The following is a 115,343-nucleotide window of genomic DNA, read 5'->3' on the forward strand; positions in this document are numbered from 1 at the left end:
AGGCCGGGACATTATCGGGTAATCCGCTAGCTATGGCGGCAGGATTGGCGATGCTGCAATCGTTGGATAATGATCGTGCTATTTTCACCCGATTGGAAGAAAAAACGGCTTATTTGGAAGCAGGAATCGACAGGGTTTTAAAAGCGAATAATGTTGTTTTCACTATCAATAGAGTAGGATCGATGATCTCTGTTCACTTTGATGCAAATCCGGTTGTTGATTTTCAAACTGCCGCAAAAGGTGATAACGAAACGTTTAAGAAGTTCTTCCATGGCTTGTTGCAGGAAGGTGTTTATATCGCACCATCGGCTTATGAAACCTGGTTTATTACCGATGCCTTAACCTATGAAGATCTGGATTTTACCATTAATGCGATTGATAAAGTTTCAAAGACCTTTTAGATCTTAGCAGTTAAAAACATATATTTTTTTTCAATTGGAGGCTCAGTTTTTTTAGTAAAGCTGGGTCTTTTTTTTTAGTTTTCAGTCTCAGTTTTCAGTCTCAGTGTTCAGTCTCAGTGTTCAGTCGCAGTCCACATCTCACAGTTCACATCTCACAGTTTACATCTCACAGTTTACATCTCACAGTTTACATCTCACAATATTCCGTCTCATTTCCACAATTTAAACTCTAAAATCATCAAGTAGTTAATGAAAAGTTAATAAATAGGTTTTGGGGTGTATATTCAGGATAAAAATTATTTTTGTTTATTAAATAACCATTAAACCCGTAATAAATGAAGAAATTTTTCATTTCTACTACGATAGCTGCCTTTATGCTATTTCCTGTTTCTCAGTTTGCGCAATCAAACAAGAAAAAATCAAAAAAAGACGACCCGGCAGCTGCCGCGCCGGAGAAAAAACCAGAATCTGCCATTAAAGACTACAGTAAGGTAATTACCAAAGATGCTGTCACTGATGACGGGCTTTTTAAAGTGCACAAAGTCGATAAAAAATACTATTTCGAGATTCCGAATAAATACCTGAACAAAGACATGCTTTTAGTAAGCAGATTGTCAAAACTGCCTTCTAATTTGGGTGGAGGTTATGTAAACGCCGGATCAGAAACCAATGAGCAATTAATAGTCTGGCAGCGTTTTCAGGATAAAATTCTGATCAAATCAAAATCATACAATGCGGTAGCCAATGATAGTTTGCCGATTAGTATTTCGGTAAAATCAAATAATTATGAGCCTACGTTATTTGCTTTTGATATCGTAGCGTTTAGTAAAGATTCTGCAAATACCGTGGTTGATGTTACTAAATTTTACAGTACAGATGTTAAGGCGATCAGTGGAATTTCGTCAGAAATGCGCGAAACGTATAAAGTAAAAGGACTTGACGATTCAAGAAGTTTTATCAATACGATTAAAAGTTTTCCAATGAATATCGAGGTAATTCAGGATATGACGTATAATGCTTCGAAACCATCGATGCTGGAAGATACCGAATCGATTAGTATTCAAATGAACCAATCGATGATTTTGCTGCCTGAAGTACCTATGACACCAAGGCTGGCAGACCCAAGGGTAGGCTGGTTTACAGTAAGTCAGTACGATTACGGAAGCAATGAATTGAAATCGGATCTTAAAACCTACATTCGCCGTTGGAGACTGGAGCCAAAAGATCCGGAAGCCTATGCAAGAGGAGAATTGGTTGAACCGGTAAAACCTATCGTTTATTATTTAGACCCTGCTACTCCTGAAAAACTTCGAAAATACATCAAACAAGGGATAGAAGAATGGCAAAAACCTTTTGAAACGGCAGGATTTAAGAATGCTATTATTGCAAAAGATGCCCCAACAAAAGAGGAAGATCCTGATTTTAGCCCGGAAGATGTTCGTTATTCGGTGGTTCGTTACGTTGCAAGTACCACCCGAAATGCAGTTGGTCCGAGTGTTTCAGATCCGAGAAGCGGTGAAATTATCGAAAGTGATGTAATCTGGTACCACAACCATTTACGTTCGTACAGAAACAGGTATTTGTTGGAAACCGGAGCGGCAAATCCGTCAGCGAGAACTTTGCAGACGAGCGACGAGGAAATGGGAGAAATGATGCGTATGGTAATTGCTCACGAAGTGGGGCATGCTTTAGGTTTTCCGCACAATATGGGCGCAAGCTGTGCGTATGATGTAGAAAGTTACCGAAATGGTGATTTTACGCAGCAAAACGGAATTTCGGCGAGTATAATGGACTATGCAAGGTACAATTATATTGCACAGCCGGGAGATAAAAATATTCGCTTTATTCGTAAAATGGGAGCGTATGATCACTATGCCTTAAACTGGGGGTATAGAGTGATTCCGAATGCGAAATCTCCTCAGGACGAGTCCGCTACTTTAGACAAATGGATTTTGGATAAAGCAGGAAATCCTTTGTACAAATTTGGAAAACAAAGCAGTGCTTTTGATCCTTCTTCACAAACAGAAGATATTGGGAATAATTCAATGAAAGCAAGTACTTACGGACTTAAAAATCTGGAATATGTTGCCGCTCATTTGAACGAATGGACAAGTAATGTGACGAATAACTACGACGATCTGGACGAATTGTACAAAGAAATGCTGGACGTTTGGAGTCGATATGTAGGTCATGTGGTGACTAATGTTGGCGGAGTTTATGAAAATACGAAAAATCCAAATCAGACCGGAAATGTTTACGAGGTAGTACCGAAAACCAAACAGATTGAAGCAATGAACTGGCTTCAGGCAAATGCTTTTGCTTCACCAACATGGATGGTAAATGTTACGACTTTGAAGAATACTGATTTTGCCGGTTATGCGGAAAGATTCAGAAGCTTACAGGTGAGACAGTTGAATAGTTTGCTTAGCATTGGCCGTATTGGCAGATTAGTAGATAATGAAATCGTTGGAGGAGATACGTATAAAGCACTGGATTTATTGAGAGATACGCGAAAAGGAATCTGGAAAGAAGCTGCAGCACCCGGAAATGTGACCATCTACAGAAGAAACCTGCAACGCGGTTATATCGATCGAATGGGAGCATTAATGACCGAAGAAATTAAGCCGTCTGACCGATCAGTGGTATATTATAATGTAAACCAGTCTGATGTGAGAGCTTTGGTACGTGGTGAGTTGAATGCGCTAAGAACGACACTTTTGGCAGCAAAGGCGAGACCTGTAAATGCAGAAACCAAGTATCATTACGAGGATTGTATTAAAAGGATAGACTTAATTCTTAATCCGAAATAAGATTTTATAACAAAGAAAAAGAGGCTTTTAAGGCCTCTTTTTTTATGAACGATATTAGTTGTTTGCTTTTTTGTGCTCTCTCATTTTCTCTTTTGCTTTTTCTTTATTTTCGTCTTGAATGGAAGTCCATTTTTTATATTGATCGGCATTTAGAATTGATTTCATTTTGGCATCGTTAGCAGCTTGTTCGTCCAGCATTTGTTTTCTAAAAGCAACTTTGTCTTCTGTCGTCAGGCTTGTACCATTTTCTTTCTTGCTTTTGCGGTCTTCTTTATATTTTTCAGCTTTGGCACTTCTGTCCGCTAAAAGCTGTTTGATCTGCGCTTGCTGGTTGGCATCTAAATTGAGTTCCGAAGTGAGTTTTTTTAACTTCTTTTCATTGCGTTGTTCCGGACTTAGTCTTTCTCTTGGTTCGCGTGCAGGTTTTTGATCTGCCTCTTGTGCAAAACTCGCTATTCCAACGAATAACAAAGCTGCGATAAGTAATTTCTTCATGATGTACGTTTTTTAATTGTTTATATAGTTTAGACTTTAACGGATTAAAGAGGTTTAATCCGATCGTCAGAATTATAGATTATTTAACAAATTTAAGTAGAGTAATAGTTTAGTTATTTGGAATTTAGAGGATTAGGTGGAGTCTTCGGCGGTTCATGCTTTTTATCATGTTTTTATAAGAAATGGTTTTTTAAATTTGTTTCTATATTAGAAATCAGGAACGATCATCGTCAGAATTAAAAAATGGAAGAATCATTTAGCAAAAAAAATAGAAACCGGGTTTTAAAAGCGGTAAACGGAGAGCTGTCGTATCAGAAATTAACTGCTGCAGAATGGCATCAGTTTGTTCAAAACTGGAATTATGATGATGGAATCGAGCCTTTTGAATGGATGATCCAACAAAAAACACTTGATAAAGGAACAGTTCTTTGTTTGTATTGGCTGTTGCAACCCGATTATTTTTGTCGGTTTACGAGTGAAGAGCAAGTCAAAGACGATTTGTATTTTGAACAGTATAAATTGTTGAAAGAAATTGAGGAAAGATATCTTGCCGACTTTTATCAGGATGAGAACTTTTCGTTTGATCCGAATCCCGAATTTTTGGATGAAAATTCTACTGTAGCGTGTATTCCGGGTGAAATGTTGCTTAAAACTGGAGGAGTAGCTTTCGAACGATTGGATATTGAATTTGCTTTTTTAAGGAAACCTAACGAAAAGGAGTTGAAAACAATTGCGACCAGGATAACGGATGCAGTAAAGATTATTCAGCTTTCAAATCCGGACTTTGTTTATGACGATACGGATACGGCAGTAAACGCTATTGTTGAAAGTGTCGAATACTGGAAAATCAAAGAATTAGGGAAGATAAAAATCAATAATCTGTCGTATTTGTGGATGGATTGCATGCATAAAAAACACCAGTGGGACTGGATTGTATGGGATTGGGAAACCGGAAATAATCTGGGAGTTACAAATGCAACAAAAGAATTGACCTGTTTGGCAGATACCATTATAGCCCACACCATAGACGGATTTCAGCCTGCTTCGATCATTTCTGATTTGTACAAAGACCTGGAAGGCGTAAATGATTTTTATGATCTAAAAAGAGACCCTTACAGCGGAATCGGATTACTGTTTAGCACCGATCATTTGAAGTTTAGAGCATAAGAAGCAGGAAGGATTTTCTGCTAAAAATAGAGACGAAGAGATCGTTTGGTTTTTCAAAGCGTAACAATTTAAACGTATGGGATTAAGAAAAATTACAGTTGAAGAGAATGTTTATTGGTACAAAAGCGTTACTAAATATGCGCTTGAAACAGAAGCAGCAACATTTGAGATAACAATATTTCTGGAAGATCATAAACAAACTCCATTGAAAATCAGCTTTGTTACATGGGAAGACCTGTATGCCGGAAACCCTTTAAATACAGGAGTAGTGTTAACCAGACTATCTGATAAAGAAACCGAAAATGTCAATTTAAATCGGCCAAAATATATCAGAGAATGCATTTTATACGGCTTGAAAATGGGATGGAATGGCGGTAATAAAGTAGCAATTATCGATGGTTTAGAGATCCTTAGAAGTTTAGGTTATGATGTTTCCTGCCTTTGTCCAAAAGAGGGAATTGTTATAGCGCATGGAAAAGAATATTTAAAGTAAGTTGATTTTTCAGGATCAGAAGTTACTTCAGAAGAATTGTTTAATTTAGTAGAATAGGAAGATAAGAACCTCAAAAATAGTAATCAAGATGAGTTTAAAAGATACAGTAAATACAAATAAAATAGCTTTTTTTTCAACGCAGCCTTACGATAAAACGTTCTTCAATAAATACAATGATGCTTTTGGGTTTGAACTGGATTTTTTTGAAACGCAATTAAATCCTCAAACCGTGATTTTGATTGAAAATGCTTTGATTGTTTGTGTTTTTGTAAACGACATCGTCAATGAAGCCGTGTTGAAACAATTGGCTGAAAAAGGAGTGAAGATTATTGCTTTGCGCTGCGCGGGTTTTAATAATGTTGATTTGGATGCTGCTAAAAAGTATAATCTGAAAGTTTGTCGGGTTCCTGCATACTCACCTCAGGCTGTTGCAGAGCATGCGATGGCAATGATTTTAACACTGAACCGAAAAACACATAAAGCTTACAATAGAGTTCGGGAACAAAATTTTTCACTGAACGGGCTATTAGGTTTTGATTTGTTTGGGAAGACCATCGGAATCATCGGAACGGGAAATATAGGGAAAGCTTTCGCTAAGATTGCAAAAGGTTTTGGCTGTAAAGTTCTGGCGTATGACATCGTAACAAATGCCGAAATGGAGAAAGATGGCGTACAGTTTGTTTCGTTGGATGAGATTTTCAAGTCCAGCGATATTATCTCGTTGCATTGCCCTTTAAACGATCAAACGAAGCATGTCATTAATAAAAAGTCTATCGCTTTAATGAAAGACAGTGTAATGCTTATCAATACAAGCCGTGGCGGATTGATTGAAACAGCCGCTGTTATTGAAGGTTTGAAAGAAGGCAAAATAGGGTATTTGGGAATTGATGTTTACGAACAGGAAGAAAAACTATTCTTCAGAGATCTTTCCGCCGATATTATTCAGGATGATGCCATTCAGCGTTTGATGAGTTTTCCAAATGTTTTGGTGACCGCGCATCAGGCGTTTTTTACCAATGAAGCCTTAACACAGATCGCTTTGGTTACCTTTAACAATATAAAGTCTTTATTGACGGAGAATGATATTGAAAATAAAGCCGCTTTGTTAGTTTAAATTGAATCACAAATTCGATCGGTTTTTAAAACCTGTCGGGTTTAGAAACGGAATCGTAAAAATTAAAAAAAGAGAAAACATGAAAAGAAAAATTTTATTGGCATTTCTGGTTTTAGGAATGATTTCTTGCCAGAATAAAGAAAAAACAGGAGAAGAGAATGTTGTGGAGGCCATCGCAACTGACACCATAACAAAAACAGCAACCGGAACAGCAGACGTAAGCGATGCTCCGCACAAAGACGATAAAGCAGTCGAGACCATCAGAAAGCAGCTTTTAGTATTACTGAAAAAAGATCTGCCAGCCTTGACAGCCGACGACAGATTCTTTTATTATAGTGCTTTTGATTTAAATAATGATAAAAAGGAAGAGTACTTTGTAGGTTTTTCGAATCCTTATTTTTGTGGAAGCGGAGGCTGTTCAGGATACATTTTGAATAATGACGGAAGTTTGATCAATTCTTTCACCGTAACTGATTTCCCTATTTATGTAACCACTTCAGTAACGGAGAAATTTTATGATCTAATAGCTGTAAGTGGAGGAAAATTTCATCTTCTAAAACTGAAAAATGGAAAATATCCTTCAAATCCATCTGTTCAGGAAGTTGTTAAAGAGGAAGCTACAAGAGAAAGTACAACGGTTTTGGATATCGATGGGAAGAAGTTGGAGAAGTACTCGTTTTAATCAAATGGTATTAAACAATAAACCCGACAGGTTTTAAAACCTGTCGGGTTTGAATTATTATAAATCAGTTTTGGAATTTGGATTTTCCAAAATTTGAATTTTTAAAAAACTATCCTACCAATTCCACAAATTTAAATTCGCCTTCAACAGCTACTTTAGTCAAACCGTGTTTAGATAAGTTTTTCATAGACGCATCCCATTTTTTACCGCTTAAATTTGCAGTAATTTTTAGTTGCTGAAGATCCATTTTATTCTCATTTCCTTTCAATAAGTCTACGATAAATTTCTCTTCGTCTGATAATTCGACAGTTTGTTTTTTCTCCGGACGCATTTGCGGGAACAATAAAACTTCCTGAATCGATGCGTTATTGGTTAAGTACATAATCAAACGGTCCATCCCAATTCCCATTCCAGATGTTGGCGGCATACCGTATTCTAAGGCTCTTAAGAAATCCTCGTCGATAATACCGTTTGCTTCATCATCACCTTTTGCAGCCAGACGCATCTGATCTTCAAAACGCTCTCTTTGATCAATTGGGTCGTTTAATTCAGAATAAGCATTCGCAATTTCTTTACCACAAACCATTAATTCAAAACGTTCGGTTAAGTCTGGATTGTCGCGGTGTTCTTTACATAACGGAGACATTTCTTTCGGATAATCTGTAATGAAAGTAGGCTGAATGTAATTTCCTTCACATTTTGCACCAAAGATTTCATCGATTAGTTTTCCTTTCCCCATTGTTTTATCCACTTCGATTCCCATTCCTTTTGCAGCTTCAAACAGCTCTTCTTCTGTTTTTCCTGAGATATCAAAACCGGTAAAATGTTTGATCGAATCCGTCATCGTAACACGGGCGTAAGGCGCTTTAAAGTTAATTTGATGCTCGCCAAAAGTAACTTCACTAGTTCCGTTTACGGCAATAGCACAATGCTCCAGCAGGCCTTCTGCAAATTCCATCATCCAGTTGTAGTCTTTGTAGGCTACATATATTTCCATTGCTGTAAACTCAGGGTTATGCGTTCTGTCCATTCCTTCATTACGGAAGTTTCTGGAAAACTCATAAACACCTTCAAATCCACCAACAATTAATCTTTTTAAATACAATTCGTTTGCAATACGCATGTAAAGCGGAATGTCAAGCGAATTATGGTGCGTAATAAAAGGTCTTGCCGAAGCACCACCAGGAATCGATTGCAAAACCGGAGTGTCAACTTCAAGATATCCTGCATCGTTAAAATAACCACGCATAGCGGTAAATAACTTGGTACGTTTGATGAAAGTCTCTTTAACATGTTGATTCACCGTTAGATCTACATAACGCATTCTGTAACGCAATTCAGCATCATTAAAAGCATCGTGTACATTTCCGTCCTCGTCAACTTTTGGTAAAGGCAACGGACGTAATGTTTTACTCAAAAAAGTAAAACCGCTCACACGAATACATTTTGCTCCAACCTGAGTCGTAAACAATTCACCTTCGATACCAATAAAGTCACCTAAATCGGTTAATTTTTTAAAAACCTGATTGTATAACGTTTTATCGTCACCTTCACACAAAACATCGCGATTCACGTACAATTGAATACGTCCTTCGCTATCCTGCAATTCAGCAAAACAAGCTTTCCCCTGATCACGAACACTCATCAAACGTCCCGCAACGATCACCTTCTTACCCTCTTCAAATGACTCCTTTATTTGCTTTGAAGTATGATTTACAGGAAAAAGATTAGCCGGATAAGGATTGATTCCTAAGTTGCGTAAGTTTTGAAGTTTTTCTCTTCGGATGATTTCTTGTTCTGATAGTGCCATTTTGTGCTCTTTTTTAAGTGTGCAAAGATAAAGAAAAGAATGTAGATTTCAGAATGCTGATTTTAGATTTTTTGAAGCAGTAATTTTCGGGTTTTCAAGGTGGTTTTGTCCCGCTATCCACTTGTGTCTTTTTGCTGAAAATCATCTTCGATGATTTTCTAAGATCCTTAGAATCTTAGAACCTCAGAACCTAACAAAAACGATTAAACAAATCCCCAATTAAACAATCCGCCAAACTTCGTATCTTTGAGAAAAAATTAACCACGATGAGATTATACAAACTACTTAGCTTTTCTTTTTTAGTAGCAACACTGACAAGTTGCACCTTTACCGAGAGCATTTACGTGAATGATAACGGAACCGGAAAGTTCTCTTTAAACATGGACGGTTCTTCTTTAATGGCAATGGCAGGGAACCAGATAGGAGATCAATTGGGAGCTGATGCCAAAAAAAATGTAGATTCTACTTTTACCTTCAAACAACTGTTGGCGGATAAAAGCGAAAGCATTTCAAAATTATCTCCTGAAGCTCAAAGTGAGATTAAAAAACTGGAAGACCTTGTGGTTAATATTAAAACGAACGAGGAGAAAAAAGAATTTCTGATGGACTTTTCAGAAAATTTTAAAAATGTAAACGAATTACACGACATATTACAATCCATCAACACCCTTCAAAAACTGACAGGAGGAGCAGATGCTTCAACACCTTTTTCAGGAGGTTTCGGAGATAACAGCAGTAAAGTAAACTACAATTATGATGGAAAGAAATTTAGCCGTAAAGCGATAGTCGACAAACAAAAACTGGCCGCAAAAGTACAGGATTCAACCGCCGAAATGTCAAAAATGGTTTTTTCATCCTCTACTTATGTGATAAAATACCACTTCCCAAAACGCATTAAAAAAGTCTCAAATCCGACGGCTTTGTTTAGTGAAGACCGAAAAACAATTACAATTCAATACCCTTTTACGGATTATATGGAGAATCCTGACAAGCTTAACTTTGATGTTGAGTTTGAAAAATAATTACAATGAATAAAAAAATTCAACTTCAGGATTTAGGAAGTAAAGACTATAAATCGACCTGGGAATATCAGGAAGAACTTTTTAAAGACATAGTCGACCTAAAAATCAGAAACCGAAGAGAAGAGCTTGATTTAGAAACACCCAACTACTTGTTGTTTGTAGAACATCCGCATGTTTATACACTGGGAAAAAGCGGTGATTTTGAGAACTTACTCTTAAACGAAAAACAATTGGAGGCCAAAGGAGCCACCTTTTATAAAATCAATCGTGGTGGCGATATTACCTATCACGGACCAGGACAGATTGTGGGGTATCCCATTTTGGATCTGGAAAATTTCTTTACCGATATTCATAAGTATTTGCGTTTTCTCGAAGAATCGATTATCCTCACTTTAGAAGAATATGGTTTAAAATGCGGACGAAGCGATGGAGAAACCGGAGTCTGGCTAGATGTCGGAACTCCCTTTGCCAGAAAAATTTGTGCGCTTGGTGTTCGCGCCTCACGCTGGGTAACCATGCACGGATTTGCTTTAAATGTCAATGTTGATTTGGGGTACTTTGATAACATTATTCCGTGTGGAATCCGTGGGAAAGGAGTGACTTCATTACAGGTAGAGCTTGGTGTTGAAAAAGTAGACGAAGCAGAAGTAAAAGCAAAAATCATAAAACATTTAACCCGTTTGTTTGAAGCAGAGTTTGTTTAAACAGGCTCTCGAAATATAAAAAAGTATGGCAGATGCTGAAGAAAATAACAATTATAAAATTGCTGTTCCTTCAGCATTTGATACTGTTTTCTCGCATTTTTACTTTGCAGAGAATAAAACCGATATTCCGGTAACCAAAACATTATTACCCAGTTTTCAGACGATCTTAGTCTTTGTTTTTGGAAAAGGAGCTTCTTTAAAATCGCAGCAAAATACGATTCTGGAAGCAGAACGATGTGTCGTTTTGGGTCCAATAAAACAAGCTTTTGATTACACCTTAAATCCTGATTCGGAGATTCTGGTGGCCAACTTCAAAGAAGATGCTTTCTATCGGTTCTTTGGAAACGCGCTTTTAACCCATTCTTTGCCTGTTCACCCGGATACTTTGATGGCCGAAAATTGCTTTACCGCTTTATGGGAGGAACTAAAAGAATTCGCTGATCCAAAAGAGCGGGTGGATCATATTTTAGAGTTTTGCCGGCCTTATTTACGAGAACAGCACTCCATTACCTCTCTTTTAAGCGATTTCAGGACAAAAAACATCAATCCGATAAAAGCGATTGCCTCTAAAACAAATCAATCAGAACGAAACATTCAACTCAATCAAAAGAAGTTTTTTGGTTATACCATCAAAGAAATTAGCCGTTACGAACGTTTTTTAAAAGCTGTAGAGGCAATTCAAAAAGATATTTTACAAAACGCTAAAACAGATTGGCTTGCCATTGTCGAACAATGTGGTTATTATGATCAGAGTCAGTTGATACATGATTTTAAACATTATATGAACATCTCTCCAACCAAATTCCTGAAATTTCAAAACGATATCTGTAACTCAAAGACAGAATAGCCCCTTTTCGTTTTCTTACAATTGTGATCGGATCAGCAGTTTTACATTTGTCATGTTCAATCTTAAAAAACAGAAAACATGAAAAATTTAATTGTTTACGCACATCCCAATTCAGCTAGTTTAAACCATTACTTCAAACAAATTGTTGTAGAAAACCTTGAGAAATCAGGGCAAGAAGTTATCGTACGCGATTTAAACGCCATCCATTTTAATCCGGTTTTATCCCTGGAGGATATGAGTGGGCAAAGAATGGGAGAAATCGCCGACGAGGTAAAAACAGAACAGGATTTTATCAGCTGGGCCGATCGTATTGTTTTTATTTACCCAATTTGGTGGACCGGAATGCCGGCGATCATGAAAGGGTATATCGATCGGGTTTTTAGTTATGGATTTGCCTATCGCTATGATCAGGGGATTCAAAAAGGGCTGTTGACCGGAAAACAAACCATCATAATCAATTCGCACGGGAAATCAAATGCAGAATACGAGTCCATCGGAATGGATAAAGCTTTGGCCTTAACCTCAGACTTCGGAATTTTCAGTTACTGCGGATTGGAAGTTCAAAAACATTTTTATTTTGATAAAGCCGACCGAGCTTCTGACGAAAATATTTCAGAATGGACCAACCAGCTTAAAGAAATGTTTCAGGAAAAGGTGGTATGTGGCTAATTTGCTATATTTCTACATTAGAGCTGTTTAAGGCAATTTTTTTGAATAGTTTTAGTTATCTATTAAACCATTTCTTTCTAAAAACCCTGATACCATGCAAAATGTAATTACAGACCTGTCCCGCTTTATGGAATTTAATGAAACGGAAAGTATGGCCTTTAAGAACATACTTAAACTAAAGAAAGTCAAAAAAAACGAACATCTTTTAGTGGAAGGCGATGTTTGTAATTTTGGAGTTTTTATTGCTGAGGGCTGCATTCGGTATTATTACTCGCTTGATGGGGTTGAATCTACCGGAAACTTCTTTTTTGAAAATGACTGGTACTCTGATTTTGAGAGTTTTTTATACAACAAACCTTCATTGCTGAATATCGAAGCTTTGGAAGATTGCGTGCTGTATTTGGCCTACAAACATGATTTTGAAAAACTGGTTTCCGAATATCCGGTATTTAACTCTTTCCTGCGCATTATGATGGAAAGAACCATCAAAGGATTAACAGGCAGAAATATGGCAATGTCTTTATTGTCGCATGAAGAACGTTATTTGCGGTTTGTAAAATACTGCCCGAAAGTAGTTGAGAGAGTTTCGTTAAAACACATCGCCAGTTATCTGGGAATTCAGCCCGAAAGTTTAAGTCGGATCAGAACCAGAATTACTTTGAACAGTAAATCTTAACTCAAGTCAATTTTTAAGAAAATTCAGCTCTTTACTTTTGCTTTTATAACTGTAAAGCAAAATAAAAATGAAAAGAATATTCTTGATTATTATAAGCCTTTTAGGGGTATTGAGCTATGCTCAGACGGGAACTGTAAAAGGAAAAATTATCGATAAGCAATCCGAAAAACCACTTATTGGAGTTGTCATTTTCCTGATAGGCGACGAGAAGAAAAATGCCACTTCAGATGCGGATGGTAATTTTAAACTGGCGAATGTCCCTTTGGGGCGACAGAGTTTGAGTTTCAGCTTTCAAGGTTATGAAAACACTTCCGTTTCGGATCTTGATATCACCACAGGGAAAGATAATTTATTAACGGTTTCGATGATTGAAAAATTCAATACCCTTGACGAAATTATAGTGTCATCAGGCTCAAATAAAGCCAAACCGATTAACAAAATGGCGCTAGTGTCGACCAAGCAGTTTACTACAGAAGAAGTCAATCGCTATGCAGGAGGAAGAAGCGATGTGGCACGTTTGGTTTCTAATTTTGCCGGAGTTTCTACCGGAGATGACAGCCGAAATGATATTGTGGTTCGTGGGAATTCGCCATCGGGAATGTTGTGGAGAATTGAAGGAATGCCGGTTCCAAGTCCAAATCACTTCTCAACTTTGGGAACTACGGGAGGGCCCATTTCGGCACTGAATCCAAATCTTTTGGCCAATTCTGATTTTTTAACGTCAGCCTTTCCGGCGGAGTATGGAAATGCAATTGGAGGTGTTTTTGATCTGAGCTTCCGTAAAGGAAATCCCGATGATTACGAATACATGCTGAGTGCCGGTGCTTATCCCGGAGTCGAATTTATGGCAGAAGGTCCGCTTGGTAAAAAAGGAGGTTCGTTTGTAGCGGCTGCAAGATATGGCTTTGTTGGGGTTCTGGGAATAGCGGGAACAGATGCTCAGCCCAATTATAGAGACATCAGTTTTAATGTTGATTTGGGAAAAAGCAAAGCGGGTAATTTCTCTCTTTTTGGAATCTACGGAACGTCGGATATTGATTTTCTGGGAGATAAAATAGACAAGGAAGATCCTTTTGCAGCTCAGGATGAAGATTCCTATGTAAAATCGGGATTTGCTTCGTTTGGTTTGAAACACAATCTGGACATTGGGACAAAATCGTATTTGAAAACCATTGTCGGTTTTTCAAATTCAAATAACTCCTACGAGAATTTCCGTTATTATGACTTCAATACAGCGGCAGAAAATCGTTTGCCTTTTACAGCTATCAATAACAATGAAAATAGAGTTACGTTCTCGACTTTATTCAATTCTAAAATCAATAAAAAGACAACTTTCAGAGCGGGTTTGCTATTTGAGAATTATACCCTAGATGCTAAAATGGCTACGCGTGACCGACAGCAGGACAATGATGGCGACGGTTATCCTGACTTTGTACAGCTAATAAACAACAACGGAAATTATAATGTTATTCAGCCCTTTGCTCAGGGGCAATTTCGTCTGACCGAAAAACTAACTTTTAATGCGGGGATACACGGGCAGTACTTCTCTATAAATAAAGAATTTGCTTTTGAACCCAGAGCGGCTCTGGCTTATGCCGTAAATCAGAGAAACACCATTAGTTTTGGTTACGGTTTGCACCATCAAAGCGTTGCGGTTCCGATATTATTTCTGAATGAATTTGTAAACGGTAGTCAGGTTCAGACTAACAAGAATCTGGATTTGGTTCAAAGTCAGCATTATGTTTTGGGCTATGATGTAAGGCTGGCCAGAAAATGGAGGGGAAAAGTAGAGCTTTATTATCAGGATATCAGCAAGGCAGGAGTACAGTCTTTTCCAAGCAGTTATTCGACCTTAACAGAAGGAGCCGATTTTGGTTATTCCATTGATAAAACGTCTCTGGTAAGTAAGGGAAGCGGATACAATCAAGGGATTGAATTTACCCTCGAGAAATTCTTTAGTGAAGGTTATTATGCTTTGTTTACCACTTCGCTTTTTGAAAGTAAATATAAAGGAAGTGATGGTATCGAGCGAAACTCACCTTTTAATAACGGATATATTGTTAACCTGTTGGGCGGAAAAGAATTTAGAATAGGGAAGGCAAAGAAAAATGTTTTTTCGATTGATACCAAATTCACAACCGCCGGAGGACGTTATTACACACCCGTCGATCTGGTTGCTTCCAACAATGCGGGCTATGAAATTAGAGATGATGCAAATGCCTTTAGCAAACAGTATAATCCTTATTTAAGGCTGGATGTTAAATTCGGAATTAAATTCAACAGCAAAACCAAGAAAAGATTTCATCAGTTTTACATCGACCTTCAAAACGTGACCAACCATACCAATATTTTTACGAAGGAATACAACCGACTAACCAATAGTGTAAACCAAAAAGATCAAATTGGTTTTTCACCTGATTTTGGATATAAATTTCAATTTTAGTTTTTACATAAAAAGAAAACAACAAATGAAAACAATATAGGAATCTTCCGTTTTCATTTGTTGTTTTTAAACCATCTGCTTCTGATCTAAATCAGTTGGATGATTTTGTATTAGATATCGCAAATTAAAACTTTTAGGGGGTATTACAGTTTTACAATTTCTACCCTGCGATTTTTTGCTTTGTTCTCTTCACTGGTATTATCGGCAATAGGTTTATCAGAACCCCAACCTTTTGTTTGCAATCTGGATACATTTATTCCCTTAGCGATTAAAGCCGTTTTTACAGCATTTGCTCTTTCTTCCGAAAGTTTTTTGTTTTGTGCAGCAACCCCGGTATTATCGGTATGACCTTCAATCGCAATTTTAAGACCGGTATTCGCAGTTAATAATTTCTGAATTTCATCAATTATAGGAGAAGATTCTGTTTTTATAGTAGCTTTATTGGTGTCGAAATTAATGTACAGCGCAATGTGTCCTTTAGAATCAAGTTCTTTCTTCATTTCATCTGCTTTGGTAAGCGAGGCCGTCATTTTAAAAGGTTTTGTTTCCAGTATCATCCATCCGGCCGATACAGCATCGTCACCAGGAGTAAGCTGTACCCAAATATTTCTGTCCGCACGTCGAATAAGATAGGTCGTGGTAATTGCATTGGCTATAAAACCATAGCCGTTCATGTATTTAACACGGTTGTTATCCGGAATGGTATGCGAGGAATCAGCGGGAACTTTCATTTCAGATACTTTTACCCCATCAACACTTTTAATTAACTCGTCTAGATTTTTTGCTACTTCAAGATCACTGTATGATTTTCCTTCTTTTGCAGTAATTCTGGCGTAGAACATTTTTCCTTCCGGTTTTTCAAAATGGTCTTTTACCCAAAAATAAGCAACGTCGTAATCTGCTGTGTTATTCTTTGGAGTGCCTTCGTAATTTTCAGGCAGGTTAAAGTAAGGGAAAGCACCAAGAGGTTTGTCTGAAACCGGGATAGCATTACTGTCGAATTTATTTACTGCTCCTGCTTCCGAAGGGGTTTGAGTAGTTGGGGTCGATACAAGCGAATCAGTGTTATCTGTCACATCATTCTGCTTTTTGTTAGAATTGCATGCCAGGGTGAGACACGCAATTAGAGATAATGTTAAAAATTTGATTTTCATGTGGTTAGTTTTGTGTTGGAAATCAAAGATAACAAAGCGAAGAGATTTTAACAAAAAAAAATGACCCAATTTAATCCGTTTTTTTTGAGTTACTATTTTGAAAAAGTGATCGTTAGTATTGGTTTTATCTTTGTGTTTTGACGTGTTGAGCAGTAATTTGTTGGTGTCTGGCTAAAATTAGGATGCCGTTCCTTTAAAACAATTCCAATTGAGTAGGCAGTAATCTGAAGGACATACGGTGGTACTTTGTCGTGCCATACTTTTTAATAGCCTCGCGGTGTTCTTTTGTTGGATAACCTTTATTTTTTTTCCAGTTGTACATTGGAAATTCTTCATGAATGAGATCCATGTATTCATCACGATAGGTTTTCGCAAGAACAGAAGCCGCAGCAATACTTAAAAATTTCGCATCTCCTTTTATGATACTTTGATTAGGGATCGATTTTAGCAATTCGATTTCAGCTGTGGTAAATTGTTTCCCAACGGTATTCTTAAGCCCCAGTTTTGCATTCAGCGAACGGTTTCCATCAACAATAATAAATTCAGGTGTAGGATTTAACTTCAAAACACATTCCTGCATTCCTTTCATCGAAGCATTTAGGATGTTTATTTCGTCGATTTCGTCAGGAAGTAAATGGGTAACGGCAAAACAAACGGCTTGTTCTTCTATAACAGGTTTTAACAGGGATCTTGTTTTTTCAGACAATTGTTTACTGTCGTTTAGAATCTGGTTTTCAAAATCAGCTGGTAAAATTACGGCTGCTGCAGTTACAGGACCTGCCAAACATCCCCGACCTGCTTCGTCAGTTCCGGTTTCTAAAAGGTATTTTGAAAAATTTTTTTGAAGCATTTTGTATTTTTTTATAGTAAGATCAAAAATATTACAATTTTTTGTGAATAGCATTTAAAATCTTTTTTTAAAAATAGGCTGAATTTATGGAAAAGATAAAAAAAAAGGCAATAAAAACGATGTTCGCAAAAGCAGATACCGTTTTTTAACAGCTTTGTTTATTTGCGGGCTTAATTGTTAAAAGCCTGTTAAGTGTCAAATTTACATAAATCTATATTTTTAATAAAAATTAAGGAATATTGCTATTAAAAAGTATGAAATCTAAACAAATTGTGACGGATGTTAATAGATGTTTAGGAATTTAGATTAAAATTAAGTTAAAAACTTTTGGAGTTTTAAGAAATAATTAAGATGTTTGCGCCATACTAATTCAAAATAAATTAAAATGAAATTAAAATTTAAATGGATTTTTACGCTGGTTGTGGCGTTATCTATGCAGTTTTCTTTTGCTCAGGAGAGAACTGTGACTGGAAAGGTCTCTGATAAAACAGGGGTTATTCCGGGAGTAAATGTTCTTGTGAAAGGATCAAAAGTAAGTACTCAAACTGATTTTGACGGTAGTTATTCTATCAAGGCAAAGACAGGTGATGTGTTAGTTTTTTCATATGTAGGTATGAATAATAAACAAGCAACTGTTGGTTCTTCAAATTCAGTAAATGTTGTATTAGAGTCAGAGGCTCAATTAATGAATGAGGTTGTAGTTGTAGGTTACGGTGTTCAAAAGAGAAAGGAAGTAACCGGTTCGATCTCAAAAATTGCAGGAAGCGACATTTCTAATCTTGTAACTCCGAGTGTTGAAGGACTTTTGGCAGGTAGAGCGACGGGAGTTCAGGTATTAAACAATACCGGGCTTATTGGTGCTGCGCCAAAAATCAGAATTAGAGGTATCGGATCTATTTCTGGTAGTACAGAGCCATTAATTGTTGTTGATGGTATTCCAATTTATTCTGGTGATATCGGAGGGGTTTCTTCTACAAATGGTTTAGCAGATATCAATCCGGATGATATAGAATCTTTTGATATTTTAAAAGATGGTGCTGCAACTGCTATCTACGGTTCCAGAGCAGCAAATGGAGTTGTTTTGATCACTACTAAGAGTGGAAAGAAAGGTACTCTTAAAGTTTCTTATTCAAGTGTTTTTGGTGTTGCAAGTGCTGCTAAAAAATATGATTTGTTAGGGACTCCTGATTTTCTGGTTATTTCTAATGAAAAAAGAACCAACAGAGGACAAGCTCCTTGGGCTGTTGGAGATACTTACAATACAGATTGGCAAGGTGCTGTGTTAAGAAATGCGCCTCAAATGACGCATAATCTTAATTTCAGTGGAGGTTCTGATAAAACAAAGTACTATTTATCTTTAGGACTTACTGATTTAGATGGTATCAATTTATCTAATAGTATGAAAAAGTATTCGATTAGAGCTAATATTGATCAGGATGTCAACAGATGGTTTAGTTTTGGTACAAATTTTAATGTAAACAGAACGGAGTATAAAGGTTTGAATAGTGCTGCAAGCAGTTTATCAGGTAACTTTTTTAATACGATCAGACAGTTGCCAAATACGCCTATTTACGATGCTCTTGATCCAACAGGATACAATCTTTCGTCAAATAATGCAACCGTTGGGCAGTGGGATAATTTAGCTCCGGTAGGAGATAATATTACCAATATTATTTATGCATTGGATCATAATAAATATGAATCAACAACAACGAGAATAATTGCAAGTGTTTTTGCAAATGCAAAGATTACTTCTGATTTAAGCTATAAATTGCAGGTAAGTGCGGATAATGCATCAACAGATGGTTACCGATACTGGAATCCTGTGCACGGAGACGGACGTTCATCAAATGGTAGTGTATATCAGGACAATACGAATCTTATGAGATGGAACTGGCAGAATATTTTGAACTACAAGCACACTTTTGCTGAAGATCATAATCTTGGAGTAACAGGTGTTGCTGAATATCAAAAATCTAAAACTAAGATTTTTTGGGGGTCAGGAAGTGATATTATAAGTGATTTCTTTGATAAAAATTTAGTAAGTAATACTTATAACACAAGAGATTCTGGTGGTGGTGTTACCGAAAAAGGTATTATGTCTTATTTAGGGCGTGTTACTTATAACTACAAAGAGAAATATTTTATTCAGGGATCCCTTAGACGTGACGGAATTTCTCAGTTTGAAAAAGATGTTAGATACCATAATTTCCCTGGAGTTTCTGCAGGTTGGACCGTTTCTAAAGAAAGTTTCATGGAAGGAATTAGCAATACAGTTTCTGATTTGAAATTTAGAGGTTCTTATTCTCAGGTTGGTAATGTTGAGGTTTTGGATGGAGCTTCTTATCCTTCAAAAGATCTTACAATTGGTTCTCCATATGGTTCTTCTAATGGTATTGGTTACTGGCAATTTGGGAATCCTTTATTAGAATGGGAAACTTCAACTAAAGTTGATTTTGGTGTAGATTTAGGATTACTTAACAATCGTTTGACATTAAGCTTCGATTATTTTAAAAATAACATCGACAATTTAGTTTTGGCGGCACCACAACCTCCATCCATTGGTATTCCTAATAATACGGTTAATCAAAATGTTGGTAAAATGTACAATCAGGGATATGAGTTTGCTGCTACATTTAAGGCAATTAATAATGCAAACTTTAAATGGGATATCTCTTCTAATTTAACGCTTGCTAAGAATAAAGTTACTGCATTGTATCAAGGACAGCCAATCATAGGGGGGTCATCTACAGATACAAGCATTGCTCCAAATATCATTATTCAGCAAGGAGAATCAGTTAACTCTTTATATGGATTTAAATATTGGGGAGTTAATAAAGCAAACGGTAACCCGGTGTATTACAAAGCAGACGGTAGTTTAGTACAAGGAAACTTGCCAGGTGTTACCTATTCTGTTTTTGATCCAAATAATCCGGCAGCGACAGGTGCAGCAGCATCATTGACTAGTTCTGATAGAACTATTTTAGGGAATACGTTGCCAACTTATTACGGATCTGTTAGTTCTACGATGAAGTATAAAAATCTTGATTTTGGTTTTATGTTCAGATTTAGTGGAGGGAATAAAATTTTTAATTCCACTAGAAGAGAGTTGATGAACCAAAACTTTAACAACAACGGAACAGAAATTTTAGGAAGATGGCAAAGTGTTGACAATCCGGGAGACGGATGGACACCAAGATTATATGCAGGAACAAATACTTCAACAAATCTTAGTGGAAGCGCAAGTACCCGTTTTGTTGAAAAAGGCGATTTTATTTCACTTGATAATATTAGTATTGGTTACACACTGCCTAAAATGTTGCTAGATAAAATTAAGGTAGATAACTTCAGGCTATTTGTTCAAGCGCAAAATATTTGGCTGATTTCAGATTACAAAGGTTTGAATCCTGAGATGGAAACATCTGGAGTAGATATTAATGGAACACCACGTTCAAAAGTGATCTCAGTTGGATTAAATGTAAGTTTATAATAAGTACTATGAAAAATATAATAAAAACAATTTTACTTTCTGTAGCTGTACTCGGGATGAGTTCATGTACAGAAGACAAGATATTGGATTTAAAACCAGTAAATAATATTCTAAGTCCGGATGCTTTTACAACACCAACTTTGATAGAGAGTTATATGAACGGTGTCTATAATGCGGCAGCTATTGGTCAATATAACGCTACTACTGCAAATGGTGGTAGAGGATATGTTTGGGGAGCTGCGTATGTAGAGCAAGGAGAAACAAGAGGTGAAGATGTTGTTAATATGGCAACATTTTATGATTTGACATACAGTACAACCTATGATCCAACTAGTGCTAACAATGTTTATTACTGGGTTGATGGTTACAGATTAATCAACAGATGTAATTTGATGATTGAAGGTACAACAGAGGCTGTTGCCAAAGGTGTCATCACCAAAGCGGCTGGAGATAATTATATCGGTCAGTGTAAATTTTTAAGAGCAATTACACATTTAGAATTACTAACTTATTTTGCGAAACCTTATTTTGACACTCCTGGTGCAACTCATGCAGGTATTCCTTACAGAGAAGTTGGAGTTAATACACAAGCTGAAATTGACTCAGAAACAGTAAAACCTAGAAATACAGTTGCTGATTGTTATGCAAAAATTCTAACTGATTTAAACGCTGCAGAAACTTTAATTACTACAGGTAGTTCAAACTCATTTGCATCAAGAGTTGTTGGTAAAGCTTCTAAATGGGCTGCAATTGCCTTCAAAACCAGACTTTATCTTCAAAAAAGAGATTGGGCAAATGTAATTGTTGAGGGTAACAAGTTAACAGGAGCTTTTGCATTGACAGCTGATCCTTACGCACCGTTTCAGAATACTACAGGTCTTAATACTAGTAACTCGGAGTCTATTTTTTCTATTCAGCATGCTGCTACATCTAATCCTGGTGTAAATGCTGCATTAGCTAGTATGTTAAGAGACAGAGCACTGGTTTGTATTAGTCCTATTTTATGGAGAGATACAGCGTGGTGGCGAGCAGATGATAAACGAAGAGAAGATGGGAAGTTTATTTACACTGCGGCAGGAATTAAATATACTAATAAGTACACAGATGTTACAAATCGTACAGATGCTGCACCGATTATCAGATATGCAGAGGTAGTATTGAATATGGCTGAAGCTCAGGCTCGTTTGTCAAATTTAGCAGGAGCTTTAACTTTGTTAAACTCTGTAAGAAACAGATCTTTAGCTAATCCAGTGGCAACTCCTGGAAATCCAGTGGCGCAGGCTTATACAGCTGCTTCTTTTCCTACTGTTCCTACTATGGTTGAGGCTATTCTAAAAGAAAGAAGAATTGAATTTTTACAGGAAGGTCGCAGATGGACTGACATTCACAGATTGACTGCAGATCCAATAGCATCTGTTGCAACTAACGGAATTCCTGCTAAGGTAGCTAGTGCTGTCTCGCCTCCTGCTGCTGCATTTGTTTTGGGTAATAGTTTTGTTATTACAACTCCAGTTGCTGCTATACCTGCATCTGACTTTAGATTTTTGTGGCCAATACCACAAATTGAAATGAATACTAATCCGGGATTAGGACAAAATCCAGGATGGAATTAAGATAAATATTTTGATTTTTTTTGAAAGCCCTCAATCAATTTTTTGATTGGGGGTTTTTGTTTCAACAGTTTGGTTTGAAAAAGAATCCAGATAACAATGATTTGTTTTTTTATACGTTTTTATCTTTTACCTTTGCCTGATAAATTTTGTCGTAATAATTACCTATAAAACCACCAAATGAGAATATTCATTTTTCTATATCTTTTAGTTGTGCCAACTATAGTATTTTCTCAGGAAAAAACTGCATCTAAAAATAACTTAGACATGAACACCAAATATTCAAGTATAACTGATACGGTAAAAAAGAAAAAAGCCAAGATTGCTACCATAGATCAATATCAGATTATCACATTGGAGCACGATACCACCTATGTAGATACCTCGCTAACCTTGAAAAGTGCCTACAAACAAAATCATCTTAGAAAAGACGATTTTGGGCTTTTGGCTTTCTCAAACATCGGGCAAACTTTTAATACGCTGCAATACAGTTTAACGAATTTTTCTCCTTACCCGGAAATTGGTTTTAGCGGTAAACATTTTAATTATATGGAAGCCGATCAGATTCGTTATTATTCGGCGGCAACTCCTTTTACCGAATTGTTTTTTAACACAACCATCAATAAAGGTCAGAACGTAGACTCTTTTATTACGTTAAACACCTCAAAAAATCTTAACTTTTCTATTGCTTACAAAGGCTTACGTTCAGAAGGAGATTATATAAACCAATTGGTAAGTGCAGGAAATTTCAGGTTCACAACTAGTTATGCCACAACAGATAAAAGGTATGCCATAAATGCGCACTATACGTATCAGGACATTTCAAATGAAGAAAATGGAGGGATTACAACTTCCACAGATTTTGAAAGCGATAATAAAGATTATAAAAACCGTCAAAGATTACAGGTATACCTAACAGATGCCAAATCTTTTTTGAAAGGCAGACGTTTGTTTTTTGATCATGCGTTCCGAGTAAATCCGAAAAACGGAAACAATAATTTATATGTAACACACCAGTTCAACTACGAAAATAAACTTTTCGAGTACACTCAGGCGACATTAACTTCAAACGTTGGTAACACTCTGGTGCAGCGATTTGGAGATTCGTATGTTACTAGTGGGATTAACGATAAAACAAAATACGAAAGACTATATAATAAGGTTGGACTTGCCTACGAAAATTCTCTTTTAGGAAAATTTAATTTTTTCGTAGACGATTACAGATCAAATTATGAATACGGAAGAATTATAATCCATAAGGACAAAACAGTCATTCCGGATAATTTATTTTTACAGATTAATAATTTCGGAGGGCAATACGAATATCAAAAGAACAAATGGAACGGTCGTTTCTTGTATTCAAGATCGATTACCAATCAGTCCCTTTCTAATTTAGATGCGAAATTGAGATACGATATGAATGATAAAATTCAGTTCGATTTTAGATATCGTAACATCAATAAATTGCCAAACAACAACTTCAATTTATACCAAAGCAGCTACACCGAGTACAACTGGTCGAATAATTTTAAAAACGAAAAAATTAATTCGCTTAGTGCCAGTGTTGCCACACCCTGGGTAAACGCAGAAGTGCAATACACCGTTCTAAACGATCATTTGTATTTTGAAGACAAATCTTCTGATATTCAGACCGCGGCACATACTCAGATTATTAAGCCGGCTCAATACGGTAGCGCTATTAATTACTTGGAAATTAAAGCAAGCCGTGAGTTTAAATTTGGCCGATTTGCATTAGACAATACACTTTTGTATCAAAAAGTACAACAATCAGATCTGATTTTAAATGTACCCGATTTTGTGACCAGAAATACATTCTATTATTCGGGACACTTTTTTAAGAAAGCATTGTACATGCAATCTGGAGTAGTATTTAATTATTTTACAAAATATTACGGAAACGACTATAATCCGGTTATCGGAGAATTTTTTGTTCAGCATAACAAAAAGATAGGAGGTTACCCGTTATTCGATCTTTTTGTAAATGCCAGAATTCGTCAAACCCGCTTTTATTTAAAAGCAGAACACATAAACGCTTTATTTTCAAAAGGCGATTATTATTCGGCACCTAATAATCCTTATCGCGATTTTGTGATCCGATTTGGTTTGGTTTGGAACTTCTTCCAATAAAATTAGGCGTCTCATATTTTTAAAAACCAAATATTAAAATTCAAATAGAAATGGACTTTTCAAAAAACATTTTAGAAACAATCGGTAATACACCATTGGTAAAACTCAACAAAATTGTTGCTGAAATAGATGCGCTGGTATTGGCAAAAGTCGAAACTTTTAATCCCGGGAATTCTGTTAAAGACAGAATGGCCGTGAAAATGATTGAAGATGCAGAGGCAGATGGCCGATTAAAACCAGGAGGAACTATTATTGAAGGTACTTCAGGAAATACAGGAATGGGATTGGCACTTGTAGCCATCATAAAAGGCTACAAACTGATTTGTGTAATATCAGACAAACAGTCTAAAGAAAAAATGGATATCCTGCGTGCAGTAGGAGCTAAAGTGGTAGTTTGTCCTACCGATGTAGAGCCTACTGATCCACGTTCTTACTACTCAGTTTCAAAACGTCTGGCTAGTGAAACACCAAATTCCTGGTATGTAAATCAATACGATAACATGTCTAATTCATTGGCGCATTATGAGCAAACCGGACCGGAAATCTGGAAACAGACTGATGGAAAGATCACTCATTTTGTAGTTGGAGTAGGAACAGGTGGAACGATCTCAGGAGTTGGAAGATACCTGAAAGAGAAAAATCCAAACATTAAAATTTGGGGAATTGATACCTACGGTTCTGTTTTTAAAAAATACCATGAAACCGGAATTTTTGACGAAAACGAAATCTATTCGTACATCACAGAAGGAATTGGAGAAGATATTTTGCCTAAAAATGTTGACTTCTCTTTAATTGACGGATTCACTAAAGTAACCGATAAAGATGCAGCTGTTTACACCAGAAAAATTGCATTGGAAGAAGCTATTTTTGTTGGAAACTCTGCCGGAGCCTGTATAAAAGGACTGTTACAGCTAAAAGAACATTTCAAGCCAGATGATGTGGTAGTAGTATTATTTCACGATTCAGGAAGCCGTTATGTAGGTAAAATGTTTAATGACGACTGGATGCGCGAACGTGGCTTCCTGGAAGAAAATGTAACAAAAGCCGAGGATGTTATAAAAGATCATATCGATAAACAATTAATTGTTGTTCGTACCGAAGAACTAGTTTCTCACGCAATCGAGCGTATGCGTAAATATAAAATTTCTCAAATTCCGGTAGTAGATATCAACGGATTTGTGGGTTCTGTTGACGAAACAGACTTATTCAGAAGTTATGTTGCCGATAAAAACGTTGCCGAAAAACCAATTAAAGAAGTAATGGGGAAACCTTTTCCAATTGTAAAATTAGGAACCCCAATTGAAGAGGTATCTAAATTATTTACCAAAGAAAATGACGCTGTTTTAGTAGACCTTGAAAACGGAAATCATCATATCATTACAAAATATGATATTATCGGATCAATAAAATAAAGCAATTTTTTAATAAATTTATAAATCCATAAATCTGGTTGGAAACAATTAGATTTATGGATTTTTTTACTCCTATAGCACAGCATATGAACTTTACCGCCATAGACTTTGAAACTGCAACCAGTTACCATCCGTGTTCGGTTGGGATTGTAACGGTAGAAAATGGAATTATTGTAGACGAATTTGTTACACTCATCAAGCCGCCAAACAATCAGTATAATCCCTTCACCATTCAGGTTCATGGTATATATCCGCGAGATACTGTTGCTGCAAAGTCTTTTGTACAGGTTTATCCCGAAATCGAAAAAAGATTAAAAAACAGAGTGGTCGTGGCACATAATGAAAGTTTTGACCGAAACGTACTAATGAAATCAATGGCGCTTTATGGTCTGAATTATGAGGATTTGAATATTGCAGCTAAATGGGAGTGTACGGTTAAAATTTACAAAGCAAAAGGATTCAAACCAACTAAATTGAGTGACTGTTGCCGTGAGATGAAAATTCAGTTAAATCATCATGAAGCATTATCAGATGCACGTGCCTGTGCTAAATTGTATCTGTTAAAATAAAATATTTTTTGTAAGATAAATATTATTTTTTATTAATTTAGAGCTTTGCAAACCATCGTATAAGCCTAAACATGAAAGAAGATTTTCTTCATTACCTCTGGAGATTCAGAAAGTTTGAAACCCTGAATTTAAGAACTACTCAAAATGAGCCGCTCACTATTATTAAAACAGGCGATTATCTCGGGCTTTCCGGGCCGGATTTTTTTAATGCACAAATTATAATAGGCAATCAAAAATGGGCTGGTAATATCGAAATACACCTAAAGTCCTCAGATTGGTATGTGCATGGTCACGAAAAGGACACTGCTTATGACAATGTAATTTTGCATGTGGTTTGGGAGCACGACACCGAAATTTTTGGTAAAAACAATACCGAGATTCCGGTTTTGGTTTTAAAGGAGTATACGGCCGCGGAGACACTTTCAAACTACAATGCGCTGTTAACGCCAAAATCATGGATTTTTTGTGAAAAAGACATCGCTAGAATTGACGCATTCGTTTTTAAAAACTGGCAGGAGCGACTGTTTTTTGAACGTTTAGAACGTAAGTCCGAATTCATTTATGATTTGCTCAGTGAAAATCAACAGGACTGGGAAGCCGTTTTATTCTCCCTATTCGCAAAGAATTTTGGATTAAACACCAATGCGAATTCTTTTTTGCAAATGGCCAAATCACTTCCTTTTTCAATGATCAGAAAAGAAAGTTTTGAAGTCGAAAATTTGGAAGCATTGTTTTTTGGAACCACAGGTTTATTAGATTCCGGGAAAGAAGATGTCTATTTTACCGACTTAAAAAACAGATACGACTATCTGCGGAACAAACATCAGGTGAAGAAATGTCATATCGATCCGATACAATTTTTTAAGCATCGTCCCGATAATTTCCCAACTATTCGACTCTCGCAATTGGCCAATTTATACGGGGAGCAAAACCTGTTTTCAAAAGTAATTGCTGTAAAATCTGTGGCAGAAGTACGTCAATTGTTTCTGGTTTCGGCAAGTCCGTATTGGCGAAATCATTACCGGTTTGATAAAGAAAGTGTCGGGAAATCAAAGGCTCTATCTCCTGCATTTATAGATCTACTCATCATAAATACCATCATCCCGCTTCAGTTTGCCTATGCACGTACCAGAGACGAATTAATTTCTGAAGAGTTAATTGCTTTTATGAATCAGGTCGCACCGGAGCGCAATGCCATTATCGATAAATTTGATTTCTTTGGAGTAAAGGCTAAAAATGCTTTTGAAACTCAGGCCCTTTTAGAACTTAAAAAAGAGTACTGCAATCAAAAAGCCTGTTTGCGATGTGCGTTAGGAATTGATTTGCTTAAGAATAATGAGGCAATTAGATAATTAGAAAATGTGATAATTTTGTACTTTTGTAGAAAGAGACAAATCTACAATCTAAAATCAATAACATGTCCGCTATTTTAAAACTAAAGTTCTTTTTTGAAAAATATGGTTTTCATGTATCTTCCAGATTGGCAGATAAACTGGGAATGCGTGTTACCAGTGTAAGATTGTTTTTTATTTACATTTCGTTTGTTACAGCCGGTTTAGGTTTTGGTGTTTACTTAACCCTTGCCTTTTGGATCCGGTTGAAAGATTTGATCCGAGCAAAACGAACTTCTGTTTTTGACTTATAAAAAAAGCTCCAAATGTTTAATTTGGAGCTTTTTAGTTTTATAGAACGATGTTTATTCGTTTTCGGTACTGTTGTTAAGTCTTGATCTTTTTTTACTGTATCCAAAATAAACCAGAATACCAACAGCTAACCATCCTAGTGAAAGAAATTGAGCATCGTGGCTTAAATTGATCATTAAATAAGTGTTGATCGCTATACCTAAAACAGCAATAATAGGAAGTGCAGGAACTTTAAAAGTTCTTGTTAATCCAGGTTGTTTTACTCTTAAAATCCAAACTGCGATACAGACCATTGTAAAGGCAAACAAAGTACCAAAACTGGTCATATCAGCTAATTTATTGATAGGTGTAAAAGCAGCAACTGTAGCAATAATACCACCTAATATGATTAAGTTGGTTTTTGGAGTTCCAGAAAGTGGATTTACTTTAGAGAATACAGCAGGAATTAATCCGTCTTTAGACATACCAAGGAAAATTCTTGATTGTCCCATAATCATAACCATTAATACTGAAACAAGACCTATCGTTGCAGCAATAGTAATGATAAGACCAGCCCATCCTTGTCCGGCAATATCAAATGCATAAGCCACAGGAGCTTTAATAGCATCTGGATATTTTCCTAGCGGGTTAAAATCTTTATAATTCATCATACCTGTCAGTACTAAAGAAACAAGTATATATAAAGTAGTACAAATTAATAGGGAAGCAATAATAGCAAACGGAACATCCTTTTTAGGGTTAACCGCTTCTCCTGCCTGAGTAGAAACAGCATCGAAACCAACGTAAGCAAAGAAAATAGCAGCGGCTCCGGATACAATTCCTCCAATTCCGTATGCGTTGTGAGTAGTTTCTTTTTCAATAATTTGAGTAGCTGCTGGAATAAATGGAGTCCAGTTAGCCGTATTAATAAAGAAAAGACCGGCAATAATTACAAATATTACAGCAGAAACTTTTAGGATAACAATAAAATTGTTTGCTTTTGCGGCGCTTTTTGTTCCTTTAATAAGTATGGAAATAACCAAAATAACAATTAAAAAAGCCGGTAAGTTCATAGAAAAGCCTTCTCCGGTGTAACTGGCAGGATCTGTTGTTAGCCATTCAGGTAAATGGATATGAAACATTTTGAGCAGTTTGTTGAAATATCCGGACCAGGAGACGGCGACGGTCATCGATCCCATTGCGTATTCAAGAATAAGTCCCCAACCGATAATCCAGGCAAAAATTTCTCCAATTGTTCCATATGCATAAGCATAAGCAGAACCTTCAACAGGTAAAATAGAGGCAAACTCAGAATAACAAAGAGCTGCAAAAACGCAGGCAATCCCCGCAATGATGAAAGAAACAGCTAACGCTGGACCTGCATGGTAATATGCTCCAGTACCTGTAAGTACAAAAATTCCTCCACCAATAATGGCACCAACACCAATGGCTGTAAGGCTCCATTTTCCTAGAACTCTTTTTAAATCACTTTTTTTCATATCGGCCTCAAAGGCTGATATCGGTTTAACTCTCCAAATTGACATACTATTTTATTGGTTTATTTGTTACTAAGCTCCAAATGTATCGTTTTTTGTAAAAACTAAAAACAATTATCTCGTTTTTAGTTGTAAAATATTAAATATTTTGACAAAACCCTCGCTGATTGATCTTTAAATACTGAGATTCATTAAATTAATTGGGCATAAATAATGAAAAGTGTAATTTCTTGAATTGTATAATTCTTGTTAATTTTCTTACTAAATCAACGGTTTTTCTCTATTTTAGTGCACTATTTAAGAAAGAAAAAGTTCGAATAAAATGAGTTTAAAAGATTTTGCAGTCTATTTTAGGTTTACAAAAGAGCAGCGGAAAGGAATTTTTTTGCTTTTTGTAATTATAGTGATTTTGCAGACCGTTTATTTTTTTGTTGACTTTAGCCCGGCGGATAAAATCTTTCCCGAAGAAAAACAATGGATCTCGTTGCAGTCCGAAATCGATTCTTTAAAACATTTAAAATCCGGTGAGCAAAGAAAGGTGTATCTTTTTAATCCAAATTTCATTACCGATTATAAAGGCTATAAACTTGGGATGTCAGTTCAGGAGATTGATCGATTGCTGGCTTTTAGAAAAGCGAACAGATATGTGAACTCAGCAATAGAATTTCAGGCTGTCACAAAAATTTCAGATTCGTTACTACGTGTCATCTCTCCTTTGTTTAAATTTCCCGATTGGGTTGGAAGTAAAGCAAAGCCTAAAATCGAAAGAAAAGAGTTTGTGCAGGAATTTGTTTCTAAAAAAGAAAAAATTATAGTTCAGGATATCAATACGGCAACCCGGGAAGATCTTGTTCGGCTCTATGGTATTGGTGATGCTTTATCTTTAAGGATATTAAAACAACGAGAGGTTTTGGGATGTTTTGTTTCGATGGAGCAAATGAATGAGGTGTGGGGTCTTTCGCCTGAAGTTGTCAATGAACTAAGTTTGTATTATAAAGCTGTAATACCTTCTTCTTTTAAAAGAATAGCTGTAAATGATGCGTCTTTGAAAGAATTGGCAAAGTTTCCGTATTTCAGATATGCGTTGGCTAAAGAAATTGTAACGTATCGAAGCATGAATGGAAAAATTAATAATATTGAGGATTTATCAAAAATTAAAGATTTTCCTATTGAAAAAGCAAAAATAATTAGTTTATATTTGGAGTTCTAAAAAAAAACAGAATTACAATGAACTTTGAATATAACGAAACGCAGTTGATGATTGCGCAGTCAATAAAAGAATTTGCGGAGAAAAATATCAGACCCAATGTGATGGAATGGGATGAATCTCAGGTTTTTCCGGTTTCCCTGTTTAAACAACTGGGAGAAATGGGGTATATGGGAGTTTTGGTTCCCGAAGAATACGGAGGTTCCGGTTTAGGATACCACGAATATATTACCGTTGTAGAAGAAATTGCAAAAGTTGATCCTTCAATTGGTTTATCGGTTGCGGCTCATAATTCATTATGCACCAACCATATTTTGACTTTTGGAAACGAAGAACAAAAGAAAAAATGGTTGCCAAAATTAGCCACAGCCGAATATATTGGAGCGTGGGGATTAACAGAGCACAATACCGGATCGGATGCAGGAGGAATGAACACTACAGCTGTTAAAGACGGTGACGAATGGATTGTAAATGGAGCTAAGAACTTCATCACGCATGCTATTTCAGGTGATATTGCCGTAGTAATTGTTCGTACTGGTGAAAAAGGAGATTCAAAAGGAATGACGGCTTTTGTTTTTGAGAAAGGAATGAAAGGATTTAGTTCAGGAAAGAAAGAAAATAAACTAGGAATGCGTGCCAGTGAAACGGCAGAATTGGTTTTTGATAGCTGCCGTGTTCCGGATGCAAACAGACTAGGAGAAGTAGGACAGGGGTTTGTTCAGGCCATGAAAATATTAGATGGAGGGCGAATTTCAATTGGAGCCTTATCTTTAGGAATTGCAAAAGGTGCTTATGAAGCCGCTTTGAAATATTCAAAAGAAAGATACCAATTTGGTCAGCCGATTAGTAATTTTCAGGGAATCTCTTTCAAATTGGCGGATATGGCTACTGAAATTGAGGCGTCGGAATTGCTACTGCATAAAGCTGCTTTCTTAAAACAACAGCATAAACCGGTTACCACACTTGGGGCTATGGCCAAGATGTTTGCTTCAGAAGCGTGTGTGAAGATCGCCAATGAGGCCGTTCAGATTCACGGAGGTTATGGGTATACCAAAGATTTTCCGGTAGAGAAGTTTTACAGAGATTCTAAATTGTGTACGATCGGAGAAGGAACAACTGAAATTCAAAAAGTGGTTATTTCGAGAAACTTACTTAAAGAGTAGATTTTGTGAAATGTGAATTGTGAAAAGTAAAATGCGAGATATGGGTTATTAATTAACACAGTATACATGCTACATTTCACATCTTACATCTCACATTAAAAAAAAATCACATTTTATGGCTCGTAATTCATAATTAATATATACTTTTGCAGCCTTAACGAGAGGAGGTGTCAATATTATGTTAATTATACCAATTAAAGACGGAGAAAATATCGATAGAGCATTAAAGCGCTATAAAAGAAAATTTGATAAAACAGGAACTGTTCGTCAATTAAGAGCACGTACTGCTTTTATTAAGCCTTCTGTAATCAAAAGAGCTCAAATTCAAAAAGCGGCTTACATCCAAAACTTGAGAGACAGTTTAGAGAGTTAGTAGTAGCTTTTCAAAAATAATTACCGTTAGTCATCAAAAAATTATAACTTTGATGCTAACGGTTTTTTTTGTGTTTAAAATTTACTGTTTTATGTCTGGTTTTTGCAGTTGTAATAGTGTTGTAGTCTTGTGTTTTTATGAAATCAAATAAAGAGGCGTTTCGTGAGTATTTGGAGCTGGAGAAAAAGTATTCGGCACATACTGTTGTGGCTTATCTGAACGACATCTCGTCTTTTGAGGAGTTTAATCAGACTGCTTTTGATCAGGATGCAATCGAGCAGGTGAGTTACGGTCAGATTAGGAGTTGGATTGTTTCTTTGGTGGATGGAGGAGTTTCTAATGTTTCGGTCAATCGAAAAATGGCATCTTTGAAGTCGTTTTATGAATTTCTTTTAAAAACAAAGCAAATTGAAGTGAGTCCGATGCTAAAGCATAAAGCATTAAAGACGCCTAAAATTATTCAGATACCTTTTTCTGAAAAAGAACTAACGGATTTGATGTTGGAGGTTGGTAATCCTTGCGGGTTCGAAGAAATCCGTGACAGACTTATTGTAGATCTTTTTTATGCTACAGGAATGCGAAGAGCGGAGTTGATTCATTTGATGAAATATAATGTTGATCTGTCTTCGGGGGTGCTTAAGGTTTTAGGGAAGCGAAATAAGGAACGTGTTATTCCGATATTGCCAATAATTGCAGAGCAGTTGAATTTGTATTTAAGGGAAAGAGCATTGATTGAAAAGATAGTTGATGAGGATTATTTTTTTATTTCGGGCAAAGGGTTAAAATTGAGTGAATCTTTTGTGTATCGATTAATAAATTCTTACTTTAGTAAAGTCTCTGAAAAGGTAAAAAAGAGTCCGCATGTGCTTCGGCATACTTTTGCGACACACTTATTAAATAACGGAGCAGATTTAAATTCAGTTAAGGAATTATTGGGGCATTCGAGTTTGGCGTCTACACAAGTCTATACTCATAATAGTTTAGCGGAACTTAAAAAAGTATATACAAATGCGCATCCGAGAAACAAACAGTAATTCTGAAATGTTTAACCCTAAAATTTGTATTATGAAGGTAGATGTTCATGCAGTTAACTTTGCTGTTGACAGAAAATTGGTAGATTTTATTCAGGAGAGAATGGATAAATTGGAAAAATATTATGATCGTGTTGTTTCGGCGGATGTTTTCTTAAAAGTAGAGAGAACAAGTGACAAGGAGAATAAAGCAGTAGAGATTAAGATTAATGTACCGGGGGATGATTTTTTGGTTAAAAAGCAGTGTAAAACATTCGAAGAGGCGGTCGAACTTTCGGCTGAATCACTAGAGAGGTTACTTGTAAAAAGGAAAGAAAAAATAAGAGCACATATATAATTGAAATTTTTTTCAAAAAATGTTTTGATTAAAAGATAAAATGGCTACATTTGCAGTCCGTTAGAAATAGCGGACTTTTTTAATGCAATTGCCGATGTAGCTCAGCTGGCTAGAGCAGCTGATTTGTAATCAGCAGGTCGTGGGTTCGAGTCCCTCTATCGGCTCAAAAATATTTCAAATGCGATTTGAAATTGTTCTTTAAAATTATTGAAAAAAAGTAATTATGATTAAGGAAGAGATTCTGGAGTTAGATCTAAAATCACAAATCTGAAATCATACGTTATTCGGGGAGATACTCAAGCGGCCAACGAGGGCAGACTGTAAATCTGCTGTGTGAACTTCGCAGGTTCGAATCCTGCTCTCCCCACAAATAAAGAAGTAGTTAAGATTTTGAGCTATGATTTTCAGGTGTTTAGCTTGAAAATTAAATTCAAAAGTCAGAACTCTCTGCCGACTTAGCTCAGGGGTAGAGTGCTTCCTTGGTAAGGAAGAGGTCACGGGTTCAATTCCCGTAGTTGGCTCAAGTAAGTAGGAAATTGAAAATTAATATATAACTAAGATTAAAAATTAAGTAAAATGGCAAAGGAGAATTTTAATCGTTCCAAACCGCACTTAAACATAGGTACAATTGGACACGTGGATCACGGAAAAACTACATTAACTGCAGCAATTACAAAAGTATTGTCTGATGCTGGTTACTGTCAAGCAAAATCGTTTGATCAAATCGATAACGCTCCAGAGGAGAAAGAAAGAGGTATTACTATTAATACATCACACGTAGAGTATGAAACAGCTAACCGTCACTACGCTCACGTTGACTGTCCAGGTCACGCGGATTACGTAAAGAACATGGTTACTGGAGCAGCTCAAATGGACGGAGCTATCTTAGTAGTTGCTGCTACAGATGGTCCAATGCCACAAACTCGTGAGCACATCCTTTTAGGTCGTCAGGTTGGTATTCCAAGAATCGTTGTTTTCATGAACAAAGTGGATATGGTTGATGATGCTGAGTTGTTAGAGCTTGTTGAGATGGAAATTAGAGATTTATTATCTTTCTACGAATATGATGGAGATAATGGTCCTGTAGTTCAAGGTTCTGCTTTAGGAGGATTGAATAATGATCCTGCTTGGGTACCAAAAATCATTGAATTAATGGAAGCTGTTGATGCTTGGATCGAAGAGCCAGTGCGTGACGTAGCAAAACCATTCTTGATGCCGGTTGAAGACGTATTTACAATTACTGGTCGTGGAACTGTTGCTACAGGTCGTATCGAAACAGGTATTGCTAATACAGGAGATCCAGTTGAAATCATTGGTATGGGAGCTGATAAATTAACTTCTACTATTACAGGAGTTGAGATGTTCCGTAAAATCCTTGATAGAGGTGAAGCTGGAGATAACGTAGGTTTATTGTTAAGAGGTATTGATAAAGAATCTATCAAAAGAGGAATGGTTATCATTAAGCCAGGATCAGTAAAACCACACGCTACTTTCAAAGCTGAGGTGTATATCTTGAAAAAAGAAGAAGGTGGGCGTCACACTCCATTCCACAATAACTACCGTCCACAGTTCTACGTACGTACAACTGACGTAACAGGAGTTATTACTTTACCAGAAGGAGTAGAGATGGTAATGCCAGGAGATAACTTGACTATCAATGTTTCTTTATTAAGCCCAATCGCAATGAGCGTAGGTTTACGTTTCGCTATCCGTGAAGGTGGTAGAACTGTAGGAGCAGGTCAGGTGACTGAAATCGTAGGATAATCCTATAAAAATTATAAAAAAGCCAGTTGATTTTCTTAACTGAAGTCACTGGCTTTTAATTACGGGCGTAGTTCAAGGGTAGAATAGCGGTCTCCAAAACCGTTGATGGGGGTTCGAATCCCTCCGCCCGTGCAATAAAAAATATATCAAATGACAAAAGTTACTAATTATTTATCAGAGGCTTTCGAAGAGTTAAAGTCAAATGTTACTTGGCCTGCTTGGGCTGAGGTTCAAAAATTGACAATTGTTGTGGCTGTATTTTCGATCTTATTCGCTTTGGCAACATGGGGAGTAGACGAATTTTTTGCAAAAGCTTTGGCTGGATTTTTTAACTGGTTAAAAGGATAATTTTTTTGTGATGGCAGATAATAATGTGAAAAAATGGTACGTGGTTAGAGCTGTAAGCGGACAGGAAAACAAAGTCAAAGCTTACATCGAAACCGAGATTGCCAGATTAGGTATGGGCGATTATGTTTCCCAAGTTTTGGTACCTACAGAAAAAGTAGTTACTGTAAAAGAAGGAAAGAAAATGTCTAAGGATAAAGTTTATTTCCCTGGATATGTTATGATCGAAGCCAATTTGGTTGGTGAGATACCTCATATTATTAAGTCTATTACTAGTGTAATTGGATTTTTAGGTGAGATCAAAGGTGGAGAACCTGTTCCTTTGAGACTTTCTGAAGTAAATAGAATGTTAGGTAAAGTAGATGAGCTGGCTGTAAATACAGATACTCGTTCTATTCCTTTCAGCCTTGGTGAAACGGTTAAAGTGATCGATGGTCCTTTCAACGGATTTAACGGTTCGGTTGAAAAAATCAATGAAGAAAAGCGTAAACTTGAAGTAATGGTTAAGATTTTCGGAAGAAAAACACCATTAGAATTGAGCTTTATGCAAGTTGAAAAAGTATAATTTTTTGTTACATATATAATATCCATTGTAATCGCTTCCATTGATTGCAGTGTTAAATTTTTTAAAAATGGCTAAAGAAATTAGTAAGGTAGTTAAACTACAAGTTAAGGGAGGTGCTGCGAACCCGTCGCCACCGGTTGGACCTGCTTTAGGAGCTGCTGGGGTAAACATCATGGAGTTCTGTAAGCAATTTAATGCTAGAACTCAGGATAAACCTGGCAAAATATGCCCAGTGCAAATCACTGTGTATAAAGACAAATCATTTGATTTTGTCGTTAAGACTCCTCCAGCAGCGGTTCAGTTAATGGAAGCTGCAAAGCTAAAATCTGGTTCTGGTGAGCCTAATCGTAAAAAAGTAGCTAGTGTTACTTGGGAACAAATTAGAGCAATTGCTGAAGACAAAATGCCTGACTTAAACGCTTTTACAGTAGAAAAAGCAATGAGTATGGTTGCTGGAACAGCTAGATCTATGGGTATAACCGTATCAGGAGATGCTCCTTTTTAATTAAGAAAAAGACATGGCAAAATTAACAAAAAAGCAAAAAGAGGCTGCTTCAAAAATTGAAAAGAACAAACTATATTCTCTTAAAGATGCTGCGGCATTATTAAAAGTAGTTGCTTCTGCAAAATTTGATGAGTCTGTTGATATCGCAGTTCGTTTGGGTGTAGATCCAAGAAAAGCGAATCAAATGGTTAGAGGTGTAGTTACATTACCTCACGGAACAGGTAAAGATGTTAAAGTATTAGCATTAGTTACTCCAGATAAAGAAGCGGAAGCTAAAGAAGCTGGTGCAGACTATGTTGGTCTTGATGACTATTTACAAAAAATTAAAGACGGTTGGACAGATGTTGATGTGATCATCACTATGCCAGCAGTTATGGGTAAATTAGGTCCATTAGGTCGTATTTTAGGACCTAGAGGTTTAATGCCAAACCCTAAAACAGGTACTGTAACTATGGATGTTGCAAAAGCTGTTGCAGAGGTTAAAGCTGGTAAAATTGACTTTAAAGTTGATAAAACTGGTATCGTTCACGCAGGAATTGGTAAAGTTTCTTTTGGAGCTGAGCAAATTGTTGACAACGCACACGAAATTATTCAAACATTAATAAAACTTAAACCAACTGCTGCTAAAGGTACCTACATTAAAGGTATTCACCTTACAAGCACTATGAGTCCTGCTATTGCATTAGACCCAAAAGCAGTATAATTGGTAGTTAAAAATTTTTAGTATGACTAGAGAAGAAAAATCAATCGCGATTGAAAATTTAACTGCGCAGTTAGCTGGTACAAATATCATTTATGTATCTGATATTTCTGGTTTAAACGCAGAAACAACTTCAAACTTAAGAAGAGCTTGTTTTAAAGCAGGTATCAAATTAGAAGTTGTAAAGAACACTTTGCTTGCAAAAGCAATGGAAGCTTCTGCTAATGATTATGGTGATTTACCTACAGTTTTAACTGGTAATAGTGCTATCTTCATTTCTGATGTAGCTAATGCTCCTGGAAAAATTATCAAAGATTTCCGTAAGAAATCTGATAAACCAGTTTTAAAAGGTGCTTACATCAATTCTGAAGTATACATTGGAGATAACCAATTAGAGGCATTAGCAACTATTAAGTCTAAAGAAGAACTTCTTGGAGAGCTTATCGGATTGTTACAATCTCCAGCTCAAAGAATTATTTCAGCTTTACAAAACAAATTCGCTGGTAGCGAAGAAGAAGCTGAGGCTTAATAATTATAGTGAGGAACTTGTTTTCCTTGCTGCTTAAATAGCGCACAATAAACAAAATATAATTTTACAAATCATTTTAAACGATAGAAAAAATGGCAGATTTGAAACAATTCGCAGAACAATTAGTTAACTTAACAGTTAAAGAAGTTAACGAATTAGCAACAATATTAAAAGACGAGTATGGTATCGAGCCTGCTGCTGCAGCTGTAGTAGTTGCTGCTGGTGGTGGAGAAGGTGCTGCTGAAGAAGCACAAACTGAATTTACAGTTGTATTAAAAGAAGCTGGTGCTTCTAAATTAGCAGTTGTAAAATTAGTAAAAGAACTTACAGGTTTAGGTCTTAAAGAAGCTAAAGATGTAGTTGACGGTGCTCCAAGTAACGTTAAAGAAGGTGTTTCTAAAGAAGAGGCTGAAGGTCTTAAAAAATCATTAGAAGAAGCTGGAGCTGTTGTTGAGTTAAAATAACAAAACACAGTTTAGAACTAGGTTTAGACCTTGGGTGGAATCATCCAAGGGTCTAAACCATTTTTCGTATAATAAAATATATCAAGTTTTATTATCAAATAGTTTAAAATACGAAAAAGTTTTTGATCAGTACGAAGAAAAAAAATTAAACCAACTTTAAGGTTTATTTTTAAAGATGTATTGATTATAATAAGAAAGTATAGATTAAACAGTGTGTTTTTACACAAAAAAATTACTTTTTTTTAATCAAAATTTTGTCCATTGATGATAACAAATCAGACTGAAAGATTGAATTTTGCCTCTACAAAAAATATTCCTGACTATCCGGATTTTCTAGATGTTCAGGTTAAATCTTTTAAAGATTTTTTTCAACTAGAAACTAAATCTGACGAAAGAGGCAACGAAGGGTTGTACAACACCTTCATGGAAAACTTTCCAATCACAGATACAAGAAACAACTTTGTATTGGAATTCCTAGATTATTTTGTTGATCCACCACGTTATACAATTCAAGAATGTATAGAGAGAGGTCTTACTTATAGTGTGCCTTTAAAAGCTAGGTTGAAACTATACTGTACAGATCCAGAACACGAAGATTTTGAAACTATTGTACAGGATGTTTATCTTGGAACAATACCTTATATGACTCCAAGTGGTACTTTTGTAATCAATGGTGCCGAGCGTGTAGTAGTATCTCAGCTACACCGTTCTCCTGGGGTTTTCTTTGGACAATCATTCCACGCAAATGGAACAAAACTTTATTCTGCCAGAGTAATTCCTTTTAAAGGATCCTGGATAGAATTTTCTACAGATATTAACAGCGTTATGTACGCCTATATCGATAGAAAGAAAAAATTACCAGTTACTACTTTATTCCGTGCAATCGGGTTTGAAAGAGATAAGGACATCCTTGAAATTTTTGACTTAGCAGAGGAAATTAAAGTTTCTAAAACAGGTATTAAAAAGTATATCGGAAGAAGACTTGCTGCACGTGTACTAAACACATGGCATGAGGATTTCGTAGATGAAGATACCGGAGAGGTAGTTTCTATCGAACGTAACGAAATCATCCTTGATCGTGATACAATTATCGACAAAGATAATGTTGAAGAAATCATCGATTCTAACGTTAAATCTATTTTGTTACACAAAGAGGATAATAACCAGGCAGATTATGCTATTATCCACAACACGTTACAAAAAGATCCAACAAACTCTGAAAAAGAAGCTGTTGAGCATATCTACAGACAATTGCGTAATGCAGAACCGCCTGATGAAGAAACTGCTCGTGGTATTATAGATAAATTGTTCTTCTCTGATCAACGTTATAACTTAGGTGAAGTTGGTCGTTACAGAATGAACAAAAAATTAGATTTAGATATCCCTATGGACAAGCAAGTGCTTACCAAAGAAGATATCATTACAATCGTAAAATATTTGATCGAATTGATTAACTCTAAAGCAGAGATTGATGATATTGATCACTTATCAAACCGTCGTGTTAGAACAGTTGGAGAACAATTGTCTCAACAATTCGGTGTTGGTTTGGCACGTATGGCGAGAACTATTCGTGAGAGAATGAACGTTAGAGATAACGAGGTGTTTACACCAATTGATTTGATTAATGCTAAAACATTATCATCAGTTATCAACTCTTTCTTTGGTACGAACCAGTTGTCTCAATTTATGGATCAAACGAATCCATTAGCGGAGATTACACACAAAAGAAGACTTTCTGCACTTGGACCAGGTGGACTTTCGAGAGAGAGAGCTGGTTTCGAGGTTCGTGACGTTCACTATACACACTATGGTCGTTTATGTCCGATTGAAACTCCAGAGGGACCAAACATTGGTTTGATTTCATCTCTTGGTGTTTATGCAAAAGTAAACGGAATGGGTTTCATCGAAACACCTTACCGTAAAGTAACTAATGGTGTAGTTGATTTAGAAAGTACTCCAATTTACTTAAGTGCTGAAGAAGAAGAAGGTAAAATGATTGCTCAGGCAAACATTGAAATGGATGAAACTGGTAAAATTACAGCTAGCAATGTTATTGCTCGTGAGGAGGGTGACTTCCCGGTTGTTGAGCCATCTGTAGTTCATTATACAGACGTTGCGCCTAATCAGATTGCATCGATTTCTGCGTCATTGATTCCTTTCTTGGAGCATGATGATGCGAACCGTGCGTTGATGGGATCAAACATGATGCGTCAGGCGGTTCCTTTGATCCGTCCGGAAGCACCAATTGTAGGTACAGGTTTAGAGCGTCAGGTAGCTTCAGATTCAAGAGTATTAATCAATGCTGAAGGGCATGGAACTGTTGAATATGTTGATGCAAATATCATTACTATCAAATACGATCGTACAGAAGACGAGAGAATGGTTAGTTTTGATGCTGATGAGAAAACATACAACCTCATTAAATTTAGAAAAACCAATCAGGGAACAAGTATTAACCTGAAACCAATCGTAAGAAAAGGTGACAGAGTTATTCCTGGACAAGTATTGTCAGAAGGTTATGCTACTCAAAATGGAGAATTAGCTTTAGGTAGAAACTTAAAAGTTGCGTTCATGCCATGGAAAGGGTACAACTTCGAGGATGCAATTGTAATTTCTGAAAAAGTAGTTCGTGATGATATTTTTACTTCTATCCACGTTGATGATTATTCATTAGAGGTTAGAGATACGAAGTTAGGAAACGAAGAGTTAACAAACGATATTCCTAACGTTTCTGAAGAAGCTACTAAAGATTTAGATGAAAACGGTATGATCAGAATTGGAGCAGAGGTTAAACCTGGCGACATTTTGATTGGAAAAATTACACCAAAAGGAGAATCAGATCCTACTCCGGAAGAGAAATTGCTTCGTGCAATCTTCGGGGATAAAGCAGGTGATGTAAAAGATGCTTCATTAAAAGCTTCTCCATCTTTACACGGTGTAGTTCTTGACAAAAAATTATTTGCAAGAGCCGTAAAAGATAAACGTAAACGTACTCAGGATAAAGATGCTTTAGGCGCTTTAGAAATGGAGTTTGAAACTAAATTTGTTGAATTAAAAGACAGATTGGTAGAGAAATTATTCCTGATCGTTAACGGAAAAACATCTCAGGGTGTAATGAATGATTTGGGTGAAGAAGTTTTACCAAAAGGTAAAAAATATACTCAAAAAATGCTTTACGCAGTGGAAGATTTTGCTCACTTAAGCAAAGGTCAATGGGTTGCTGATGACGCTACTAATAAAATGGTGAATGATTTAATTCATAACTATAAAATTAAGCTAAACGACTTACAAGGATCTTTAAGAAGAGAAAAATTCACTATTACAGTTGGAGATGAATTACCATCTGGAATCTTGAAATTAGCGAAAATTTATATCGCTAAAAAACGTAAACTGAAAGTAGGGGATAAAATGGCAGGACGTCACGGTAACAAAGGTATTGTTGCTAGAATCGTTCGTCATGAAGATATGCCTTTCCTTGAAGACGGAACACCGGTAGATATCGTATTGAATCCACTTGGGGTACCTTCACGTATGAACATTGGTCAGATTTATGAGACGGTTCTTGGATGGGCTGGTATGAACTTGGGTAGAAAATTTGCTACTCCAATTTTTGACGGTGCTTCTCTTGACCAGATCAACGCTTTGACTGATGAGGCTAACGTACCACGTTTTGGACATACCTATCTTTATGATGGTGGAACTGGTGAGCGTTTTGCACAAAAAGCAACTGTGGGTGTAATTTACATGCTTAAATTAGGACACATGGTTGATGATAAGATGCACGCACGTTCTATCGGACCATACTCATTGATTACGCAACAACCACTTGGAGGTAAGGCTCAATTTGGAGGTCAGCGTTTTGGAGAGATGGAGGTTTGGGCACTTGAGGCTTATGGAGCATCAAGTACGCTACGTGAAATCTTAACGGTTAAATCTGATGACGTTATTGGTAGAGCTAAAACTTACGAAGCTATCGTTAAGGGAGAAACTATGCCAGAACCAGGTTTACCAGAATCATTCAATGTATTAATGCACGAATTGAAAGGTCTAGGTTTAGATCTTCGTTTGGAAGAATAATAAAAGTTTTCAGTTACAGTCTCAGCATTCAGTTTACACTGAAAACTGAGACTGTTCACTGTTACTAATAGTATTAAAGTTTTTAAGATTTATACCCGTAACCCGTTCCGATTTTTTATAACAATGCAAGGCATTTTATAACTAGCACTTCAAATTTAAGTTTGAGGTTTAGAGAAGTAAACCGAGGTAAGCGCGATGATTTAACTCTTTTGAAGGTAACTTTTAAAAGATGGAGATTATGAAATCTAAAATCAATTTTTAAACAGCAGTAAATCAATAGTAAAAACTATGATGAATAATAGAAACAATAAAGATAAGAATCCAGTAAAAAGATTTAACAAAATTTCTATTGGATTGGCTTCACCAGAATCTATCCTGAAAGAATCAAGAGGAGAGGTTTTAAAGCCGGAAACAATTAACTACAGAACTCACAAGCCAGAGCGTGATGGACTTTTCTGCGAAAGAATCTTCGGACCTGTTAAGGATTTTGAGTGTGCTTGTGGAAAATATAAAAGAATTCGTTACAAAGGTATCATCTGTGACCGTTGTGGTGTTGAAGTTACTGAGAAAAAAGTACGTCGTGACAGAGTAGGACACATCAACCTTGTTGTGCCTATCGCTCACATCTGGTATTTCCGTTCTCTTCCAAACAAAATTGGTTATATCCTTGGTCTTCCATCTAAGAAATTAGATATGATCATTTACTACGAAAGATACGTAGTAATCCAGGCTGGTATTGCTAAAAATGCAGATGGAGAATCACTACAAAGATTAGATTTCTTAACTGAAGAAGAATATTTGAACATTTTAGATACTCTTCCACAGGAAAACCAATATTTAGATGATTTAGATCCAAATAAATTTGTTGCCAAAATGGGAGCAGAGTGTATTATGGATTTATTAGCTCGTATCGACTTAGATGCTTTATCTTATGAATTAAGACACAGCGCTAACAACGAAACTTCTAAGCAACGTAAAACGGAAGCTTTAAAAAGATTACAAGTTGTTGAGTCTTTCCGTGAGTCTAACTTAAACCGCGAAAACCGTCCTGAATGGATGATTATGAAAGTGGTTCCTGTTATTCCACCAGAATTACGTCCGCTTGTGCCACTTGATGGAGGTCGTTTTGCAACTTCAGATTTGAACGACTTATACCGTCGTGTAATCATCCGTAACAACCGTTTGAAAAGATTAATGGAGATTAAAGCTCCTGAAGTAATCTTAAGAAACGAAAAACGTATGTTACAGGAATCTGTAGATTCATTATTTGACAACACGCGTAAAGCTTCTGCTGTTAAAACAGAATCTAACAGACCATTAAAATCATTATCTGATTCCTTAAAAGGTAAGCAAGGACGTTTCCGTCAAAACTTACTTGGAAAACGTGTGGATTATTCTGCTCGTTCGGTAATTGTTGTTGGTCCTGAGTTAAAATTATTCGAATGTGGATTGCCAAAAGATATGGCATCTGAATTATACAAACCTTTCGTTATCCGTAAATTGATTGAGAGAGGTATTGTAAAAACAGTAAAATCTGCTAAGAAAATCATAGACAAAAAAGAGCCGGTAGTTTGGGATATTCTTGAAAACGTAATTAAAGGACACCCAGTATTACTGAACCGTGCTCCTACTTTGCACAGACTTGGTATTCAGGCTTTCCAGCCAAAATTAATTGAAGGAAAAGCGATTCAGTTACACCCATTAGTATGTACGGCATTCAACGCCGATTTCGATGGGGATCAGATGGCGGTTCACTTACCTTTAGGACCAGAGGCTATTTTAGAGGCACAATTATTAATGTTGGCTTCTCACAATATCCTTAACCCTGCAAATGGTGCTCCAATTACGGTACCTTCTCAGGACATGGTTTTGGGTCTATACTATATGACCAAAGAGCGTATTTCTACAGAAGATCACATTATTTTAGGTCAGGATTTGACTTTCTATTCTGCTGAAGAAGTAAACATTGCATTAAACGAAGGAAGATTAGAATTGAATGCTCGTGTGAAAATTAGAGCAAAAGATTTTAATGAGGCTGGAGAATTAGTGTACCAGATTATTCAAACAACTGCGGGACGTGTATTATTTAACGAAGTAGTACCTGAAGCAGCCGGATATATCAATGACGTATTGACTAAGAAAAACCTTAGAGATATTATCGGACACATTTTAAGTGTGACTGATGTACCTACAACGGCAGCTTTCTTGGACAATATGAAAGATATGGGTTATAAATTCGCATTTAGAGGAGGTTTATCATTCTCTCTTGGTGATATTAGAATCCCGGAACAAAAAACTAAGTTAATTGCAGATGCCAGAGAACAAGTTGAAGGTATCTCAACTAACTATAACATGGGTCTTATTACCAATAACGAGCGTTACAACCAGGTTATTGACGTATGGACTTCTGCGAATGCTCAGTTAACAGAATTAGCAATGAAAAATATTAGAGAAGACCAACAAGGTTTCAACTCTGTATATATGATGCTTGACTCTGGGGCGAGGGGTTCTAAGGAGCAGATTCGTCAGTTAACAGGTATGCGTGGTTTGATGGCTAAGCCTAAAAAATCTACTGCCGGTGGTGGTGAGATTATTGAAAACCCGATTCTTTCTAACTTTAAGGAAGGTCTTTCGATTCTTGAGTACTTTATTTCTACTCACGGTGCTCGTAAAGGTCTTGCGGATACGGCTCTTAAAACGGCCGATGCTGGTTACTTAACAAGAAGGCTTCATGACGTATCTCAGGATGTTATTGTAAACATCGAAGACTGTGGTACTTTAAGAGGTGTTGAAGTTTCTGCATTGAAGAAAAATGAGGAAATTGTTGAATCTTTAGGAGAAAGAATTTTAGGACGTGTTGCATTGCAAGATGTTATTAATCCTCTTACGAATGAAGTTCTGGTTCAATCCGGACAACAAATTACTGAAGCAATCATGAGAGTTATCGAAGCTTCTCCGATTGAAAGAGTAGAAGTTAGATCTCCATTAACTTGTGAGGCTTTAAAAGGTATTTGTGCTAAATGTTACGGTAGAAACTTAGCTACCGGAAAAATGACACAAAGAGGTGAAGCTGTCGGAGTTATTGCAGCTCAGTCTATTGGAGAGCCAGGTACACAGTTAACACTTCGTACGTTCCACGTTGGAGGGGTTGCTGGAGGTATTTCTGAAGAATCTAGTATTGTTACAAGATTCAACGGTAGACTTGAGATTGAAGATTTAAAAACAGTTAAAGGTGAGGACAGTGAAGGTAATGCGGTTGATATCGTAGTATCACGTTCAACAGAATTAAAATTAGTTGACGAGAAAACTGGAATCGTTTTAAATACACACAACATTCCTTACGGATCTAGTATCTTTGTTAAGGATGGTGAAGTAGTTACTAAAGGATCTGTGATCTGTAAGTGGGATCCATATAATGGTGTAATTGTTTCTGAATTTACAGGTAAGATTGCTTACGAAGATTTAGAGCAAGGACAATCATACATGGTTGAAATCGATGAGCAAACAGGATTCCAGGAAAAAGTAATTTCTGAGGCAAGAAACAAAAAATTAATCCCAACTTTATTGGTTTACGGTAAAGAAGGTGAATTGATTCGTTCTTACAACTTACCAGTAGGTGCACACTTAATGGTTGAAAACGGTGAGAAAATTAAAGCAGGTAAAGTATTGGTTAAAATTCCACGTCGTTCTTCTAAAGCGGGAGATATTACAGGAGGTTTACCAAGAATTACCGAGTTGCTTGAGGCTCGTAACCCTTCAAACCCTGCAGTTGTATCTGAAATTGATGGTGTTGTTTCTTTTGGAAAAATCAAAAGAGGTAACCGTGAGATCGTTATCGAATCTAAATTTGGTGAAATTAAAAAGTATTTAGTTAAACTTTCAAGCCAAATCTTAGTACAGGAAAATGACTTTGTAAGAGCAGGAGTACCATTGTCTGACGGTGCAATTACACCGGATGATATTTTAAGAATTCAAGGACCGGCTGCTGTTCAACAGTACTTGGTAAATGAAATTCAAGAGGTATACCGTTTACAAGGGGTAAAAATTAATGACAAGCACTTTGAGGTAGTTATTCGTCAAATGATGCGTAAAGTAAGAGTTCAGGATCCGGGAGATACATTATTCCTGGAAGATCAATTGATTCACACCAAAGATTTCATCGTTCAAAACGATAAATTATACGGTATGAAAGTAGTTGAAGATGCCGGAGACTCTGCTGTACTAAAACCAGGTCAGATTATTACACCTCGTGATTTACGTGATGAGAACTCATTGCTAAAACGAAATGATAAAAATCTGGTTGTAGCCAGAGATGTAATTACTGCAACTGCAACACCAGTTTTACAAGGTATTACAAGAGCTTCGCTACAAACTAAATCATTCATCTCTGCTGCTTCCTTCCAGGAAACAACAAAAGTACTTAACGAAGCTGCTGTAGCTGGTAAAGTAGATGATTTAGAAGGATTGAAAGAAAATGTAATTGTTGGACACAGAATTCCTGCGGGAACTGGTATGAGAGAATACGATAACACTATCGTAGGATCTAAAGACGATTACAATGAAATGATGGCTAATAAAGAAGAATATATTTATTAATTTAGGAAACTATGAGTAATCCGAACCAACAACAAGAACAGATTAATATTGAGTTAGACGAAACTATCGCAGAAGGAATTTATTCCAATCTTGCGATTATCAACCACTCATCCTCAGAATTTGTTTTAGATTTTGTGAGTATTATGCCTGGTATTCCTAAAGCCAAAGTAAAGTCAAGAATTGTCTTGACGCCACAACATGCTAAAAGATTATTAAAAGCAATTGGTGAAAATATTCATCGTTTTGAAGTCGCTCATGGCGAAATCAAAGAGACGGAACAAGCTCCAATACCGCTTAATTTTGGTCCTGCGGGACAAGCATAAATTTTAAAAGCCCCAGCAATGGGGCTTTTTTTATGGAAAAAAATGAAAATTTTGACAGCTTTTACCGTTGTTAGAAAACAGATGGGTATAAATTTAGAAAATGAGATACAGTTGGAGATCCAAACAAACAGAAAGTGTAGTTCAACGGATTTATTTTTGTTTTCGTCGACAAAATTTTTTGTTTTGCATGGATTGTCCTAGATTGCCACCTCCTAAATAAAAGATTATTAATTATTGGAATATATTAACTAATTAAGGTTCGATTAATTCAAATTAAAAAAAAAGCGCTAATTTAAAATTAGCGCTTTTTTTATGGGATATTTTGAAATTTCTTAGTCAAATTCTGAGGTGAAGAACAACTTCACACTTGGGTATTTACTTTGTGTCATTTGAATCGTAAAGTCAGAATCGGCAAGGAATACCAACTGACCGTATTTATCATGAGCAAGGAATTTTTGTTTGATACGCTTGAATTCTTTAAATTCATCATTCTTGGCATCATCCGGTTTAACCCAGCATGCTTTGTGAACCGGGAAGTTTTCATAGGTACATTTTGCACCGTATTCGTGCTCTAAACGATACTGAATTACCTCATATTGAAGTGCTCCAACAGTTCCGATAACCTTACGATTGTTCATTTCCAGAGTAAACAACTGTGCTACTCCTTCGTCCATCAACTGATCAACTCCTTTTTCTAATTGCTTAGCTTTCATAGGATCGGCGTTGTTGATGTATCTGAAATGTTCCGGAGAGAAACTTGGGATTCCTTTGAAACTCATTATTTCTCCTTCGGTTAAGGTATCACCAATTTTAAAATTTCCTGTATCGTGCAAACCAACGATGTCCCCAGGATACGAAATATCTACAATTTCTTTTTTCTCAGCGAAAAACGCATTTGGACTCGAGAATTTTAAATTTTTCTTTTGACGAACGTGGTAATAAGGCTTGTTTCTTTCAAAAGTTCCCGAAACAATTTTAATAAAGGCCAGACGGTCTCTGTGTTTCGGATCCATATTGGCGTGGATTTTAAACACAAAACCAGTCATTTTTTCCTCTGCCGGATCAACCAAACGGGTTTCAGAATCTTTTGGTCTTGGAGATGGAGCGATTGTAACAAAACAATCTAGCAATTCGCGAACCCCAAAATTATTCAAAGCCGAACCAAAAAATACCGGTTGTAGTTTACCGTCTAAATAATCCTGACGATCAAATTTTGGATAAACTTCGTCGATCAATTCTAATTCTTCACGAAGTTTTTCAGCTGCTTTCTGACCCACAATTTTATCTAATTCCGGATTGTTCTGAACATCAGAGAAAGCAATCGTCTCTTCGATGTTTTTACGGCTGTCTCCGCTGAAAAGGTTAATGTTTTGTTCCCAAAGATTATAAATTCCCTGAAAATCATACCCCATTCCGATAGGGAAACTTAGCGGCGTAACGGTAAGACCAAGTTTTTGTTCCACTTCGTCCATAAGGTCAAAAGCATCTTTTCCTTCACGGTCTAATTTGTTGATGAAAACAATCATCGGGATGTTACGCATTCTACAAACAGCTACTAATTTCTCTGTTTGTTCTTCGACCCCTTTTGCAACGTCAATTACAACAATAACGCTATCAACAGCGGTTAAAGTTCTAAAAGTATCTTCGGCAAAATCCTTGTGTCCCGGAGTATCAAGGATATTGATTTTTTTGTCTTTATAATTAAAAGCAAGTACAGATGTTGAAACCGAAATACCTCTCTGGCGTTCGATTTCCATGAAATCACTCGTTGCTCCTTTTTTAATTTTATTGTTTTTTACAGCTCCCGCTTCCTGAATAGCACCTCCAAATAACAATAACTTCTCTGTTAAAGTTGTTTTACCGGCATCAGGATGCGATATAATTCCAAATGTTCTTCTGCGTTGTATTTCTTTTAAAAAGCTCATATTTCGTATAAATAGGTTGCAAAAGTACTATTAAATACAGCTTTATAAAAATATTCAGTTCTTAAATTTGGAAGACTTTCTTTTAAAAAGATATTTTAAAGTAAAATAGCCTCTTTTTTTTAATTTAAAAGATTCTTGAAGATGAAATGGGGTGTGATATTTTATTTAGATTTGATGTCGTTTGCTCCAGCGGAGCAAAATCTTTAAAGGAAACAGTATCGAGGATAGAAAAAAGCTCCAGGAGGAGCGATATGTCTTATCCCTAGAGGGTTCTTTTAAAAGTGCAGCGTGTTTTTTTTATCAAAATTATGCCCTTCCGGGATGCAGTAAAAAAAAAGCTGTCTTGTTTTAAGACAGCCTTAATAGTTATTTTTAGTTTAGGCTATTGATTAACCGACCAAACAGAATATCCTTTTGGAGGACATTGTATTTTTACCCATTTGTCGGCCTGAGTAGTAGGATACCAGCTTGAATTTCCGGTGAAATCTTTAATTTGAGTACTGGCCCAGTTGGTTTGAATCCATCTTTCCTGCCAGGTATCAGAATTGTTGATGTAAACAACCAATCCGGGATTTCCGTTGTAACCGTTTCTTCTTGCTACATATTCATCATTGTCAGAATAGAGAATAGAAGTTGTTCCCGTTGCTTTATTGTTGTGAATCCAGATCAGATTGTTTAGTTTGCTTTTGTCTAACCATTCCTCATAATCGCGGTAAAAAATAGTCGGATATCCTTCATGAGTCAGGATGTAGGAATACGCTAATAATTTGCTCCAGATTTCATCGGTATCATGATTGGTTACAAAGGTCACGGCTTTGTAAGGGTTTCTTTTCCACATCATATCATCATTCAGTAATGCCAGATTGTTTCCGTCAAAAGCATCATTCATTTTGTAATAACAGGCAAAGTCAAAAACAGAACTGTTTGCGCTGTTAGCCCAGTCATTTAACACGTTTACATTCGAATCCCATAATTCTCCAACCGAGAATCCGCCCACATTCGCATTCCATGAATTTACGACCCAGGCACCGAAACCTTTTACATAATCGAATCTCCAGCCGTCAAACTTCATCGTGTTTTTGTAATATTTACCCACACCGTCAGCTCTCAGCCAAAGCCAGTCCTGTACATGCGGGTTGGCGTGGCATAAATCAGGAAAACCTCCAAAAGCACCCTCGTCATTATTACCATAACTGTTTTTGTAGAAGTCGTTATAATTACGGGTAAACTTTCCGGAAGCCACTCCGCTAAAATTAGTCCATGTATTCGTTCCCGTAAAAGGATTGGCTTCGGATTGCCCGCCACTATTATGATTGATCACAATATCGGCGTATACCTTTACATTTTCTGTGTGTGCAGCGGTAATTAAGTTCACCAATTCGGTTTTAGAACCAAATCGGGTTTCTACAGAACCATTTTGGTTGTAATCTCCAAAATCAAAATAATCTGTAGGGTCGTATCCCATCGAGAAAGCGCCGTTTTGTGCCTTAGAAGCAGGTGGCAGCCATATAGACCCGATTCCTGCATTAGACCAGGCGGTTACTTTGCCGCTTACCGTATTCCACCAGGTTCCACCAGACGGAACATCCCAGTAAAAAGCCTGCATCATAACTCCGCCACCCGGATTGTCTACATACTTTCCGGTTAAAGACGAATTGGAAGTGCCCGTACTAAAAGGTCTTCCGTCATGATGGGTAACGTTAATAATTTCAAATTGCTCGCTTTGAGCTTTTGATTCTGTTTCAATGGTTTCATTTTGTGAACAGGAACCTAAAAATGCAGTCATCGCTGCAAGCAGGTAAAGTTGTAGAATTGGTTTTTTCATAATTGGTTGAGATAGGTTAATAAAGTTTGTAATTGTAATCTATCGGGGTGAAAAGAAGCGTTATTCGTAATTTATACCCTTTTAAATTAGTAATTACGTATCTAAAGTATGTGTTTTTTGATTTCATTTGAATTTGCAGGAAAATAGTTATCCCACGAAAACGTTGTAGTATGGATAACTTTTTTTATTACAGCCGTATTTAATACTTTAGAATTTAATAAGGACGATTTCTAAAGCGCATTGTTTCAGGGTTTAATCGTAAGTTGTAGCCGTTTGTCGCCACTATTTAACTGCGCTAAGAAGTCCGTTTCAGTTGAAATTGAAGATCAGCCCTATAATTTTTTGTTAATAGTATTGCTGATAGTTGTATTATGTAATTGAATTGTTATTTTTGTTCGTTATAAGTCAAAATGAACTAGATCTTAATTGTTTAATGTTTCCGGAAGTATATCCTTGAAGTATTTCAAAGTAAGTTCGGTTTAAGACGAAATTCTAAAGCAAGACCTTTACATTCAAATTAAATTTTAAATAATGTTATTAAAAAAATTATCGCTAAAAACAATTGATTTCAAATTCGTGTTGACAATGTGTTTTTTATTTTTTTTCAACTCAATTATTTCGGCTCAGGAAGTTATTAAGGATACAGTAGTTAGCAAACCGGCTCTTACCGTACCATCCGGGCAAAAGCTGAAAATTGACGGTATTATTGCTACAGTTGGAGATTATATTGTTTTAGATTCAGATATTGATAAAGGATTTTTAGAAATTTCAGCACAGGGAGGATCTACAAAAGACATTACAAGATGTCAAATGCTGGGGAAACTTTTAGAAGATAAACTGTATGCGCATCAGGCGATTCAGGATAGTATCGTAGTAAGTGATGCCGAAGTAAGAAGCATGATGGACGAGCGATTGAATTATATGGTACAACAGGTGGGTGACATCAATAAAGTTGTAGCGTATTACAAAAAGAACTCAGTAGAAGAATTTAAAACCTATTTTGCAGATATCTTAAAAGAGCAAAAATTAGCGTCAGAAATGACTAAGAAAATTGTGGACGCCGTTGAAATTACACCGGAAGAAGTTCGTAATTTCTTTAAAAAGATACCAAAAGACGAATTACCAACTTTTGGAGCAGAGATGGAAGTAGCACAAATCGTGGTAGAGCCTAAAGTTTCGGCAGAAGATGAGCAAAAGGTAAAAGACAGATTAAATGCTATTCGAAAAGATGTGCTTGAAGGATCGAGTTTCGCAACAAAAGCAGTACTGTATTCACAGGATCCGGGATCATCACCAACGGGAGGTTTTTATAAAATGACCCGAAAAACACCTTTCGTAAAAGAGTTTAAAGATGTTGCTTTTAGTTTGGCAGCCGGAGAGATTTCAGAACCTTTTAAAACTACTTTTGGATACCATATTATAATGGTTGAAAAAATTAAAGGTCAGGAAGTGGAACTGCGCCATATTTTAATTGCTCCAACGGTTTCAGAAGCAGCGCTGAAAGAGGCGAAAGAAAGAATTGCAAACATCAGAAACAAGATTGTTAATAAGGAGATTACTTTTGCAGATGCTGCAAGAACAGAATCAGACGAGAAAGAAACAAGAGCAAACGGAGGAACGCTGGTAAATCCAAATACTCAGGATACCCGTTTTGAATTGACTAAAATGGATCCGACTTTATACAGCCAGGTTTCTAACTTGAAAGACGACGAAATTTCACAACCGCTTTTAAATACAGACGATAAAGGTAAAAAAACATACAAATTAATTACCGTTACCAATAGAATTGAGCAGCACGTTGCAGATTATGCTAAGGATTATACTAAAATTAAAGAATTGGCATTGAAAGAAAAGCAGATCACGACCATTTCAAAATGGTTTGATAACAAAATAAAAGATACTTATATCAAAATTATTGGAGAGTACAGAGATTGTAATTTTGTATACAATTGGCTTAAAAAATAATTTTTATTAAATAAAGAAAAAGAGTTAGTTTTATGAATTCATAATACTAACTCTTTTTAAATTTAAAAACATATCTAAATGTCTGACGTAACAGCAATTCATAATTTAGTTCAGAAACGAAACGAATTAAAAAACGAAATAGCAAAAATTATTGTAGGCCAGGATGCCGTTGTAGACCAAATTTTACTGTGTATATTTTCAGGTGGTCATGCTCTTTTGATTGGTGTTCCGGGTCTGGCGAAAACATTAATGATTAATACTTTGTCTCAGGCTTTAGGTTTAGATTTTAAAAGAATTCAGTTTACGCCGGATTTAATGCCTTCGGATATTTTGGGAAGTGAAATTCTGGATGAAAACAGACAATTTAAGTTCATCAAAGGTCCTATTTTCTCCAACATCATTTTGGCAGATGAGATCAACAGAACTCCGCCTAAAACACAGGCCGCTTTATTGGAAGCCATGCAGGAACGTTCTGTTACCATTGCGGGTCAAAACTATAAGTTAGATTTACCTTATTTTGTATTAGCGACTCAAAATCCAATTGAACAGGAAGGAACCTATCCGTTGCCGGAAGCGCAGTTAGACCGTTTTATGTTTGCGATTAAGCTGGAATACCCAACTTTTGAAGAAGAAGTTCAGGTAGTGAAACGTACGACATCTGATGCTAAAACAACCATTAATCCATTGTTTAGTGCACAGGAAATTATCGATTTTCAGCATTTGATTCGCAGAATCCCTGTAGCCGATAATGTTATTGAATATGCAGTAACTTTAGTAAGCAAAACACGTCCGGATAATGCTTTGTCAAATGATTTCGTTAAAAATTATTTGGACTGGGGAGCAGGACCAAGAGCTTCTCAAAACTTGATTTTGGCTGCAAAAGCCCATGCTGCTTTCAATGGGAAATTTTCCCCGGATATTGAAGATGTAAAAGCAGTGGCAACCGGAATTTTAAGACACAGAATTATTAAAAACTATAAAGCAGATGCCGAAGGAATAACAGAGGAAAAGATTATTCAGAAGCTGTTGTAAACCATATAGAGCCTGATACAATTTGTATCAGGCTTTTTTTATATCAATTTTGTACGGCTGGTTTCGTTTATCAAGCGAACAGGTTTATTGTACAAAAGCTTTATGAAAAGCACCTCGACAAGCGAGGTGTATTTTTTGCCATCGCATTCGTACCACCAATACGAGTAATACTGTGCCTGGTTTTTCTCCATTCGGACAAAACAGATTTCTTCGTTGTTTTTTTGAATCACTTTAGATTCGATTACTTTATAGCCATTTCCGGTCCAGCAAATCAAAGGATTGTGAGAAGGTGTTTTAATGTAAATAAGCTTTTCTGGAGTTGCAATTTTAAAAACTTCATTGGTAACCCATATTCCTTTCGTGGTAGTGTAGGTTGTATCCAGATTTTCAAGCAAGTTATGTTTTAGTTCTTTTTTGATTTCAAAACTAGTTACCAATAGTATTAAAAAAGCGATGGCAATTGGAAACAAGGCAAATTTGCCAGAAGCCGGACGACTGGCGATTTCTTCCTGATTGGGTTTAAAAAAGCGTATTAAAAACAGCAGGGGTATGATTTGATAAAAAACAAAACAGAGCAAGCCAATGCTATGATGCAAGGCATTTTCTTCGGTACAATCGACTAAAATTAAAACGATGATTCTGAAGTAATTCGAAATGATATTGAGTAAAATCATCACAAAACAGAAGAGGAAGATTTGTTTTACGTTGTAATATTTATGCTGCTTGCGTTCTTCCAAAGTCAATAAAAAAGCGCCAACAAGCAAACCGGTTTTAAACATCGAAAGTCCCATGCAGGCAGTGTCGATGGTAATTTTTGCATTATTGATGTAGAAATTAACACCTTCGATTTTGGTAATAGGAATGAAATTTTTTAACGTTAAATAGACCCCGTAACAAAGCGTCTGTTTAATTTCGACGGTCAAATAATCAAAAAAGGTAGTAAACAGTGAGGAGAATAACAGAATGCAGATAAAAGCAATAAACGAAAATTTTCTCGTAAGACTGTAAAATAGAAAACAGGCTGATAGCGCCAATGCTAAAAAATGCAGCGATTTGGTGTGCAGCCGATAGCTTATGAATTCTAGTAAAAGAATCAATCTCAAAAGGGGGTAGTTCATATTAAATGAAGTTTTTCTACCCCCGATAATGAATAAGACTATTGAAAATGAAATTCCAAAAAGATTGCGATCCAAACCAGAGCGGACAATATCAAAGTTGATACCCAATAATAGCAGCAGCGTCAGGATCGCAATGGCATTTTGGTATTGAAATAAAAATGATTTCATTAAATCGTTTGCTTTTTGTGTTTTCTGTAATAAAAGAAAAGGATTGTCGATCCCAGAATAATCATTAGCCATTCATGAGGTTCAGGAACAGCGCCGTCATTATTCACAGAAGCATTTCCAAGAGTATCAACGTTTTTCTCAATGCCGTTATTTTTGTAATCTTCATCAGTTTCAAGAACAATTAGGGAAGATATCGGGGTAACAATATTGGCATCTTTGGCTAAATCGACATATTGATTTTGCACTAAAGTATCGTTTTGAATTTTCACCTGTTCTTCAAGTACTTTTCCAAAAGCGTACATTCTGTAGATGTGATCCGGCCCACTTTTTTTAGGAATATTGGTTTGAGGGTTTTCTGTAATCACAATATTGGCAGCTTCGATATTCACCGCATTCGGTGCTGTTTTAAACAATACAAATTGTTTTTTATCAATCAGTTCTAAGCTGTTTCTTAAACTGGTCTGGAAGTAATCGACATATTTTTGTTCTTTTACCGTTTGCCAAAACGGATTAATATCGGATGAAATATTAATTACTTTTAAATTTTTCGGCTTTGTTTCGGTTTTGATCCTTTTTAAATAATTGCAATCTTCAAGCTCCTCAAAATTGGCAGAGAACGTACCGCATTTGGTAACGATTAAACTGTTTTTGGCCATTTTATAAAGAGGTAGCAAAGAATAATGAAGATCTTCAAACTCTAAGGCAAGGGCTCTAAAATTGTCTTTGTTGATTTCTTTCTTTTCGTCATTTATAAAAACAAATAAGTTGGTTTTGTTTAAATTCACATACGATTCTATTTGTTTGGTTGTCCAGCTGCTGTTTAAGTCCAGTATAATTTCTGAAGGAGTAAAGGGAACTGTCGTTTTTTGAATGTTCTTTACTTCGTAAACTTTGTTTTTCCATGCGAATGAGTTTGAGGCTTTGGTGAGCGGCATATAGGCTTCCCAATGGTCTAATCCTTTTGATTGATTGATGTAATGGCCTTTGTTTCGTTCAAAATCTTTGCTGGTTTCAATTTTTGTACTTCCAACGCTTTGAATTCGTGATATCGTTTCGGCATTCGAAATGTTTGGTCCTTTAATAGAAAGACTCTGGTATTTCATTTGGTTGTCTTCCACTTTTAAAGGAGTTGTAAAACCACATTTAAAAGTTCGCGGAGTCCTGGCATTGATAGGAAAAACTCTAACCACGACTTTATTTCCCTCTTTCCATTGCATTAAAGACGGATCACGGCTTTCTACACCTACAATTTGATTATAGGCCGCCTTCGCTTTCTCTTTCGTAGTCAAAACCCCTTTTCTTTCAACTCCGTTTACCCATAGTGACAATGAGGTTGCAACAGAACCTTCCGGCAATTGAAAAGAATAAATAGCTTCCTGATCCCTCCAGGTATCTTCAGGGCAGGCACTCTTCATGGTAACTTCAGTATAGGCCAGATGCGCGTCAGGGTACAGTTTTACATCTTCCTTAATGGTTTTGGTAAATAAACTTTTGCCACTCCACAGTTGTTCTTCAGTTTCTAATCGTTTGTCAAAGTTTGATTTCAGAATATTGATTTTGTCATCATTGTGGATATTCAGGTCTTTACAGAACAGATACGCAACAGATATAAACGGATTGTGTATTTTTTCCTCATTGAACTGTTTAGTGCTGAAGGAACCAAAACGGTTAAAAGAAAAGAGGTCATGAAGCGGAATGTAGACGATGTCTTTTTTTAATAATATCTCATTGAAAAAGTTAGGTTTTAAATTCTGAGATATCGAAATATAACGTGGTAAGTTCTCATTCTGATCAAAGGAATTGATTGCAGCCGATTGTACTATTTTATTGCTTTCAATACGCAATCCAATTGCGAAAAAAGTTAAGCTCAGGAGTACAACTAAGAAACCGGCACCAAAAGCAAGGGTGTAATTCTTGTTTCGATTAAGATAGCGAGCCATTGTTATCAGATGGATGACAAGCACCAATGCAGGAACCAATCCGTAAAATCCTAACCCTAAGATTATAATGGCCATGAAAGAAAATGGCATGATCGGAATCAGGTAGATTGCAAAATACAAGATGATCCCAAAAGATAAACCATTTATGAAAAAGGAGACAGATCTGCTTCGGTTTTCGTCTGATTTGCTGTAGATGAAAAAATTGGACAGACAAAAAAACAGCGTGGCCAAGTAAACCCATATTTGAAGATCATGGAAAATAGGAACAAGGATATTTAAAGAGAAACATCCAATAAACCAGTTCAGAATTAAAAAAGGAGTCAGATGGATATAAGTTTCTTTGTTTTTTAAGATCATAAACGAAAGAACAATTCCATATACAAATTCAGCTATAAGGCTGGGTATAGCAATTGTTTCAAAATCATGAAATCGAAATTCTTTAGAGATAAGAGCAGCAATCAGGAAAAGGCTGCTGAAAAAGGTTGCGATTAAACCAATGATCACTCCGGTTTTTTGAGTGTAAAGTTCGAAAGCGGCTAGTTTGTTTTTCATAGTTGTATTTATTTAAAAGTACTTTGAATTGCAAAGTTATTAAAGAATTTGAATTACAGCTTTTTTATTTTAAATTTTTTTTGAATCATGGAAAAAGAGTAACGCTGACAAATGATGTTTTAAAATGAAAAAAAGGGGAGGGAAAAAAGCGCTACTATAACGTTGTAATTGCTTATTTAGAAAGGTTCTTCGTTAAAGCGGAAGTAAAATCTCACTTCGTTTATAACAACGAATTTCGACTTTGCTAAAGAAAGGATTTTAAAATAGTAATAATTCAGTTTTTTAATAAAAAATTGGAATTTTGGCAAAAATAAGCAACGAAAATTGTTTTTTAGCAATAATAATTTTTGAAAAGGCGACTTCTGTTATATTTTTTTTAATTCTCGGCTTTAATAGCTAAATTTGCAAACAAAAAATAAAAAGACTTCTATAATATTATGAATACTTATCAAGATTACATTAAAGAGATCGAGGAAAGAAAAGGCCAGGGTCTTCATCCAAAACCAATCGATGGTGCAGAATTAGTAAGTGAAATCATTTCGCAGATTAAGGATGTAAACAATCCATATAGAGAAGATTCTCTTAAATTTTTTATTTACAATACTTTGCCTGGTACTACAAGTGCTGCAGGTGAAAAGGCTGAGTTTTTAAAAGAAATTATTCTTGGTGAAGCTGTAGTAAGCGAAATTACTCCTGCTTTTGCTTTTGAATTATTATCTCACATGAAAGGTGGTCCTTCTATTAAGGTACTGCTTGATTTGGCTTTAGGTAGTGATGTTGCTATTGCAAAAGAGGCTGCAAAAGTTCTTAAAACACAGGTTTTCCTTTACGAAGCAGATACAGCTCGTTTGGTAGAAGCATTTAAAAATAATAATGAAGTTGCGAAAGAAATTTTGGAGAGCTATGCACAGGCAGAATTCTTTACAAAACTTCCGGAAGTAGCAGACGAAATTAAAGTGGTTACTTTTATCGCTGGTGAAGGAGATATTTCAACCGATTTACTTTCTCCGGGAAATCAGGCGCACTCACGTTCAGATCGTGAACTTCACGGGCAATGTATGATTACGCCACAAGCACAGCAGGAAATTAGAGCTTTACAGGCACAACATCCTGATAAAAGCGTAATGTTAATTGCTGAAAAAGGAACAATGGGAGTGGGATCTTCAAGAATGTCAGGTGTAAATAACGTGGCACTTTGGACAGGAAAACAAGCAAGCCCATACATTCCATTCGTAAATATCGCTCCAATTGTTGGAGGTACAAATGGTATTTCTCCAATTTTCTTAACGACTGTTGATGTAACTGGTGGTATTGGTCTTGACCTTAAAAACTGGGTAAAAAAGGTTGATGCTGAAGGAAATATTGTTCGTAACGAAAATGACGAACCAATTTTGGAACAAACTTATTCTGTTGCTACAGGAACAGTTTTAACCATCAATATTAAAGAGAAAAAGCTGTACAATGGAGATCAGGAATTGATTGACATTTCGAAAGCATTTACTCCTCAAAAAATGGAATTTATCAAAGCAGGTGGTTCTTATGCTATCGTATTTGGTAAAAAACTTCAAACATTTGCAGCGAAAACTTTAGGTGTTACAGCTCCGGTTGTATTTGCTCCGTCAAAAGAAATATCTATTGAAGGACAAGGTCTTACTGCTGTAGAGAAAATCTTCAACAGAAATGCAGTAGGTACAACACCAGGAAAAGTACTGCACGCAGGTTCAGATGTTCGTGTTGAAGTTAATATCGTAGGTTCGCAAGATACAACGGGTCTTATGACGGCTCAGGAGTTAGAATCTATGGCAGCAACTATAATTTCACCAATCGTTGATGGTGCTTACCAATCTGGTTGTCATACTGCTTCGGTTTGGGATAAAAAAGCTCAGGCAAATATTCCGAAATTGATGAAATTTATGAACGATTTCGGTTTGATTACGGCTCGTGACCCGAAAGGCGTTTACCATGCAATGACCGATGTAATTCATAAAGTTCTTAACGATATTACGATTGATGAGTGGGCGATCATTATTGGTGGTGACTCACATACCAGAATGTCTAAAGGAGTTGCTTTTGGTGCTGACTCAGGAACAGTTGCTCTTGCACTTGCTACAGGTGAGGCTTCAATGCCAATTCCGGAATCTGTAAAAGTAACTTTCAAAGGAGACATGAAAGGGTATATGGATTTCCGTGATGTGGTTCATGCTACTCAGGCTCAGATGTTGCATCAGTTTGGTGGAGAGAATGTATTCCAGGGTAGAATTATTGAAGTTCATATCGGAACACTTACTGCTGACCAGGCGTTTACCTTTACAGACTGGACTGCAGAGATGAAAGCAAAAGCTTCTATCTGTATTTCTGAAGATGATACTTTAATCGAATCATTGGAAATTGCAAAAGGCAGAATCCAGATCATGATCGACAAAGGAATGGACAATGACAAACGCGTTCTTCAGGGATTAATCAACAAAGCCAATAAGAGAATTGAAGAAATCAGAACTTCTGAGAAACCAGCTTTAACGCCGGATGCCAATGCAAAATACTACGCTGAAGTGGTAGTAGATTTGGATCTGATTGCTGAGCCAATGATCGCAGATCCGGACGTAAACAATGCGGATGTTTCTAAACGATATACACACGATACCATCAGACCTTTATCGTTCTATGGAGGAGTGAAAAAAGTTGATCTTGGATTTATCGGTTCTTGTATGGTTCACAAAGGAGATATGAAAATCCTTGCTCAAATGTTGAAAAACGTTGAAGCACAAACAGGAAAAGTTGAATTTAATGCACCTTTGGTTGTTGCGCCGCCTACCTACAATATCGTAGACGAGTTGAAAGCAGAAGGAGACTGGGAAGTTTTACAAAGATATTCCGGTTTTGAATTCGATGATAGTGCTCCAAAAGGTGCAGCACGTACCGAATACGAAAACATGTTGTATTTAGAACGCCCGGGATGTAACCTTTGTATGGGGAACCAGGAAAAAGCGGCAAAAGGAGATACTGTAATGGCAACTTCTACACGTTTGTTCCAAGGAAGAGTTGTAGAGGATACAGATGGTAAAAAAGGAGAGTCTTTACTTTCTTCTACACCAGTAGTGGTATTGTCTACAATTTTGGGTAGAACTCCAACATTGGAAGAGTATACAACTGCAGTTGAAGGAATTAATTTAACCAAGTTTGCACCTTCAAACAAACAATTAGTGATGTAATATAACATTAGTTATAATCATTATATATAGAGAGCCCGAGTGATAAACTCGGGCTTTTTCTTTTACAACTCCTCTATTTTTTGTAACTTGGGATGTTCAAAAAAACAAACAAAAACAATTATACTTATGGCTTTTGATATTGAAATGATTAAAAAAGTGTATGAGAACATGCCAGGTCGTGTTGATAAAGCACGCGAAATTGTTGGTCGTCCACTTACCTTAACAGAGAAAATTTTATACAATCACCTATGGGATGGAAATCCGACAAAGGCGTTTGGAAGAGGAGTAGATTATGTTGATTTTGCACCGGATCGTGTGGCCTGTCAGGACGCAACAGCTCAAATGGCCTTGTTGCAGTTTATGCACGCCGGTAAAGCTAAGGTGGCAGTGCCTACAACCGTACATTGCGATCACCTGATTCAGGCAAAAGTAGATGCTGCAACCGATTTGGCCAGAGCAAAAACACAAAGTAATGAGGTTTTCGATTTCTTATCGTCAGTTTCTAATAAATACGGAATTGGTTTCTGGAAACCGGGAGCGGGAATTATTCACCAGGTAGTACTTGAAAATTATGCATTCCCGGGAGGAATGATGATTGGTACCGATTCGCACACCGTAAATGCAGGAGGTTTAGGAATGGTTGCTATTGGTGTTGGTGGAGCAGATGCTGTAGACGTGATGTCAGGAATGGCCTGGGAGTTGAAATTTCCAAAATTAATTGGAGTAAAACTAACGGGTAAATTATCAGGCTGGACAGCGCCTAAAGATGTTATTCTTAAAGTAGCCGGTATATTGACTGTAAAAGGCGGTACAGGAGCTATTGTTGAATATTTTGGTGAAGGAGCAACTTCTATGTCCTGTACCGGAAAAGGAACGATTTGTAACATGGGAGCCGAAATTGGAGCTACAACTTCAACTTTTGGTTACGATGCCTCTATGGGTCGTTACCTGCGCTCTACAAACAGAGCTGATGTTGCGGATGCTGCCGATAAAGTAGCTTCTTATTTAACAGGAGACCCTGAAGTATATGCTAACCCGGAAAAGTATTTCGATCAGGTAATTGAAATTAATTTATCTGAATTAGAACCACATTTAAACGGTCCTTTTACTCCGGATTTAGCGACCCCAATTTCTAAAATGAAAGAGGAAGCCATCAAAAATAACTGGCCTTTACAAATTCAGGTAGGTTTAATTGGTTCTTGTACCAATTCCTCTTATGAAGATATCTCCCGCGCGGCTTCTTTGGCCAGACAGGTAAGTGCAAAAAACTTAAAAACGAAATCTCAATTTACAATTACGCCGGGTTCTGAAGTAGTACGTTATACCATCGAGCGTGATGGTTTTATCGATACCTTCCATAAAATTGGAGCGACTGTTTTTGCGAATGCCTGCGGACCTTGTATTGGTATGTGGGACAGAGAAGGAGCAGAGAAGGAAGAAAGGAACACCATCGTTCACTCTTTCAACCGTAATTTCTCCAAACGTGCAGATGGTAACCCGAACACTTTAGCCTTCGTAGGTTCGCCCGAATTGGTGACGGCTATGGCCATTGCAGGAGATTTAAGTTTTAATCCATTAACAGACACTTTGATCAATGAAGATGGAGAAGAAGTAATGTTAGAAGAACCTACAGGAGACGAATTGCCTCCAAAAGGATTTGATGTTAAAGATCCGGGATTCCAGTCGCCTGCTGAAGACGGTTCAGGAGTTCAGGTAGTGGTAAGCCCAACATCTGAACGTTTGCAATTATTAGCTCCGTTTGATGCCTGGGATGGTAAAAACATCACGGGGGCTAAACTGCTGATAAAAGCATTCGGAAAATGTACAACCGATCACATTTCTATGGCAGGACCGTGGTTGCGTTTCCGTGGACATTTAGATAACATTTCTAACAATATGCTGATTGGAGCTGTAAATGCATTCAATCAAAAAACGAACTCGGTTAAAAATCAACTAACCGGCGTATATGACGCTGTTCCGGCTGTAGCCCGTGCATACAAGGCTGCAGGAGTTTCGTCTATTGTTGTGGGAGATCACAATTATGGAGAAGGTTCGTCTCGTGAGCATGCTGCTATGGAGCCACGTTTCTTAGGAGTTAAAGCTGTATTGGTAAAATCGTTTGCCCGTATTCACGAAACAAACCTTAAAAAACAAGGTCTTTTGGGATTGACTTTTGCTAATGAAGCCGATTACGATAAAATTCAGGAGAACGATACAATCAATTTTACGGATTTAACCGAGTTTGCTCCGGGAAAACCATTAACATTAGAGTTCGTTCACGCTGATGGTACCAAAGATATTATTCTGGCCAACCATACCTACAACGAAGGACAGATTGGCTGGTTCGTTGCTGGTTCGGCACTAAACTTAATTGCTGCCGGGAAAGCCTAATCGATACGATTTATTGCTATAAAAAAAGCTCTGTGAAAACAGAGCTTTTTTTATAATTGAAATAAGCAAGCTTTTGTGTTTACTCAATAGGTTTAGCAGCACTCACTTCTTGCGATAAAATCTTCGTTTTATTGGGTTTTGTGGTTTCAAATTCCTCGAGATCAATGCTGAATACTTTTTCTGAGGGTATTTGAGAATAGCTATTGTCGATGCGTCCTCCAATAATATATAATTTATTGTTGTAGTAATACATCGCAGCACGTTTTGACTCCAGTTCGATTTCAAATTCTTTTAACTGCTTTGTTTTTAAATCGTAAGTATACATTTTTCGATCCTCAAAAAAGTAAATGATATTATTGTTATAGGCAATAGCAGGTCTTTCTAAGGGAGTGAATAATTCACCGGGAAATCCCCATTTTTCTGTTGTCAAGTCAAAAGTTTCGATTTGCGACAAAGGTTTTCCATTGTATCCGCCAATGAAATAAATTTTGTTTTCAATCAATATCCCTGTCGTTTCTTTAGCGGTTAGCATACTGGGAAGTTCGTACCAGTATCCTGATGTAATATTGTACAAATGCATTTTATCGGTAAAATCTTTTTTACCCTTTTCGTCCATTTTTACCGATCCTCCGGCTACAATGATATTATCGTTATAACTAAAGGAAGCAAAATCAGCTGCCTGATGCGGATTTGCCTTATCTATTTTAATACTATGTTTGTCAAGATCTACCACTTCAATCTTATCTTGTAAGTATTCCCAACTACTAATCTTGTTAACCAATATTTTTTTTCCGCCCAAGACATAAATCAGATTGTTGTAGAAATGAATGTTGTGATAAGCTCTGGGCAGCAGTTTTAAATCCTGAACCTCCCAAATGTCATTCTTTATGTCATAAACAGAAAGGTGTTTTTTATAATGGCGTTTTCCTGTATTTTGAGCTTCCTCCAGAAAATCCTGAAAGTTTGGATCGGCTTTTTTGGCTCGTACTTTTGCCAGCTGATCTACTTCGGAATAAGCATCTCCACCGCTAACATAAATTTTATCCTCCTTTAAAAAAGAACCAAAGGAAAAAATAGGGTATTTTAAAGAGGCTAATTTGCTGAATGAAATCTTAGTTTTTAATTTTGAATTAGAGGCAATAGTTACTCCGGATAAATTTTCGATGTTTTCTTCAAGTGAAACGGTGAAATTTCGGCTTGTTAAAAAGCTCAGCGATATTCTTATCGTTTTGTACCCCAGATGAGAGAACTCTATGGTCTCCTCATTTTTAAATTCGGGCAGCAGTTTTAAAGAAAATTTACCGTTTTCATCCGTTGTCGTTCCTGTTTTGCTTGATAGTGCCAATATATTGGTGTTTTCAAGCGGAAGGCTGCCTTTTTGAGATACGACTACGCCTTTTATATTTTGGGCGATGACTAATAAGGGACTAAAAATAAAAAGTAAAAGTAATTTTTTCACGCTGTTCAGATTAAGATTGATTTTTGGTTGTTATAAAGTAAATTAGTTTCGAATACTGAAAAGCTTTTTTTAATTGGCTTTGGCAAGGTTCATTTCTCTCTTTAGGGTTTTAGTTCGGGCGGGTTTCGTATTTTTGAAATCTTCAAGATCAAATGTAAAAATAGTTGAGGAAGGAGCTTTTTCAAATTTACTTTCCGTGCGTCCTCCTAAAATATACAGTTTGTTATCGGCAAAATACATAGTGGAATACTTTAGGGCTAACTCCGTTTCGTATTCTTTAAGTTGTTTAGTTTTTAAATCGTACGTATACATTGTGCGATCTTCATAAATATAAATTATGTTGTCGTGATAGGCTATGGCTGGTTTTTCCAATCCGTAAAATAAATCGCCTTCTGTTTGCCATGCCTGTGTATTTAAGTCAAAGGTTTCTATTTTAGATACCGGTTTTCCGTCATCTCCACCAATAAGATAAATGGTATCGTCTATCACAATTCCCGATGTTTCTTTTGCTGTTGGCATAGGATCAAGTTCATACCAGTATCCTGAAGTAATGTTGTACAAATGTACCTTGTTGGTAAAATCTTTTTTTCCACTTTCAGACAATTTTAAAGAACCTCCCATTACAATAATATTATCCTTGTAAGTAAAGGACGCAAAATCAGCTGCCTGATGCGGGGTGGTATAGTCTGTTTTAATCGTTTGATTATTGAGGTCCAGAACTTCGTTTTCATTTTGAAGGTATTCCCAATTGCTTTTTTGATTGACCTTAAGCGATTTTCCACCCAAAACATAAATCGAATTGTTGTAGTAATGGATGTTATGATGGGCTCTTTTCTTTAATTTGGGTTCTAATTTCGGATATTCCCAGGTATTTGTTTTGATGTCATAAATAGAGAAATCCCGTCTAAAATAAGAAAGAACAGCGTTTTGCTGATAGGCTTCCAGATAAGTGGTTAAGGTAAAATCGGCTCTTTTGGATCGTATTAGTTCCAGTCGGTCCACCTCATAAGAAGCATCGCCGCCAATGATGTAAATTTTATCGTCCTTCAAAAAAGAGCCAAACGAAAAAATACTATGTTTCATTGAAGTTAATTTGCTGTAGGGAAGTTTTAAATTCAATTTGGGATTGGCTTTAACCGTTACACCTGATAGATTTTGGACTTCATCTTCAAGAAAAACCTTATAGTTTTGTTTTTTCAGATAGCTGAGAGAGAATTGTACGCTAGCATAACCAATATGTGAGAATTCTAGTACCTCATTGTCTTTAAATTTTGAAAGCAGATTTAAAGAAAATTTACCTTCTTCATCTGTTATGGTTCCAGTTTTGCTTGATAAGGCAAATACATTGGTATTTGCAATTGGAAGTTTGGTTTCCTGAGAAATTATAGTGCCATTTATATTCTGAGCAATTGATAATAAAGGAGATAGAATGAAAAGTAAGAGTAGTTTTTTCACACGGTTTTTGGGTTAGGATTGGTTGTTTTGGTTTGAAAATAGGGCCTTTTATAAAGAGCATTATTTCAAAGGGTTGACTCAATTTTTATGCCGAAATTGTTAATTTGAACAAAATAAGATGTTAAAAAAGGTGCTTTTTTTACTTTAAAAAGTTAAATTCGCTTATCGGGTAAAATAATTCCCTTTTTCTGAGTTTATAATTCAGAAAGTAATTCAATTCAGAGCGTGTAATAAAAGATAAAAATGTAATAAAGAATGGTTTCCAGGTTAATAGTAATTTTGTTTTTTTTCAGTGTTGGTGTTTTTTCACAAGAAAAGTATATTAAACACAAAATCTCACAAGGAGAGAATCTTACAGTAATTGCTAAAAAATACGGAGTAAAACCAAAAGATATTGCAGAAGCAAATCCGAAAGCGCCCAAAGTTCTAAAACTAAATTCCATTTTATTAATACCAAACCGCAATAAGACAGTTGCTAAAAAAACTGCCGAAACGGTTGCCAATACTACTCCGGTTGTAACTCCGGGTTCTCACGAAGTTTTGGCTAAAGAAACGCTTTGGGGAATTTCAAAAAAATACAATGTTTCAGTTGATGGCTTAAAAAAAGCCAATCCGCTTTTAGAAAGCGAAGGTTTAAAAATTGGACAACAAATTAACATCCCGACTACTACCGACACAAACACTGCTGTAGCGACGACTGCTCCGGTAATCGAGAATGTTCAGGAACCTGCGAAGGTTGAAGTAAGTAGAGAGGTTTTACCGAAAGAAACAAAATACGCCATCGCAAAAGAGTTTGGGATAACCGTTAAGGAATTAGAAAAACAAAATCCTGAAATTAAGAAGAGGCTAAAAGTGGGTTACCTGCTTAAAATAAATGTTTCACCCGAAAAAGCAGCAGCTTTACAGGAAATGAAGCCTGCCGAACCTACTACATCCACACCACCGATTCAGATTGCCGAAGATACTACCGTAAAAAAAGATTCTACATTTGTAAGACTGGGCAATAACGCTGATTTGATTGATCAACTGATTGTAAATGCAACAGAGAATATTGGAACACGTTACCGGTCAGGCGGAACAACAAAAGCCGGTTTTGATTGTTCAGGGCTAATGATCTGTACCTTTAATAATTTTGATATTAAGCTGCCGAGAAGTTCGATCGAACAATCCAGAATTGGAGTTAGGGTTGAAAGCGAAGCCGCACAAAAGGGAGACCTGATTTTCTTTAAAACCAACGGAAGACGCCGTATCAATCATGTTGGGATGGTCGTTGAGGTAACAGAAGGAGAAATTAAATTTGTACACTCTTCTACTCACGGCGGTGTTATGATTTCCTCTACTAAGGAGCCTTATTACCAAAGAAGCTTTTCTCAGGTAAACAGAGTTCTTCAATAGTTTTTAATAGTTAAACAGTAAGGCTTTAAATTCCTCTATCGGAAAAGGCTTGTTCAAAAAAGCATTTACATACTTGTTTTTATTGATTTTTGCAATTTCATCCAGATCTAAGGTCGAGGAAAGTACAAAAATTCGAATCCCTTTTTTTACGTCTTTTTTTAATTTACGGAACTCCTCCAAAAATTCGAAACCATTCATTATTGGCATTTGAATATCCAGTAAAATGATGAGCGGATGACTGTTTTTTTTAACAGCAAGCCACTGAATTCCTTCCTTACCATTGTTGGCAATAAAGACCTCGTCAATATCAAGCACTTTTTTCAGTAACTGTTTAATGACAAGCTGATCAATCAAATTGTCGTCGACGATTAGAAATTCGGGTTTAGTTTGCATGAGAATGTGGAATTGCTACAATAAATTTACTCCCGACCGTGTTTTCAGAGAAAACCGAAATAGTTCCTTTGATGTTTTCTAAAGCTTCTTTTGCAATGTAAAGACCTAATCCTGAACCTTTGTTTTTGTTTGTACCAAAATACATCTCAAAAATACTGTCTTTAAATTCGTCTTTAATGCCAATTCCATTATCTGTTATTTCTATTTTATCATAGCCTTCATCTGTATAAGTTTTAATCGAAATAAACATTTCGGGTTTATTGACATCGGCATATTTGATGGCATTTGAAAGCAAATTCGAAATAATGATTCTTAAACGCAAGTCATCGCTTTGGATGATATCGACCAATAATTCCTTTTTAAAATTTATTTTGTTGGCATTTTCGATATGCATCAATTGCAAAATAGATTCGTCAATTAATTCCTTTAAGCTCACAGGTTCGATTACAACCTGTTTTCGTTTGTTTTTAGAGTAATCTATAATGTCAATTATAAACTGATCCTGTTTGGTGAGACTTTTATGCATCAGTGTTAAATAGTCTCTGATTTGATCAATATCATCTTCAAGCTGCGTAATTTCGATCAGACCTTTTAAGGACGTTATAGGCGATCTCAAATCGTGAGAGGCACTATAAACAAAACGATCCAGCTCGTGATTGACAAGGAGCAGGTTTTCGTTTTTTTCTTCAATTTCTTTCTTGGAAATCAGTAAGCGTTTTACCATAATCGCGTAGTACGAACATACGCTTATCACGATAATCAGAATAAAAACAATATTGGTTATAATAAGAAGGCTCTTGATTTTTCGTGTTCCCTCTCCCAAAGTATTCAGGAAGTTACGTTCGTTAATAGTCAGTTTGTCGCTGATGATACTAATTTCGTTTAGAAATTTTTGTTGACTGGCGGGGGTCAGACGATTTTGTTTTATCTCGGCATCTACCTGCTGACCCAGCGTAGCTAATTTGAATATTAATTCGTCGCCCTGACCCCATTCGTGAATTGCTTTTGCTAAAAAGGATACATCTTTAAAGTTTACAAAGAGCCAGATAATATCGTCCAGATCCTCTTCGTGATTTCGTCCCGTGAGAAATCCTTGCCGGGCAGTTTCGCTATCTCCTTCTTTTAAAAGAGCTCTTCTGGCGATGCCGTCCCCCTGAGGTACTTTTAATTCCTGAGAAAAGAGTTTCCATTGGTTGGGATCTTTAGTAAAAAGATACATAATGAGATATCGTGCCGCGTCTTTTTGTCCTTTTGAATAATGTGATTCCCCATTAACATAAGCCCTGTTGGCAGATAATATTTTGATTGTAAAAAAGTTGATGCAGATCAGTAAAGCGCAGGAAATAAATACAATTATCAGGGGAATGAAAACATTCGGGAAACGTGTATTTTTAAAAAACGGACTCTTAGACATAATTTTCAGATTTGGAGGTTCATGCTGCTTTTTCTTTATCTGGTAAGAGTACTTAATGATCGAAGGTGTCTTTCTGAGAAAAAGCAGGTTACTGAGAGTTTTGTTTTTTAACGGTTTTGAAATAAACAATTGTTAATAAAAACTTAATTTCCTAAGATTGATTTGCGCCTTTATAAATTTAATAAAAAAACGATATAGTTTTACAAATGAGCTAGTTTTTCTTGTTAATTTTATTTTTCACGTTGTTTTTTTATATAATTTAATGTTATAGCGTATTTTATTTTTGTTTTTCGAATTTTGATCCATTAGGGGGCATTGTATGGCGCAAAACTTAATTTAGAAATGGAAAAATAACACAAATAAAAATATCCTGAAATGCGTTATTGTTTTGTTTAACAATTCTTCATGTCGTTTAAAACGTAGTTCTTTTTATAGCTTATTAAAAAAGCTACAACTTTTTGGTGAGTTGTAGCTTCTAAATATTTAAGGTAAGACAGTATGTTTTATTCAAATTCATGCCAAAAATGTTCACAGCCATTTTTACATTCGGTATTTCTTCGTTCAGTATCTGTAATTTTAAAAATCCAGAGTAATGAGGTTAAAACTTTTTTATTTTCGTTTTCAGGAAGTTCCGCTAGTTTATAAAAGGCAATTCGTGTTGGGTAATTTTTTAAAAGTACAATCGGGGTATAGGTTGATTTTAATGGAATGGTATGAAGCGCCTGCTGATAAGTTTCGGTATCATAATGAGTTTTCTCAGGAATGGCGTTGTATATATAGTTTTTTAAAGTTGTAAACAGCCTTTCGAAATCATAATGGGGATCTTCTAATAAAAGTTGTATTCCAAGATTAAAGTCTATTTTATCCTGCGCAACCTTGTTGATTATCTCTTCTTCTTTAGACATTTGGTACATAAAGATATTTTAATTCTATTTTATAGATTGTTGTCTTGAAATCTTGAATTTTAAGTAGTGCTAAAATATAAAATATCTTTTTCAATTGTTTAGAAGGTGTCGTTCCTATTGTCCTTTTTTGTATTCTTGAATATCCTGAGAACCATCACTAAAAGTTTGAATTATAGAAAGTTTATTTTTGTTTTCAATAAAATTTATTTTTTCGTCATATTGAGAATTTCTCCATCTTCCATCTATATTTGACCAAAGAATTTTAGTGCCATAAAATTTTATTTTATAATCGAATTTCCTTCTATCTGATTTTCTAATATAGGATACATAGTATAAGTTCCCTTTTTTAATTGCAGTGATTATTTTAGGTTGTTGCCCCATAATAGACGCCATAGTATATCGGGCAATATCTTCATAAGTAAAAGTCTTTAATGTAGTTTTTTCTACTTTATTTGTTTCTTTAATGGTGATTTCTTTTTCTTGTTTGCTACTAAGAGTAAGAATGAGAATTAAAAGAGGAATAATTAATTTCATGTTTTTTTGATTTAGATAATTTTAGGGATGTTTTTGATTTATCTCCTTCTTGGAGCACTTCGCGTATGTGGAGCAACATAAGTTCCATTTTTTCTTGTATAACCTTTTACCTGAACGGACCCTCCTGAAGAGCTTCTTATTGAGGATTTAGTGTAACTACTGCCCGAGGAATTGTTATTGTCTGAAGTGCTGGAAAAACTTGAATTGCTATAGGCAGGATTTATAGCCCATCCTTTAAAATTTTGCCACTTTATTTTTCTTGCTTTTTTATCACTTCTATTAATGTATGCGCCAGATCCTTTTGGAATTACGGTAACTGATTCTTTTCCATTTTCCGAAGTGAAAATCGGAGTATCTTCATCGATGTTGACAAAATAATAATTGGTAGCACAGGAATTAAGGACAAATAATAATAAGATTAGTGAGATTTTTTTCATAGTTATTTGATTAAAGTAGATTAATATTCTTTTAGTATGTCAAATGTAAACAGGTGAAGAAGTATTATTTTATGGAAATCCGTAAACGCAATTATTATTTAAAAGGTCTGATAAAAACAATGTTGATGTGAAGGATAGAGGTGGTCTCCTTTAGTAAAGAAAAACAGAATAAAAGATAGAGTCGGAAGCCCAACCCGGAAGGACACGCCCAATTTACTTTAGACTTTTGGAATTTGGAATTTAGAATTTGGAATTTGAATTTTGGTATCTAAAAATTGAAAACTAAAATTTAAGAAAAAAGTATATCTTTAACCAACCAAAAAACTATAATTATGCAAGAAAACGACCAGGAAGATTTTAAAAGAGAACTGGGATTATTAGACGGAACCATGCTTGTGGTAGGTTCTATGATTGGATCAGGAATATTTATCGTGAGCGCCGATATCACCAGACAAGTAGGCTCAGCAGGATGGTTAACGCTAATTTGGCTCCTTTCAGGACTGATTACGGTAATAGCTGCTGTGAGTTACGGCGAGCTTAGCGCAATGTTTCCAAAAGCCGGAGGACAATATGTGTACCTAAAGGAAGCTTACAATAAACTAATTGCCTTTTTGTATGGCTGGAGTTTTTTTGCTGTAATCCAGACCGGAACGATTGCTGCGGTTGGAGTGGCTTTCTCAAAGTTTGCAGCTTATTTGTATGAGCCATTGAGCGATGAAAATATACTTTATGAACTGGGGGCTTTTAAGCTCAACGCCGCTCAGTTGGTTTCGATTTTTACCATTGTTGTATTAACCCTGATTAATAGCCGCGGGGTGAAGAATGGAAAAATTCTGCAAACCGTTCTGACTATTATCAAAATTTTATCTTTACTTGGTTTAATCGTTTTTGGATTAACATTAGGCGCAAAAGCTTCGATTTGGGATGCCAATTGGGGCGCTAATGCCTGGGCAACACGTACCTATAATGCAGAAAGTGGCTCGTGGCTGCCTATTAGCGGAACAGCTTTGATTAGTGGAATTTCGGCCGCCATGGTAGGTTCGTTATTTTCCAGTGATGCCTGGAATGGGGTTACTTTTATTGCGGGTGAAATTAAAAACCCAAAGCGTAACGTAGGTTTCAGTTTGTTCTTAGGAACTTTTATTGTAACGATCATCTATGTTTTGACCAATTTAATGTATTTGGCGGTAGTTCCGTTAGACGAGATCGCTACAGCCAAATCAGACCGTGTAGCGGTAGTGGCTTCGCATTATATTTTTGGTAATATTGGTACGCTCATTATTGCGATCATGATCATGATTTCGACTTTTGCCTGCAACAACGGACTCATTATGGCTGGTGCAAGGGTATATTATACCATGGCAAAGGATGGCCTTTTCTTTAAAAAAGCAGCCGTTTTGAACGAATCAAGTGTTCCGGGCTGGGCTTTGTGGGCACAGTGTTTCTGGGCTTCTGCTTTGTGTCTGACAGGAAAGTATGGCGATTTATTAGATTTTGTAATTATCATTGTATTGATTTTTTACATTTTAACCATTTATGGAATTTTCATCTTGAGGAAAAAAATGCCGGAAGCCGAAAGACCCTATAGAGCCTTTGGATACCCATTTTTACCAATGCTGTACATTGTAATTGCAACTGCCATTTGTATTTCGCTGTTGCTTACCAAATTCTCAACCTGTGGATGGGGAGTTTTGATTATGTTAACGGGAATTCCGGTGTATTACTTGACGAAACCGAAAGAATAACATTAAAGTTACATAGATTCAGAGGGGCAAAGGTTCAAAGGTTTGGTGAACTGTAAATTTGTCTGCAAAATATAAATGCCTTGTTTTTAGCAAGGCATTTTTTGTATACGGTTTGGAGGAATAAAAAATCAGTAGGCTAAAAAAAAACACTACTAATCTGCAAAAGCAAAAGGAGTAGTGTTTCTTAAATGTAAATAATCTAAAAAAGCGGGCTTATGCAAACTAAGCCATTTCAGCTTCAACAGATGATTCTATAGTTGAATTAATAATAGACAATGTAAGAGGATCCGTTTCTCCTGAGAAAAAAGCATCTAAAATTTCCTGAAATACAGGATTTGTATTTTCTACCAAAGAGAAAAGTGTCATAGACGAACGTAATTTACGCGCATTTAAATCACCTAAAATTCCATCGGCTGACTTTCTTTTAAAAGTTAAAAACAGTTCTGAAATTTCGATAAGATGTTTTCCTAAAATTGGGTGTTCTAAAAAGTCGGTTGCTTCTTTTAGATCGTTAATGGCATAATAATTTGCAGTATCACTCTTACCCAATCCTTTAATTTGAGGAAAAATGAACCACATCCAGTGTGTCTCCTTTTTTCCTTTTTTAATTTCAGAAAGGGCAGTAAGATAAAGTTTGTTTTGCGCATCTAAAAAACGCATTAAATCATTGTTTGAATAAGCCATTGTGGTAATGTATATGTAAAAAAAGGTTGCAAAAGTAGTAAAAAAGATAGGGTTTGCCTAATAAAAGGTTCATACACTGAGTATTTTAACTTTTAGAGGAGGAATTTTCTACACTATTTTACAGTAGAAATAACGCCCTTTGAGTTATTATATTTCAGGACAAGTTTTACAAAATCAACTTTTTCGGTTGGTTCTCCTAAAGGTCAGGTTGATCCTGGGTAAAACATCACGAGCAGTTTTGGGAACCTGATGTTGCCAAAAACTATTAGTCGTTCCGGACATTAATAGAAAAGAACCATGATGCAGCGGAATCTCTACTTGTGGAATTTCTTTTCGGAATTTATGACGCAATCGGAACATTCGGGTTTCGCCAAAAGTGACCGAAGCAATAATTGGGTTTGGTCCGGTGTTATGTTCTTTGTCGCTGTGCCAGGAAACACCATCATTGCCATCTCGATATAAATTAAGCAGCAGACTATTAAATTCGAGTTGGGTTTCTCTTTCGACACGTCCTCTAATCCTTAACAATTCATAAGTCCAGTCAGGACCATTTTGATCTGCTCCAACATTATCTTTGTCTTCGTACCAGGAAATCATTCGGGGAGCTGTAACAATTTTATCATACATTTCCATTTCATATTCTCTCCATTTCGTTTGACGTAGTAATTTTTCGTAAAAACGATCAGATTCTTCTTTACTGAAGAAGTTATCGATCAAAATAAGTTCTGCATCAGGCAGGTCAAATATCTTTTTTCCTTCCAAACCTGTGGCAAATAATTCGGTATCGCTAAATAGTGTCATAAGTCAATACTTTAGGTTTATAGCTCTATTTTAAAAATTAGGTTCGTTTTAGATCCTTGATTGTAGCAAATTTTTGTTGAAAAAAACTTTTCGGGGATTTTTCTCTGCATAAGCAAAAATCAATTGCACAATGTATTGATTGCTTTTATAAGGCGTAGCATAATTTTTTACTTCGGAAGGATCGGTAATCGCAACATCCAACGGAATATATCCCATGCCATAAAAATGACCGTTTTCTATCCAAATACAACTGCGTTCGTGTGCTGTTCTTCCTTTTTCTATAATGGCAAAAGTGGGTCTGTTGCTTAATAAAAAATCAATAGCATTGTCGACTTGTTCATTGTGAAGGGAAACCTCCGGCAAATCTTTTACATCATTATTCTGAAAGGATTCTCCTTCTTCAGGTTTTGAATATTTGCAAAATCTATAATCAATTTCAAATCGTTCTGCTAAACCCCGCAGCATATTTGTTGCTTCGTGTAAACTACTGAAATGCTCAATACACGGCTGAAATTTATTGAGTTTCCCGATAGCCAGATATTTATATCCGTTGCGGGCTTCATATTCGTACAATCCAAATTTTGGTTCAAATCGTTTTAAAGCCCTGTTGTAAGTTGGCCAAAGGTGTTTAATTTCGGTACATTCTAACAGCAGCGCCATTAACTCGTTGCCACAAACTTCATAGGAAATAGAATAAATATCCCGTAAGAAATGTTGTCTTTGCGGATTAATTTTGTGACCGCTAAAATGAGAGGCAACACGTTTTTTTATATTAACCGCTTTTCCCACGTAGATTACTTTTTTTACCTCATTATAAAAATAATAGACACCCGGTTTTTCGGGTAGTTGATTAAAATCTTCTGGCGGAAGGTTAGGAGGTAAACGCTGATCCTGTGCCGTGTTTTTGATCATTTGTTCGATATGACCTTCCTCATCCCATTCGAGTAATCGCGAAAACAATATAGCGGTAGCATCTGCATCTCCGCCGGCGCGATGCTGGTTTTCTAAAGGGATGTCGAGCGAATTGCAAAGCTTTCCTAAACTATAGGAGGGAAAACCCGGTCTGATTTTTCGGGCTGCGCGAACGGTACATAACTTTCTGGCGGTCCATTTAAGACCTGCTTTTTCAAGTTCATGACGAACAAACGAATAATCAAAATTGACATTATGAGCCACAAAGATTCGATCGGTAAGCATCTCTAATACTTTATCTGAAATGTCATCGAAGATTGGCGCATTAGCTACCATTTCGTTATTAATTCCTGTTAAGGCAAAAATAGCAAGAGGTATTTCCTTCTGTGGGTTTACAAGTGTTTCAAAGCGGTCTGTTACTTTTTCGCCATCGTGAATGACAATGGCAATTTCTGTAATGCAGCTGCCACTGGCATTCCCGCCTGTGGTTTCAATATCGACTATGGCATATTCTTGCTTTTTCATCTCATTTATATAACGTCAAACTTAATTTAATGTTTAAAACTTTAACACATAGGGACATAGTCGGCAAGTGAAACGCCTTTGTTATTATTTTGAAACTATGTTTCTATGTGTTTAAAATATTATGCTCAACTGGTTATGTGTTTTAAAATTTCATTCGGTGCCGGGGCAAATTAATCTCATGTCCTTGCGGATAAGGGGCTCGATGTGTTGGACTAACATCTTCCTTAATTTGGCGTTGTGTTTTAAACTGATCTTTAGCATCCATATAACGCGGATCCGGAATAAAAGGCATTTTGGCCATCTTGGTTATGGTAATTGTTGGAAAATGATAATCGACTTCGACATTTCCTAACAAAAGATAGCAGCCGCCACCCTGAAAAGGATAGTGGGCCAGGCTGTCCGGGAAATGGGCCGTGTCAAAATAAGTACCTTCATGATCGATCCAGGTGCCAAAATACATCGTTCCTTTTTTGGTAGGAACTTGTTTTCTGGAAATGAGATAAGCGAGCATGCGAACTTGTTTTTTATGATGGCTTACTAAATCTTTGCCCATAATATCGCCGCGGTATTTGGTTTGTAAAAGATCAAAAACAGTGCAGGATACAGGAAAACTTAATAGTTCAATTTCATCAAAAGCATCTTCATATAAAGAACGTTCCAGAGTAGGAAGCTTGTATTCCTTTACCGGTTCCTGCATCAGTCTCAGGTTTCTGTTTTCGGGTTTGAAATTATTAAGAAGCAAACTTGCGACAACCAAAAGCTGATTTTTGGTTTTTCCTGTAAAACGAAAAGCATCTATAAAAATTAGAATTTTCATGCTTTCAATGCCAATAGGGATTCTGTTGATAAAATCCTCTAAAGAAAGAAAAGCACCATTTTTCTCCCGATCCGACTCAATTAAATGCGCCGTTTTAGATTCAAGGCTCTGCAAATGCATAAAGCCAAGATAAATGTCTGTGCCATACAAAGTAGTCTGATATTCACTTTTATTCACACACGGGTTGTGAATGCTGCCGCCTGACATACGTGCTTCGTGTACATAAACTTCAGTTCTGTAAAACCCGCCCTGATTATTGATTACTGCGGTCATAAACTCTACAGGATAATAAACTTTCAGAAACAAACTCTGATAACTTTCTACGGCATAAGAAGCCGAATGCGCTTTACAAAAAGAATATCCCGCAAAAGATTCAATCTGACGGTAAATTTCCTGACTCAGCATTTCGGGATGTCCTTTTTGGGCACAACAGGCAAAAAAGTTGTCTTTTACTTTTTGTAAAGCTTCCAGAGACCTTCCTTTTCCGGACATGGCACGACGCAGAATATCGCCGTCAGCAGCAGGAAGACCACCATAATGCTGAGCGATTTTGATCACATCTTCCTGATAAACCATAATGCCGTAAGTTTCGCCAAGCTGTTCCTTAAAAACGTCATGAAAATATTGAAACTGATTTGGGTTATTATGACGAAAAATATACTCTTTCATCATTCCGGATTGTGCCACACCGGGACGGATGATAGAGGAAGCCGCTACCAGAATTTTATAATTGTCACAATTCAGCCGGCGTAATAAACCGCGCATGGCAGGGCTTTCGATATAAAAGCAGCCAATAGTGCGGCCCTGAGCCAAATAGATGTTGCATAAAGCTTCGTCTTTAGAAATTGAAGTATTGCGGATGTCCACTTTTATACCACGGTTTTTTTCGATCAGTTTTACGCTGTCGTCAATATGTCCAATACCACGCTGACTTAAAATATCGAATTTCTCAAAACCAATCTCTTCGGCAATGTGCATGTCGAAAAGCACGATAGGAAAGCCTTTTGGAGGCATTTCTAAGGGAGTATAATTCGTAATAGGCTCTTCGGAAATCAGAATACCACAGGCGTGCATGCTGCGGTGATTGGGGTATTTTTCGAGCATCATACCATATTGCTGTACCAATTTTACAATGGAATTGGTTTCGTGTAACGCCATTGGATTTTTGGCCAGCATATCGAGTTCTTCTTTCGGAAGACCAAATACTTTTCCAACTTCTCTAAAAATCGACCGGTATTTGAATTCGACATTGGTGCCACAGAAAGCGACACGATCACGACCATATTTATCGAAGATATATTCTAAAATGATGTTGCGTTCTTTCCAGCTCCAGTCAATATCAAAATCGGGAGGGGTTTTGCGGTTAAGGTTTAAAAAACGTTCAAAGTATAAATCCAGTTCGATAGGGCAGATGTCTGTAATTCCGAGACAATAGGCAATAATACTGTTGGCACCGCTGCCCCGGCCAATATGCATAAAACCCTGACTGTTGCTGTATTGTACAATATCCCAGGTGATAAGAAAATAACCGCTGAACTCTAATTCATCAATAACTTTCAGTTCTTTTTCGACACGTTTTTTGGCTTCCAAATTCTCGTCTTCATAACGGTTTTTGAATCCTTTCCAAGCCAAATCCGTCAGTTTTTCTAAATCTTCCTGGCGGCTTTGGGTATAGAATTTTTTGTTTTTTGGAACTCCAAAATCATATTCAAAATTACAGGAATCGATTATTTGCTGAGTGTTGGCTATAATTTCAGGATAATTCTCATAGTAAGGCAACAGCGCTTCTAAAGGCTTTAATTTCTCAGAATTTTTGCAATAATCAGATTCCGTTAACTTCGATAAAAGAGTATTGGTGTCAATCGCCCGCAGAATTTTATGTAGGTTAAATTCTCTTTTGTTTGTAAAAGTTATCGGTTCAAGAATTACCATTTTAGCAATTCGGCTTTTAAATTCAGCCGTAAAAAGCTTAGAAACTTCATCTGTCCGAATCCCGATAAACTCATTTTCGCGAAGTGTTGCCGGAGCATTTTCCAGCGTATAAATCACAAAGACCGACTTGAATTCGGGGGCAATCAAAGGCAAAGGTGCTCCGCTGAAATTGTGATCGGTTAAGAAGCGGTTCATTTCGCCTAAACCTTCCGTATTTTGAGCCAAACCAATATATCGGAATTGATGATGGCATCGAAATTCTATCCCAACTAAAGGTTTAATTTCTTTTTCTTGACAGGCTTTTATAAAATCATAAATTCCGGTTATCGTATTAATATCTGTAAGTGCCATAGCTTTTACACCACAAGAAGCGGCATGCCCGACCAAATCCTTAAGCGGAATTGTGCCGTAGCGAAGCGAGTGGAAGGAATGGCAGTTGAGATACATGATTTATTTGATGCGTTTTAAAATTTCGTCCTTAGTATTGGGTTTAAAATGAGCTCCTGCACAACGCATTACGGCATCAAAACCATAACGGCTTTTCATTTTGTCCATAGCGGCGTAGAGCGATAACATTTCCTGCGTGTCTTCAAAAAGATCAATTTGATAAGTTCCGCGTACGAGTCCGCTAAAGCGAATGCCAATCAGGCGAAGCCGCATTCGGCGCTGGTAGACTTTTTCAAAGAGTTCTGTCACATTTTTGGTCAGAATATGATCTGCTGAGGTATAGGCAATTTTAGATTGTTTGGTTTCGGTATCAAAATTGGCGTAGCGTATTTTAACCGTAACCGTTGAGGTGAGCCATTGTTCAGCCCGAAGCTGGAAAGCCAGTTTTTCGACCATTCCTAAAAGTATTCTTCTCAGTTTTGCAATGTCGATTGTATCCTGAGAAAAAGTAGTTTCGGTAGATATTGATTTTCTTTCCGTGTAAGGTTCTACGGGAGTGTGGTCAATTCCGTGTGCTTTTTTCCAGAGCTCGAGACCATTTTTACCAATCATTTGCTGTAAAACTTCGGCAGGCATTTCGGCTAACGTCTGAATTTTACGAATGCCAATTCTGGACAAAAGCTGAAAAGTAACCGCTCCAACCATTGGAATTTTCTGAATGGATAAAGGATTTAAAAAGTCCTGTACCCCTTGTTCCGGAATTTCAAGATTTCCTACTGGTTTGCCTTCTCCGGTGGCTATTTTAGAAACGGTTTTATTAATAGACAATGAAAAACTAATGGGTAATCCGGTTTCTTTAATTACAGATTGTGCCAGTTCGTTGGTCCATTTATAACTTCCGTGAAATTTATCCATTCCGGTAATGTCGAGGTAAAACTCATCGATACTGGCTTTTTCTAAAACAGGCGCTTTATCCTGAAGAATTTGTGTAACATCATGCGATAATTGCGAATACAATTCCATATCGCCTTTCATGACTTTTGCGTCCGGACAAAGTTTTAATGCCATACGGATCGGCATAGCAGAACGGACTCCAAATTTACGGGCTTCATACGAACAAGAGGCCACAACACCGCGGTCTCCGCCGCCTATAATAAGCGGGATTCCGTTGAGTTCAGAGTTGGTGCGTCTTTCACAGGATACAAAAAAGGTATCCAGATCCATATGTACAATTGCCCTTGCCATTTTCTTGTTTTTGTAGTAAACAAAATTAGTACAGATGATAACATTTTTTTGTATATTTGTTGTTCCAAATTATAACAAATTAATTATGTCCCTATTTTCAGATAACATCAGAGCATTGAGGGTTAAGCATAAAATATCGCAGGAGAAATTAGCTGAGAACCTAAAGATTACCCGAGGAAGATATGTTAAATACGAGGACGGAACCTCTGAGGCGCCGTACGATATCTTGAAACAAATTGCCTTATATTTTCATACTAGTATTGATTTACTATTGTCTGTCGATATACGTAAGATTGATATCGAAAATTTGATAAAACTGGAAGGCAACCGACTCATTCTGCCCATACAGGTAGACCGTTTTGGGGAGAATTATATCGAAATTGTATCCCAAAGAGCAAAAGCAGGTTATCTAAACGGATATGCCGATCCGGAATATATCGAAAGTTTGCAGCAAGTTTCCCTTCCGTTTTTGGGGCCGGGTAAACATCGCGGATTTCCTGTTGAAGGCGATTCGATGCCGCCACATGAAGACGGATCTATTATTATTGGGCGTTATGTAGAAAGGCTGGGAGAGGTGATGGATGGTAAGACGTATATCCTGATTACCAAAAATGAAGGAATGGTTTACAAACGTCTGAACAAAAACAAAAAGAACACTTTGGTTTTAGAATCGGATAATCGTTTTTATCCAAATTATGAAGTGAAAGCCTCTGATATCTTAGAAATCTGGGAATATGAATGTAATATTGGAAGAAGCGATAAACGCCATGAGCAGACAGAATCTCAAAGTATGAAAGACTTACTTCTGGAGGTAAAAAGAGAGGTAATGGAGATTAAGAATAATACTTCGAATACGTAAAAGGTTTTTTGCCACAGATGGCACAGATTATTTTTTTCCGCCACAACCCGAGCGATAGCGAACGGACGAAGTAATTCACGAATTTTATTTAAGCTCTAAACCCGATTTATAATTGATAGTCGTCTGTCGGTCTGAGCGAAGTCGAAGACCTTTTGTGCTAGAAAGCCCTTCGACTTCGCTCAGGAAGACTATAGCCAATAAAAAAACTAAAAAACCTTCACAAATCCCAATCCGTATTGTTTGCCATTATAAAAAGGCATTACCATAGAAGTTGATTTGTTTTCGGAAGATGATTTAAATAGTTTTTTGGTAATATAGGGATTGATCCAGTAGGCAATTTTAGTACTCAAAATCCCGATTCCGGCTCCGGCAGCAACATCCGTTAACCAATGACGGTTGTTGTAAATTCTGAAAAGTCCGGTTCCGGTTGCTACGGCATAACCGGCAATTCCGTACCAAATTGATTTGTCTTTGTATTCCTGCCATAAAAACTCCGCTCCGGCAAAAGCAGTCGCGGTATGCCCTGAAGGAAAAGAGTTGTTCGAACTTCCGTCAGGTCTTTCTACATGTGAAATCGATTTTAAGCCCAAAACAGTTGAAGCCATAATTACGTATGAGGTTACAAAAATGACAGACCGATCCCGCATAGTATTCTTTCCTTTCACACCAAAAGCATTCAGCGCATAAACCGAGGCAGCCGGCGCATATTGAGAGAAATCATCAATAGTGATTTTGTTGTCAATGTCTTCAGTAACTTCTTTTTTAATCTGCGAATTGAAACTCAGCAACTGATCACTTTCAAGTCCAATTACTCCGTAGCCAATTAATACCCCCGGAATGATTAGTTGTTTGTAGTTGAATTTTAATTGTTGTGAAGTACTGTCAATTTTTGTAATAGAATCATTTTGCTGTGCATTGGCACCCAAAAAACCAAATAAAAATACCAGAGAAATCGCTTTGTAAAACATCTTCGTTATTGTTAAAAGTTGCAATAATAACGTATGTCTAACCTAAGTATTTTTGGTTTAATTGAACCTTAAGCGAATATTAACCCGGTGGCTTTAAAATAGAGAATTGAATTAAGATTGGCTAAATATTATATAATTCCGTAGGAATGGTTTATAATTGTAGCGACGGATTTTAATCCGTCGAAAATTGGTGTGCATTTTAAAGAGTTCCATCGGAACGATTCATGTTTTAGTTTTTATTATAACGGGACCGAATTGAAATCCGGCTGACAAAATGGGTCGAGCCTATGGCTCTTTGATTCGCGGGTTTCTTTGATTGACCGGATTGAAATCCGGCCTATAAATATGTACGAACCTATGGTTCTTTTGTATTGTGGGATTTCTTACCAATCGGATTAAAATCCGGCTTTAAAATAGAGAATTGAGTTAAGATTGGCTAAATATTATATAATTCCGTAGGAATGGTTTATAATTGTAGCGACGGATTTTAATCCGTCGAAAATTGATGTGTATTTAAAGAGTTCCATCGGAACGATTCATGTTTTAATTTTTATGATAACGGGATCGGATTAAAATCCGGCCGACAAAATAGGTCGAGCCTATGGCTCTTTGATTCGCGGGTTTACTTGATTGACCGGATTAAAATCCGGTCCTATAAATATGTACGAACCTATGGTTCTTTTGTATTGGAAATTTTTTGATCCGATTGCTCTTTTTCTTCGAAAAATAAAATATCTAAACCTTCAACGAAAACCAAAACGTACTTCCTAATCCCAAATTACTCTCAACACCAATAGTTCCGTTTTGAGCTTCGATAAATTCTTTGCTGATGGCGAGCCCCAATCCGGTTCCTGATTTCTGGCTTCCCGGAATTTGAAAATATTTATCGAAGACTTTGTCTTTATAGCGGGCATCAATTCCTTTTCCGGTATCGATAACCTCAAATGTAATTTGATCGTTTTCTTCTTTTAACCGGATGGTAATGGTACTTTTTTCAGACGAATAGGTAATCGCATTCGACAAATAATTAATCAAAACCCATCCTGTTTTTTCACTGTCGGCTTTTACATCTTGCAGGTGTTCATTGGCTTCAACAATGAGTTTGATTTGTTTTTGTTCGGCCTGAATTTTTACGGCTTCAGTTGCATAATTTACAATCGAATAAGGATTGCTTTTCTCAATGTTTAACTGAATATTCCCGGTTTCTAATTGTGATAAATTAAGCAATTCGCCTGTAATTTTCAATAAACGCTGACTGTCTTCTTTAATGCTTTCTACAAGTTGTTTCTGATCGTCGTTCATTTCACCTGTCTTATTGTTTTGAAGCAATTGAAGGCTTAGTTTTATAGAAGCAATGGGCGTTTTTAATTCGTGCGAAACGGTTGCAATAAAATTAGTCTTTGCAAAATCGAGTTCTTTAAACAAGGTAATATTTCGCAGGATGATTACATCTCCAATATTAATTTCCTTTTCTTCGCCCGTTGGAGTTATGGTGATGTTGATGGTTTCTTTATCAAAATAACTTTCTTTCCCGTGAGCAAAAATTTTCATTGGGTGTTTTTTCTGAGAATCAGCGGCCGGTTCTTTGAGAATCAAAGAGCGAATTAAATCATTGGAGACAGCCAAAGCTGAAGCCGATTGACCAATAACATCTTCAAGTTTCATTCCGATGATTTTGAGAGCTTCATCATTTACAAACAAAATCACGCCTTCCTGGTCTAATCCAATAATAGGATCGTGCATGTTATTGATCAGGGTTTCCAGTCGTTTTTTCTCGAAGAATAATTTGTACAAATTACTATTGTTGTATTCCTGTAGTTTTTGCGCCATGGTATTAAAGGATTTTGCCAGATCACCGTATTCGTTGTGATTGGTAAAATGCACCCGTTCGGAATAATTTTTATTGGCAATTTCCTTAATACTCTGCGTTAATTCCTTAATTGGATTGGCAATATTATTGGGCAAATTAACGAGCAGATTAAAGGCAATTAAAAAGCAGAGTGTTCCCACAATGGCAATCCATAAATTGGCATTTTCAGCGGTATGTCTGGCAATATCACTTTTTTGCTTGATGGCATCCAGATTGAGTTTCATAATCGAAAAAATATCCTGCCTGATTTGTGCTTTCACGGTTTCATTAGAACCATTTTTTTCTAAAAGCGCAAAGTCATTTTCTAGTTTGGCAGTGGCTTCTTTTTCTCCGGGTTCTGTAACGTTTCGGGTTTGTTTTTCAAGATATTCTTTAAAAGTATGAATCGTACTATCAGTATTCACTTTGATTTCATCCAGAGATAAAATCATATTTCTGGAATATTCCAGCGTATTGTAATTCGCTTTCAGAATATTCTCGGTATCTGCTTTGATTAAAAAAACAGCATATCCGCTCACTAACGAGAGTATAATAATCATTAAAAATAACAACCCGACTCCCAGATTCAATTTGGTTTTAATTCTCATTTTTTGCTTTTTCTAGTAAAAAAGTTAGTTGTGAAATGTAAAATGTATTTCGCAAAAACATCTCACATTTTACATAAAAACATTTCACATTTTACGATAATATAACAAGATCAACATTTGATAAAGACAGACTATTCAATAGACGTCTGAAAATTGTTGTAGACAAAATTACTTTAAATAAATTTAAATGTGGTTTCCCAATACATACAGTTGTAATGTGCTTTTCTTCGACCGTCATTAAAATGGCGTCGGCAATATTTTTGTTTTCTGTTTTAATCACTTCGGCACCCAGCTGAACAGCCAGTTTAAAATTATTAATCAAATGTCGTTGTTTGTCCAATGCAATTTTGGTACTGCTTTCTTTCGGAGTTTCTACATACAAAACATACCAGGATCCGTTATAATAACTTGCCAGACGTGCCGCTTTTCTGATTACAATTTTTGCTGTTTTGTCGTTGCTGCTAATGCAGGCCAGTAATTTTTCGTGTCTTAATGCATGCAGCTGGGGTACTTCGTTTTCTACTTTTCGAACTACCTGGCTGGCAACTTCTTTCAAAGCCAATTCACGCAATTGTAAAATTTGTTCTGATTTGAAAAAATTAGACAAAGCAGTCTGAATCTTATCTGCCGTATAAATTTTTCCTTCTTTTAAACGTGCAATCAAATCTTCAGAGGTCAAATCGATGTTTACGACTTCATCGGCCAGTCGTAAAACATTATCGGGAATACGTTCCTGAACATCAATACTTGTGATGCGTTTAACGTCTTCATTTAAACTTTCGATATGCTGAATATTCACTGCCGATATCACATTGATTCCGGCTTCCAGAATTTCCAGAACATCCTGCCAGCGTTTTTCGTTTTTGCTTCCTTCAACGTTGGTGTGTGCGAGTTCATCGACAATGACAACTTCGGGTCTAAGGTTGATTATCGCCTGTACGTCGAGTTCTTCGAGCTCTTTCCCTTTATAGAAAATGGTTCGCCGTGGAATCACAGGCAAACCAGATAAAAGCTCATGCGTTTCTTTTCGCATGTGCGTTTCGATGTAACCAATTTTTACATCAATTCCGTTTTTTAATAACGAATGTGCTTCCTGCAGCATCCGGTAGGTTTTACCCACACCGGCACTCATCCCAATGTAGATTTTAAACTTTCCCTTTCGTGATTTCTGAATTAAATCGAGAAAGTGCTGTGCATTATTTTCTTTTTCTTCTTTCATAATTTTGCCGCTAAGGCGCTAAGACACAAAGTTTTTTTTAGCCACAGATTGCACAGATTCGAAGGATTATTGAATGGCTTTGTGTAGATTTATTTGCCACGAATTCACGAATTGTATTGATGTTATTTATAAATAAAAATTCGTGAATTCGTGGCGAAAAATATCCTTTTAATCTGTGTAATCTGTGGCTGATATTTTTTAAAAACTAATTGCCAGCGAAGTTGTTACAAATGTATTTGTACTCGTTGGAAGATTGTTTTTTGTAAATATTTCATCTTTACTGGAAAGATTTCTTGCTTCTAATCTAAACATTACATTATCAGTGACTAAGTAATCAAAGTTAGCTGAAAATCCGTAAGTTTTAAAACCATTTGGAGTTTGGGTTGCTATAATTACTCCTTTTTCATCACTATAATATTCGCCGCGGGCTGCAAGCTGAATTTTGTCAGTTGGTTTGTATTGCAAAATCAAAATCGGAGAAAACCAGGCATCATATTTAGCACTGTTTTTAGCCGATTGTTGTGTTCCAACATCAAAACCAGCCGTGATGTTTGTTTTATCGGTTACTTTAAATTGTCCGTAAAAATTATTAAAATAGCGCCATTTTTTGTCAATATCTGGTTGCTCATTTCCAACATAAGTGCTCCAGTTCAGTACCACTTTGTCTGATGGTTTGTAAGTAATCTGAGTTCCAAAAGCAGGAGTTTGATTGCCTTCTACTTTTTGGATGCGCTGCCAGCCATTCAAATACATTGCGGCTACATACCATGCTCCGGATTCAGAAGTATAACCAATTTTAACCCCCGTTTCATAATAAGGAGAGTTTTCAGCCAGAATACTTCGGGTCAGATTTTGACAATCTTTTCCGATAGCACTTTCAAAACCAAGATGTGATGGCATAATTCCCGCATCAACCCATAAATTATGAGAAGAAGAAATCTTCACTCCCACATTGGCTTCATATACATTTTTTAATAAACCCTGCTCGGCAGCCAGGTTGTACTCGGCGTAAGTTCCGGCCATCAGCGCAAAATTTCCGCGAACATTGCCTTTGCTGTAGTTCACTTTTGCCAACCCTAAATTGATATTCATTTCATTACTTTTATTGTAGTTGTAAATAAATCCCGGGCGGGTATGATTATCCGGTTTTCCAAAATCATAGCTGTAATAAACGTCTACGTATCCTGAAAATGTAAACGGACTTTTTGATTCTTCCTGAGCGTGTAAATTGCTATAACCAAAAGCGATTAAAGCGGTAAGTATAATTTTTTTCATTTTGTGGTATTCAATTATTTATTTAGTAGATTTTTTTAGGAGCTAATCCCGCTATCCGTTTCAATCTTTTGTGTCCGCCGCGGCGGACACAAAAGGATTTCCACTACTATCGGGGCTAGATTATTCGGGGCAAAAAGGGGGATTATATCGATTTTATATCCTAACAGGTTTCCAAAACCTGTTCAAAGAAAAAACCTTAGCACCTTAGTATCTCAGTACCTCAGAGCCTCTATTTCAATTGATCAAGGGCAATATTCAGTTCCAGTACATTAACTGTTTCCGGACCTACAACAGCAGTATTGATTTTAGATTCTACCAAAGTTTTTACTTTAGCCTCGTCTAATTTTCTTTCTTTGGCAATTCGTTTCACCTGAATCAAAGCGCCTTGCGGTGAAATATTCGGATCTAAACCGCTTCCTGAAGCTGTAACCATATCTGCAGGAATCTCTGCTTTTTTCAAATACGGATGAACGATTAAAAACGTATCGACTCTTTTTTGAACCAAAGCCAGGTATTCGGCATTACTTGGTCCTTTGTTGCTTCCGGCACTTCCGGCAGCATTATAATCTACAGCCGAAGGTCGTCCCCAGAAGTAATTGGACTTATCGAATTTCTGACCAATTTTTTGGTATCCTACCACTTTTCCCTTAACCAAAATCGTTTCTCCTTTTCCTTGATTAGGAGCAAATTGTGCAATTCCATAGATTGCAAGAGGATAAATAACTGCAAACAGAATTACGGTTAGCAGCGTAAGCTTGAATAGTGAAAATATATTTTTCATTTTATTTTTATTTTTGAGGTTCTGAGTTGCTAAGTTTCTAAGCTGCTAAGGAAAAAACTTAGAACCTTAGCAACTTAGTTTCTTAGTAACTTTTATTTACATGAAGAGAGCAACAACTAAATCAATTAACTTAATTCCGACAAAAGGGACAAGTAATCCGCCTAAACCATAAATCAACAGGTTTCTTTTTAAGATGGCACTTGCTCCGATTGGTTTGTAATCGACACCTCTTAATGCCAGAGGAATTAGTATCGGAATAATTACTGCATTAAAAATTACGGCCGATAAAATGGCGCTTTCCGGACTGTGCAGACGCATGATGTTTAAACCTTCCAAAGCTGGAATTGCCGTGATGAAAAGGGCAGGAACGATCGCAAAATACTTCGCTACGTCATTGGCAATGGAGAAAGTAGTCAGCGTACCACGAGTCATTAATAATTGTTTCCCAATTTCGATGATCTCAATTAATTTTGTTGGATCATTGTCAAGGTCAACCATGTTTCCGGCTTCTTTGGCAGCCTGCGTTCCACTGTTCATGGCAACACCTACGTTGGCTTGCGCAAGGGCAGGAGCGTCATTGGTTCCGTCACCCATCATGGCGACTAGTTTACCCAGATTCTGCTCGTTTTTGATGTAGTTCATTTTATCCTCAGGCTTCGCTTCGGCAATAAAATCATCCACACCGGCAGCTTCAGCGATAAACTTCGCCGTAAGCGGATTATCTCCGGTCACCATTACCGTTTTAACTCCCATTTTTCTCAAACGGTCAAAACGTTCTTTCATTCCCGTTTTAATAATATCCTGCAATTCGATAACCCCCTGAACCTGATTGTCTTTAATAACCACCAGCGGTGTTCCTCCTTTAGACGAAATATCAATTACCTTTTGAGCAATATCTTCAGGGAAAGAGTTTCCGGCTTGAAGGGCGATATTTTTTGCGGCATCCTGAGCTCCTTTTCTAATATTGGTACCGTCTTTTAAAACAACTCCGGAAGTCCTGGTTTCTGCGGTAAACTTAATTAAAGTAGCACCTTCAATAGATAATTTATTGGCAAGTTCGGCTCCAGCCAATTCCACGATACTTTTTCCTTCCGGAGTGTCATCTGCCAATGAACTTAGCACGGCAGATTTTATAAAATCTTCTTCTGAAACACCTTTAGCAGGATAAAAATTCGTTGCTTTTCTGTTTCCAATTGTGATGGTTCCGGTTTTATCCAAAAGTAAAACGTCAATGTCTCCGGCAGTTTCAACTGCTTTTCCGGATTTTGTAATAACATTGGCACGTAAAGCTCTGTCCATTCCCGCGATTCCGATTGCAGAAAGTAAACCTCCAATGGTAGTTGGAATTAAACAAACAAACAAAGCGATGAAAGCCGCAATCGTGATGGGTGCATTTGCATAGTCGGCAAACGGTTTTAGCGTAACGCACACAATCACGAAAATTAAAGTAAATGCGGCTAATAAGATGGTTAATGCAATTTCGTTTGGTGTTTTCTGACGGCTTGCACCTTCTACCAAAGCAATCATTTTGTCCAAAAAGCTTTCGCCTGGTTCCGACGTTACAATTACTTTTATTTTGTCTGACAATACTTTTGTACCACCAGTTACAGATGATTTATCACCACCGGCTTCCCGAATTACAGGAGCACTTTCTCCTGTAATGGCACTTTCGTCTATAGTAGCCAATCCTTCGATAATTTCACCATCAGTAGCAATTAAATCACCTGCTTCGCAAATGAAGATGTCTCCTTTTTTCAATTCAGAAGAGCTGATGTTTTTGATTTCTCCGTTAGATAAAATCTGTCTGGCCGGAGTTTCTTCCCTTGTTTTTCTTAAACTGTCGGCCTGTGCTTTTCCTCTGGCTTCGGCAATGGCTTCGGCAAAATTGGCAAACAAAAGTGTGGCCAGTAAGATTAAAAATACAATTAGGTTGTAAATAAAACTACCCTGATCCTGAGCTCCCATTAAGATGGAAACACAAACAGCAAACATAATGGCAGTTCCTATTTCTACAGTAAACATTACCGGATTTTTGATCATCATTTTTGGATTAAGCTTTACAAAAGATTGCACTAAAGCTTCTTTTACCTGCTTACTTTCAAATAATGATGTGGATTTATTATGAGTCATTTTTCTTTATATTATTTATTAGTTGACTGTTTCTTTTAACACATAGAAACATAGATTCTTTCTTTTGAGATTAAGGACGTTTTACTTTCATACATTCACATAGCTATGTGAAAAAATGTGTTTTCTTTAATTTTCTTTTGAATTCATTTTATCTATGTTTCTATGTGTTTAAAAAACATCGTTTAGCATTGAGAAACGAATTATTTTAGTGTGAAATATTCCGCTAAAGGTCCAAGTGCCAACGCCGGGAAGAATGATAAAGCAGCGATAATTGCGATTACGGCAAAAACCATTATTCCAAAAATTGTAGTATCCGTTTTTAAAGTTCCTGCACTTTCCGGGATGTATTTTTTACCTGCCAGTAAACCTGCGATAGCCAATGGTCCAACGATTGGAATGAAACGGCTTAACAATAAAACAATTCCTGTAGTGATATTCCAGAACGGATTGTTATCTCCCAAACCTTCAAAACCTGAACCATTGTTGGCAGCACTTGAAGTATATTCGTATAACATTTCTGAGAATCCGTGATGTCCCGGATTGTTGAGCCAGCCTGTTGCGTTTCCGCTAAACCACCATCCCATTGCAGTATCATTTGCTGCAAAATAAGAGGCTAAAGCTGTTCCTGATAATATTAATAAAGGATGAAGAATTGCAATGAAAGCAGCAATCTTAACTTCCCGGGCTTCAATTTTCTTTCCTAAAAATTCAGGAGTCCGTCCTACCATTAATCCGGAAATAAATACTGCCAGAATAATGAAGACATAAAAGTTCAGAATACCAACACCGCAACCGCCATAAAAGGCATTCACCATCATGGCAAGTAATTCCATTGCTCCTGATACCGGCATCGAACTGTCATGCATACTATTTACAGAACCTGTAGAGATTACGGTTGTGGCAATACTCCAGAAACCTGAAATGGCTGGCCCTAAACGAACCTCTTTTCCTTCCATTGCTCCGGTTGTCTGAGCGATTCCCATTTTTTCTATAGCAGGATTTCCGTTGATTTCACTCATTACCGTCGGGATAACCAGTAACAGGAATCCAACCGTCATAACACCAAAAATGACATAAGATAATTTTCTTTTTTTCAAATAAAAACCTAAGGCAAAAATCATGGCAAACGGAACAATTAATTGTGCCCATAACTCCACCGCATTACTAAAATAGGTTGGGTTTTCTAACGGATGCGCTGAATTGGCTCCAAAAAAACCACCACCATTGGTACCGATATGCTTGATGGCAATAAAGGCTGCGGCAGGTCCGCGGGAAACTTCTACGTGATCACCTTGTAAAGTTGTAATCGCGTCTTTCCCTTCAAACGTCATAGGAGTTCCGCTAAACAATAGAGCAACTGCTACAATAGCCGAAAGAGGCAATAAAATACGCGTACAACTTTTGATAAAATAATTGTAAAAGTTACCCAGTTTTTCGGTTGTTCTTTCCTTCATTGCAGTGAAAACCATCGCAGCTGCGGCCAGTCCTACACCAGCAGAAACAAATTGAAGGAACATCAGGAACATTTGTGACAGATAAGAAACACCGCTTTCGCCCGAATAATGTTGTAAGTTACAATTCACAACAAATGAAATGGCAGTATTAAAAGCCAGATCCGGACTCATTGACGGGTTGTTATCGGGATTTAAAAACAGCGATCCCTGGAACAATAAAATGAAAAAGCAAAGAAAGAACCAAATCATATTAATACCTAAAAGTGCTTTTAAGTGTTGTTTCCAGTTCATTTCTTCAGTGGAATTGATACCGCTGATTTTAAAGATGAGTTTTTCAATTGGATTGAAAATCGGGTCAAAAAGTGTTTTGTCTCCTAAATAAACTTTAGCAACATATTTTCCTAAGGGAATGGCTAAAACTATCGTGAGGATAAAAATACCAATGACGCCTAATAATTCTGTATTCATAATTTTTTTTAATTTTAGTGAAATGTCAGATGTGATTTGTAAAAGGAGATCGATGCATAACATCCAACATCTCACTTATAACTTGTAACATCATTAAAATTTTTCGGGTTTAATTAATACATAAACCAAATAGCCAAAAACGGCAATCGAAACAATAAATAGTGCAGTCATGATTTAGATTTTTTCAAAAAATTCAACCGATTTAAAACAGATTGCAAAGAGTAGGGCGCCCAATGCGAGTAAAAGAAATGTGATTAACATAGATTATAGATTATTAGATTGTTGGATTATTATATTGGAGACAGTCAACCGATCAGGCACTTTATACGCCTGAGGTATTAACTTGTCGGATATATTCTGCTTTAAGCGTTTGTGGAAAAAGATGTGAGATATTACAGTGACGCATTTCCATAAAAGAAGAAACCGAAAAAACATACACATTCGAAATGGCGTTTTTAGTTTCGATACTTCCGTTGATGAATAGGCGTTCAGCAAGTGCCAGGCATTTTTTTGCGCGAACAATATTGCCGGATATTATTGATTTTTTAGTTATCTCAGCAAAGCGATCAGCTTGTTTGTAGATTGAAGTGACTTGATTTTTCATGAGAATGAATTTTTGTGTTCTTCCCACTTATGCCAAAAGTTAGACCTAAATTATGAAATAACAGCTAAGGTGTTGCTGGTAAATGAATTATGCTTTTGTGCCAAAAATCAGGTATAAAAAAAGCCTATCATAATGATAAGCTTTTATTGAAATGATAAGGTGATTTGGTATTTGTAAGATGTGAAATGTGATTTGTAAAATGTAGTGTGAAATGAAATCGTATTCACAACTAACATCTCACATTGTCACATTACTACTGAATCCCATACTCGTCTAATTTTCTATACAGAGTTGCAATCCCGATTTCGAGTAAGCGTGCCGTTTCGGCCTTATTGCCTTTTGAATAGTTTAGAACCTTCTGTATGTGCAGTTTTTCAACACTCTGCATCGAAAAAGCCGACATCTGCTTGGTGTTTTTTTCTTTTTCATGTTGCATTTCGTATGGTAAAACATCTGAAGTCAGCGTATCGTTACTACTTAAAATAACCGATCTTTCGATAATGTTTTTAAGCTCACGAATATTTCCCGGCCACGAATAATGTTCTAATTTTTGAATGAAATCATCGGCTACCTGCAATGTTTTTTTATTGGTTTTCTCAGAAAACTGCTTGACAAAAGAGTGTGTCAAAAGCGCAATGTCTTTTACCCTTTCGCGTAATGGCGGCAGTGTAATCTCAAAAATATTGAGTCGGAAATACAAATCGGAACGAAAACGATGTTCTTCGCTTTCTATTTTTAAATCTCGGTTTGTTGCGGCAATCAACCTGAAATTTGATTTTTTTGGAGTAGTATCACCAAGCGGAATGTATTCGCTGGTTTCTAAAACGCGCAACAATTTGGCCTGTAGTTCAATGGGCATTTCTCCAATCTCATCCAGAAATAAAGTTCCGCCATTGGCTTCTTCGATAAACCCTTTTTTATCTTTTAAAGCTCCGGTAAAAGCGCCTTGTTTATGTCCGAAGAGTTCACTTTCGAGGATTTCTTTGCTGAAAGTACTGCAGTTTAAGGCCACAAAAGATTTACCCACACGATTACTGTTTTCGTGAATGGCTTGTGCAAAAACCTCTTTTCCCGTCCCGGTTTCGCCTGTCAGTAAAACAGTCGAATCGGTTTTGGCCACTTTTTTAGCTAAATCAACAACCTGCTCGATGCCTTTCGATTTTCCAATAATTGTATTAAAAGAATATTTGTCGCCAATGCGTTTTTCGAGTTGTTTTACCTTTTTTTGTAAATGTACTTTCTCGACAGCTTTGTAGAGCAGCGGAATGATTTTATCATTGTCATCACCTTTTACAATATAATCGAAAGCTCCATTTTTCATAGCCTGAACGCCGTCCGGAATATTTCCGAAAGCCGTTAGTAAAATAACTTCAATCAAAGGAAAACTTGCTTTTATATGCTGCAGAAAGTCAACACCATTTCCGTCGGGTAATTTTACATCACATAAAACGACATCAATATCGGTTTGTTCGAGCTTCTTAAAACCAGATTTTAAATCTTTGGCTTCAATTACTTCAAATCCTTCCGATTTAATAATGCGTGCCAACAAACTTCTTAGTTTTTCTTCGTCGTCTATAATTAAAATTTTATTTGTCATTTGGGGATATAGTTAAAGCGGGGAGTTAATTTCGAAATACAAATTTACTCTTTAAATCTTTTGACTCACGGATTGCAGGATAAATTTGAAGAAAAAAAGGAGGGATGAATTCAGGTTTAAAAAGTAAAGCTTCCTGTTTTTTCTGAAATTGCTCCAGCGGAGTAAAATGTTTCTGGTAAATGTAATTTTCAGGTATCAAAAAGCTCCAGAGGAGCGAATGTTCTAACAGATTACTGAAAATAGTATTCACTAGTGTTCGGTTTTTACGAAAGAAATATTATAAATCTATTAACATTAGAAAACAAAAGGCATCTGTATAAATGAGTTAATTTTGTATCCTAGCATTTTTTTATATGAAAAACCCAATTTCAGTCTCATTATTAGAGCTCGCTATCATTACTCAGGATAGCAATGCCAAAGAAACATTTCAAAAAACAAAAGACATAGCGCAATTAGCAGATAATTTAGGATACAAGCGATTTTGGCTTGCAGAACACCATAATATGGCGCATGTTGCCAGTTCTGCTACAGTTGTCTTGATTGGTTATATTGCGAGTCAGACTCAAAACATTCGGGTAGGTTCCGGCGGAATCATGTTGCCCAATCATTCTCCTTTAATAGTAGCAGAGCAATTCGGAACTTTAGAAACACTTTATCCGGGTAGAATTGATTTAGGTCTAGGAAGAGCTCCCGGAACAGATCAGCCAACAGCCGAAGCCATTCGAAAGGACTTTTTTGAACAGGCGCAGCGGTTTCCGCAAAATGTAACAAAGCTTCAGGATTACTTCTCTACCGAAAATGCAACAGCAAAAGTAAGGGCATTTCCGGCAGAAGGAACAAATGTTCCCATCTGGATTTTAGGTTCAAGTATGGACAGTGCTGCTCTTGCTGCAGCCTATGGATTGCCATATGCATTCGCCGGGCATTTTGCTCCGCGACAAATGATACAGGCATTTGAGTTTTATCGCGAAAATTTTCAGCCGTCAGCTACTTTAGATAAGCCAAGAACCATGGCGTGTGTCAATATTGTTGCGGCAGATACAAACGAAGAAGCCGAAAGGTTGTCTACCAGTTTGTATCAGATGTTTTTGAATTTAATTCGAAACGATCGTAAAGGTTTGCAGCCTCCTGTAGACTCTCTCGATGCTATCATGAGCGAAGAAGAGCGCTTTCATGTCAACCAGATGACCGCCTGTACTTTTACCGGAGATAAGGAGCACTTGGCAACAGATCTTAAAAAGTTTATCAATTATGCTCAAATCGATGAGTTGATGGTGACCAGTCCTATATTCGATCATCAGGCCAAACTTAAAAGTATTCATATTACAAAAGAAGTTATCGATAGTTTAAATTAAATACCTACATATATAGTACCAACCCGACAGGTTTCCAAAACCTGTCGGGTTTATTTTTTGCTACCTTATAGTAGGAGTAATTTTTGTCCAACCGAGCGAAAATATAATAAGAGTGCTTTTGTCCGGCTGAGCGAAGTCGAAGCCATCAAGTTTGGATTTTGGTATTTGGAATTTGAAGTTAATGAGAAGCCCTCTCCCGCTATCCGCTACAATCTTTTGCTTTTTAAAGGAAAAAGCAAAAGGATTTCCACTTCTATCGGGGCTAGGGGATAGGTTTTCAAAAGAAAACAACCCAAAAAACAAAAACGCAGCGTCCTTTTAAACCCGACAGGTTTTCAAAACCTGTCGGGTTTGTTTTGCGAGACCAGTAAAATCGGGGCGTTTGGAAAGATGGGATTATCCTGAAAGAGATTCACTAAAGAAAAACCTTTCAAAACTAAAAATAGATTAAATTCTAAAAGGGGTGTTATCAGAGTGTTAACAAAAAGTTTTCAAAAACATCAAAAATACTTGTGTAAAAAGCTTGTAAAAGTGAATAAAGTGTCTACTTTTGCACCCGCAACAGCGACAGACGTTCACCGAAATACTGGCAAGAAAAGGAATCAAAACGAAAAGAAATTTTCAAATAAAAATTCAAAAAAGCTTGCGAGAATGGAAAACGGATATTACATTTGCACCCCGCAAAACACGGGAAGCTCATTGAAAGATTGGAAGGAGAAAGAAGTAAAGTTGAAAAGAAATTTTCTAAAAAAAACTTCAAAAAACTCTTGCCATTTAGAAATAAGTTTTCTACTTTTGCACCCGCTTTGAAACACAAGCCAAACACAAGAAGACACGTTCGTAGACATATTGAATTGACAGCCGTTTTAACAGAGATGTTAAAACAAAAGAATAAGAGTAATGGAATCGAGAGATTCGCAAAGAACCGATAGAGACGACATCGCAATATAATATAAAAATATACGATGAAGAGTTTGATCCTGGCTCAGGATGAACGCTAGCGGCAGGCTTAACACATGCAAGTCGAGGGGTATAGTTCTTCGGAACTAGAGACCGGCGCACGGGTGCGTAACGCGTATGCAATCTACCTTTTACAGAGGGATAGCCCAGAGAAATTTGGATTAATACCTCATAGCATAGCAATCTCGCATGAGATCACTATTAAAGTCACAACGGTAAAAGATGAGCATGCGTCCCATTAGCTAGTTGGTAAGGTAACGGCTTACCAAGGCTACGATGGGTAGGGGTCCTGAGAGGGAGATCCCCCACACTGGTACTGAGACACGGACCAGACTCCTACGGGAGGCAGCAGTGAGGAATATTGGACAATGGGCGCAAGCCTGATCCAGCCATGCCGCGTGCAGGATGACGGTCCTATGGATTGTAAACTGCTTTTATACGAGAAGAAACACTCCAACGTGTTGGAGCTTGACGGTATCGTAAGAATAAGGATCGGCTAACTCCGTGCCAGCAGCCGCGGTAATACGGAGGATCCAAGCGTTATCCGGAATCATTGGGTTTAAAGGGTCCGTAGGCGGTTTAGTAAGTCAGTGGTGAAAGCCCATCGCTCAACGGTGGAACGGCCATTGATACTGCTAAACTTGAATTATTAGGAAGTAACTAGAATATGTAGTGTAGCGGTGAAATGCTTAGAGATTACATGGAATACCAATTGCGAAGGCAGGTTACTACTAATGGATTGACGCTGATGGACGAAAGCGTGGGTAGCGAACAGGATTAGATACCCTGGTAGTCCACGCCGTAAACGATGGATACTAGCTGTTGGGAGCAATCTCAGTGGCTAAGCGAAAGTGATAAGTATCCCACCTGGGGAGTACGTTCGCAAGAATGAAACTCAAAGGAATTGACGGGGGCCCGCACAAGCGGTGGAGCATGTGGTTTAATTCGATGATACGCGAGGAACCTTACCAAGGCTTAAATGTAGATTGACCGGTTTGGAAACAGATCTTTCGCAAGACAATTTACAAGGTGCTGCATGGTTGTCGTCAGCTCGTGCCGTGAGGTGTCAGGTTAAGTCCTATAACGAGCGCAACCCCTGTTGTTAGTTGCCAGCGAGTCATGTCGGGAACTCTAACAAGACTGCCAGTGCAAACTGTGAGGAAGGTGGGGATGACGTCAAATCATCACGGCCCTTACGCCTTGGGCTACACACGTGCTACAATGGCCGGTACAGAGAGCAGCCACTGGGCGACCAGGAGCGAATCTATAAAACCGGTCACAGTTCGGATCGGAGTCTGCAACTCGACTCCGTGAAGCTGGAATCGCTAGTAATCGGATATCAGCCATGATCCGGTGAATACGTTCCCGGGCCTTGTACACACCGCCCGTCAAGCCATGGAAGCTGGGGGTGCCTGAAGTCGGTGACCGCAAGGAGCTGCCTAGGGTAAAACTGGTAACTAGGGCTAAGTCGTAACAAGGTAGCCGTACCGGAAGGTGCGGCTGGAACACCTCCTTTCTAGAGCCTTAAATGTTAGCAGTAATGCACGTTAAGGAAAAAAGATGTTTATTTAAAGGATCTGAATCGCTAAATTCAATTACTCTTGCTGTTAATTTAAAAAAAAATGAAAATTAAGTAAAACAGAGTCTCGTAGCTCAGCTGGTTAGAGTACTACACTGATAATGTAGGGGTCGGCAGTTCGAGTCTGCCCGGGACTACTTTTTTAGAATTGTTGATTGTTAATTATTAATTATTAATAAAAAACAACAACAATAACAACAAACTAAAAAAGACTGAAATACTTAAATAAGGAAATTCTAGAAGTTGGAATTCACCAAAGGAAATTAGAGAAGAATTAGAAATCTAAAATCTGAATTCTACAATCTAAGATTGAAAAATGGGGGATTAGCTCAGCTGGCTAGAGCGCCTGCCTTGCACGCAGGAGGTCAACGGTTCGACTCCGTTATTCTCCACAGATCCGAAAGGATAAAAGTTCATTGACATATTGAGATAAGAAAATAATAAAAAGTAGAAAGCGTTTTTTGTTATTTAATAACAAAAGACAAAAAAAAACGGTCATAATTAAATTTATGATTGGTACAATAAGCAAAATAAGGGCGTATGGGGGATGCCTAGGCTCTCAGAGGCGATGAAAGGCGTGATAAGCTGCGAAAAGCTACGGGGACGGGCACACACCGATTGATCCGTAGATACCTGAATGGGGCAACCCACTATGTTGAAGACATAGTACACCGATAGGTGGGCAAACCCGCTGAACTGAAACATCTAAGTAGGCGGAGGAGAAGAAAACAAAAGTGATTCCGTAAGTAGTGGCGAGCGAACGCGGATTAGCCCAAACCAATGATGTTACGGCATTGTTGGGGTTGTAGGACCACGACATTTTATGTACAAGGAACCGGAAGTTACTGGAAAGTGACGCCATAGAGGGTGATAGCCCCGTATGGGTAACGAGTATAATAGATAGTGGTATCCTGAGTAGGGCGGGGCACGTGAAACCCTGTCTGAATTTGGCGGGACCATCCGCTAAGGCTAAATACTCCTGAGAGACCGATAGTGAACCAGTACCGTGAGGGAAAGGTGAAAAGAACCGTGAATAACGGAGTGAAATAGATCCTGAAACCATACGCTTACAAGCGGTCGGAGCCCTTTCGTGGGGTGACGGCGTGCCTTTTGCATAATGAGCCTACGAGTTAACGTTGCTGGCAAGGTTAAGTGATTAAGTCACGGATCCGTAGCGAAAGCGAGTCTGAATAGGGCGCTTTAGTCAGTAGTGTTAGACGCGAAACCGTGTGATCTACCCATGGGCAGGTTGAAGCTGTGGTAACACACAGTGGAGGACCGAACCGGTTGACGTTGAAAAGTCTTCGGATGACCTGTGGGTAGGGGTGAAAGGCCAATCAAACTCGGAAATAGCTCGTACTCCCCGAAATGCATTTAGGTGCAGCGCTGAGCGTAAAGTTATATAGAGGTAGAGCTACTGATTGGATGCGGGGGCTTCACCGCCTACCAATTCCTGACAAACTCCGAATGCTATATAATGTTTCTCAGCAGTGAGGGCTTGGGTGCTAAGGTCCAAGTCCGAGAGGGAAAGAACCCAGACCATCAGCTAAGGTCCCCAAATATACGCTAAGTTGAAAGAACGAGGTTTGTCTGCCCAGACAGCTAGGATGTTGGCTTGGAAGCAGCCATTCATTTAAAGAGTGCGTAACAGCTCACTAGTCGAGCGGACGAGCATGGATAATAATCGGGCATAAGCGTATTACCGAAGCTATGGATTTACAAGCAATTGTAAGTGGTAGGGGAGCATTCTAACAGGGTTGAAGGTGTATCGTCAGGTATGCTGGACTGGTTAGAAAAGAAAATGTAGGCATAAGTAACGATAATGCGGGCGAGAAACCCGCACACCGAAAAACTAAGGTTTCCACAGCTATGCTAATCAGCTGTGGGTTAGTCTGGTCCTAAGGCGAACCCGAAAGGGACAGTCGATGGCCAACGGGTTAATATTCCCGTACTACTAATTACTGTGATGGGGTGACGGAGTGATGAAAGCGCCGCGAACTGACGGAATAGTTCGTTGAAGTACCTACCTATAAGATGCGCAGGCAAATCCACGCGTCTTGGGGAAATACGATAGTACTCGGAGTCTTCGGACAAAGAGATAGTGCGCCTAAGGGCTTCCAAGAAAAACCTCTAAACTTCAGGTAATTAGTACCAGTACCGTAAACCGACACAGGTAGTTGAGGAGAGAATCCTAAGGTGCTCGAGAGATTCATGGCTAAGGAATTAGGCAAAATAGACCTGTAACTTCGGGAGAAAGGTCGCCCCGAGCAATCGGGGCCGCAGTGAAGAGGTCCAGGCGACTGTTTATCAAAAACACAGGGCTCTGCAAAATCGTAAGATGAAGTATAGGGCCTGACACCTGCCCGGTGCTGGAAGGTTAAGAGGAGATGTTATCTTCGGAGAAGCATTGAATTGAAGCCCCAGTAAACGGCGGCCGTAACTATAACGGTCCTAAGGTAGCGAAATTCCTTGTCGGGTAAGTTCCGACCTGCACGAATGGTGTAACGATCTGGACACTGTCTCAGCCATGAGCTCGGTGAAATTGTAGTAACGGTGAAGATGCCGTTTACCCGCAGTGGGACGAAAAGACCCTGTGCACCTTTACTATAGCTTAGTATTGACCTTGGATAAATGATGTGTAGGATAGGTTGGAGACTGTGAAGTGGCGTCGCCAGGCGTTGTGGAGTCATTGTTGAAATACAACCCTTTGTTTATCTGAGGCCTAACCCCGTATTGCGGGGGACATTGCTTGGTGGGTAGTTTGACTGGGGTGGTCGCCTCCAAAAGAGTAACGGAGGCTTCTAAAGGTTCCCTCAGTACGCTTGGTAACCGTGCGTAGAGTGCAATGGCATAAGGGAGCTTGACTGAGAGACATACAGGTCGATCAGGTACGAAAGTAGAGCATAGTGATCCGGTGGTTCCGCATGGAAGGGCCATCGCTCAAAGGATAAAAGGTACGCCGGGGATAACAGGCTGATCTCCCCCAAGAGCTCATATCGACGGGGGGGTTTGGCACCTCGATGTCGGCTCGTCACATCCTGGGGCTGGAGAAGGTCCCAAGGGTTGGGCTGTTCGCCCATTAAAGTGGCACGCGAGCTGGGTTCAGAACGTCGTGAGACAGTTCGGTCTCTATCTACTGTGGGCGTTAGAAATTTGAGTGGATCTGATTCTAGTACGAGAGGACCGAATTGGACAAACCTCTAGTGTATCTGTTGTCCCGCCAGGGGCACCGCAGAGTAGCTACGTTTGGAAGGGATAAGCGCTGAAAGCATATAAGCGCGAAACCCACCACAAGATGAGATTTCTTTTAAGGATCGTGGAAGATGACCACGTTGATAGGCTATAGATGTAAAGGCAGTAATGTCATAGTCGAGTAGTACTAATAATCCGTAAGCTTATGTACACCCTTTTCCTCCGGGGCAACCCGGAGGAAGAAACTTTCTAAACAATTTATGTTTCTTTATCTCAGTATGTTAAAATATTATTTTAATTATCAATTGTGAATTATCAATTATTAATTAAAAAAAATTGCCCAAAGCAATTATAACTTCTTAAGGTGGTTATTGCGGCGGGGCTCACCTCTTCCCATCCCGAACAGAGTAGTTAAGCCCGCCTGCGCAGATGGTACTGCAGTTATGTGGGAGAGTATGTCGTCGCCTTTCTTTTTAAAAACCCTGTTTCGAATAGAAACAGGGTTTTTTGTTTTATAATGGTTTTTGAGTGCTAAAGACCTTTGCGTGCTTCGCGTAAAGCTTTGCGAACCTTGCGGTTAAAAAACTGATCGCGGATGGTGGTGATTCGCTGCGCGAAAACGCGGATTAGAACGGATTTTTTTCTGTTTGTTCTTTATTTTATATCCTTGGCTGATCTACTGTTTTAAAATAGACCGCGAATTGTACTGATTCGCTGCGCGAAAACGCGGATTAAAGCGGATTTTTTTGTGCTGTAGCATTTGGTGCTTTTTGCTAATTTTTTTTTAATGAAAATGTCTTTAAAACATTTTCCAGACTATCAGTGCAAATAATGTCTCCACCATGATCAAATACTTTTTTATAACTTGCTCCCCTTTTTTTTGAATATTCAAGGTCAACACCTCCCTGAGCACTAAATGAAACCATTATTCCCATAGAGTGTATTTGATCATAGAATGTTTTTTCTTTTAACTCATTTGGAGTTAAAGCAATAAGATTTTCAAAAGGCAATCCTGAGTGCTTTATAGTCTCGATATCATCCAAGCTATTAAACCCCAAAGCCAGCATTAATTTAGGATACATTTTGTTTAGTATTATTGCATCATTAAGAGTATAGCAAATAATAATAACATTATCTAATGTTTTTGATTTAACTACCTCTCTCATTAATATTTCGGGGTCAGTCCCTTTTTTCATATCAAGAGCAACAATCATCTTCTTTTTCTTTACAAACTGAAGGATTTTAGATAAAGTGGGAATATGCTCTCCTTTGAGAATTCTTCCGTAAATATCTTTGAGCTCAAAATTATTGAGTTCCTTAAAAGTAAAGTCAGTTAAATTTCCTTTTCCTGTTGTTGTTCGTTCTAAAGTCGCATCATGTAGCATTACTAAAACATGGTCTTTAGTCATGCGCACATCCATTTCCTGTACGATGCATGGAGCTATTTTTTGAGTATACTCTAATGTTTTAAAACCATTATCAGCATAACCTGATATAGGAGCCATTCTATGCCCCATAATTATGGGATAAGTTTTACCGGGTTTCCATTTAAAATAATCCTGAAGGGACTGTTTTTTTTTTCTGCAGCTGTCAGTATAAAAGTTAGAAGCACTGAATAAAAATAATGAGCTGCAAAGAAGTAAGAATGAATAAAAAAAATGTTTCATATTTTAAAATTTAAGAGAACTAATTCCATATTACAATTAGTTCTCTAGTTTGAACCTTTTAGTTAAATGAATATCTTACACCTACCTGTATTCTATAACGTGAATTCAATCCATTATCCTGAATAAACTCTCCTCTTTGTAACAAAGCCGGATTTACCTGAAATGTTGTGGCGCTAAGAGCTGTGATTGGGGTCGTATTTGCAATTGTGTTATATACTCCCCAATTTTTATTGATTAAATTGGTGAAATTTATAATATCAACCGTTACCTGTAAGGTGTTTTTATTTTTAAGTAGTAATCCGCTAAAATCTTGTGAGAATTTTATGTCGGCCTGATAATACCAGGGTAACATGATACCATTCCTTTCGGCAAACTGACCTCTTCTGTTTTTTAAATACTTTGAATTCGAGATAAATCTGTCTAAAGCATCCCATTGTTGTTCAACTGTTGCTGTACTCGAAGCTACCAGATTAATTTGTGATTGATTTTGTGGTACAAAAATTAAGTCATTTGCATTCGACCCATCCTGATTTACATTTCCTGTTCCTCCATAAGCATAAGTTCCTCTTCCTTGTTGCGCTCCCTCAAAGAAAATACCAATACTTGAAGCCATTTTATCCTTAGCATAAGAAATTCTATAATTTAGACTTCCCACTATTCTGTGACGAAGGTCATAATCTGAGTAATTCTTTACGGGTACATTGGGATTTCCGACCACCTGAATAGCATTAAATGCTCCCGACGCTATAGTACTTCTAAGGGGGTATACGTCTTTTGACTCTCCATAAGTATAAGACAATGAGACTGCAAAATCTTTACTAAATTGTTTGCTAATAGACTCTGTTAGAAAGAATTGACTCCCTTTGCTTATATTGTCTAAAACATATGCACCGGTAATATTAGGATTGATGCGGGCTGATGTATATTTCAGTCTTCCATCCGGACTTGTAGTACTTGTATTATAATTTAAGTTTGCATTTCTATAATAAGGAGCATTAATATCGCTGCTGTAAACTGCTTCAATAGATGCGATTATATTTCCCGGAAGTTTAGCATCAAGTCCTAAGGTGCTGCGGAAAGTTTGCGGCAGTTTAAAGTTGGGGGCAATGAAATTTAATTCATAATTGGCGGCCATTTTCCCATCAGTTGGAATATAAGCTCTTGGATCGGGATTAAATGGGTAGGCTGCAGCTTGAGCAGCTGTTGGTGCATTAATTGCTCCCTCGTTGAGACCATTTATAAAACCTGTTTTAATATATACATATGGGATGTTACCTGAAAAGATTCCTGAACCTCCCCTAAGTTGTAGTGTTCTATCTCCTTTTATATCCCAGTTAAAACCAACCCTTGGCGAAATCAAAACAGTTGTACGCGGAGTATTTGTTGTATTGTATTTTTCCAATTCACCTTTAGCATTTTGAAAATTGTAACCAGGAACGGCAGGATTATTTTGAGGGTTGGTCAAAAAAGCAGTAACATCTGCTCTTACTCCTGCTGTTATTTTTAATTTTTCAGTTGGAAAAAACTCATCTTGCATATAAACTCCAAACTGAACAAATTTCGCTTTATCTAAGGTTACAGTACGACCAGGCTGCAACGTATATCCTAATGAATATGCAGTTGGCAATCCTGAACCAGAACTTACCCCCAAAGGTGTTATCGTCCCAATAGGGGCACTATTATAAAAACTAGGTAATGAATTAAAGATAAATGTACCTTGCGGGTTAAAAGTAAATTCATTCAGAAGATCGATTAGCTGGTAACTTATTCCTGTTGAAATTTTATGTTTTCCAAGATTTATAGTGACATCATTTTGTATCTGAAATATTTTCTGATCTACCCGATTGCCACGTGCAGCGTTGTTGGTACCAAATGTATAAGTGTTACCGTTGTCATTAATAATTACCTGTGGAAACAAACTACCAAAATACTTTCTATAATCAGGTAAAGAAGTGTATGATGCAAAAAAACGGTTGCTTACCTTATTACTCAGAGTGCTACTCAATTCAGCAGTAAGTGAATAAATGTCATTATTTCTGGAAGCTCCGTTATTGTTAAAACCAAAACTATTTAAAGCATTCGGTACTCCGGAATCAGCAGAAGCTTTCAATTGATTGTAACGAATATTCATTTTATGTTTGTCGCTAATATTCCAGTCTAATTTTACCAAAAACTTTTTGTTTTCTGTGTACAGGTTATAATTTTGGTAGCTACCTGCATTATAACCATAAGTCGAATTAAGGTAGTTCCCCAGAGCATCTAAATCAGCAGCTTTAATAGTAGCGATATTCCCTCCTGATAAACCTGGTTCTGCTGCCTTAAAAACTGTTCCCGGTCGGGAGCTTTTGGTTTGTTCATAGTTGGCAAAGAAAAATAATTTGTCTTTAATAATAGGGCCGCCTAATCTAAAACCAAAAGTATTCTCTTCAAATTTGGCATTGGTAATTTTGGCATTTTTTACTTTATCTCCTACCATACCCTGATTACGGAAATAATTGTAGACAGAACCTCTAAATTCATTGTCCCCGCTTCTGGTTACGGCATTCACACTGGCGCCCGTGAAACCGCCAATTTTTACATTATAAGGAGACAATTCTACAGAAATCTGATCGATTGCATCTAAGCTTATTGGCTGAGCATTTGCATTACCTCCAGGCAATCCGCCAATTGCTTCCGATCCAAGGCCAAAAGCATTATTAAAAGCTGCACCGTCCACAGAAACATTATTACTTTTACCTCCTTTGCCTAACATCCCTTGTGCTCCTGCCTGTGGGACTAAACGTGTAAAGTCGCTCATACTTCTTGAAATACTAGGCAAAGCATCTAAAGTTGATCTGTCTATTGAAATACCGGAGCCATTTTTATTGCTCGTCATAATTTTATTCCCCTTTTTGCCTTTAACGACTACCTCCTGCAGCTGTGCCGTTTCGTCTTTTAGAACAAGATCTAGGGAAAGGTTTTCTCCCAAAACAACCATGACATCATCAACTATTTCGGGAGTAAACCCGGTATAGCTAACTGTAATTTTGTATGGCCCGCCAACCTTTACGTTTGGCAGATCAAATCTCCCGTCGCTTTTCGTATTGGCAGAATATTTTGCATTAGTCAGCTGATGGACAACGAGTATTGTCGCTCCCAATAAACTAGATGACTTGGAATCGGTTACTTTTCCCGAAATACTTCCTGTGGTTAATCCTTGGGCAAAAATACCTTTTGAGAAGACTACTGTCACAAAAAAGGTGAATAAGAATCTTTTTTTCATAATAAAATTTGGTTATTTAAGTTTTGTATTACATATTAATTGCCTTAAAATGTAGTATATACTCATAACCAATTTATAAATGATAAAAAAAATTAGATGGCTGCTTTCCAACTGAGATAATTAAGTAGCTGAATTTTGTGCAATAAATTATTTGGGAAAAAGATATTTTATACGAAACTGTAATTGCCAAACTAATAATAAAGAAGTGTCCGGAATATATTCTTTGGGTAAATTGTCGGGATATGTCTCAAAACTATTGTACCTAACCGCTTGAATTGGGTTTGTATTGGCGAGGGAATGGGGCTTGATAAGATTTATGCAGTCTGAAGTAAATTGAAAAACAGGTATGCTCTTCAACTTAAATTCATGTAGGATTGTATCATTTATCTGAAGATTAAAAGACAACGGACTACTATTTCGCTCTGTACATCTCTCTTTTTATTTTTTAATTTGTATTGAAGTCTAGTAAGTTAGGGTAAGAATAGATAATAATCTATATTTTCATCGAATGAAATTAAAATTTGACGTTGTAGTGTGCGCTGAGTTGATAAAAAAATCTTCTATAACGGGCTATTAAATTCAATTGTATTTTTGAAAATAGTTTTATGTACTGCAAAATTATTTTTATCATAAATCGCTTCATATCCCGCCAATAGAATAATTTTTTTTCGAAAATTATTTTTTTCATGTATCGATATACTTCCTTCTTCTACATTTACCCTTATAGTCCGAAGATTGTTCTTTTTTAAAATTGTATTGATTTTAAAAATAGTCCCAATGTCTTTGATAACAAGATTTTCTATTGTTACAATAAAAGGCTTTTTAGTATTATGAACAACTGTAAATAATGCGTCTCCTTTAAGGTTGACTTCTCTTTTTGAATTGTTTTTTAAAGATTTTAGATAGCTTATTTGAGAATTCTCTAACAATATAACTTTAGAATTATCAGGTAAAACCAATGCTTTATTTTCGCCTTCGAAAGTCTTAATTACAATTAAATCACTTCGATCTGTATATTGATTCATCCAAAAAATGCCAAAAGCTATCACTACAATAGCAGCGGTATAAAGTAAATTGCGATTAAAATTATTTGCAGTAAAAGGTTTTGGTTCTTTAGAAGGAAAAAGTTTTGTTTTTAACTTTTCATAAATTTTGTTTGAATTAGGGTTACTATAAAGAGTTGTTTCATCATCCCAATATTCATTAAATTTGTTCTTGTCGTTTAAATTATCCTTTTTATCAATTTGTGACATATTAATTGTTTGTCATGATTAGTTACTTTAATTTGTTACATTAGAAAAATAACCTAAAAATACTCATAATTATACTTTGAATAAAAAATCTTCATAGTTTAAAATAGGAGTCCTAATTTAATCAAAACATTTTTAATCTTCTTTTTTGCTCTGAATATTTGATTTTCGACAGTTCTTTTTGAAAGCTCCAATTCCTTGCAAATTTCTTCCGGAGTCATTCCTTTTTTATAATTCATTAAAAAAGTAATTCGTTGTTGATTTGGAAGATTTTCAATCGTTTCTTCTATAAATTTATTTGTTTCCAAAAACGAAATGTCATCTTGTGTTTTATTGTCTGTCGGCAAAGAGTAGGCTTCTAGATCCTTAGACTTGTAATAATGTTTATTTTCTTTTATTTTTTTCAAAATAATTCTTTTGGCAATTGTATACAATAAACCATTAATGGAAAGATCCTCTTTAATAGAATCTCTTTGTTTCCATAATTGTAAAAAACATTCCTGAATTACATCTTCAGCCTCTTCGTTAGTCATTCCCATCCTTTTTGAAACAGTATAAATTTTCAAATGAAAAGAATCAAATAACATTCTAAATGCCTCCTCCGAACCTTCTTTAATTCCTGGTATAAATCGATCGTTATTATAATTTCTGCTCATAAAAATAAATTAATTGTGTTTTAAAGTGATCGCCAGAACATTTAAAAATCAAGAATGAAGTAATTTTAAATCGGGCTCAAGAGACTTATAAACCTGAGAAGAAATTTTAGTTTTGGTATGAAAAATTCCTTCTATCCCAAATGCTTCACTAATTAAAGTCTTTTTGCGGGCTATCGTCGCTGTATATTACATCAACTACCCAATTATAATCGCCTGATGTTCCTGCCAGAAAACTTGCCTCCGGCATTTCCGCAATTTTTTTGCTACTTCATCTTTCAATGTTGCGGGTCTAGTACCTACTTACTATATATACATATGTTCTAAAAACTGACCATATCAGAATCCACACGACCAATAATATGAATGATTTTACTTTTTGATAATGGGGTCAATCTTGTTCTGATTGTACCTATTTAGACGCTACAGGGTGTGTTTGCAATAATTTTAAAAGGAGGTTTTTACATTTTTTTTTGGAGATATTCCAGAATAGCGACACCCGGAATAGCAAAAGCAATTTGATCTAGAGAAATATCTGGTTTAATTGTAAATCTTTTTTTCTTCTGTGTGAGTATATTTTAAACATAAATGCAATAGATAGTAAACTGCAATTATTTTTTTCGAAAGTCAAATATAAACAAAATATATTATTGAAGCCTTATTCTTACAAAAAAAATAAAATTTAAAAATAGAAAACTCATGTTAAAATATGAAAACCATGAAATACAAATACGTTCTGAACTTTATAAAAAGGTTCTTTTATGGAGGTCCCTTCTGAAAAATCTATAGTAATTGTATGATGTTACATTACTTGGTAATATTGAGTACAACTGCGAAATACGATGTAGAAGGAAACAGTGGCTTTGTTGAAAAGCAGATTTTTTTTTAATTATTACACTATAGTTATTATGAGAAACTCAAAAAACAAAAAAATGAAAGTTCTTTTCAGGTTATTAGAAATCCCAATGTTAAGTACGGTATTGATTCTGCTGATGTCATTAGATTTGGCGGGACAGACAATTGTAGGGTCACGAGTTTTTACTTCTCCTGAACCAGGTATAAACGGAGCCACTATTAGCGATATGGTAACGATAGACAGAGATTCGTTGTTTGGTTTGAAACAGAATGTGTCAGGGATTATAGCCACAATGAATGCTCCAACCGGGAAAGTAACAGTTACTGCTAACAGCTATAATTTGGATGGTACTAATCGCGTGCTGTGGAGATGTACTTCTACTCAAACAAGTACGGTGTATTCTGGTCAACAGGATTTTTTTGTTCCTCCAGGATATGGTTTTGGACAGGTAGGCAGTATGCAATCAAAAATATTAGGAATGAACGATTTTGCTAATAGTTATACACCACCAGGTATTATGCCATTAAAAGAAATTATTCTGGTAACTGTCGAAGTATCGATTACGGATGCCACCTTTGTTAAAGCTTATATTCCCGGTATTGGAGAGTATACATTGGATTTCCCCTGGACCCATGCCTGTTTTGGCAAAACTACAGTGGAATGTCAGGCACTGAGAGAATTTAGAAATGGCGATATGAGCAAAGTTATAGTTACGGCACACAGAGGATATTGGGGGTATGGAAATATTGCAGAGGGAGGGATGCAGTCTCTTTTAAATGCCTATCAAAACAATTATCTTTTTGTAGAACTCGACATTATGCAGTCAAAAGATAAAAATGCCATATTGCTTCACGATCAGGAAGTGAACCGAATGACCAATCTTCCGCCTACACCCGATAATGATGAACAGGCTTGGATTAGAAATTTAAATTTTAATAGTACGACAATGAATATCCCAAAGCGCGGAGGTGGTTCGTATCCAAGTTATCCGGAACTGAAAACGGGCTTTTTAGTAGACAGAAGAGGTGAAGTAACGCTCGATCCACTGAATGAACTATCTGTCGCTATGGATTATTTGGTAGATAAGTCTATACTGATACAGCTGGATATTAAAGATAAATATAAAGAAGATTATTTGCTGACAACCTATTTATGTTTGAAAGAGGCGAAAGACAAAGGAGTTTTGCATAAAATGATGTTCAAACCGGGTTCTGCAGCTCCTGTGTCGCGGCAGGAAATACAGGATTACCTGACCCATCCTGATGTAAATCACCCGGAGAACCTTTGGAGTGAATTTGCATATCAAACTTCTTCGGTGGTAATCATACTTCCTACCGATGTAGACAGTCCTTTTGGAGACTCCTATATTGTAGATTCGGTAACTGGTACAATAATTTGGGATCATCTTAAAATACGATTAGATGACTGGATGCAGCTTCCCAGCGTGGTAAGTTTTGAAGTGATATTTAAATGTGAAGAGACGGATCCTCTGCTAACTGCAGGGATACCTGCTCAGGGAAGTATTTATAATGGTCGTTCAATTGCTAAATATATGAAAGACAATAGTTATCGTACCGGAATAAACTGGGAGATACCCTGTGATTGTAGGGGAACATCTAACGGACGGGGTAAGTGGTTCGACAAAAATCAAAAGGTAGAAAAACCGTATCTGACGTATAGCCCTAATTGTTATGATTTAAGATCAAATCCCGAATGGTTGATGAATCCACCAGGATATTCCGAAGATATAAAACCAGGTTCAATAGTCACAGACAGGCCAGATGTCTTTGTAAACATGCTTAAGATGACCAACAGTTTAAACCCTGTAACCTTTAGACAGTAATATTGTGAATTTTAAAAAAAAAGAGAGATGAACCTAATAAATAAAAAAATCGAATTACGAAAACTTCGAAATCTTAGTGATTTATTTCTGGTCTGTATTTTATGGTTTGGGATAGTATTTTTAACTAAGATATATGCCCAGACTCAGGTAATCTCATCAACAGCTACGCCAGATTTTATTATAACCAATGATCCTTCCTTCCCCGGAATTTCGGAATATGGATATTATATTATTCCGGAGCTTGCCGATAAAACAAATTTAGTACAGGGTTTCAAAGCGGAAGTCACTTTTGACGATCTTTTTTTTAATATAACTCCGGGAAGTATTAATGAACTATTTGGGATTGGTTTGTACGATGGTACAAAATTAACCCATCTGATTAATGTTAAGGTTAAAGACGAACAGCTACTGATTTACAGAGCCTTCAAAGGTATCAATCAAGATTTAGCGCTTACTCCCTCCTGGAATCAACATATGATTAGCTATGATCGTGCTTTAAACTTGACTTTTAGACTAAGTATTGATTCATTCTCTATGAAAATATATGTGTACAATCCTCAGAAATATGATCCCACAATGCAAACTTGCGAACTTTTGTTTTGGGGTATGATGGCCTCTTATACAAAAGAACTGATCATGACCAATACGGGTAAACCGGTGTTGATTTTACCGTACAATAGAGAATATTTTGAAGAAGCAACATTTACGAAAACCGGACCGATCAACACTTCGCCACCGGATGCCAATGCTGTAACAGGTGGACCAGTTCCTAATAATTAAAAACAATTAATCTTCTTAATGCACAAACAATTTCGAATTGACAATAATAAATTGCCATTCAACATAGCTAATTTTTTAACCAAATAAAATTAAAATCTTATGGAAATAAAAGTAAACAACTTGGAAAACTGCCAAAGTGTTCTGATGAAAATGATAATCACTATTATTTTGATTTTTGTTATGCATACCTCGTCTAGGGCGCAAGGAGAAATTTTAGAAGGAACAGGTATCATACTCAGAGAAAATTCGGCTGTTGGGGCTGCTGGCATATTATTTGGAGACGAAGCGAACAATAATTTTGATCTTCGAGTTGATAAAGACAGCTTTAGATTGAATAACTTGATAGGACCGGGTCCAACCGACGTTTTTCATATTGACTCTTTTTCAAATCTTGGATTAGGATTAAGTTCTACTGCTAAACCTCAAGCTAAGATTCATGTCTTTGGGAAAGGAAGATTTGAATTTTTTGATAAAAGTACGCCACTACCACATAGCTCAATATTTTTCGACATTAATACAAATAAATCTGGTACTAATGCCTGGATAGGAACGTCATCAAATCATGGCTTATTTATTGGTACTAATAATACCGCTAGTAATATGTATTTGGATACTTTAGATAATGTATTTGTTGGAGACTTTGACTCCTATTCCTTTCCGGAAGCCGAAAAAAAGTATGACCTTTTTGTTAATAAAGGAGTATTGAGTGCCGATTATGCAATGGCACCGGTTAACAACTGGTCAGATCATGTTTTTAGTAACAAGTATCCGCTTGCGAAATTATCAGAAGTTGAAGCCTTTATCAACAAATTCCATCATCTGCCCAATATTCCCTCGGAAGCAGAAGTGAAAGCAAACGGTTACAGCGTACATGAAATGACGACCAAGCTGCTGGAAAAAGTGGAAGAACTTACCTTGTATATTATTAGGCAGCAAAAGGAAATAGAAGAACTGAAAAGTCTTGTGCCAAAAACGAAGAAATAGAATTAAGAAAACATGGACACCCAACGGGTAAAGCAGACTATAACGAATGTTTTAGGTTGAATAGGGGTGCACAGGTATAATAATAGTAGTATTTTTTTTGCGTGATACTTTTTAAAAATAAAATATTAGATAAATGAAAAATAAATTATTCATAGTGTTAATTAGCTTGTTTTGTTTATTGCCTTTTAGAGGACACAGTAAATATCTGACACCTTCTTGTAGTAAAGATTCAATAGTTGATTCCAGTTTAGCGATCTCGATCACTACTACATCGCCCATTTGCAATTACGATACCGGAACAATTTCGTTTACGCCCAATCGCCCAATTCCGCCAAACGTAATCTACGATGTAATGTATCAAGGTGTTCTTACAAGTGTGAAAATCCCTTCTTCAAACGGAATTGTTGTTTTCACAAACCTTGCTGCCGGGACTTATATAGTTGGTTATCGTGATAGTGATCCAGCTTCAGGTTTTAATTTTTCTCCCCTTGCAAATTATACAATAGTGATAAAAGCCGGTAGTGCTGAAGTAAAACCAACAGGAGTGACAGCGCAGGCATTTAGTAAGTCTGTTAATGCTACTGTAGCCAGTTTAGTAACCAACCAAAAAGGTGTTATCTGGTATGATGCTGCTACCGGTGGGAAAGTAATACCTTCATCGACTGTCTTAACCAATGGTACTACTTATTACGGATCTTTAAAAGAGGGTATTTGTGAAAGTTCAACACGATTAGCCGTAATCGTTGAGATCAAAGATTTTAAAACACAAGAAAGAAGTAATAGAATACAGAAAGTTTTGGCTTCGAAGTTTTCAGATTATTTTACTCTTTATCCAAATCCGGTCTCGAATATTTTGAGTGTTAATACAATTCAAGATGTAGAAATACGATCGTTGGCTATTTACGATATTTTGGGACAGTCGGTTATTGAGGTTCTTAATGCGAAATCAGTTACTAATATCGATGTTTCAAAACTTACAAGTGGGAACTATTTTATTAAAGTACAATCAAATAAAGGAAATTCAAGTATGCAATTTATCAAATATTGAGAATATTCTTTAAAAGAGAGCGAGGAGCAGTTTCAATACAAAATTTGAAACATTTTTTCTCTAGGGTAGTTAATAAAATGGAATCCAACCACCCCCAGAACATTCTGATGGTAATTGGAATGTTCTAGGCTAGCTGAGCTAATCTCCATTTTTAACTAACTCTTGAACCTTACCTATCTTATCATCTTATCTGTAGTTGTTAGATCTAAAGCGTGCTTTAGATGGCAATTTTCTTAAGATCGATGGATTTTAAATAATCCTCCGTAATTTCTATCACGCGATAGATTTAGCGGACAGCCCGACCCGGAGGGGAACGCCCTGAGAAAAATTATACCGTAAAACGACACTTAGTTTGGTATTATGTGACTAGAATTTTTGGGTGTTAACATCGTTTATAAATTGAATGACTCCATTCATAAAGACTTTTTGATCGTCCCACATGGCGAGATGACTTCCGTTTGGGCAATATAAATAACGTCCTTTTTTGACCAGTTTACTTTGTTCTTCCATTGCTTTTGGATCCATAGTGTCGTATTTTGCCCCAATCATTAAGGTGGGAATTGTAATTTCATGCAAACGATTTTTGATATCCCACTTGGCTAAACGACCACTTATTCCAAATTCACTTGGGCCCTGCATCAATGTGTAGATTTCATTATTGATGTGTTTGCTGGCACGATTTAGTCCGTCTGGCCATTCTTTTAGTCTGCATAAATGTTTTTGATAAAAATTTGGAAGGAGTAATTCCATATATTGGGGATTACTAAAATCTTTTTTGGCTTCGAGGGCTCTAATTTCGGCTAAGATTTCTGGTTTCATTTGTTTTGAAAGTACTTCGTCGGCATACTTTCCGTAGTCGGGGGCACTGGCCATCATGTTTGAAACCAATAGACCTTTCATGTTTTGTTGGTATTTTAAAGCATATTCCATTGCCAGAATTCCGCCCCATGAATTTCCAAGCACATAAAAATTGCTATTGTCGGCTCCGATCGCTTTGCGAACTTGTTCTACTTCTTCTACAAAGCGTTTTGTAGTCCATAAACTGCTGTCTTTTGGCTGATCGCTATAGTAGGAGCCTAATTGATCGTATTCGTAAAATTCGAAGCCCTCACGTTGAAAAAAGGTCTCGAAACATTCCATATATTCGTGGGTCATAGCGGGACCTCCGTGCAGTAATAGTATTTTTATTTTCGGATTGTTTCCAAAACGTTTTGTCCAGACTTTAAATTCTCCAACCGGCGTTTTTATCGGAATCATTCGAACTCCTGCAGATT

General features: G+C 36.8%; 82 protein-coding genes, 6 tRNA genes and 3 rRNA genes (2 of these 91 running past the window's edge). 55 read left to right on the forward strand and 36 right to left on the reverse strand.

What is annotated here, in order from left to right; translation table 11 throughout:
• Positions 1-401, forward strand: the final stretch of a protein-coding gene (hemL, locus tag OLM61_RS12400; RefSeq protein ID WP_264522986.1) for a glutamate-1-semialdehyde 2,1-aminomutase. 886 nt of this gene lie to the left of the window's left edge; 401 of the gene's 1,287 nt are visible here — the last part of the coding sequence; the start codon falls outside the window, past its left edge; the stop codon is at positions 399-401.
• A gap of 335 nt (positions 402-736) precedes the next feature.
• Entirely contained in the window at positions 737-3,211 is a 2,475-nt protein-coding gene (locus OLM61_RS12405; protein WP_264522987.1) for a zinc-dependent metalloprotease, read from the forward strand.
• 54 nt (positions 3,212-3,265) lie between these two features.
• Here OLM61_RS12405 and OLM61_RS12410 read toward each other — a convergent pair whose 3' ends face one another.
• Positions 3,266-3,706: a hypothetical protein gene (locus OLM61_RS12410; protein WP_264522988.1), complete on the reverse strand. Its 441-nt coding sequence runs from the start codon at positions 3,704-3,706 to the stop codon at positions 3,266-3,268.
• A gap of 243 nt (positions 3,707-3,949) precedes the next feature.
• Here OLM61_RS12410 and OLM61_RS12415 point away from each other — a divergent pair, with 243 nt between their 5' ends.
• The 4 genes from OLM61_RS12415 to OLM61_RS12430 all read left to right on the forward strand — a co-directional run bounded on the left by OLM61_RS12415 (position 3,950) and on the right by OLM61_RS12430 (position 7,162).
• Positions 3,950-4,873, forward strand: a complete 924-nt coding sequence (locus OLM61_RS12415; protein WP_264522989.1) for a DUF4274 domain-containing protein — start codon at positions 3,950-3,952, stop codon at positions 4,871-4,873.
• Positions 4,874-4,949: 76 nt separating this feature from the next.
• Positions 4,950-5,366: a hypothetical protein gene (locus OLM61_RS12420; protein ID WP_264522990.1), complete on the forward strand. Its 417-nt coding sequence runs from the start codon at positions 4,950-4,952 to the stop codon at positions 5,364-5,366.
• An 88-nt stretch (positions 5,367-5,454) separates the two neighbouring features.
• The gene (locus OLM61_RS12425; RefSeq protein WP_264522991.1) at positions 5,455-6,480 is read left to right on the forward strand and encodes a 2-hydroxyacid dehydrogenase; all 1,026 of its coding nucleotides are present in this window, start codon (positions 5,455-5,457) and stop codon (positions 6,478-6,480) included.
• Positions 6,481-6,559: 79 nt separating this feature from the next.
• Positions 6,560-7,162, forward strand: coding sequence for a hypothetical protein (locus OLM61_RS12430; RefSeq protein WP_264522992.1), 603 nt, complete (start codon positions 6,560-6,562; stop codon positions 7,160-7,162).
• Positions 7,163-7,271: 109 nt separating this feature from the next.
• Here OLM61_RS12430 and lysS read toward each other — a convergent pair whose 3' ends face one another.
• Complete coding sequence (gene lysS, locus OLM61_RS12435) at positions 7,272-8,972, reverse strand: lysine--tRNA ligase (protein ID WP_017496702.1); 1,701 nt, start codon at positions 8,970-8,972, stop codon at positions 7,272-7,274.
• A 266-nt stretch (positions 8,973-9,238) separates the two neighbouring features.
• On the opposite strand from lysS, the gene OLM61_RS12440 reads away from it, so the two are divergent.
• The 6 genes from OLM61_RS12440 (at position 9,239) to OLM61_RS12465 (ending at position 15,333) form a co-directional block, all read left to right on the forward strand.
• Entirely contained in the window at positions 9,239-9,994 is a 756-nt protein-coding gene (locus OLM61_RS12440) for a hypothetical protein (RefSeq protein ID WP_264522993.1), read from the forward strand.
• Between the two features lie 5 nt (positions 9,995-9,999).
• Positions 10,000-10,698: a lipoyl(octanoyl) transferase LipB gene (gene lipB, locus OLM61_RS12445; RefSeq protein WP_264522994.1), complete on the forward strand. Its 699-nt coding sequence runs from the start codon at positions 10,000-10,002 to the stop codon at positions 10,696-10,698.
• A 25-nt stretch (positions 10,699-10,723) separates the two neighbouring features.
• Positions 10,724-11,545 carry a helix-turn-helix domain-containing protein gene (locus OLM61_RS12450; RefSeq protein ID WP_264522995.1) on the forward strand — a complete coding sequence of 274 codons (822 nt, stop codon included), beginning with the start codon at positions 10,724-10,726 and terminating at the stop codon, positions 11,543-11,545.
• A 78-nt stretch (positions 11,546-11,623) separates the two neighbouring features.
• Positions 11,624-12,214, forward strand: coding sequence for an NAD(P)H-dependent oxidoreductase (locus OLM61_RS12455; protein WP_264522996.1), 591 nt, complete (start codon positions 11,624-11,626; stop codon positions 12,212-12,214).
• 94 nt (positions 12,215-12,308) lie between these two features.
• The gene (locus OLM61_RS12460) at positions 12,309-12,890 is read left to right on the forward strand and encodes a Crp/Fnr family transcriptional regulator (protein ID WP_173964688.1); all 582 of its coding nucleotides are present in this window, start codon (positions 12,309-12,311) and stop codon (positions 12,888-12,890) included.
• Positions 12,891-12,957: 67 nt separating this feature from the next.
• A complete protein-coding gene (locus OLM61_RS12465) occupies positions 12,958-15,333 on the forward strand; it encodes a TonB-dependent receptor (protein WP_264522997.1) in 2,376 nt (791 codons plus the stop codon).
• Positions 15,334-15,476: 143 nt separating this feature from the next.
• On the opposite strand, the gene OLM61_RS12470 is transcribed toward OLM61_RS12465, so the two are convergent.
• Together OLM61_RS12470 and OLM61_RS12475 are read right to left on the reverse strand one after the other, a co-directional pair.
• Entirely contained in the window at positions 15,477-16,409 is a 933-nt protein-coding gene (locus OLM61_RS12470) for an OmpA family protein (RefSeq protein ID WP_264522998.1), read from the reverse strand.
• Between the two features lie 271 nt (positions 16,410-16,680).
• Positions 16,681-17,337, reverse strand: a complete 657-nt coding sequence (locus OLM61_RS12475; RefSeq protein ID WP_264522999.1) for a ribonuclease HII — start codon at positions 17,335-17,337, stop codon at positions 16,681-16,683.
• A 385-nt stretch (positions 17,338-17,722) separates the two neighbouring features.
• Between OLM61_RS12475 and OLM61_RS12480 the strand changes: the two genes are divergently transcribed.
• From OLM61_RS12480 to OLM61_RS12510, 7 genes are all read left to right on the forward strand, one after another.
• Positions 17,723-20,827 (forward strand): SusC/RagA family TonB-linked outer membrane protein, encoded by a 3,105-nt coding sequence (locus OLM61_RS12480; RefSeq protein ID WP_264523000.1) that lies wholly within the window; start codon positions 17,723-17,725, stop codon positions 20,825-20,827.
• Positions 20,828-20,835: 8 nt separating this feature from the next.
• The gene (locus OLM61_RS12485) at positions 20,836-22,440 is read left to right on the forward strand and encodes a RagB/SusD family nutrient uptake outer membrane protein (RefSeq protein ID WP_264523001.1); all 1,605 of its coding nucleotides are present in this window, start codon (positions 20,836-20,838) and stop codon (positions 22,438-22,440) included.
• 177 nt (positions 22,441-22,617) lie between these two features.
• Complete coding sequence (locus OLM61_RS12490; protein WP_264523002.1) at positions 22,618-24,585, forward strand: putative porin; 1,968 nt, start codon at positions 22,618-22,620, stop codon at positions 24,583-24,585.
• Between the two features lie 50 nt (positions 24,586-24,635).
• Positions 24,636-25,997, forward strand: a complete 1,362-nt coding sequence (locus tag OLM61_RS12495) for a pyridoxal-phosphate dependent enzyme (protein WP_099711140.1) — start codon at positions 24,636-24,638, stop codon at positions 25,995-25,997.
• Between the two features lie 86 nt (positions 25,998-26,083).
• Positions 26,084-26,566 carry a 3'-5' exonuclease gene (locus OLM61_RS12500; protein WP_264526381.1) on the forward strand — a complete coding sequence of 161 codons (483 nt, stop codon included), beginning with the start codon at positions 26,084-26,086 and terminating at the stop codon, positions 26,564-26,566.
• A gap of 71 nt (positions 26,567-26,637) precedes the next feature.
• Positions 26,638-27,918, forward strand: a complete 1,281-nt coding sequence (locus tag OLM61_RS12505) for a DUF2851 family protein (RefSeq protein WP_264523003.1) — start codon at positions 26,638-26,640, stop codon at positions 27,916-27,918.
• Positions 27,919-27,983: 65 nt separating this feature from the next.
• Complete coding sequence (locus OLM61_RS12510) at positions 27,984-28,211, forward strand: PspC family transcriptional regulator (RefSeq protein ID WP_007810860.1); 228 nt, start codon at positions 27,984-27,986, stop codon at positions 28,209-28,211.
• 51 nt (positions 28,212-28,262) lie between these two features.
• Here OLM61_RS12510 and OLM61_RS12515 read toward each other — a convergent pair whose 3' ends face one another.
• Positions 28,263-29,732 (reverse strand): APC family permease, encoded by a 1,470-nt coding sequence (locus OLM61_RS12515; protein ID WP_264523004.1) that lies wholly within the window; start codon positions 29,730-29,732, stop codon positions 28,263-28,265.
• 274 nt (positions 29,733-30,006) lie between these two features.
• Between OLM61_RS12515 and OLM61_RS12520 the strand changes: the two genes are divergently transcribed.
• The 19 genes from OLM61_RS12520 to OLM61_RS12610 all read left to right on the forward strand — a co-directional run bounded on the left by OLM61_RS12520 (position 30,007) and on the right by OLM61_RS12610 (position 47,663).
• On the forward strand, positions 30,007-30,894 hold the full coding sequence (locus OLM61_RS12520; RefSeq protein ID WP_264523005.1) for a ComEA family DNA-binding protein: 888 nt from the start codon (positions 30,007-30,009) through the stop codon (positions 30,892-30,894).
• Between the two features lie 17 nt (positions 30,895-30,911).
• Positions 30,912-32,054: an acyl-CoA dehydrogenase family protein gene (locus OLM61_RS12525; protein WP_264523006.1), complete on the forward strand. Its 1,143-nt coding sequence runs from the start codon at positions 30,912-30,914 to the stop codon at positions 32,052-32,054.
• 178 nt (positions 32,055-32,232) lie between these two features.
• Complete coding sequence (gene rpsU, locus OLM61_RS12530) at positions 32,233-32,427, forward strand: 30S ribosomal protein S21 (protein WP_035684969.1); 195 nt, start codon at positions 32,233-32,235, stop codon at positions 32,425-32,427.
• Positions 32,428-32,564: 137 nt separating this feature from the next.
• Positions 32,565-33,461 carry a tyrosine-type recombinase/integrase gene (locus OLM61_RS12535; protein WP_264523007.1) on the forward strand — a complete coding sequence of 299 codons (897 nt, stop codon included), beginning with the start codon at positions 32,565-32,567 and terminating at the stop codon, positions 33,459-33,461.
• 31 nt (positions 33,462-33,492) lie between these two features.
• Positions 33,493-33,795: a ribosome hibernation-promoting factor, HPF/YfiA family gene (hpf, locus tag OLM61_RS12540; RefSeq protein ID WP_264523008.1), complete on the forward strand. Its 303-nt coding sequence runs from the start codon at positions 33,493-33,495 to the stop codon at positions 33,793-33,795.
• Positions 33,796-33,885: 90 nt separating this feature from the next.
• Positions 33,886-33,959 (forward strand) — tRNA-Thr (locus OLM61_RS12545).
• Between the two features lie 122 nt (positions 33,960-34,081).
• A tRNA-Tyr gene (locus tag OLM61_RS12550) sits at positions 34,082-34,162 on the forward strand.
• An 82-nt stretch (positions 34,163-34,244) separates the two neighbouring features.
• Positions 34,245-34,316: transfer RNA gene (locus OLM61_RS12555), tRNA-Thr, on the forward strand.
• A 55-nt stretch (positions 34,317-34,371) separates the two neighbouring features.
• Entirely contained in the window at positions 34,372-35,559 is a 1,188-nt protein-coding gene (gene tuf / locus OLM61_RS12560) for an elongation factor Tu (protein WP_007807448.1), read from the forward strand.
• A gap of 61 nt (positions 35,560-35,620) precedes the next feature.
• Positions 35,621-35,691, forward strand: a tRNA-Trp gene (locus OLM61_RS12565).
• Between the two features lie 18 nt (positions 35,692-35,709).
• Positions 35,710-35,907 (forward strand): preprotein translocase subunit SecE, encoded by a 198-nt coding sequence (secE, locus tag OLM61_RS12570; RefSeq protein ID WP_008466927.1) that lies wholly within the window; start codon positions 35,710-35,712, stop codon positions 35,905-35,907.
• 10 nt (positions 35,908-35,917) lie between these two features.
• Entirely contained in the window at positions 35,918-36,469 is a 552-nt protein-coding gene (nusG, locus tag OLM61_RS12575) for a transcription termination/antitermination protein NusG (RefSeq protein ID WP_173964703.1), read from the forward strand.
• A gap of 67 nt (positions 36,470-36,536) precedes the next feature.
• Entirely contained in the window at positions 36,537-36,974 is a 438-nt protein-coding gene (rplK, locus tag OLM61_RS12580; protein ID WP_026713295.1) for a 50S ribosomal protein L11, read from the forward strand.
• A gap of 13 nt (positions 36,975-36,987) precedes the next feature.
• The gene (gene rplA / locus OLM61_RS12585; protein ID WP_017496725.1) at positions 36,988-37,677 is read left to right on the forward strand and encodes a 50S ribosomal protein L1; all 690 of its coding nucleotides are present in this window, start codon (positions 36,988-36,990) and stop codon (positions 37,675-37,677) included.
• A gap of 22 nt (positions 37,678-37,699) precedes the next feature.
• The gene (gene rplJ, locus OLM61_RS12590; RefSeq protein WP_029273446.1) at positions 37,700-38,203 is read left to right on the forward strand and encodes a 50S ribosomal protein L10; all 504 of its coding nucleotides are present in this window, start codon (positions 37,700-37,702) and stop codon (positions 38,201-38,203) included.
• Positions 38,204-38,295: 92 nt separating this feature from the next.
• The gene (gene rplL, locus OLM61_RS12595; protein WP_007807437.1) at positions 38,296-38,667 is read left to right on the forward strand and encodes a 50S ribosomal protein L7/L12; all 372 of its coding nucleotides are present in this window, start codon (positions 38,296-38,298) and stop codon (positions 38,665-38,667) included.
• 264 nt (positions 38,668-38,931) lie between these two features.
• Positions 38,932-42,744, forward strand: coding sequence for a DNA-directed RNA polymerase subunit beta (rpoB, locus tag OLM61_RS12600; RefSeq protein ID WP_264523009.1), 3,813 nt, complete (start codon positions 38,932-38,934; stop codon positions 42,742-42,744).
• A 288-nt stretch (positions 42,745-43,032) separates the two neighbouring features.
• Complete coding sequence (gene rpoC, locus OLM61_RS12605; protein WP_264523010.1) at positions 43,033-47,340, forward strand: DNA-directed RNA polymerase subunit beta'; 4,308 nt, start codon at positions 43,033-43,035, stop codon at positions 47,338-47,340.
• A gap of 11 nt (positions 47,341-47,351) precedes the next feature.
• A complete protein-coding gene (locus tag OLM61_RS12610; protein ID WP_017496730.1) occupies positions 47,352-47,663 on the forward strand; it encodes a DUF3467 domain-containing protein in 312 nt (103 codons plus the stop codon).
• Positions 47,664-47,995: 332 nt separating this feature from the next.
• Here OLM61_RS12610 and OLM61_RS12615 read toward each other — a convergent pair whose 3' ends face one another.
• Both OLM61_RS12615 and OLM61_RS12620 read right to left on the reverse strand, forming a co-directional pair.
• Positions 47,996-49,588, reverse strand: coding sequence for a peptide chain release factor 3 (locus OLM61_RS12615; protein ID WP_264523011.1), 1,593 nt, complete (start codon positions 49,586-49,588; stop codon positions 47,996-47,998).
• Between the two features lie 382 nt (positions 49,589-49,970).
• Complete coding sequence (locus OLM61_RS12620; RefSeq protein WP_264523012.1) at positions 49,971-51,413, reverse strand: alpha-amylase; 1,443 nt, start codon at positions 51,411-51,413, stop codon at positions 49,971-49,973.
• A 531-nt stretch (positions 51,414-51,944) separates the two neighbouring features.
• Between OLM61_RS12620 and OLM61_RS12625 the strand changes: the two genes are divergently transcribed.
• Entirely contained in the window at positions 51,945-53,378 is a 1,434-nt protein-coding gene (locus OLM61_RS12625) for a peptidylprolyl isomerase (protein ID WP_264523013.1), read from the forward strand.
• A 78-nt stretch (positions 53,379-53,456) separates the two neighbouring features.
• Positions 53,457-54,410 carry an AAA family ATPase gene (locus tag OLM61_RS12630; protein WP_264523014.1) on the forward strand — a complete coding sequence of 318 codons (954 nt, stop codon included), beginning with the start codon at positions 53,457-53,459 and terminating at the stop codon, positions 54,408-54,410.
• 38 nt (positions 54,411-54,448) lie between these two features.
• Here OLM61_RS12630 and xrtN read toward each other — a convergent pair whose 3' ends face one another.
• Both xrtN and OLM61_RS12640 read right to left on the reverse strand, forming a co-directional pair.
• Positions 54,449-55,696, reverse strand: coding sequence for an exosortase N (xrtN, locus tag OLM61_RS12635; RefSeq protein ID WP_264523015.1), 1,248 nt, complete (start codon positions 55,694-55,696; stop codon positions 54,449-54,451).
• Positions 55,696-58,188 carry an XrtN system VIT domain-containing protein gene (locus OLM61_RS12640; RefSeq protein ID WP_264523016.1) on the reverse strand — a complete coding sequence of 831 codons (2,493 nt, stop codon included), beginning with the start codon at positions 58,186-58,188 and terminating at the stop codon, positions 55,696-55,698. The genes xrtN and OLM61_RS12640 overlap by 1 nt, the downstream gene beginning before the upstream one ends.
• A gap of 437 nt (positions 58,189-58,625) precedes the next feature.
• On the opposite strand from OLM61_RS12640, the gene OLM61_RS12645 reads away from it, so the two are divergent.
• A complete protein-coding gene (locus tag OLM61_RS12645) occupies positions 58,626-61,397 on the forward strand; it encodes a bifunctional aconitate hydratase 2/2-methylisocitrate dehydratase (protein WP_264523017.1) in 2,772 nt (923 codons plus the stop codon).
• Positions 61,398-61,523: 126 nt separating this feature from the next.
• Positions 61,524-63,788 carry an aconitate hydratase gene (locus tag OLM61_RS12650; protein ID WP_264523018.1) on the forward strand — a complete coding sequence of 755 codons (2,265 nt, stop codon included), beginning with the start codon at positions 61,524-61,526 and terminating at the stop codon, positions 63,786-63,788.
• Between the two features lie 79 nt (positions 63,789-63,867).
• Here OLM61_RS12650 and OLM61_RS12655 read toward each other — a convergent pair whose 3' ends face one another.
• Together OLM61_RS12655 and OLM61_RS12660 are read right to left on the reverse strand one after the other, a co-directional pair.
• Positions 63,868-65,247 carry a carboxypeptidase-like regulatory domain-containing protein gene (locus OLM61_RS12655; protein ID WP_264523019.1) on the reverse strand — a complete coding sequence of 460 codons (1,380 nt, stop codon included), beginning with the start codon at positions 65,245-65,247 and terminating at the stop codon, positions 63,868-63,870.
• A 69-nt stretch (positions 65,248-65,316) separates the two neighbouring features.
• The gene (locus OLM61_RS12660) at positions 65,317-66,702 is read right to left on the reverse strand and encodes a carboxypeptidase-like regulatory domain-containing protein (RefSeq protein WP_264523020.1); all 1,386 of its coding nucleotides are present in this window, start codon (positions 66,700-66,702) and stop codon (positions 65,317-65,319) included.
• Between the two features lie 255 nt (positions 66,703-66,957).
• Here OLM61_RS12660 and OLM61_RS12665 point away from each other — a divergent pair, with 255 nt between their 5' ends.
• Positions 66,958-68,097, forward strand: a complete 1,140-nt coding sequence (locus tag OLM61_RS12665) for a peptidoglycan endopeptidase (RefSeq protein ID WP_264523021.1) — start codon at positions 66,958-66,960, stop codon at positions 68,095-68,097.
• A 3-nt stretch (positions 68,098-68,100) separates the two neighbouring features.
• Here OLM61_RS12665 and OLM61_RS12670 read toward each other — a convergent pair whose 3' ends face one another.
• The 5 genes from OLM61_RS12670 to OLM61_RS12690 form a co-directional block, all read right to left on the reverse strand.
• Positions 68,101-68,490 (reverse strand): response regulator, encoded by a 390-nt coding sequence (locus OLM61_RS12670; RefSeq protein WP_264523022.1) that lies wholly within the window; start codon positions 68,488-68,490, stop codon positions 68,101-68,103.
• Entirely contained in the window at positions 68,480-69,904 is a 1,425-nt protein-coding gene (locus tag OLM61_RS12675; RefSeq protein WP_264523023.1) for a sensor histidine kinase, read from the reverse strand. The genes OLM61_RS12670 and OLM61_RS12675 overlap by 11 nt, the downstream gene beginning before the upstream one ends.
• A 503-nt stretch (positions 69,905-70,407) precedes the next feature.
• Positions 70,408-70,818: a DUF5958 family protein gene (locus OLM61_RS12680; RefSeq protein ID WP_264523024.1), complete on the reverse strand. Its 411-nt coding sequence runs from the start codon at positions 70,816-70,818 to the stop codon at positions 70,408-70,410.
• 105 nt (positions 70,819-70,923) lie between these two features.
• Positions 70,924-71,343 carry a hypothetical protein gene (locus OLM61_RS12685; protein WP_264523025.1) on the reverse strand — a complete coding sequence of 140 codons (420 nt, stop codon included), beginning with the start codon at positions 71,341-71,343 and terminating at the stop codon, positions 70,924-70,926.
• Between the two features lie 38 nt (positions 71,344-71,381).
• Positions 71,382-71,780: a hypothetical protein gene (locus OLM61_RS12690; RefSeq protein WP_264523026.1), complete on the reverse strand. Its 399-nt coding sequence runs from the start codon at positions 71,778-71,780 to the stop codon at positions 71,382-71,384.
• Positions 71,781-72,112: 332 nt separating this feature from the next.
• Between OLM61_RS12690 and OLM61_RS12695 the strand changes: the two genes are divergently transcribed.
• Positions 72,113-73,525: an APC family permease gene (locus OLM61_RS12695; RefSeq protein WP_264523027.1), complete on the forward strand. Its 1,413-nt coding sequence runs from the start codon at positions 72,113-72,115 to the stop codon at positions 73,523-73,525.
• A gap of 222 nt (positions 73,526-73,747) precedes the next feature.
• On the opposite strand, the gene OLM61_RS12700 is transcribed toward OLM61_RS12695, so the two are convergent.
• From OLM61_RS12700 to dinB, 5 genes are all read right to left on the reverse strand, one after another.
• Positions 73,748-74,209: a DUF1810 domain-containing protein gene (locus OLM61_RS12700; protein WP_264523028.1), complete on the reverse strand. Its 462-nt coding sequence runs from the start codon at positions 74,207-74,209 to the stop codon at positions 73,748-73,750.
• A 174-nt stretch (positions 74,210-74,383) separates the two neighbouring features.
• A complete protein-coding gene (locus OLM61_RS12705) occupies positions 74,384-75,010 on the reverse strand; it encodes an alpha-ketoglutarate-dependent dioxygenase AlkB family protein (RefSeq protein ID WP_264523029.1) in 627 nt (208 codons plus the stop codon).
• 48 nt (positions 75,011-75,058) lie between these two features.
• Positions 75,059-76,447 (reverse strand): exonuclease domain-containing protein, encoded by a 1,389-nt coding sequence (locus tag OLM61_RS12710; RefSeq protein ID WP_264523030.1) that lies wholly within the window; start codon positions 76,445-76,447, stop codon positions 75,059-75,061.
• A gap of 142 nt (positions 76,448-76,589) precedes the next feature.
• Positions 76,590-79,643: a DNA polymerase III subunit alpha gene (locus tag OLM61_RS12715; protein ID WP_264523031.1), complete on the reverse strand. Its 3,054-nt coding sequence runs from the start codon at positions 79,641-79,643 to the stop codon at positions 76,590-76,592.
• A 3-nt stretch (positions 79,644-79,646) separates the two neighbouring features.
• Positions 79,647-80,828, reverse strand: coding sequence for a DNA polymerase IV (gene dinB / locus OLM61_RS12720; protein WP_264523032.1), 1,182 nt, complete (start codon positions 80,826-80,828; stop codon positions 79,647-79,649).
• A gap of 85 nt (positions 80,829-80,913) precedes the next feature.
• Between dinB and OLM61_RS12725 the strand changes: the two genes are divergently transcribed.
• On the forward strand, positions 80,914-81,687 hold the full coding sequence (locus OLM61_RS12725; RefSeq protein ID WP_264523033.1) for an XRE family transcriptional regulator: 774 nt from the start codon (positions 80,914-80,916) through the stop codon (positions 81,685-81,687).
• A 206-nt stretch (positions 81,688-81,893) separates the two neighbouring features.
• Here OLM61_RS12725 and OLM61_RS12730 read toward each other — a convergent pair whose 3' ends face one another.
• The 10 genes from OLM61_RS12730 to OLM61_RS12775 all read right to left on the reverse strand — a co-directional run bounded on the left by OLM61_RS12730 (position 81,894) and on the right by OLM61_RS12775 (position 94,640).
• Positions 81,894-82,655 carry a phosphatase PAP2 family protein gene (locus tag OLM61_RS12730; protein WP_264523034.1) on the reverse strand — a complete coding sequence of 254 codons (762 nt, stop codon included), beginning with the start codon at positions 82,653-82,655 and terminating at the stop codon, positions 81,894-81,896.
• Between the two features lie 735 nt (positions 82,656-83,390).
• The gene (locus OLM61_RS12735) at positions 83,391-85,112 is read right to left on the reverse strand and encodes a cell wall metabolism sensor histidine kinase WalK (RefSeq protein WP_264523035.1); all 1,722 of its coding nucleotides are present in this window, start codon (positions 85,110-85,112) and stop codon (positions 83,391-83,393) included.
• 91 nt (positions 85,113-85,203) lie between these two features.
• On the reverse strand, positions 85,204-86,331 hold the full coding sequence (locus OLM61_RS12740) for a sensor protein KdpD (RefSeq protein WP_264523036.1): 1,128 nt from the start codon (positions 86,329-86,331) through the stop codon (positions 85,204-85,206).
• Positions 86,332-86,529: 198 nt separating this feature from the next.
• Complete coding sequence (locus OLM61_RS12745; protein WP_264523037.1) at positions 86,530-87,606, reverse strand: porin; 1,077 nt, start codon at positions 87,604-87,606, stop codon at positions 86,530-86,532.
• Positions 87,607-87,835: 229 nt separating this feature from the next.
• Positions 87,836-88,387, reverse strand: a complete 552-nt coding sequence (locus OLM61_RS12750; protein ID WP_264523038.1) for a K(+)-transporting ATPase subunit C — start codon at positions 88,385-88,387, stop codon at positions 87,836-87,838.
• A 96-nt stretch (positions 88,388-88,483) separates the two neighbouring features.
• Positions 88,484-90,517 (reverse strand): potassium-transporting ATPase subunit KdpB, encoded by a 2,034-nt coding sequence (gene kdpB, locus OLM61_RS12755; RefSeq protein WP_264523039.1) that lies wholly within the window; start codon positions 90,515-90,517, stop codon positions 88,484-88,486.
• A gap of 200 nt (positions 90,518-90,717) precedes the next feature.
• Positions 90,718-92,439, reverse strand: a complete 1,722-nt coding sequence (kdpA, locus tag OLM61_RS12760) for a potassium-transporting ATPase subunit KdpA (protein WP_264523040.1) — start codon at positions 92,437-92,439, stop codon at positions 90,718-90,720.
• A gap of 93 nt (positions 92,440-92,532) precedes the next feature.
• Positions 92,533-92,610 (reverse strand): K(+)-transporting ATPase subunit F, encoded by a 78-nt coding sequence (kdpF, locus tag OLM61_RS12765; RefSeq protein ID WP_073075461.1) that lies wholly within the window; start codon positions 92,608-92,610, stop codon positions 92,533-92,535.
• Between the two features lie 151 nt (positions 92,611-92,761).
• Positions 92,762-93,043 carry a hypothetical protein gene (locus OLM61_RS12770; RefSeq protein ID WP_173964278.1) on the reverse strand — a complete coding sequence of 94 codons (282 nt, stop codon included), beginning with the start codon at positions 93,041-93,043 and terminating at the stop codon, positions 92,762-92,764.
• Between the two features lie 253 nt (positions 93,044-93,296).
• Complete coding sequence (locus tag OLM61_RS12775) at positions 93,297-94,640, reverse strand: sigma-54-dependent transcriptional regulator (protein WP_264523041.1); 1,344 nt, start codon at positions 94,638-94,640, stop codon at positions 93,297-93,299.
• Positions 94,641-94,993: 353 nt separating this feature from the next.
• Between OLM61_RS12775 and OLM61_RS12780 the strand changes: the two genes are divergently transcribed.
• From OLM61_RS12780 to rrf, 6 genes are all read left to right on the forward strand, one after another.
• On the forward strand, positions 94,994-95,995 hold the full coding sequence (locus OLM61_RS12780) for an LLM class flavin-dependent oxidoreductase (protein WP_264523042.1): 1,002 nt from the start codon (positions 94,994-94,996) through the stop codon (positions 95,993-95,995).
• 962 nt (positions 95,996-96,957) lie between these two features.
• Positions 96,958-98,471 (forward strand): 16S ribosomal RNA (locus tag OLM61_RS12785).
• A gap of 126 nt (positions 98,472-98,597) precedes the next feature.
• Positions 98,598-98,671, forward strand: a tRNA-Ile gene (locus OLM61_RS12790).
• A 181-nt stretch (positions 98,672-98,852) separates the two neighbouring features.
• Positions 98,853-98,926: transfer RNA gene (locus OLM61_RS12795), tRNA-Ala, on the forward strand.
• Positions 98,927-99,053: 127 nt separating this feature from the next.
• Positions 99,054-101,937 (forward strand): 23S ribosomal RNA (locus OLM61_RS12800).
• Between the two features lie 149 nt (positions 101,938-102,086).
• A 5S ribosomal RNA gene (gene rrf, locus OLM61_RS12805) occupies positions 102,087-102,196 on the forward strand.
• Together the 16S, 23S and 5S rRNA genes with 2 tRNA genes alongside form the textbook arrangement of a ribosomal RNA operon.
• A gap of 303 nt (positions 102,197-102,499) precedes the next feature.
• On the opposite strand, the gene OLM61_RS12810 is transcribed toward rrf, so the two are convergent.
• From OLM61_RS12810 to OLM61_RS12825, 4 genes are all read right to left on the reverse strand, one after another.
• Entirely contained in the window at positions 102,500-103,393 is an 894-nt protein-coding gene (locus OLM61_RS12810; protein ID WP_264523043.1) for a glycerophosphodiester phosphodiesterase family protein, read from the reverse strand.
• Between the two features lie 58 nt (positions 103,394-103,451).
• Positions 103,452-106,655: a carboxypeptidase regulatory-like domain-containing protein gene (locus OLM61_RS12815; RefSeq protein ID WP_264523044.1), complete on the reverse strand. Its 3,204-nt coding sequence runs from the start codon at positions 106,653-106,655 to the stop codon at positions 103,452-103,454.
• Between the two features lie 560 nt (positions 106,656-107,215).
• Positions 107,216-107,908, reverse strand: a complete 693-nt coding sequence (locus tag OLM61_RS12820) for a FecR family protein (RefSeq protein ID WP_264523045.1) — start codon at positions 107,906-107,908, stop codon at positions 107,216-107,218.
• A 98-nt stretch (positions 107,909-108,006) separates the two neighbouring features.
• Complete coding sequence (locus OLM61_RS12825; protein WP_264523046.1) at positions 108,007-108,561, reverse strand: RNA polymerase sigma factor; 555 nt, start codon at positions 108,559-108,561, stop codon at positions 108,007-108,009.
• A gap of 929 nt (positions 108,562-109,490) precedes the next feature.
• Between OLM61_RS12825 and OLM61_RS12830 the strand changes: the two genes are divergently transcribed.
• The 4 genes from OLM61_RS12830 (at position 109,491) to OLM61_RS12845 (ending at position 114,069) form a co-directional block, all read left to right on the forward strand.
• The gene (locus tag OLM61_RS12830) at positions 109,491-111,257 is read left to right on the forward strand and encodes a glycerophosphodiester phosphodiesterase family protein (protein WP_264523047.1); all 1,767 of its coding nucleotides are present in this window, start codon (positions 109,491-109,493) and stop codon (positions 111,255-111,257) included.
• A 27-nt stretch (positions 111,258-111,284) separates the two neighbouring features.
• Entirely contained in the window at positions 111,285-112,037 is a 753-nt protein-coding gene (locus OLM61_RS12835) for a hypothetical protein (RefSeq protein ID WP_264523048.1), read from the forward strand.
• Between the two features lie 99 nt (positions 112,038-112,136).
• Positions 112,137-113,021: a hypothetical protein gene (locus OLM61_RS12840; RefSeq protein ID WP_264523049.1), complete on the forward strand. Its 885-nt coding sequence runs from the start codon at positions 112,137-112,139 to the stop codon at positions 113,019-113,021.
• Positions 113,022-113,154: 133 nt separating this feature from the next.
• Positions 113,155-114,069, forward strand: a complete 915-nt coding sequence (locus tag OLM61_RS12845; RefSeq protein ID WP_264523050.1) for a T9SS type A sorting domain-containing protein — start codon at positions 113,155-113,157, stop codon at positions 114,067-114,069.
• Between the two features lie 366 nt (positions 114,070-114,435).
• Here OLM61_RS12845 and OLM61_RS12850 read toward each other — a convergent pair whose 3' ends face one another.
• Positions 114,436-115,343: the 3' portion of a proline-specific peptidase family protein gene (locus OLM61_RS12850; RefSeq protein WP_264523051.1), read on the reverse strand. Its footprint extends 112 nt past the window's final position; only the last 908 of its 1,020 coding nucleotides appear in the window; its start codon lies beyond the right edge, outside the window; it ends in the stop codon at positions 114,436-114,438.

The organism is Flavobacterium sp. N502536, assembly GCF_025947345.1.
GTDB lineage: Bacteria > Bacteroidota > Bacteroidia > Flavobacteriales > Flavobacteriaceae > Flavobacterium.

Bases quoted from the DNA above. Each gene is read 5' to 3' on its own strand.
- OLM61_RS12405 (WP_264522987.1), top strand. From the start codon at position 737: ATGAAGAAATTTTTCATTTCTACTACGATAGCTGCCTTTATGCTATTT.
- OLM61_RS12410 (WP_264522988.1), bottom strand. From the start codon at position 3,706: ATGAAGAAATTACTTATCGCAGCTTTGTTATTCGTTGGAATAGCGAGT.
- OLM61_RS12415 (WP_264522989.1), top strand. From the start codon at position 3,950: ATGGAAGAATCATTTAGCAAAAAAAATAGAAACCGGGTTTTAAAAGCG.
- OLM61_RS12420 (WP_264522990.1), top strand. From the start codon at position 4,950: ATGGGATTAAGAAAAATTACAGTTGAAGAGAATGTTTATTGGTACAAA.
- OLM61_RS12425 (WP_264522991.1), top strand. From the start codon at position 5,455: ATGAGTTTAAAAGATACAGTAAATACAAATAAAATAGCTTTTTTTTCA.
- OLM61_RS12430 (WP_264522992.1), top strand. From the start codon at position 6,560: ATGAAAAGAAAAATTTTATTGGCATTTCTGGTTTTAGGAATGATTTCT.
- lysS (WP_017496702.1), bottom strand. From the start codon at position 8,972: ATGGCACTATCAGAACAAGAAATCATCCGAAGAGAAAAACTTCAAAAC.
- OLM61_RS12440 (WP_264522993.1), top strand. From the start codon at position 9,239: ATGAGATTATACAAACTACTTAGCTTTTCTTTTTTAGTAGCAACACTG.
- lipB (WP_264522994.1), top strand. From the start codon at position 10,000: ATGAATAAAAAAATTCAACTTCAGGATTTAGGAAGTAAAGACTATAAA.
- OLM61_RS12450 (WP_264522995.1), top strand. From the start codon at position 10,724: ATGGCAGATGCTGAAGAAAATAACAATTATAAAATTGCTGTTCCTTCA.
- OLM61_RS12455 (WP_264522996.1), top strand. From the start codon at position 11,624: ATGAAAAATTTAATTGTTTACGCACATCCCAATTCAGCTAGTTTAAAC.
- OLM61_RS12460 (WP_173964688.1), top strand. From the start codon at position 12,309: ATGCAAAATGTAATTACAGACCTGTCCCGCTTTATGGAATTTAATGAA.
- OLM61_RS12465 (WP_264522997.1), top strand. From the start codon at position 12,958: ATGAAAAGAATATTCTTGATTATTATAAGCCTTTTAGGGGTATTGAGC.
- OLM61_RS12475 (WP_264522999.1), bottom strand. From the start codon at position 17,337: ATGCTTCAAAAAAATTTTTCAAAATACCTTTTAGAAACCGGAACTGAC.
- OLM61_RS12480 (WP_264523000.1), top strand. From the start codon at position 17,723: ATGAAATTAAAATTTAAATGGATTTTTACGCTGGTTGTGGCGTTATCT.
- OLM61_RS12485 (WP_264523001.1), top strand. From the start codon at position 20,836: ATGAAAAATATAATAAAAACAATTTTACTTTCTGTAGCTGTACTCGGG.
- OLM61_RS12490 (WP_264523002.1), top strand. From the start codon at position 22,618: ATGAGAATATTCATTTTTCTATATCTTTTAGTTGTGCCAACTATAGTA.
- OLM61_RS12495 (WP_099711140.1), top strand. From the start codon at position 24,636: ATGGACTTTTCAAAAAACATTTTAGAAACAATCGGTAATACACCATTG.
- OLM61_RS12500 (WP_264526381.1), top strand. From the start codon at position 26,084: ATGAACTTTACCGCCATAGACTTTGAAACTGCAACCAGTTACCATCCG.
- OLM61_RS12505 (WP_264523003.1), top strand. From the start codon at position 26,638: ATGAAAGAAGATTTTCTTCATTACCTCTGGAGATTCAGAAAGTTTGAA.
- OLM61_RS12510 (WP_007810860.1), top strand. From the start codon at position 27,984: ATGTCCGCTATTTTAAAACTAAAGTTCTTTTTTGAAAAATATGGTTTT.
- OLM61_RS12515 (WP_264523004.1), bottom strand. From the start codon at position 29,732: ATGTCAATTTGGAGAGTTAAACCGATATCAGCCTTTGAGGCCGATATG.
- OLM61_RS12520 (WP_264523005.1), top strand. From the start codon at position 30,007: ATGAGTTTAAAAGATTTTGCAGTCTATTTTAGGTTTACAAAAGAGCAG.
- OLM61_RS12525 (WP_264523006.1), top strand. From the start codon at position 30,912: ATGAACTTTGAATATAACGAAACGCAGTTGATGATTGCGCAGTCAATA.
- rpsU (WP_035684969.1), top strand. From the start codon at position 32,233: ATGTTAATTATACCAATTAAAGACGGAGAAAATATCGATAGAGCATTA.
- OLM61_RS12535 (WP_264523007.1), top strand. From the start codon at position 32,565: ATGAAATCAAATAAAGAGGCGTTTCGTGAGTATTTGGAGCTGGAGAAA.
- hpf (WP_264523008.1), top strand. From the start codon at position 33,493: ATGAAGGTAGATGTTCATGCAGTTAACTTTGCTGTTGACAGAAAATTG.
- tuf (WP_007807448.1), top strand. From the start codon at position 34,372: ATGGCAAAGGAGAATTTTAATCGTTCCAAACCGCACTTAAACATAGGT.
- secE (WP_008466927.1), top strand. From the start codon at position 35,710: ATGACAAAAGTTACTAATTATTTATCAGAGGCTTTCGAAGAGTTAAAG.
- nusG (WP_173964703.1), top strand. From the start codon at position 35,918: ATGGCAGATAATAATGTGAAAAAATGGTACGTGGTTAGAGCTGTAAGC.
- rplK (WP_026713295.1), top strand. From the start codon at position 36,537: ATGGCTAAAGAAATTAGTAAGGTAGTTAAACTACAAGTTAAGGGAGGT.
- rplA (WP_017496725.1), top strand. From the start codon at position 36,988: ATGGCAAAATTAACAAAAAAGCAAAAAGAGGCTGCTTCAAAAATTGAA.
- rplJ (WP_029273446.1), top strand. From the start codon at position 37,700: ATGACTAGAGAAGAAAAATCAATCGCGATTGAAAATTTAACTGCGCAG.
- rplL (WP_007807437.1), top strand. From the start codon at position 38,296: ATGGCAGATTTGAAACAATTCGCAGAACAATTAGTTAACTTAACAGTT.
- rpoB (WP_264523009.1), top strand. From the start codon at position 38,932: ATGATAACAAATCAGACTGAAAGATTGAATTTTGCCTCTACAAAAAAT.
- rpoC (WP_264523010.1), top strand. From the start codon at position 43,033: ATGATGAATAATAGAAACAATAAAGATAAGAATCCAGTAAAAAGATTT.
- OLM61_RS12610 (WP_017496730.1), top strand. From the start codon at position 47,352: ATGAGTAATCCGAACCAACAACAAGAACAGATTAATATTGAGTTAGAC.
- OLM61_RS12615 (WP_264523011.1), bottom strand. From the start codon at position 49,588: ATGAGCTTTTTAAAAGAAATACAACGCAGAAGAACATTTGGAATTATA.
- OLM61_RS12620 (WP_264523012.1), bottom strand. From the start codon at position 51,413: ATGAAAAAACCAATTCTACAACTTTACCTGCTTGCAGCGATGACTGCA.
- OLM61_RS12625 (WP_264523013.1), top strand. From the start codon at position 51,945: ATGTTATTAAAAAAATTATCGCTAAAAACAATTGATTTCAAATTCGTG.
- OLM61_RS12630 (WP_264523014.1), top strand. From the start codon at position 53,457: ATGTCTGACGTAACAGCAATTCATAATTTAGTTCAGAAACGAAACGAA.
- xrtN (WP_264523015.1), bottom strand. From the start codon at position 55,696: ATGAAATCATTTTTATTTCAATACCAAAATGCCATTGCGATCCTGACG.
- OLM61_RS12640 (WP_264523016.1), bottom strand. From the start codon at position 58,188: ATGAAAAACAAACTAGCCGCTTTCGAACTTTACACTCAAAAAACCGGA.
- OLM61_RS12645 (WP_264523017.1), top strand. From the start codon at position 58,626: ATGAATACTTATCAAGATTACATTAAAGAGATCGAGGAAAGAAAAGGC.
- OLM61_RS12650 (WP_264523018.1), top strand. From the start codon at position 61,524: ATGGCTTTTGATATTGAAATGATTAAAAAAGTGTATGAGAACATGCCA.
- OLM61_RS12665 (WP_264523021.1), top strand. From the start codon at position 66,958: ATGGTTTCCAGGTTAATAGTAATTTTGTTTTTTTTCAGTGTTGGTGTT.
- OLM61_RS12670 (WP_264523022.1), bottom strand. From the start codon at position 68,490: ATGCAAACTAAACCCGAATTTCTAATCGTCGACGACAATTTGATTGAT.
- OLM61_RS12675 (WP_264523023.1), bottom strand. From the start codon at position 69,904: ATGTCTAAGAGTCCGTTTTTTAAAAATACACGTTTCCCGAATGTTTTC.
- OLM61_RS12680 (WP_264523024.1), bottom strand. From the start codon at position 70,818: ATGTACCAAATGTCTAAAGAAGAAGAGATAATCAACAAGGTTGCGCAG.
- OLM61_RS12685 (WP_264523025.1), bottom strand. From the start codon at position 71,343: ATGAAATTAATTATTCCTCTTTTAATTCTCATTCTTACTCTTAGTAGC.
- OLM61_RS12690 (WP_264523026.1), bottom strand. From the start codon at position 71,780: ATGAAAAAAATCTCACTAATCTTATTATTATTTGTCCTTAATTCCTGT.
- OLM61_RS12695 (WP_264523027.1), top strand. From the start codon at position 72,113: ATGCAAGAAAACGACCAGGAAGATTTTAAAAGAGAACTGGGATTATTA.
- OLM61_RS12700 (WP_264523028.1), bottom strand. From the start codon at position 74,209: ATGGCTTATTCAAACAATGATTTAATGCGTTTTTTAGATGCGCAAAAC.
- OLM61_RS12705 (WP_264523029.1), bottom strand. From the start codon at position 75,010: ATGACACTATTTAGCGATACCGAATTATTTGCCACAGGTTTGGAAGGA.
- OLM61_RS12710 (WP_264523030.1), bottom strand. From the start codon at position 76,447: ATGAAAAAGCAAGAATATGCCATAGTCGATATTGAAACCACAGGCGGG.
- OLM61_RS12715 (WP_264523031.1), bottom strand. From the start codon at position 79,643: ATGTATCTCAACTGCCATTCCTTCCACTCGCTTCGCTACGGCACAATT.
- dinB (WP_264523032.1), bottom strand. From the start codon at position 80,828: ATGGCAAGGGCAATTGTACATATGGATCTGGATACCTTTTTTGTATCC.
- OLM61_RS12725 (WP_264523033.1), top strand. From the start codon at position 80,914: ATGTCCCTATTTTCAGATAACATCAGAGCATTGAGGGTTAAGCATAAA.
- OLM61_RS12730 (WP_264523034.1), bottom strand. From the start codon at position 82,655: ATGTTTTACAAAGCGATTTCTCTGGTATTTTTATTTGGTTTTTTGGGT.
- OLM61_RS12735 (WP_264523035.1), bottom strand. From the start codon at position 85,112: ATGAGAATTAAAACCAAATTGAATCTGGGAGTCGGGTTGTTATTTTTA.
- OLM61_RS12740 (WP_264523036.1), bottom strand. From the start codon at position 86,331: ATGAAAGAAGAAAAAGAAAATAATGCACAGCACTTTCTCGATTTAATT.
- OLM61_RS12745 (WP_264523037.1), bottom strand. From the start codon at position 87,606: ATGAAAAAAATTATACTTACCGCTTTAATCGCTTTTGGTTATAGCAAT.
- OLM61_RS12750 (WP_264523038.1), bottom strand. From the start codon at position 88,387: ATGAAAAATATATTTTCACTATTCAAGCTTACGCTGCTAACCGTAATT.
- kdpB (WP_264523039.1), bottom strand. From the start codon at position 90,517: ATGACTCATAATAAATCCACATCATTATTTGAAAGTAAGCAGGTAAAA.
- kdpA (WP_264523040.1), bottom strand. From the start codon at position 92,439: ATGAATACAGAATTATTAGGCGTCATTGGTATTTTTATCCTCACGATA.
- kdpF (WP_073075461.1), bottom strand. From the start codon at position 92,610: ATGACTGCACTATTTATTGTTTCGATTGCCGTTTTTGGCTATTTGGTT.
- OLM61_RS12770 (WP_173964278.1), bottom strand. From the start codon at position 93,043: ATGAAAAATCAAGTCACTTCAATCTACAAACAAGCTGATCGCTTTGCT.
- OLM61_RS12775 (WP_264523041.1), bottom strand. From the start codon at position 94,640: ATGACAAATAAAATTTTAATTATAGACGACGAAGAAAAACTAAGAAGT.
- OLM61_RS12780 (WP_264523042.1), top strand. From the start codon at position 94,994: ATGAAAAACCCAATTTCAGTCTCATTATTAGAGCTCGCTATCATTACT.
- OLM61_RS12810 (WP_264523043.1), bottom strand. From the start codon at position 103,393: ATGAAACATTTTTTTTATTCATTCTTACTTCTTTGCAGCTCATTATTT.
- OLM61_RS12815 (WP_264523044.1), bottom strand. From the start codon at position 106,655: ATGAAAAAAAGATTCTTATTCACCTTTTTTGTGACAGTAGTCTTCTCA.
- OLM61_RS12820 (WP_264523045.1), bottom strand. From the start codon at position 107,908: ATGTCACAAATTGATAAAAAGGATAATTTAAACGACAAGAACAAATTT.
- OLM61_RS12825 (WP_264523046.1), bottom strand. From the start codon at position 108,561: ATGAGCAGAAATTATAATAACGATCGATTTATACCAGGAATTAAAGAA.
- OLM61_RS12830 (WP_264523047.1), top strand. From the start codon at position 109,491: ATGAAAGTTCTTTTCAGGTTATTAGAAATCCCAATGTTAAGTACGGTA.
- OLM61_RS12835 (WP_264523048.1), top strand. From the start codon at position 111,285: ATGAACCTAATAAATAAAAAAATCGAATTACGAAAACTTCGAAATCTT.
- OLM61_RS12840 (WP_264523049.1), top strand. From the start codon at position 112,137: ATGGAAATAAAAGTAAACAACTTGGAAAACTGCCAAAGTGTTCTGATG.
- OLM61_RS12845 (WP_264523050.1), top strand. From the start codon at position 113,155: ATGAAAAATAAATTATTCATAGTGTTAATTAGCTTGTTTTGTTTATTG.